Raw genomic sequence first — 115,343 nt, 5'->3', positions numbered from 1 at the left:
CCTTCAACGCCCACCCACGATGTTTTCCATGCGTTAAACCGACTATTAGACCAGCGCCGCCAGGAACCCTGCTTCCACCCCAATGCCGCTCAGCGGGTATTGGTCTCTGCACCGGAACTGCTGGCGGTAGAGCGCGGCCCACTGCACGATGGCCGCCGCTTATTAGCGCTGTATAACGTCACCGATCTACCGCTCCCCTTAGAGAACGTGGGTGAAGCGGTTACCCAGGCACTTGAAAAACACACCTGGCAAGCGCTTGATCCTGCTAACCCCTGGAGCCCCGAAGGTTCGCTGCCGCCTTACGCAGTACGCTGGTTAGTGGCTGATCGTTAATACCGCTGAGAAAACTCAATTTTCAAAAATCGCCAGTTGCGACATATCACTACAGGTATAAAACGCCTAATCCCTAAATAATGTAGTGCTGCGACAATACCAGCACACCATTATTCTAGGGATTGCCAGTGTTAAGATGGCGGTTATTAAATCCCTAGCCTCTCACTCTTATTCAAACAAGGCACTGCAATGCACTTAAAACGTCACCCTGTCATAAGCGGTTTTCTTCTGTTGGCAGGATTGGTGGGCACCTCTGCGAGCGTTGCCGGCGAGCTCCCCTCCCCTATCCAGGCACTGGCTGATCAAGGCTTGGAGATCCATGGCCAATTCGATGCTCCTGGCGGGTTGCGCGGCTACGGCGCCAGCGTGCAGGGCCAGGACATGGCGATTTACCTGACGCCAGATGGCGAGCACGCCGTCCTGGGTACGCTAATGGATAGCGAGGGTAATGACCTTACCGAAGCGCAGTTGGATGAGCATGTACGTGCACCGCTAGAGGCACAAACCTGGCAGCTATTAAGCGAAAGCCACTGGATTCAAGATGGCGACGTGGATGCTCCCCGGGTGATTTACACCTTTACAGACGCCAATTGCCCCTACTGCCGCCAGCTGTGGCAAGACGTTCGCCCCTGGGTGGAAGCAGGTGAGGTGCAGCTACGTCATATCATGGTAGGTATATTAGCGCCCGACAGCCCTGGAAAAGCAGCCACTCTACTCGGAGCCGATGACCCGGCGGCGACACTGCATGGCCATGAAAGTGGCCAGCAAGAAATTGAAGCCAGCGCCCAACCGAGGGAAATTGAAGAACAGGTGTATGCCAATAACCAGCTGTTCGAGGAGTTAGGGCTATATGCCACGCCCACCTCAGTTTTTCAGCGTGAAACAGAGAAGGGCAGCATACGCCTTGACCGCATTCAGGGCATGCCCAGTGATGAACGGCTGATCGACATGATGGGCAGCGAAGCGCCATAGAGGATTTCAGGAGGCCGCTAAAACGGCCTCCTCAATGCTAAACGTCTCTCCCTAGCTCACTCCTCGGAAAGGTTTTCAAACCGCGGCATGCCGACGTTCCAGGGTTTAATGTCGCCCTTCTCCCCGAAGTTGTCGTGGTCACCGAGTACATGGCCGTCGTGTTCGCGGGTTTGCCCGTACAGTGAGCGGTTATGGAAGGTCGGCCCAAAGCGCTCGGCGGTCTCGGCGACATCGCCCGTGTAGCGGGGGTCTTGGGGGCGCTCTTGGCTGTTTATGTAATAAGCAATATCCCAGGCGTCTTGATCGCTGAGTGACCGCGGCTGGCCAAGCGGCATATTTTGGTAAATAAAGCCCGCCATGGTTTCTACCCGCGAGATGCCCGCGCCCCAATTATTAGAGCCGTCGCCCCAGGGAGCTGGAAATACGTATTCGCCGTTTTCATAGTGGCCAGAGCCATCCTCCTGATGGCATATCGAACAGTTTTCCTGATAAGCCGCTTCGCCCCTAGCGTAGTCGGGCTCTTCAGCTGGCTCATCCGGCGCGGGGAAGCCGCGTCCATAGATTGGTTTGTCAGGATACATCGGCGCACCGGTGGCCAGCCATTGATGGTAGGCGCTCAGCGCCAGCATTTCATCGCTGCCATACTCCGGTGGCACGCCGTTCATGGAGTAAGCAAAGCAGCCTGCGATACGCTCTTCCAGATTATTCACATGCTGGTTCTTACCACGAAAATCCGGCAGCGTGATGGCTGCGGGCCAAATCGGCGCACTGAACGGCACCCGCCCTTCGCCCAAATGGCAGCTCGAGCAGTTCATATCATTGAACACGTTCTCACCACGCAACTGCTGCGTATTGGTGAATAGATCGTGACCATAGCGGATGACTTTTTTCAGCTCCGGATGAAGTTCGGAATTCTCAAGGTCTTCCATGGTGGGTGGCTCGTGAACCAGCATATTCAGCGCGGCGTCTGGGCGCTCTTCTGGCTGGGCAAAAACCGTGGCGGCATAAACGGCACCGAAAGCAAGCGAGCACCCGGTCAGCGCTATGACGAGGGGACGACGATAGATTGTCATTGTGCTGTCTCCTGATCTTCTGAACCGGGTTGCGTGGCATACCAGGCAGACACCGCCTGAATGTCGTTATCGCTCATGCGTTTGGCAATGGCCCCCATGAGATTCTGAGGGTCGTTGCTGCGTGTCTCGTTTTTCCATGCCGTCAACTGAGCGCTGATATAACCCGCATGTTGGCTGGCGATACCTGGGAAGGTGCTGCCAACGCCCGTACCACCGGGCCCGTGGCAGCTTTGGCAGGAAACAATGTAGGCGTTCCAATCGCCACGTTCGGCAAGCTGTTGACCGCGCGCGCGCAGCTCTTCGTCGGCCTCGTCGCCTCCTTGCCCCGGCGTTAGCGGCATCTGGCTATAGTATTCGGCAACATCGGCTATTTGCTGATCGTCGAGCATATTGGCAAATGTCACCATGGTCGCATTTTGACGCTGCCCGGTTTTAAAATCGTGCAACTGCTTAGCGATATAGTCGGCATTCAGCCCAGCTAAGCGCGGCCATGACTCACCATTGGGCACATTCATACCGCTGCCATCAGCCTGATGACAGGCAGTGCAGGTAGCCGCTGCTGCCTGACCCCGCTCTGCGTCACCCTGCTGCGCCAGAGCACCTCCAGCGGCTAAGCCAACCCCCATCAGGAGGCCAAACCTGCCTAAGCATTTTTTATTCATCTCGGTTTCTCCCTTGCGTTATCGTTGTTAGCTACCAGCTACTGGCATCATCAGGCGGGCGGTAAAACCACCTTCAGCAGGGCTGGCAAACGTCACTTCGCCACCAAAGCGTTCAGCGATAGCGGCCACAATGGCTAGCCCCAGCCCACTGCCCTGCTGTTTACCGGCGCGCCAGAATCGTTGCGTTAATTGCTCAAGCGTCGCGCCATCAACACCTGGGCCTTGGTCACTAACACTAAAAATAAGATGACGCTCCCCTGGCTTCCACTGCGCATCAAAGATAACGGGGGCATCGGCTGGCCCATGGTTAATAGCGTTATCGAGCAAATTACGCAGCGCCGTGATGGCCAGTTCGCGAGGCATCGCAAGGGCGACATCGGGCCAGTTGGGCGGCACTATAAAACGCGCTGATTTGTCATGTTGGCTATCCGCCAGGGCGTGTTCGGCCACATCTGCGATGCGGCTAGCCTCGCCATCATCAAAGCGCACGCGCCCCTCCACGCGGGCCAGCGTGAGCAGTTGGTCAAGAGTTGAACTCAATCGCACCACGCCCTCTTCAGCATAGTTGAGCGATGTTATTGCGGCCTGGCCTTCGACCCGGCGGACTACTTGCAGGTGGGTTTTGATCGCAGTAAGCGGTGTGCGCAATTCGTGGGCGGCATCGTTGGTAAAGCGCTTCTCGCGGATAATGGTTTGTTGTACGCGCGCCAAGAGGGCATTGAGGGTCTCAATTAGCGGCCGTATCTCTTTGGGTAGGCCGTAGGTAGCGACCGGGGCCAGCGCATCGGGATGGCGATTGGCCAGCGATTCGCGCAGCCGCGTTAACGGTGCTAAACCACGCCAAACCCCCAGCCAAAGCGCAAACATGCTGCCTATCAGCGCTACGATAAAGGGCACCACGGTCATGCGTATAACGCCGCTGAGCAGCATATCGCGCTCATCCATACGATCAGCGGTGGTAATCACAATGCCACCGCGCTCGTAGGTAAACACTCGCCAAGTCACGTCGCCTGCCTGGCGATAAGTGTGGCCGCCCTCTCCCGGGGCGAGAATAGCGTCCATATCGGCATGGGTGCGCGCCATGATTTCGCCTTGGGGCGAGTGCACTTGGCAGGCCAGCCCCTCAATGGGAGGAATAGACAGCACTGGATGCTCGGCATCCTCCCATACGTCAAACGGCAGCTGCAGGACTAACCCGGCCACCATTCTTGCCGACTGCGCCAAGCGCTGATCCAGGGTTTCCACAAACTTCTCTTCCAGGTCACGCATCAGCCACGCCGCCGCCACACCCCAGAGCAGTGCCAGCGTTAATCCCAGCGTCAGCAGCAAGCGCGCACGTAAACTCATAGCTGCCCCTTATAGGGCGTACCGGCCGCATGAACCGCTTCGGGTTTGCCCAGCCGATAGCCAAGCCCACGCACTGTTTCAATCACGCCGCTACCCAGCTTGCGACGCAGGTGATGGATATGCACATTTAGCGCATTGCTCTCCACATCGTCGTTCATGCCGTAAAGGCTATCTTTGAGCTGGTCGGCTGACAGGACACTGCGTGGCGACTGCAGGAAGGCTTCAAGCAGCACCAGCTCCCGGCGAGACAGCATAATCAGCTGTTCATCGACGTAGACCTCCCGAGCCGTTGGATCTAAGCAGAGTGCTCCGTGGGCAATTAGGTCGCGGCTGCGCCCTGCTACTCGGCGTAACAAGGCGTGCAAACGCGCTACCAACTCCTCTAAATCGAAAGGTTTCACCAGATAGTCATCGGCGCCGCCCTGCAATCCCTCTACGCGGTCCCGCACCGCATCCCTGGCGGTTAACACTAACACTGGAACGTCGTTGCCCTGCTCACGCCACTCGGCCAGCAATTGAAGACCATCGCCATCGGGCAGGCCACGATCAAGAATGACCACATCACTGGCCACTGTTCGCATCGCCTGACGGGCAGCGTTCACCGTAGAGACGTGACCGACCACAAAATCGAAGGTCATTAATCCAGCGCGAATACCCGAGGCAACCAGTGGGTCATCTTCAATCAACAAGACGTGCATAGCGGTTTCCTATTTATTACCCATTAGCATGGCTGACGGGCATTAACCCAGCGTTAAGACAAATAAAAACGCCCTTGCTTTAATGGCAAGGGCGTGGGCATGACAATCGCCGAATAAGGGCGAATGGCTAGGCGATACGCTTAGCAGCAAACCACCCCAACACCATTGTCAACAGCATGGCCAATAGCGGTAAGGAAAGACCGCCGATAGAGGCAATCGCAGGCCCAGGGCAGTAGCCGGAAAGCCCCCAGCCGATACCAAACAGCGCAGCGCCCCCTAATAACTTCGCGTCTAGCTCTCGCTTGGTCGGTAACTGAAAGACGCCACCCAACAGTGGAGCAGTACGCTTGAATACCAACCGGTAACAGATAAAGGTGGTGACGACGGCCCCACCCAATACGAACATCAGCGTTGGATCCCAGGCGCCCGCTACGTCTAAAAACCCCACCACTCGTGCGGGGTCGGTCATGCCTGAAACAGCTAAGCCGATGCCGAAAAGTAGTCCCGCCGCATAGCCTGCCGCCGTTTTCATCCAATTGCTCTTGTTTAACTGACTCATACTCCACCGCCTAGGCCTAGCAAGTGGCGCGAGATGTAAACGGTCACGAGCGCCGTCGCTAAAAACATACCGGTGGCCGCCATGGAACGTGGCGCCAAGCGCGCCAGCCCGCATACCCCATGGCCGCTGGTACAGCCACTGCCCAGCCCCGTGCCTACGCCCACTAATAGCCCAGCCACTAGCATTAACCCTACGCCTCCCACCGGCGCGCCAATCACCTCGCCAGGGCTTCCGGCCACGTTGCCTAAACCACCACCTAGCGCCATAAGCAGAAGCGGGCCGCTTATCAGCCCTAACAGAAAAGCCACTCGCCAAGCGCTATCGCCCTTGGGGCGTTGGGTTATCAAATTGCCCACGATGCCACTGATACCGGCGATACGCCCCAGCGTTGCCATCAGCCAGGTAGCGGAAAGCCCGATTAACACTCCCCCAACCAGCCCTTGTAAACTTGCTGTCCAATCCACTGGTGACTCCCTAAATAGCACTTAAACCGTTAGAAAAAATTAATCGGCACTTTGAGATAGACAGTGCCGTTCTCTTCCGCTGGAGGCAGCTCGCCCGCACGCATATTGACCTGCACCGAAGGAATAATGAGCCGTGGCATGCCTAAGGTGGCGTCGCGCTCAGTGCGCATCTTCACGAACTCGTCTTCGCTGATACCTTCATGAACATGGACATTCTCACTGCGCTGTTCTGCCACGCTGGTTTCATGCTGAAAGGTATCGCGGCCAGGGGCTTTATAGTCATGGCATAAGAACAGACGCGTCTGCTCGGGCAGCGCCAATACTTTTTGAATAGAGTGATACAGAGTGCGCGCATCACCGCCCGGAAAGTCGCACCGCGCGGTGCCATAATCCGGCATAAACAGCGTATCGCCTACAAAGGCAGCATCGCCCACTATGTAGGTTAAACAGGCGGGCGTATGCCCTGGGGTGTGCAGCACACGGCCCTGTAATTGGCCAACGGTGAAGGTATCCCCTTCTTCGAACAGCGCATCAAATTGGCTACCATCTCGAGCAAACTCACTGCCCGCATTGAACGCCTTACCGAATATTTCCTGCACCTTCACTATGTTGGCGCCAATGCCGGTTTTACCGCCTAACTGCTCATGCAGGTAGGGCGCTGCCGAGAGGTGGTCGGCATGTACATGGGTCTCTAAAATCCATACAACATCAAGATCGTGTTCGCGAATAAAGGCGATGATGTTGTCAGCGGATCGTACGTCCGTGTGCCCAGCGGCATAATCAAAGTCAAGCACTGAATCTATGATCGCGCAGGCGCGGCTGTCGGGGTCTTGAACGACATAGCTAAAAGTGTTCGTTGGCTCATCGAAAAAGTGCGTAACGATTGGGCGTTGCATCACTGCCTCCCATGGGGTGGAAATGTAATTCTCGTCCTATGTAGACAGCATAGTGCATTTTAAGTTCTATATTTAGACTATTTTAGAATATAAAGGCGTGATTACCCCAAAAGAGTGCTCAAAGCTGTTTTTGCTAAGGTCTTTGCCATTTAGGCCGATAGATAAAGAGTTACTCAATTAAAAAAATTAGGACGAATATGGCTCACTTAACAACGACACAAAAACTCTGGGGAACACTAGGCATCATCTGGGTTGCCATGCTGCTGTTAGTTGGCTGGCTAGCCTTGGAGAACCGCCAAACGATCGAGAGCGAACGCCGCGACAGCATTCAGTACGTGGTGGAAAGCGTGCAAAGTCAAATTGAAGCCCTGCAAGAACGGGTCACCGCCGGTGAACTCAGCCTGGAAGAAGCACAGCAGCGTGCTATCGATAATATGTCCAGCGTCAGCTTTGGGGCTGGCGAGTATCTTTTCTCTTTCAACGATGACTTGCTTATCATTTCCCACCCCAGCCGTCCGCCCGGCACTGACATGACCAATTATGAAGATGCCAGCGGGATGGCGCTTTACCCCGAACTGCTGCGTGTTGCCCAAGCAGGTGGAGGTCACGTTGACTACTACTCTACCCGCGCGGGTGGCGATGAACAGCTGCCGAAAACCAGTTATGTCGCGCACCTTCCCGAGTGGGGTTGGTCACTGGCGACAGGCGTTTATGTAGACGATATTAACGCCGCCTTTATTGACGGTTTGATTCGCTCGATCGTGGTACTGCTGATCATTGGCCTACCGGTAACGCTGTTGATGGGCTGGGTTATTCGTGATGTAGCACGCAGGCTGGGGGGTGATCCACGCTATGCAGCCAGCGTAGTACGCCATATTGCTGACGGAGACTTGACCCAAACCACGCAGCTTTCGTCGAAGGATCAGCAGAGCTTACTGTTTGATATCAATCGTATGCGTGAAACCCTGGCCAATACCATTGGTGATATTCACCACGGGGCAGATCAGGTTAATAGTGGTGTAGAGCAAATTGTGGGCGTTAACGAAGAACTTTCCACACGTACCGAAGAGCAGGCAGCTTCGTTGGCTGAAACAGCCTCCAGCATGGAACAGCTCACCGCTACTGTTAAGCAAAATGCCGAACACACGGATCATGCGCGTACGCTTGCCACCCGAGCGGCCGACAGCGCACAGCGCGGCAGTGATTCTATGTCAACAGTAATTACTACCATGGCGACAATTAACGAAAGCGCCACCCAGATGAGCAGCATCGTTAACACCATTGATGGCATTGCCTTCCAAACCAATATCTTGGCACTAAACGCCTCGGTGGAAGCGGCTCGCGCTGGCGAGCAGGGGCGCGGCTTTGCCGTTGTTGCCAATGAGGTTCGCCAGCTAGCCAGCCGTTCGGCCTCCGCTGCGCAAGAGATCAAAACCTTGATCGAAGCGTCGGATAGCAAAGTGGTGGAAGGCAGCCGCCAAGTGCGTGACACGGGCGATGTGATCAATGGCATGGTCGATGACATCAAACAGCTCAGCACATTGGTTCAGGAAATTTCTGCCGCCACCAAGGAGCAGAGCAGCGGTATTGAGCAGGTCAACCAAGCAGTCACGCAAATGGATCAAATGACCCAGCAAAATGCCAGCCTGGTGCAAGAGAGTAACCACGCCACCCAAGCGCTTGCACAGCTCAGCGCCCAACTGCGCCAGCTGGTTGCCCACTTCCGCATTAACCAGAGCACTGGGCATGCACGTTTACAAGCCTCGTCACCTGCCCCGCAGGTAGCTCACCAGCACAGTGATTTTTAGCGCTAGTTATGTGTTAAAAATCAAGCACTAAAAACAAGGCCAGCTACCTTTGGGTAGCTGGCCTTTTTAATGGAAAATGGTTATTGAAGAAAGGGTTAAGAAAGAAGCGATTAATTAAACCCCCGGCCTTTAAACCTTACCTTGGTTATCCAGTTCGACCGCCTCGTGCATACGTGTGAGCAAATCCGGCACTGCGGCCTGCACCCGGTTCCAGCTGGGGATAAAGGGTCGTTCTCTGGGGTTGTCCATGAATAGGTTGCCAGCTTCGAGTAGGTTACTGGCAAATAACTCCACGGCCTGCTCTTCGCTGTGGCGATCAAGGCTCAGGCCATTCATGGTGGCATCGTGGTCATAGGCTTCGATCAGATCTAATGCGAAGCGGTAGTAGGTGGCTTTGAGCGTGCGGAAGTCTTCGCTGCTAAAGGTTATGCCCTGGGTCGCTAATTTGCGATAAAGCGCTTTTGAAATATCCAGACTCATGCGGTTTAAGCCGCTATCCGGGTCATCTTCGCTAACCGGCTGATGCTTATGGTCGTAGGCATCGGCAATATCGACTTGGCAGAGTTGGCGTGGCGAGTAGTTGCGCTGCAACTCAGATAAAACACCAATCTCCAACCCCCAATCCGCAGGCATACGAATTCCTTCGAGCACTTCGCTGCGCATCGCAAACTCGCCCGAGAGCGGATAACGAAAGCTATCCAAGTAGTCGAGATAAGGCAGCGGCCCGCAGACGGTTTTAAGCGCCCGCAGTAGCGGCGTCACTAACAGCCGAGAGACGCGACCGTTCAGCTTGCCCTCGGCAATGCGCGGGTAATAGCCTTTGCTGAAACTGTAGTTAAAATTAGGATGGGCAACCGGATACATCAAGCGCGCCAGCAACCCACGTTCATAGGTCAAAATATCGCAGTCGTGCAGCCCCACCACCGTCGAGCGACCTGACGACAGCATATAGCCTGCGCAATACCACACATTGCGCCCTTTACCGGGCTCCAGGGAGCCTAGCCCGTGCTCTTCAAGCTCCGCGTCCAGGGCGCGCAGCCGTGGGCCATCGTTCCATAGGATGCGCGTGTGCTGCGGCAGGCGTGAGAAAAATTCCCGAGCGTATAAAAATTGCTCGCGGTCAGCTCGATCCAAGCCAATGACAATTTCATTGAGATACGGGACTTTAACCAGCTCATCAACGATCGCCGACAACGCTGGCCCTTCCAGCTCCGAAAAAAGCGACGGCAGAATTAACCCCATTGGACGACGACGGGAAAATTGGCAAAGCTCCTGTTCAAGGTCTTCGACCGTGCGCCGGGTAAGGTTATGAAAATCGGTAATAATTCCATTTTGATGAAAGTCACTCATTTTCTTACCTCCCTGGTTTCATAAAACTGGAGTCACAGTATTGGACTCAAATAACTGTCCTCAAATAACAACAGCATCACCCTTCTCCGCCGTCGCTAAACGGCGGTCATCTCGCCCCCACCAGTAATCCACGCCTTCGGCCCAGCCGGCCGGCCCTGTTGCGTCCGTACGATAGAGCAAAGCGTTGCGCGGCTCTACGGCTAAGTCGTGGCAACCGCGAATCACAACCGCTTGATCGACCGCTTCGAGCATGGTGATATCGTTTGGCCCGTCCCCTAATCCCAGTGAAACAGGTGCTCGACCTCTTAGCGCCGTAAAGCGCTTAATCAGCCACTCGACGGCAGCCCCCTTGTCTGCGGAGCGTCCCATCACATGCCAAAAGCGCCCGCCTTGAGTAAGCTCTAACCCATCCCCTTCTAAAGCGGCGCGAAAAGTTTCCAGGGCCGCGGCAGTGTCATCCCATAGCAGCGGCTCACTGCCTTCCCGCTGCCGTGCATCCCGGGCGCGAACCGCGTCAAGCCCAGTAAGCTCCATCACCTCAGGCACGCTCATCTCGCCCATGCGGGTGAAACGAATGTCCAGGCGTTCGCGCCACACCTTCAACCGGGCACGAATAAAATCAATATCCACACCAGGATGTTTGATAACGACGCCATCACGGCCGCTGCCTGGTCGGTCTAAGCGCGCGTGGCACCAGCCTGGCGGCAGACCAATAACCGCACCATTTTCAGCAATAAACGGCGTAGCCGTAAGGCCCAGCGCTTCACGCAGCGGAATCAGTTCGGCACGGGTTTTACTGGTCACCGGAATTACCGGCACCCCCATCTGCTTTAAGCGGGCAAGCCAGGGAGCTGCAGGGCTGAAGTCATAACTGTGATGATCGAGCAGTGAGCCATCTAAATCGGTCACTACCAGCCGCGGCTGGAGAGCAGGATCCACCGAAGGAATTGACGCTGAAAGACGAGCTGATTCAGGCATGGCACTACCTCTCTTCGGCCTTAGCCCACTGTTAAAGCGATGACTAGAACGCCCAATTGGCTAAGACCTGCTATTAATTGTCTACCAAAAGCATAGCAATTAATAAGCCAAAAGAGAGAAGTGACGGTTCAGCAGGGAGTTACATGAAGTTCTAAGGGATTAATAAATCGAAAAACCCACAAGCACCAAAAAGAGGCAGCTTTAGCGCACCAAAAAAGTGCGTGAAAGAGATCGGGGCGCTTTTGGTGCTGTGTTCTATCAAAAAGCATGGGAATTGATGAAAGTGACAAGAAAACTAATAAAAAGCGTTACAGGACTTGGCAACGCCTCATAAATAGCTATACTGGAATTGTACCCACTGGCGATCTTGTACACCCCCTCACCTGATGCCAGTGGGCTGCAGTGAGCCAAGCCCTTTGATGCCCGCCTACCCCGGCGGGCTTTTTTTAATTCTTATTTAACGTCTGGGCAAACTGCAATACTGCTTACTCCACATGAATAACGACCTCAACCCGCCGATTTCGCGCACGCCCTTCCGCTGTGGCATTGCTTTCCAGTGGTTTTGTGGCCGCCAAGCCTACGGCACGTAAGCGTTCAGCATCGACACCCTCAGCTTCCAGCGCTTCCACAATGGCAATCGCGCGAGCGCTAGACAGCGCCCAGTTAGACGAGTACTCATCCGTGTTAATGGTCTGGCTATCCGAATGGCCCTCAACCCATACCTCGCCATCGTAGCGCTGAATAGTCTCCAGCAAACTACCCACCAGTGACGAACCATCGCTGGTGAGCTCAGCCGTTGCAGAAGGAAACAGCAGTTGATCCTGCACGCGGAGACTAATCCCCTCATCCACTCGCGATACTTCAACACCTTCAAGGTCGGGCAGATACGTCGACTCTTCGACACGCTGGGAAAGCGACTGATTTAGCGCAAGCGCCCCTGCCACTGACTCGTCGCTCACCGCATGAACATTGACCGGAGGCCGGTCGGTTAACACCAACATGTAGTCGGCCAAAGGCGATGTAAAATCATCGCTGCCCGCGGGCATCATCAGTTTAGGCAGAGTGAAGTCCGGCTCGGCGGGCGGTGGCGGTGCTGCCAAAAGTGGCGGGACCCCATAGCTGACTCGACGAGCAAGCCCTGTCAATTTAGGCAACCCGGCGACACCCATCGCCGCACTAATCGCCATAGGGTTCAATCCTGCCCCGCTCCACCGGGCGGCGACCGCACGCTCATGGCTTACCTTGGCCAAAGATTCGGGCAGGGGCACTTCCATAGCCGACGACGGCGTGTAAGCGTATTCGCTCGCACTCTCCTCCTCGTTCAACTGAGGGATTACCGGCCCAGCGGCGGCGATAATGACCACGAAAAGAGCCACCAACAAGGTCATGATATCGAGATAGCTGATCATCCAACCGCTACCACTATCACTTTCATGATAGGCCGACATTAGCGAATCATGGCGCGGAGCATTGTGATGATCTTCAAGCATTGGGATTATCGCTCATTAAAGTTTTTAACCTCGTGGCCGATCTAGCTAACTATGTCGAGCTAGTACGTCGAGCTAGTACGTCGAGTTAGGTACATGAAAGCAGGTAATTAGAATCAAGTACTTAGAATAAGGCACATCACATTAGGTACATCGAATTAGGCATGGCAAACTAAGCATGGCGAACAGTCTATCAAAAGCCGTTTTGTAGCGAAAAAGGAACCACCAGGTGCGCACCCGTCCCCGATTATTTCCATCAACCTATTTCATACGTCCTGTGAGTTTGGGGCTGGCAAGCTTAATGCTAAGCGGCTGCTTTTATGCCAATACATCCCAGGCGCCGATAGCCATCACCTACCCTTATACAGAACAGCAGCGTATGCAGGCAGCTCATCACTGGGATGTGCTGGCCCGCCATGAAGCTACCCGCATTTTGCAGCGCGAACGCGTTCGCAATCGCGATTTACACATCAGCGAACCAGACAATGAAGCACTGCACGCCTACAGCGGCGGTGAATTTGAGCGTGGCTTTCGCGCGCTGCTAACCAGCGAGCTGGTCTCGCGGGGCGCCAATCTCACAACCGTTCCGACTGCCAACAGCGCCAATATCACCTTTGATGTCGAAGTCGTCGAACACCGTGACCGCGGTTTTGTCCGCCCGCCTGTCGGCGCTTTTACTGCACTTACCGCGGGCATCGCAGTCGCCGCCATTCCGTATAACCAGTGGGCCGAACCGGCGCTGGGGTTAATCCCCGCCGCAATGCTTGCCGATACCACTAGCGGTAATTGGACCCACACCGGCAACGAAGAGATCATCGTGACCACGCAAATTATCGATGGCGAACGAATTCTCTACTCTTCATCCAACATTTACTACATTAATGCCGGTGATCGTCGTCAATATGCCCCTAACCGTGTGCCCCAGGCACCTAGCACGCCCACCGTTCCCCTTACTGATACGTGGTAATTTCATGCTGATTACACTTTTCGCTGCTCGGCGCGCTCGTTCTATCAGCCATGCTACCCGTGGAATGGCCATTGGCATGACGCTACTGTTACTGGCAGGCTGTAGCGCGCTAGGCAATGCTAACAACAGACCCGCCGAACCGGAACCCGATCTCTCTGAATTGGTTCATGCCGCTGCCGAGCAGATGGTTGCCAGCAATCCAGAGATAAAGAACTATAGTCCCATGATTGCCGCCACCTTTGTGAGCATCGACAATCTAAGCCAGTCATCGACGCTTGGGCGTATCAGCTCTGAAATTATGGCCTCCGCACTGTCCCGCCAGGGCATGCAGGTACGCGAAGTTAAAATGCGCGACAGCATGTTTATCGAAGAGAGCGTAGGGGAGTTGATTCTTTCCCGGCAAGTTCAGCGCTTAACCTCCCAGCACAACGCACGATCAATATTGATGGGCACCTACGCACAAGGCCAGGACTACGTTTACGTGAGTGCTCGGGTGGTGCGAGCAGGCGATGCCATGGTGCTTGGCAGCGCTGATTTCCGCCTGCCGCTAAACAACAACACCCGCAGTTTGTTAGAAGGCCAAGGAGGTTGGTGAGCACTTACCATTTATTCAGGCTAGGCTGGTGAATTCTCGGGCAAATCCACCGTTACCGAGCGCCGATGCTTAACCGCCATTGCTTCAATGGCGGTTTTTAGTGTTTGCCTAGCCGCATCGTCACCGTGCACAAGGAGAATCTCCCTGGGCCAATGGCGCATTCGCCTGATAAACCTCAATAAATCCCGCTGATCAGCGTGGGCGGAGTAACCGCTAATGGTGCTCACACCCGCGCGGATATCATAGCGTTCACCATCTAACATTACCCAACCACCCTGCGGCCCATAACGCTGTATATCGCGCCCCGGTGTGCCCGCCCCCTGGTAGCCTACAAACAGTACTTGGTGGCGCGAGTCACCCAGCGTGGCTTTTAAATAGTTCACTACCCGGCCACCGGCGCACATCCCGCTGGCGGCAATCACCACGGCAGGTCGACCGCTTTCGGCTAAATAGCGTACCGTTTGCTCATGCGTTTCATGGCTATGCACGGTATTAAGCGCATCAAAATTAAGCGGATGCCGCCCTGCCTTCAAGCGCTTCTGCGCTTCATCATCCCAGAAGGGCTTTAACTCGCGATAGACCCGCGTGAATCGCGCAGCTAGGGGCGAATCGACGATGATTTCTAACGACTGCCAGAGCGAATCATTCCCCGCCCGATGAATAATTCCCTCCAACTCGTAAAGCAGTTCCTGGGTGCGGCCAATGCTAAAAGCCGGAATAATAACCGTACCCTTATTTTATAACGCCTGTTCTACAGCCCGCTTTAAGAGGGTTGCACTCTCATCACGTCCTTAAAGCCAATTTTCAACGCATCTTCAATCACCAACGGCAACAGCTTAGCCGAAGGCTTCGAACACAAAATGGGGCCTGAAAATCCAGCTACCAGTAAATAAGGTAACCGCCCCACATGGTCAATATGAACATGGGTAATGACCAAGGTTTTTACCGATGAAATATCAAAATCGACAGTGAGCTGATCGAAACTATCCTGCTGTGCGTCTTCGCCTTGAAACAAACCACAATCGGTTAATAGTGAAGACTCACTATTAACCATAAGCTGATGGCAACTACCGGTAACGCCACTTGCCCCACCGTGATGACGTATTTCGGGCCACGTTTGCTGATTTTGCATGTTGTACTCTTTATCTAATAACCATTAAATAAGAAACGTATCACATGAAAATAAAAATCGCCCAACAAGGCTGAGTCCCACGTTACCCGATGGAAAGGGCTTTGTAAGAACTCAACTTGTTGAGCGATCAGTAATTATCCCGCCGTTTAAATTATAAAGGCTAAATAGGGCGAACAAACTCCTTGCGCTGGCGAGAATAAATCCCCCACAACACTGCGAGCAAAAACGCATACATCATCACGCCGCTGTTATGGGATAAAAAACTTTGCGTTAAGCCAAAATCAATATAGGTAACCGGTAGCAATACACCTGCCGTCGCCGTGGCGCGTAGCGATAAATCACTAGCCCCCAGCTCTTTAGCAAAAAAGCGCATGGGCAGTAAGTAAACAGCTAACAACACCATAAGGCCAATCAAACCGCGCTTGGCAAAGGTATCAATAAATTCGTTGTGGGCGTGGCTATAACGCGCAGCATTTCCATTAATTACGCCTTCATTGGCTAACGTTTGCATCGCCGCAGCGTATCCATTTGATCCCCAACCAACCAACGGCTTCTCGGCAATCAAATGACTGGCACCCCGCCACATCTCAAACCGTGCCCCAACAGATGTAGAGCTTCTATCGCCTGAAGCATAACGTTGCACTTGTTCTACGGCTTGATGAACGCGCTCTTGCACACCCGTTTCAGGCACTGCATATACAGCGGCTCCCGCTAGCAAAACGCCGACTAGCGCACCTACGCTATGTCTTTTGAGCATCAAGGGTGCATAGGCGCGGAACAACACCAGCAACACAAAAGGAATGCCTATCCAGCCACCCCGGCTGCCAGATAACAACGACCCCGCCATACCAAATACCGCCCCTATAATAAATACCGTGCTCCAAAGATTGCGGCGTGGCTGGATAACGGCCCAGCCCATCGCGGCGAGACACAACACCCCCAGCAGCATACTTAAATTGCCGAACTGAATCGCGTTGTTGTAACCGCCTGGGCGAGCCACCCCGTCTATCAGCTTCGCCCAAGTAGCCCAACCCCCTGCGCCTATCGCCCCCACCGTAATACCGCCCCAAAACCAGGCCAAACGCGGAGGGTAAGCCATCACTAACAACAGCGCAGGAATCGCTAGCAGTAAGCGCAGCGGCCTATCCATGCCGCGTGTGCCCTGCCCATCCCACCACGCCTCAAGCGCTCCAACCAGGGTATACGCGGCCATTGCTAATATCACCAACATATCCTGTCGGTTCAATCCAAGCGCCGGGCGTTTTATCAATAGCACCACGCTACCCAGCAACAGCATGACGGCACCTAGCGAGTAACCACTAGGCACCACCAATGCTATGGCGCAAAGCATAAATGCGGAGAGGGACGTGTAAATGGAAATGGGAGTAGAAACAGGGAGAGAAACTGAGAAAGGAGGGTGGCTCACAGAAATTCCAAGACTAACGTGGATAGAGCGAGATATTATCACACGACGTCACAAGTATCGTCAGTGGAGAATATGAAAAGCGACTCCCAACAAAGCGAGAAGTCGCTTATTCAATCAATGCTTAGCAGGCCTAGGGGCAGCCTCATAAACAACGTGCTGATAATTAGGTAAGAGATCACAAACATCGCCGCTATGGGCAAAACCGCTGACGCCCCGCTTTAGCACCGCACAGGCGCGGTAGCTATCAAGGTTACGTTCAGCCTCACGCAGCTCGTTTAATAGTACTGTTAACTCTTGATGCGGCAGAATTTCTTCATGGGCACGCAGTATTTTAGGGTGCAATGTTCCGGCCACATTATCGCCAATTAGAAGTTCCTCATAGAGCTTCTCACCGGGGCGCAGGCCACTAAAAACAACCTCAATATCGCCCTCGGGATTTGCAGCATCTTTCACCTCAAGGCCTGTCAACTGAATCATCCGCTTTGCCAGGTCGACAATTTTCACCGAATCACCCATATCAAGCACGAACACATCTCCGCCTTCGGCCATGGAGCCAGCCTGAATCACCAGCAGGGCAGCCTCGGGAATGGTCATGAAATAGCGAGTGATATCAGGATGGGTAACGGTAATGGGGCCGCCCTGCTCAATCTGACGGCGGAATAGAGGCACTACAGAGCCACTGGAACCCAGCACGTTACCAAAACGTACCATGGAGAAGATGGTGCGGTGATTATCCTTCAAGGCATAGCGAGTGGCTAAATCCTGCAGCACTAGCTCGGCCATGCGCTTGGTCGCCCCCATCACATTGGTGGGGCGCACCGCTTTGTCGGTAGAAATCAATACACAGCGCTCGACACCCAGCTTAGCGGCACTTTCCGCGATGACTTGGGTGCCATGGACATTATTGCGCACACCTTCAAGTACATTGTTTTCAACAATCGGCACGTGTTTGTAAGCGGCAGCATGGTAGAGAGTTTGCACCCCATAGTGGCTAATAACCGCCTCTACGCGATTACGATCACAGACATTGCCTAACAACGGTACGATGGGAAAGGCCTCCCCCATCTCGATGCGAAGCGCTTCAAGCTCTTGCTCGATTGCATAAAGACCAAACTCACTCATCTCAAACAAAATTACCGACTTGGGCCTGCCGCGCATCACTTGACGGCACATCTCACTACCGATAGAGCCACCAGCGCCGGTAATCATCACCACCTTATTGCGAATACTGGCATCAATCAGCGATTGACGAGGGGGTATGGGGTCCCGACCCAGCAAATCCTCCAGTTCGACCTCACGTAACTGATCAACACTCGCTACGCCGGAAATAATTTCAGGCATTGAGGGCACGGTTTGCACTCGAACAGGTAAATCAGCTAGCTGATCTAAAGCCTGTTTACGCTGTGCCTTTGTAGCGGTAGGCATAGCAAGCAGTACGCGCCTGATACCCAAACGCTCGACTAACGCCTTGAAGTCTGAAGGGTTATAGACCTTTACCCCCTTAATGGTACTACCCCAAAGCGCGGGATCGTCATCCATGAAGGCAGCGATATAGAACTCGCGCCCGCTGGAGAGTGCCAGGGCCAACTGGGCACCCGCCCCGCCAGCACCATAGATGGCGACCGCCTCTTTCTCGGTATAGTGTTTTATCAGCCAATGATAATAACTGCGCACAATCAGACGAGTACCGCCCACATACACCAGGGTAACTAACGCGAAATTAATCGGCACCGAGCGGGGAAACTGCTGCCACTGGTAAAAGTAGGCCGCCGACCACATCAGTACCGCCATCAACAGCGAGCCTTTCACCACCGCCCAAAGCGCCTGAGGGCCCATGAATCGCACAACTGCACGATAAAGCCCTAGCCGGGCAAATACAAAAACACCTGCCGGAGGCACAATCAAGAACAGCCACCAGAAAGGTTCGATGTAATAGGCGGGCCACCATTCAGCGAAACGCAATGTATAGGCCGACCACAATGCCAACGGCAAAGCCAGCAGGTCGGCAGCGACCATGATGAAGCGCTTCTTGCCCCTGCTGAGCCCGGCAATGGAACGATGCAAGCGTCCTGATTTAGTCATACGGAATCCTTCCGATTAGGGACCGTCGATGAGAAATGGTAGCGATTGTAATAGCAAGCATGCCTCAAGAACACCTATCCCTATAGAGTAACGGTGAACATAGACTATATATTGATCAACATAGCCATAGGTTACGCTTTTGCCACTTTTACCTTGCAGCCTGGGCCATCACGTCCTCCAGCACACTACACGTTTTATTTATGTTCGACTCGGTTAAGGTGGGATGACAGAGGAACATCAAGCTGACCTCACCCAACTCCCGAGCCACAGGCAAAGGACGTTCAGGCCGCAAGCCGGTCCCCTCAAACGCTTTTTCCAGGTACACCTCTGAACAGGAGCCAGAAAAACACGGCACGCCTGACGCCACGATTTCACTCTGAATACGGTCACGATCCCAGCCATCAGCCAACTGTTCCGGCTTGACGAATACATAACACTTATAAGCTGCATGGTTGATGTAATTTGGAATCTCCGGCACATGAAGACCTGGCAGAGCCTTGGCACAATTCCAGATGGTATTGGCATTATGCTGGCGAGCGACAGTCCACTCCGACATACGGCCTAGCTGTATCCGCCCAATAGTAGCTTGCATTTCTGTCATGCGGAAATTGGTGCCAAAGCTTTCATGCAGCCAACGGAAGCCTGGCGGGTGATCTCGCTCATATACCGCCTCCCAGCTTTTGCCATGATCCTTATAGGACCACATCCGGGACCAAAGCTCATGATCATTCGTGGTTACCATCCCGCCCTCACCACCGGTTGTCATGATCTTATCCTGGCAAAAAGACCAACAGCCTACATGCCCAATGGATCCCACAGAGCGGCCCTTGTAGCTAGCACCATGTGACTGAGCGCAGTCCTCAATAACGTAAAGACCTTTCTCGTGGGCAAGCTCCATGATGCCATCCATTTCACAGGGCCAACCAGCTAAGTGAACACAAATCACTGCACGTGTTCGTGGTGTAAGAACAGCTTTGATAGTTTCAGCCGTGACATTTTGAGAGTCTGCATCAACATCAGCAAATATTGGTGTTGCACCTGACGTAACAATAGAAGAAACAGATGCAAGGAATGTCCGCGAAGTAACGACTATTTCATCTTCGGATTCGACACCAATAGCTTTTAATGCCAAATCCAAAGCTACTGTACCATTGCTCAAAGCAATCGAATAATTGGTACCTGCCCAAGATGCAAATTCGTGCTCAAATTGGCGTCCTTCTTGACCAGTCCAGTAATTAACACGATTCGACAGCAACACATTTTGTACGGCCTCTGCCTCTTCTTGAGTAAAAGAGGGCCATGGAGAAAAAGAAGTGTTCAACATAATCTACAGTTACCTCATTTTAACAGCGGGAACACCAGCAACGGTGGCGTTATCCTCGACATTTTTAACAACAACGGCACCAGCGGCCACAGTAACATTAATTCCAATTCGCACCTGTTGGCGAATAGAAGCCCCTATACCTATCCAGCTACATTTGCCTACAGATACGATACCTGCCAAATGTGCGCCAGGGGAGATATGAACCCCATCCTCCAACAAGCAGTCATGATCAATGCTTGCGCCTGTATTGATGATACAGGCGCAACCGACATGCGCTGCAGCATTGATTACAGCCCCCGGCATCACAACGGTACCTGATTCAATGCTTGCAAACCGGCTTATCGTAGAAGACGGATGAACGAGCGTTGGTATGTAAAAACCAGCATCAAGCAGCGACTGTTGAAGAGACAAACGGAGCCTGTTGTTACCAATCGCTACGAAAGCCGCAGAATATTGGTCAACATTCGAAATAAGATTCTGGAAATTACCACCATAAGGCATCCCTAATGTCATCTCTTTCTCTGGAATAGCATCATCATAAAAGTGCACATTCCAGCCAGTGCAAACGGCAATATCAGCAACTACACGGCCATGGCCGCTAGCCCCAAAAATTGCTATTTTTTGTTGTCCCACTCGTCATTTCCCTCGAAACGTACTGATGTGACGTGTTCCTGAGAAGAAACACCTTCGCGTTTAAAAACTTTAATAAGCGTTAGGTATAGGATTTTTATATCTAGCCAAAAAGTCCTATTTTCAACGTACCATACATCCATTTCAAATTTAGTCTGCCAACTCAAATTATTACGGCCATTAACCTGAGCCCATCCGGTTATTCCCGGCTTTACGTCGTGCCTGCGCATTTGCCGCTCGCTATAAAGTGGCAAATAGTCCATTAATAAAGGACGAGGGCCAACAAGGCTCATTTCACCTTTAAGGACATTCCATAATTGGGGCAACTCATCAAGGCTGGTACTACGCAAGAAGCGTCCAACCCGAGACATACGCTCGGCATCGCCAACACCCAATAGCCCATCATCTTCCAGCTCACGCATAGTTCTGAATTTATATACTGTGAACGGTTTTCCTTTGTAGCCGGGACGCTTATGAGTAAATAAAACCGGAGAACCAAGATCAAACAATACAACAAAGAAAAGCAATAAAAAAATAGGAAGACCGAGAATAAGAATAAAAAAAGAGACTAAAATATCTAAGAGACGCATTATAAAATACCGTATCCATAGAAAAATCATTTATAGTGTTATAACACTTCCGCTATAAAAACCCAAACCATGTGAGATTTCTATTACACGACTCCCGGACCGTCCGTCACCTAGCTCAGGATTCGAAATCAAATAAGGCATTTCTCCAACCCGATTGGCATGTATCAATTCGCTTATATAAGATTTCATATCAGTAAGATTGTATACTACATCAGCGATACCAAGAGCACCAAAATCAAGCACAGGATCTTGACCAGAAATTAACACACTTAAAACTTTCTTTTTTAGAACAGCAGCCTCTAGACCAACATTACTAAACTGAGTAACAACTACATCAGAAGCAATAATCAATTTATACAAATGTCCCGACTGAGTAACTGAAACATGAGTTTCTTTACCATACATTTTGACAAGAGAATGATATTTATCCAGTAAACTCATTGGGCTTCTTGGATGAAGCTTAACAATTAGATGCACATGATCTTCAAGTGTAGAAATAATATCTTTTACAATATCAAAACTATACCCTCCATCCCCATGCTGCTCGGCAAAAAAAATGACAAATTTATCGAGACCTAGTCCATACTCAACACGAATATCTTCGATCTTATAGTCGGAGACATTTGAAAGTTGATTATCCATCATTAAAGAACCAATACAATAAACTCGCTGATCACTTTTCTGACTATGATTCTCTATATAAACATCGATCTGATCACGTGTTATTCCGCAGTAATTATCGGCCAAACTGCCTTTGTACCGCGGCATAGAAGATATAAAAAAAGCTTGAACATCAACTGTTCTAATGCCGGATGAATTCGCAATCAAAGTTATGGCACGGGATAACGGTGATCGCCCTGGGCTGGTAATAAGAGAAGAAATAGGTGTGTGTTCTAGAAATTTCAAAACAACTTCAATCTGATTCTTTAATTTAGTAGTCCATCTAGCAAGATAAACATCGAGAGTATGCTGAATTAATGATAAACATGAATAACTTCCAAGCTTATCGAACCCTGACACATCAACAAAGAGGAGTTCATTAAAACTGACGTCCATTGAATCAAAAGAGTTTACTCCAGTGGAATCAATAAGATAAACATTATCTAACAACAAAGTATTTTCAATAATTCTATCTGCAACATTAAATACATAGTTATGTGAATAATCAGATGCTTTAAGTATTTCCAAGGAAGACTTATAGTACGCAGGATCACCAAGTGACGACATAATCAGCATGGCATCATCTTCATAACCACTGCAATAGATCGTTGCATTCTCACACCTATTAATGAAATCAAAGAAACTAATCTTTGGTGAGTTTGTAGCTGGATAAACATTAAGCTGCGATAAATCTCCAGGAACAAATTCTCTAACAAGAAAGCACTCAATACCTAATGTCTCATTTACTGCTTTAGACAAGCTTTGGACGAGAGCATATTCTTGTAATTTATACGAAAAAACAACTCTACTTATTCCGAAACTCCGAAGATGCTCAACTAAAGCTATAAATTTCTTAATATGGCCAAAAAGACGATCCTCAATTGCAAGTGAAAAAACCTCATTAATAAAATCAGTTGCCCACAAACTTTGATTGTCATTTTTATTTATTTTGGAAAAAAGCCAGTGACTCGCATCATGAGAAATTTGGAAAGCATCCAAGTCTAACAAAGAACCAGGCTCTGGCATTAAATCCGATAAGGTGAAAATTTGGCAAACACGAGGATCAACATTAACTTGATCTACATTGGTATAACCAACAACTTGTGAAAAACAATATGCATCGTTTGCTTCTAAAAAAAAACTTTCAGTTACTCTAGAAATACAGACCAAAGCTGTAATTGGTTGCATTACTTTTTGGGATACAGGGTCTTCTTCATCATTAAAGCTTGCAAAGTGGTCAACTTGCGAATAGCCAATAAGCTCTAAAAAACTTTCATCAAAATCTTTACAGATGTCATAGGAATAAATCATATAACAAACTTCTTCAACAAATCCACTCCAACCATCACCGCCGTAATCACCACTAAAGCTAGAAAGTACATCATAAATTTTCTTTAATGGCAGAATGCCATCAAAGTAAAAAAAAGAAACCTTTTCTAGCTTAAACAAATACTTAGAGCATGATAAAAACTTCTCTTTGAAGTATAACTGTAAAAACTTAAAAGAATGTTTATTTGAAATGGGGGGGATTGATCTAGAAGCAATGGCGCTAACCTGTCCCGATATAATCAATTTTTGAAAGAGCACCATGTAAAAGAGATAGAGAAATTCCTCGTTATTGTCTATTTTTTTATCTTCAAAAAAATCTATTTTACCCAAACATTCAACTAAAGAAACTTGATTAACAAAAGCAATAGAATTAAATGCATCAGAGCCAAAAAAATCAGAGCCTCTTGCAAAATCCTTCAACTCAACACGTGCAGTCAAGTAACTATTATTAATCCAAGAATTGCCTGGATTAAAAGTTCTATAAAGCTCAGAAAAATGTTTTACCAGCAACCACTCTTTCATGCTATATAGAACACGAACTAGCCGATAGCAATATGAAGCGGACCAGCGGGCATTATTAGTACTTTTAAGAAAAGACATAACGGATGGAATCGCTGTATCTCCTTTCTTTATAAGTAACTCCAAAAGAGCAGCATCATTAAATCGATCGATTTTTTTAAGCTTATCAGAAGTATTTTTTCCTTCAAATAGGACACGTGACAATGCACAATGCAACACTGAAGATTCTATTTTTTTCACTTCATTAGTAAATAAAATCATTCCTCGATAACTTATTCGTCCAGACTTAAAATCATCAAGAAAATAGTAGTTCATATAATTTATATAATCTTTTTCTTCTAATTTTTCAGGAAAAAAATCATTATTTCTTGATATCAATCGAAATACATATCTACTGTTTCTAAATCCAACAAGAAAATTCAGGCGATAAGTTATCCTGGTAGAAAAAATGTAGAATCTTTTTAACAATCTTTTTACCGGTAAAACATAAGACATGGCTAACCCTTATTTTTTACAAAAAATTTCTGATTTAGACGAATAACTAGCATTGCTCTATAATGTTTTGTATTTCGCTTAGTGTTGAAGCATAAAGCACATCACCTTCACTAATATAGTATTCAAAATAATCTAGTGCGCTTTCAGCAACAACAATTGACTTAACCCCTTCAAAATACGCATCGACAACAGCACCAGACCATTCCGTAAGATGCACATCAATATGTTTCATAAGCACTTGTATAGGAATATTTGATGGCTCCTCAAAAAAAACGTTAGGATAATTTTTTTTTAATTTATTATGGATCTCATCCGCTCTTAAAGGAAAGCCAGGATGCGATCTGATAAGAAAACAATAATTTTTTCTGCTCTGAGTTATTACTTCAAAAAATAAATTTGGTAATGAACTAGACTGCAGCGTAATCAACACTTTTTTATTAAAGCTACTTACTTCATTGAAGAACTTTAACCACTGTTTTTCTGAAGTCATAAACAGACAGTTAGACATAACATAATCACGCCACAAGCTACCAACTACAAAAGCATTATGGTGTGGGGTACCTTTTGCCCAGGCAGTTATGGCATTTGCATCGTATTTGGTCCAGCAAAAAAAAGTATCCGGCAGTGTTGAATACCCATTTTCTGGCACTTTGTTCCAACTTGCATACGCTCTCATACTGCCACCCGCTACACCATGTTGTATATCTGTTATTGGAATATTCTGTTGGCGACAAGCAGCAGTCAACGCCATTCCTAGTACTGAATAATAGCAAACAACGTAAGCTTTTTCTGGTTTAGCTCTACGCAAAATAAATGAGAAAATATTTTTTGCTACCAAACAAAAAAGAATATTTCGATATAGTTGCTTTTTCAGAACAGCATAGCTTATCGAACTTTCTCTAAGCATAGGAGAGTCTGAAAGTTCTTTAGCAATACCTTCAACATAAGTAGATATAGATGGAATATAACGCATTACTGCCGAAAACTTTGACACTCCCGCCGCAAGCAACAAAACAATAAATATTGATCGGCAATATTCACGTCCAACAATATTGTTGTCTTTCAACATATTCTGAAGAGCTATGATTGGAACTTTAGAATTATGCTGTTCCATTTCTCTAATTACATGTGCATCTTTTAAGTAAATTGATCCAGATACTGTTTCAGAAAATTTCTGGTCAGATAAAATAAAAACATTTATATTTTTAATTGAAAGAGTGTCTTTTATTGACTTGGCAATACTTATAATAGAATAAATGCTAAAATTAAAACCTGCGCCAGCGCCTTGACCAGATTTAGGCAGTACAATAGACAAGATTGTATTTCTGATCACTGGCCAACAATCAACCCCGTCAACATTATGATTTAGCCCATCACGTTTCATTTCAAATTCTTTAATCCATTTAAGCGCTTGTTTAGGCTTCACTATGGGCCACCATTCTTTTATAAATTATATCTGAAGGTGATACCGTTTGATCACTTCCATTACTTATTATTTTTTTTGCTATTTCTTGTGTTTGTTTTTTTAGATGTCCTATTTCGTAAAAAAGGAAATCAATTTCACTTACCACATACCCACCTTGTGAAACAATCCAATCGCATTTCACCCCACCCATAATGGATCTACTTCCTAAGTAAAAGGTAATTCGTCCACAACACAACGCAAAATCGCAAAGATTTGAAAAAAAACCAATTACAACATGGGCTTTTGAAAGAGATTCACCCCACTCTTTTACAATCGTAAAATGATCTAACATATTATCTTCAAATGCTGATCCGCGGGGATGCTTTTTTATTTTAAAATTAATTTCTGGATCATTATTAAATACTTTAAGCATATCATAACAGTAGCCTATATATTCTTCTGAATACTCACCACGCTGACGTATAGGTTGGTCAACAAAGATAATGCTAAGTTTATTTTCCTCAAGGAGTTTTTCATTTAACATTAGGCTAGAGTCATATTCAAACTCGGGAGAACCCGAAACTATTATATTATCAACATTGACATTCAAACTCATAAAAACTTTTTTACTATAAACATCATAAACAAACAGGTTGTCGGCACCATATCCAGAAAAATGTTGCTGATCATAGGAAGCCTGACCAAACTGTAATGCATTGACAATGCATCTTCTAGTCAATTTTTGTTGCTCAAATTGAAGTGCCGGCAGTTCGATACCACCTGTAAGACCTAACCAATTATTACATGGCAACAAACTATATATTTTCTGGTATAAACTTATTCGTACACGCGAAATTGAAGATAAACATGCAAAATTAAAACGTTGTGCAAAGGACCCATTAATCTTAGTAAAATATTTAGCCATGAGCATAAACATAAACAACCTATCACAAACCCAGCTTATTGGCTTGACAAACACTATATTGAACCCATCTTCTTTCAAATAGCGATTCAAAGACCCTTCATAGGCTGCAACTGCATTTTTATTCCCATTTTTACCGAGAATAATTACTAAATTAACTTCACGACCATCTTTTAAACACCGATCAATAATGGTGTAAAAGCTTTTTAATTTTTGCTGAGCACTTACAGGCCTAACATCAGTCATTATTATATTAAGAAACACAGGGACTATATTTTTAGACTTGCTTTGTTGGATCGAAACATGACTAAAAAGCCTGCTCAGGAATGTCATTTAAAAGTTTTCCTTTTTTTTAACAACCTAATAGGACTAATAGTTCTAATGAAAAAAAGAAGATATCTAAAGCCTGGGATCAAACCGAGGAAACGAGTATTTGTGACTTGGTGCCATTCAACATTAAGTTCTTCATGCATTAACACATCTGATGGTAAGAGATAGTGTGATATAAATATGATAGTATCATGACTTATATCATCAGATGTTTTTTTTTGTTTTATAAAATTAATAGCATTAAGATAGCATTTAGCTTCTATGCGAAGTTCAGATAAACGCAACGCGCGTCGCATTATGGCTGCATCACCACCTGGGTTAGCTATATTTTTAATATTTCTTTCTATAGAAGACTCAACAATAGCTGATTCTATTTTCGGATTCAATTGTGGACTTGGAAGGCACTTATACGAAACTGGATCATGTGAAGAAAAGATATTTTTATCCGAAAAATGATAAACAAGATCCGGATTTAAAGTTAAAAACCGGGAAGCAGATCTTTCACTTAGTGAACCAAGCACAAATAACAATCTCATTTTATGTACCTTTAGTAAAAAAGGCTTTATAAATCGCAGACAAACTTTTATTGTATGCTCCAGCTCTAACAACGATGTTCGAAAAAGAGCGCATTTGTAGAAAAGCAACACCTGTCAATATAGCCATATATCCAATTTGGCCACCATGAGATTCAAAGTAAAGCTTAGTTGCAATTAAGCTAGTAACTATCAGTATTGCGATTATACTCATCAAAGCCAGCATTATATAATTAGGAAGAAGGAGCATCTTATAAAACCCTTGCTGTTCTTGACTACCAACATAACTTTCTAGTTTTCCGGTTCTATTTATTGGTTTATAACGTTTGGCGGAAAAGCCGACACCTTTTTTAAGCAACCACGCTCCTCCACATAACATTATAAAAATTAATATCAGCATATAAGGGGTGACATGTATCCACAAAGCAGAGACAGTCACGATCAAAGCTAATGGCACCATCACATCCATCACTGATATTAATAATTTAACTATATTTTTAAGATCACCTTTGCTAATCAAAACTTGATTATTACCAACTTTTTCCACTATAACTTTTTCAAATTGGCATGTTGCTTTAAGAGAACACATTTTACCAATAAGCAGGCATAGGGTAGATAATATAAAACCTAAGGCGCCAATGCATGGATAAATATAGGACTCTACCGGAAGCCCTATCATTTCCTTGACAACTGGTTTGACATTGCCGCCTACCCAACCAAAAATAAACCAGATAGAAGAAACTTGTAACACAATAAATAGAAAACGAAAAATTATACCTATCAGCACAAGCAGAGGTGCCGTTTTCACAAAGCAAAATAGTACATTAGCTAGCTTGCTTTTATGGAGGTTAAACATTTTCTTTATATCCAGCTATTTCGCAGTAATGCTTAAAGCTATCTTCTAACTCCCCAAGTGAACAAAGGCCTTCCGTCAATCCTAGGAGGAAGTTATCTGTCTGCCGATACAATCCTGGCTTAAATGATTTTTCTAATTCATCGTCAAGCTCAATTTCATACTCATCAATTGTACCTTTGCGAGTTTCCAACAACTTTTCCATGGGACATAGGCGTAATTTACGAAGCGGCGTAAATAACTCCAGACCCCATCGTCCTGCTGAACCCCAATCAGAACCATACGAAAAAAGTATACCTTCCGTGCTGATGCCTGCACCTGTGAATACCATCGCGCTAGGATGCCAGTCCAAGCTACCTGATTGATAAGCAGTTAGCTTCTCGGGATTACCTGTAAAATAAAACGCCAGATCGATAACATGCGTAGAGTTGGCTAATAACCAATGAGCCTTCTCATGAGGATCTTTGTCTAACCCTTCAATAACATGACTCCGCTCGGTAAAATCGAACTTTACCATTTCCAGGCCACCATCCTCATCGATAATTTCACGAGCTTTAATCACTGAACTAAAGAAACGGCGATTATAAGCAATGAATATAGCGGCAGTGTTTTCGTTAGCCAGACGACATGCAGCGTTCAATTGCTCATTGTCTAGTACGAAAGGTTTTTCAACTAAAATCTTTTTAGCGCCAGCTTTTATCAGGCTGCAAACATTCGAGAACAGCTGCGTTACGTTGGTAGCGACAATACAGTGCGTAAAACTTGAAAAATCAAGATGGGCAATATTAGCTTCTAGCCCCCCAGTAAGAACAGGTAATTCGGTCTCTTTTTCGAACGCTCGCGCGCCACTGACGCTACGTCCCACTACTGTTAATGGTGTATTCATGGCACGCAGAACTTTTACGTATTCTTTAGCCATCGCTCCACTGCCAACGATCAAAACGTTATTTTTCATGTGATAGGCACCATCTTTAAAGAGTTTTCTTCAATATTCGAAGCATATAATACATAAGCATTACTAATAAATGGACTATGTAAGGCCATCGACTCGTAAAACTCAGTTAATCCACACGCTTGTTTAGAAATGATTTCATCTATAAGTCCCCCTGTCAGCTCACTCTGATAAGGCTGACGGAAACTGCTAACCTCTTTACTACCGTCTGTCTTTATAATTTCCACATTTCCAGCTATCTCATCAATCACGTATTCATCAGTAAGTGTAACAATTCTTATCTTAAATCCCACCTCTTTAGTAGACCGCTGACAATCAATTTTAAAATCCGGTCCAGATTCAAATGTCCCTGTGATTTCGCCAAAAAACTCAATATAATCATGACGTTTACTTGGCAATATCTCACTAATATTATCTAAAGAAATATGATAATTGGCTTTTTTTGCTAAGAAAGCAAACAAGTCAATAAAATGAATGGCATTACAAGCCATGCCAAAGTTTTCTCCCACTACTTCAAAGCGATCAATTTTTAAATTTTCAAATATCTCACGTAATTGAATATAAAATGGGTTAAGACGACGAGGGCAATTTACCCAGGCACGCGCATTATATTTCTCTATTAATACTTTAGCTTTTTCAATATCAGGCACAGAGTTAAAAGCTACTTTCTCCAGAACTAGGTCTTTCGCCCCTAGAGCCAACACCTGTTTAAGTATATCTAAACGCCCACTTGCTGGTGTCGCATCGATTACAATGTCAATTTCTTTATCTATTTCTTCTATAGCTTTATGAAAGCTTACAACTTTTTCTACGGCATCACTTTTCGTTTCTTGAAATATTTTCTCAGCCTGCTCTCTAGCTGCTTCAAATGGTTCTACTACAAAAATATTGAAAGGTTCAGCACTATTTTTCATGCTCTGTAAATGTCGCCGCCCCAGGTTTCCAGCACCGACTAGTAATACATTTTTCATAGCAACCTCTATCTTATAGAATAAAAATATTCAGCCATTAGGTAATCATGGTGAGTATCGATATCTATAGAAGACACTTCATCCATTTCATAGGCAAAGGTATTATTATTGAAATAGAACTTTCCATACGTACTTAACGACTTTATATCATAAATATATATAGCCCCATTAAGGCGGTAATGATGTGCTAGCTCTTGGGATCGCATCTGCGAATTATCACTCTCCCCAAATTTTTCCATGCTTCCATTTGGTCCGAGCTCAGCACACCATTGAAGAGGGTGTTCAAGTTTACATACTGATACCACAGCATCAGCCTCACGTTCCTCGAACAGCTCAACTGCTTGCCGAAGATCCTGTGCCGTTCGTAATGGTGATGTAGGCTGTAAAACGATTAAAGCGTCATAGTGGTTTCCCCTGCTGGCAAACCACTGAATTGCATGGTCGACAACATCTATCGTTTTAGCTTCGTCTGTAGCTAGCTGCTTGGGCCTCATGAAAGGTACATATGGGCCATAGCGCATTGCCTCAGTTGCTATGCTTTGATCGTCGGTGCTTACAGTGATATCACCAACAATGCTTGCATTCTTGGCACATAAAATCGCGCACCCAATCAAGGAATCGTCACCAATTTTCATCAAATTTTTGCCGGGGAGTCGTTTGCTCCCCCCACGGGCAGGAATGACTACCAAATAACGCTTGCGCGGAGCAGCCATCAGATGCTCTCCCCCTCGCTGTATGTTTTCCGCGCTGGCTGACCAAGTATATCCCAATACTGATTTGGCATTAGTCCAGTTGCAGAACGCTTGATATCAATATTATCTGAAGTGAACAACTCCCCTTCAGCAATCTCTTTTGCAGCAACGAGATACTTGCGAGCTACTTCAAGGTTTGCCTGCTCGCGCGGGGATGGAGCCTTCACTTTCGGAAGCAGTGCTTTATCAAGGTTACGAATAGCATCAATAAAATGTCTAAACTCTTCAGGCGTAGAGGATGCCGCGTGATCAGGCCCAGGCATGCTTTGATCTAAAGTGATATGCTTTTCCAAACAGGTTGCTCCCAAGGCAACGGCTGCACAGCATGCTTCAATACCTGTCGAATGATCCGAATAGCCTACATTTAAGCCATAAACTTCTCGCAACTGACGGATGGCATTAAGGTTTAAATCCTGTGCTTGCGCTGGATAGTCTGTGACACAATGAAGGATAGTAACTTTATTTTTCAGTTGCTCGATGGACTCGGGGGTAAAGTAGTTATATTTTAACCAGCGATAACTCTCTGGAGTTGTACCTGGCTCTGACTGGTATCCGAAAGCCAACGCTGCAAGAGCATCTTCTACTTCAGACAACATGGCCATACCAGTAGAGATGATGATGCTAACCCCTGTTCGAGCATGCTCAATCAAAAATGGAAGATTAGTGAGGTCACCAGACCCAATTTTGAGGATTTTTGGTGCAGCAGTTTTAATAATAAAATCAAGCGAATCACTATCGAAGCATGTTGTCATGAAATCTATATTATATTTATCACACTCTTTTTTTATTATCACATAGTCATCGTACTTTAGTTCAAGCCTTCGGAGCATATCAGCTTGCGAAGATGAACTAGCATCATTTTCGTTTTGATAACTTGCTTTTTTTGCGTAACTTGTTACTAGTTTATCCGTTACAAATGTTTGAAATTTAACAGCATCAGCTCCACACTCGCTTGCCACACGTATTAAATCTTTTGCGAGTGTTACTGAGCCATTGTGGTTAACACCAACTTCTGCAATAACATAAGTGCTCATAGATTAAAGTCCAAATCGAAGAATGTCTTTTGAATACCGACTTTCTCATTAGCATTGCGTAGCACATCAGCTATAAAGCTTGATGGCGCACTACCTTGATAAGGGTTGTCGATATGCGTAACTCTTTCCTGATGTTCAGTTGTCATAGCCGTACTGATTGCATTCGAAATTTGATGGTAATCAAGTTCTACGTCCAGTGTTGCTATAGAGCGAATGCGCCCTCGCTGCCTATCACCGATGTTAATGATAGGTCTCTTGAAACTAGGCATTTCGATGATTCCTGACGAGGAGTTTCCAAGATACAACTCGCAATGTTTCATCAGAGATAGATATATATCACGCTGCAATGATTTGATGAGTAACACATTCTGAGGATGATGTGCTGCGAACGCCTGAATGGCCTCAATAATATCTCGGCTCATCATGTCCGAGTTTGGGTATATAAACAATTTCTTATAATCTGGAAAGTCTTCAATTGCTTGAAGTAGTGCATCAATATTTTCAGACTTCTTGTGAGTCTCTGGATGGTAGACAATAAGGAAATATCTCTCATCGACACTAATACCAACACTTTCTGACATTTGTTTGCGTTCGACTGCGTCCTGGCGAGCCATCGACTCAAGCCCAAGTGCACCGCAGTTATATACTCTTTCTGGATTCTCGCCCATTTGTATCACACGGCGACGATAGGCTTCTGTCGATGTAAAGTGGAGGCTTGCCAATTTACTGATGGCATGGCGCACTTTTTCATCAACAGCACCTTCAGTTATCTCACCTCCGTGTAAATGAACAATGGGAATCTTGGCTATCACGGCCGCTTCACACACAGCCATTAGCTCTATCCGATCACCCAGCACAATAATGTAATCAGGGTTTTCACGTGCAAAATAGTCACCCATGACCATAGCCAACATGGCTGAGGAGCGTGTAATAGCTTGAGGAGAGTCATCAGCTATAAGCGTTGAAATACATTCATTTGGGGTAAAACCATCTGCAATAATATCATTGACTGTATAACCATACTCATGAGAAAGATGTGTTCCCGCTACTACTAATTGTAATTCAAAATCTGCACTTTCGTGAAGTTCCTTGATAAGCCAATACAACAGCCCATATTCTGCACGCGTACTGGTAAACACTGTGATTTTTTGCATTCTGTTTTATTCCTTCTGGCTATATTTGCCAATAACACTCCACCACACTTATTTTACTCTCACATAATAAGCGCAGTTCTTTATCATCATGAATGAACTGCAGGGTATAAAGCATCACAACATAGTTTTCTAAAAAGCTTATCCCTTGAGTAATTTTCGTGAGCTAAATTTAATATACATTCTGTGTCTATCTCTTGAATTCTATCCATGAAGTCGATCAGCTTCCTGGCGCTCTTTTCTGGGTTTCTGCATAGCACCAGGCCAATCCCGTTATCCCTGATCACGTCTGCTTGCCAACCACCGTGGTTAATGATGATGGGTTTACCGGCAGCCAATGCGTCGAAAAACTTATTTGCTGAGTTATTGTAAAGCGCGGGAATATCCCTTACTACTGATAGGCAGGCGTCAGAAGCTTTCAGATAAGGAATCAACTCGGCCTTGCTCATAGCGGGCAAAAGGACAACTTGTTCAGCGAGCCCTTCATCCTGTACTCTGCGCTGAAGGTGGGGCTTTTCCTGTCCATCTCCAATCAAAATAAATTTAATATTTCTTCCTAGATCTTTTAGATGTACGGCAATATCCAGCACATAGTCCAGATTGTTGACGTAGCCGAATGTCCCTGCATAGATGCAAAGCCTGACTTGGCCGTGCTGGCTGAAAAGCTGCTCAGCTACATCTGAGCTTACCTCCTTCGAAAACTCCTTGATGTCACAGGCATTAGGTACCACAACGATTTTTTCATTTTTAACCCCCTTTTTAATTAGTTCGTCGCGCATGCCTGTAGACAGAACCACAATTTTTTTTGAGGCTTTGTATACAAAGTGCTCAAACCGATAAAGAACTTTGATTAGTAATTTTGATTTTATTATGCCCAGTTCAACTGGAATATCGGGCCAAAGGTCTCTAACTTCAAAAACCATAGGGACACGCCTAAACGCTTTATAGATCAGTGCAGGTACAGCAATAGTCAACGGTGTGCTGGATGCATAAATAAGATCATGCTTGCGCAACTTCATTACATATACAGATGAAACTATCATAAATAATAAAAAAGCAACGATTCGCCGAAAAAAACTCATCTGGTTCACATACTCTATATGAATCGCATGTACTTTTATCCCGTCGATGTCATGCTGGCTAACTAATTGAAATCTTGAGTTTCGGGCTACCGGAAAGAACGCCGTCGATGTAACGAGATCAACAGAGTGTCCAGCTTCAGCAAGGCGCTTCCCGAATTGATATGAGCGCACCCCTCCAGAGTTATCAGGTGTCGCAAAGTATTGGTGTAAATAAAGAACTTTCATATCAGTATGCATTTTTCATTAAAATTTGCGCACGTGATTGCCAAGAATAATCTTCTACTGGGTTATTGCCCTCAAAGATTAGGCCTTCTGGGAAATGCTTAAAGACATTAAGAATGGCATCAGCGATGCTTTCCTCCCGACTCGGGTCACAAGAGAACCCAACCATTCCCTCAGGATAAAGCCCATCAATGCCCTGTCCATGACTAAATACCACAGGTACGCATTGGCTGATCGCCTCAAGGTAGGTGAGGCCAAAAGTTTCCATGAACGATGGCATGATTAACACTTGATGTTGTCTCAACAATTCTTTGATGCACTGCTTGTCCTCTGTTCGGGAAATGAAATCAACACGAGACCGTAGCACCTCGGGAATCTCACCGTAGATAGCAGAGAACGTTGAGTATTCACCTCCAAGTACTGTAAATGTCGCGTCGTTGTCATCGGCTATTTTAAAGAACGCTAGAATAGCGCGCTTAATATTTTTGTTGGCGTTGATTTCGCCAATATAAATACCACTCCGTGCCTTCGACCTCTCTGGAGCTGAACTGCAGATGGCGTTACTAATCCAATATTCATCCAAGCCATTGGTAACTAGCAGTGTTTTGGGCAAATCGTTTGCGTACTTTGCTTCAATCGTTATCTTGTGTGCAGGTGAAATGAAGATAAGACATTGCGCATTAGCTATGACTCGCCGAGTCATCCACCGCCAATGAGGAAGAAAGCGCTCAAAGACACTGACATCCGTAGTGCGAATACTCAGTACATAAGGTATTTGGTATTTACGACTCAACCAGTAAGCTAGATAGCCATCTGAGTACAAAGTATGAGCGTGGATAACATTACATCCTTGAAGAATATCAGCCCGCTTTTGGTCACGGTGAAAGCTTAAAACCAGCCGTAGCAGTTTATAAAGAAAAGATAACCGGGTGAACCTATCCAAACTTTTAACGTAAATAATTTTAATTTTCTTTTTGCTACTTAAGTTTTTACCTTCATGGTGATGTTTTCGCACTGGCACCCATACATACTGTTTACTTACACGCTCCTCTGAATCTAAACTCTCGAAAAGCTTCTTATAAACAAGAGAGCCGACATAATAAGAACATATATGCAATATTTTCATAATATAATTTCAAGTAATTAAAAAATACTACGCCCTGATTACATTTGGCTCGTTATTTCTATATTTACCTCTAGCATCAATAATTAATTTTGCGTTTTCCTGCAAGAACTTCAAATCAAAAGAATCATGATCTGTAGCCAATACTATTGCATCAAATTTTTTCAAACTTTCCTTTGTTAGTGGATCACTGGTTAAGTCAAAAAAATGATTTCTCATCTTAGGAAAAGCTGGAAAATAAGGATCAGAGTAAGCGACATTTGCTTTTTTATTTCTTATTAATTCCATAATTGCAACCGAAGGAGACTCACGAACGTCTCCTACATTTTTCTTGTATGCAATTCCTAGCACAAGTATATGGCTACCTTTTAATGGTTTACCCACATCATTCATTCCTCCAACGAGCTTATCGACCACATAATATGGCATAGCACGATTAACTTCACCTGAAAGCTCTATAAAACGAGTGTGGACGTCATATTCCCGCGCTTTCCAAGTCAAGTAAAAAGGGTCGATCGGTATACAATGCCCTCCCAACCCTGGGCCTGGATAATAGGGAGTAAACCCAAAAGGTTTAGTTGCAGCTGCATCTACAACTTCGAAAATATCAATGCCCATTTTATCAGCCACAATCTTCATTTCATTTACCAGGCCAATATTTACTGCGCGATGTATATTTTCTAAAAGCTTGGTCATTTCTGCTGCTTTGGCTGAACTTAGAGCCACAACCTTATCAACTGCTTGCTCATATAGGGCAACACCAACTTCCTTACAACTGACAGTCTGGCCACCCACTATTTTAGGGATAGTCCGTGTTTCATAATCAGGATTACCTGGGTCCTCACGTTCAGGAGAATATACAAGAAATATATCCTCACCAACTTCAAGCCCTTTCCCTTGTATTCTTGGTAGTAATTCTTCTTCAGTTGTACCAGGATAAGTTGTGCTCTCAAGCGAAACAACTTGACCTTTTCTCAAATATGGCAACAATGCTTCCACGGTATCAATGACATAACTAATATCTGGTTCTCTGTATTTATTAAGAGGTGTCGGCACACATAATATAATAGCATCTAACTCTGAAACTCGACTAAAATCTGTTGTAGCTTCAAACCCTGTAGCGCAAGCTTTTTTTATTTTTTCTTCAGATATGTGGCCTATATAACTCTCTCCAGAGCTTAATGCATCAACTTTTTCCCCATCTATATCAATACCAACAACCTTAAAGCCCACCTCGTTATATCGCAACATTAAAGGCAAACCAACATAACCTAGCCCTACCACACCTATATGCGCTTTTTTGTTAACAAAAAGATTAATTAATTTTTTCTTATGACTCATATATTTTTCCTTTAAACTCAAGATATATAAATGCTTTACATAATCGCTTAAATCACGTCAAACCAAAGTTTTAGCTGAATTCTTATATCTCTATGCATGCGTATGTTTTGTATTGTATTTAATTTATACATTACAGATCAAACACGGCAAAATTGTAGACTTATCGCATCATGAATATAACTAATGACGATGATTAGTGACCAAGCACTAAGCCCAGTGCTGCAGTAGGTGGATGCATGTAGATAGTCTGATCGACCGTCAAGTCTGGCTCTTACAAGGTCTATCGCTTTTTTAGCGCGTCTTCCCAGCGGCTATCGCGCTGTACAAGTACAATAAAATATGGGTTGAGCACGCTTTCCTGCTAATTACAGCTTAGTGGCTCCAGGGGAGTGCGTTGACTTCTCCATCTGCGGCTGTGACCACGGGCTGGGCGGCAGCGATATCCCATTCACAGGGGGTCAAGCACGGGTATAAATCAGCTTGGCCTTCCGCTACCGAACACGGTTGAATCGAACCCCCATACTTAAGCGTTCGTGCTTAGTCAGGTCCGCGCATAAGGCTTAAAATGCACACCTACCCAAACCAGTGCAAACACCGAGAGGCTGACGCAGCGCTCGGTTTTATAGCAGGCCATCCAACACCAAGTTGGTACTGGTGCCAATCAGCGTGCAGGTGCCACCGATGATCACCGCATAGCTCAACGGCAGTAGCAGCTTGCCCGGGGGAAGTTTTAACGTACAGCCCGTTCCTGTATTGCGGGTATGAACATGGCGACTACGTTGGTGGTGGTGTTCATAAAGGCGCTAAGCCCGGCAGCAAGCAGTTACACGTGTAGCTGGGGCTGGGCTTGGCTTAGCCGTGTGGTTTGACCGTACAGGCGGTGGGCCAGCCATTGAATCGCCCCGATTTCGTACAGCCCAACCGCTACCACGTAAAGCGTGGCAAAGGTAATCACTCCACGCTTGGCAGGGGGCTGATGACCAGGCAGGCAGCCTAAAATCGCATCAGGGCAATGCCGGTTATCGCGAAGTGCAGCTAAGGTGACAACCATCACCAAGAGAGTAATTATCGCCGAGACTTCGATAGTCATGGGCTCCGTTTTCAAACTTAGCCATCTAAAAAATATTCAGCCACGCTACCGCCCAGGGATTGTTCCGGACGTTTCCCTTGCCCTAGCCTTATGTAGCAGCATTTGGTGTGCCAACGGCGCGCTCTAGTACGTCATTTGCTGCACTCGATCACTACGATTTTGTTACAATGTACGCTGACTCTGAGTTTAGACAACCTCCTGGGTTAACTCATCCTACCGCAAGGAGTGACATGAGCCTTTACTATAGCCAAACCAGCACAGAGTGCGCGCAATGGTAACTTATTCAGCGTAAGGGGGGCGAGTCTTTCCGCGCGGCGGGGCAGTTGGGAAACCAGCACTATCATGTTTCCCCCCAGTGTTGGCAATGTCGCAAGCAAGCTGGTGTGGCTCACCGAAACGCTTTTCCATCATTACTTATTTATTGAGCTTGACCAAGTGGTCAGCAACTGGCGGCCAATTCGTTCTACGCGGGGTGCATTGAGCCTAGTGGCCTTTGGCGACCAACCTGCTACCATCCCCACTCACCTCGTGGAGACATTGCGCCAACATAGCGTTCAGGATGAAGCATCAAAAGAGGTATATTTCTAAGTTGACGATGCCGGGCAAGCCAACGAAGGACCATTCAAAGGTCAGCTTGCACAGCTCACCGATCCAAAATGCTGGGGCCGCGCCCTTCCCCTTCTTACCTTCTTAAACCGCTCCCGGTCAGTGGAAGTTCCCATTGCGCATTGCAGAAGCCATAACGGACAAAGCCACCGAAAATGTTAATCTTTCGATGGCTTTCAAGAACGCTAGGTTAAGCATTTACATCGTGCTTCGCTTACATCGTTCGTCGCTTATTTATAAACCGGCAGACGCTTACAAACCTCAGCCACTTTATCCAGCACCTTCGCTTCGATGGCGCTGGTGTCTTCGCCTTTGGCCAGTACATCGAGAATGTCGCAGATCCAGCCAGCTAGCTGGCTACACTCTTCTTCACCAAAACCACGCGTGGTCACCGCAGGGGTGCCAATACGCAGGCCAGAAGTTACGAACGGGCTTTGCGGGTCGTTAGGAACGGCGTTTTTGTTCACGGTGATGTGGGCACGACCCAAAGCGGCATCGGCATCTTTACCCGTTACGCCCTGCTTGATCAGCGAAAGCAAGAAGAGGTGGTCCTCGGTGCCGCCAGAGACGATGTCGTAGCCACGGTCGATAAACACGTTGGCCATTGCCTTGGCGTTTTTAACCACCTGCTGCTGGTAGGTTTTGAACTCTGGCGACATGGCTTCTTTGAAGCACACCGCTTTGGCTGCGATCACGTGCATCAAGGGGCCGCCCTGGCCGCCGGGGAAAACCGCTGACTGCAGCTTCTTCTCGATATCCGCGTCGTTTTCAGCAGAAAGAATCACGCCACTGCGTGGGCCGCGTAGGGTTTTGTGGGTGGTGGAGGTGACCACGTGGGCATGAGGCAGCGGGCTGGGATAAACACCTGCAGCTACCAATCCAGAGACGTGGGCCATATCGACCAGCAAGTAAGCGCCTACTTCGTCAGCGATCTCGCGGAACTTGGCCCAATCGACAATTTGTGAATAGGCTGAGAAACCGGCAATGATCATTTTGGGCTTGTGCTCGCGAGCAAGCTGGGCCACTTGGTCGTAATCGATCAGCTCTTGATCATCCAAGCCGTACTGAATGGCGTTGTAGTGCTTGCCCGAAAAGCTCGGCTTGGCGCCGTGGGTCAGGTGGCCACCGGCATCCAGGCTCATGCCTAAAATGGTATCGCCGGGCTTAACGAGCGCTTGGAACACGGCGCTGTTGGCCTGCGAGCCGGAGTGCGGCTGTACGTTTACGTAGGTAGCGCCGAACAGCTCTTTGGCGTAATCAATGGCCAGGTTTTCAGCGATATCGACGAACTCACAGCCGCCGTAGTAGCGCTTACCGGGGTAGCCTTCGGCGTATTTATTGGTCAGCTGGCTGCCCTGGGCTTCGAGTACGCGGGGGCTGGCGTAGTTTTCGGAAGCGATCAGTTCGATGTGGGCTTCTTGGCGCTCCACTTCTTTCTGCATGGCATCAAACAGCACATCATCGAATCCGGCAATTGTCATATCGCGGCTGAACATCGGCGGGAACCTCGTAACGAGAAAGGGTCATCATGGGAGAAGCGAGGGCGCTATCATAACGCAGCCTGACGCGACTTTCATCGCATCCGCGTCAGGTCGTGCATGAGTGTGATTCATGTACTGACTAATGAAGTGTCATCGCGAGCGAAGCGTGGCGATCTCGGGGTTTCCCATCAATTTGCATTTTCTTTCCTGCGACAAAATACTGTATATTTATACAATATTTAAAAATCAGGATGCCGACGATGCCGGGGCAGTCAGTTCACTTTATTCCAGCCTTGCCGTTAAGCTCCCAGCCGCTGCCTTATTTAACCGTTACGGGCCGCGCTGGTTTTAGCGGCTTTCCTTCGCCTGCGCAGGATTACGAGCCGCGCACGCTAGACCTTAATACACGGCTGGTTAAAAACCCCACCGAGACGTTTTATGTCACCGCGACGGGCGACAGCATGGAAGGCTGGGGGATTTTCGATGGCGACTTACTGATCGTTGATCGCGGTATCAAGCCCCGCTTGGGTCATATGTTGGTGGCAATGCTGGAGGGCGAGGTGCTGATTAAACGCTACTCGCTTTATAAAGAGTCACCGCACCTTTGCTCCGCTCACCCAGCCTACCCGCCGCTACCGCTTGAAGGCTCCGACTGTCAGCTCTGGGGCGTGGTGCGCGCGGTGGTGCACGAGTATTTACGTTAAACAGGTGGGGGCGATGATTGGTCTGGTGGATGCAAACAACTTTTATGTCAGTTGCGAACGCGTTTTTCGGCCCAGGCTTGAAGGCAGGCCCGTTGGGGTGATGTCCAACAACGACGGTTGCGTGATCGCCCGCTCTGCAGAGTTGAAAGCGCTCGATATCCCTATGGGTACGCCCGCCTTCAAGCTTGAAGGGTTGCGCCAGCGCGGCGAGATCCATCTGCTGTCGTCTAACTATGAGCTTTATGGCGACATGTCGGCGCGCCTGGCTCAACTGCTGCGCGATGCCTGTCCAGAGATTGCCCCCTACTCCATAGATGAAATGTTCGTCTATTTAGACGGTTTCACCAACGACCAGTCTGAGGCATTGGGGCGGAAGCTACGTCAGCGTATTCGCCGGCATTTGGGATTACCGGTGTGCGTGGGGCTTGCCCCAACCCATACGCTTGCCAAACTGGCCAATCACCTTGCCAAGCAGGACCCTCACTACCAAGGCGTTTGCTTGCTTAATGGGCAGGATCACACCACGGAGGCGCTGCTAAAACGTACTCCAGTGGGCAGTGTGTGGGGCGTCGGCCGACGCCTAGCGGAGCGTTTGGCCATTGGCGGCGTTAACACCGCCTGGGACCTGCGGGAAAGCGATGAAAAGCAGCTGCGCAAGCGTTTCTCGGTGGTGCTGGCGCGTACCGCGCTCGAGCTGCGTGGCACGCCCTGCATGGAGATGAACGCGCTGGATCAGCCGCGCCAGCGTATCATGACGTCGCGTTCTTTCGGTCAGCCCACCGGCGTTTTTGCCGAAGTGCATAATGCGCTGCGTCGCCACGCGCAGCGTAGTGCGGAAAAACTGCGCGAACAGCAGAGCATGGCCCGGGCGGTCATGGTATTTCTCAATACCAACCGCCACCGGCGCGACCAGAAGCAGTACTTCCCCAACGCAGTGATCGCCCTGCCCTCGCCCAGCGACGACACCCGGGTGATCCTTGATGCCGTTCGTCAAGGGCTTGAGCAGATTCACCGCCCTCGCTACCAGTTTATGAAAGCCGGGGTGATGCTGATGGATTTGGTGGACGCCGAGCAGCACCAGCTTTCGCTAATCAATCCACCCACCCGGGATCGTCACCCGTTTTTGATGGCCACGGTGGACCAGATCAACCAGCAGATGGGACAAGGCACTATTAGCTTTGGCATGACCAACGCCCCCGCCGCCTGGCAGTTACGCTGCGCCCACCGTTCAGACCGCTATACCACGCGCTGGGATGAATTAATGAAGGCAGGCACTCACCCCGGCGCTATTGATGCGTGTACTTCACGGACGTAACCGCTACCCTAAGCGACCAAATGCGTAGGAAATGCGGTTCTCATGCCCCTCTCTCGGCCAGATAAAGAGTACGCTCCGGCCCCTGGCTTAGCGCAACGCTGGGCTAGCCGCTATGTACATCGCTATTTACGCCGCCAGCCAGCACTTGATTCCCCCGCCCCCTATGCCCTGAAGCGGGCACGGCGCTGGATCATTGTCTGGGCAGCGCTTGCTGGCATGATTTCCGGCACGCTGATTGGTGGCGCCGAGTGGTTTATGCGTGAATTTGCCACTGGCCACTGGGCAGCCATGAGCCTGCGGGAACAACTCCCCTACTGGGCGTCCTATCTGGCCTTCGCAGGTGCCGTTACCGCGCTGGAAATTGGGTTTTTATACTGGAATGCGCTTCGCGGCGTAGCGACGATAACGCGCTTAGCGGGATTACGTTATGGCCAAACGGATACTCTGGAGCCCGATATTCAGTTAACCGTTCACGGCATTTCCCGTGCGGCCTTGGAGTACCCCAGCCCCGGTAGCCTCATTTATGGCGTAGATCCACACGCCTATCTGCACGGCTGGAAGCTAACCTTTAGATCACTGATTTACCGATTAAAAATCAGCTTGAGCAGCTTTTTGTTGCGTCTGCTGCTGCGCCGTTTATTGGGCCGATTGACACTACGCGGTTTTCTACCTGTATTAACCGGGCCGCTATATGCCGTGTGGAACGCTTGGATTGCCGCGCGCATTATTCAAGAAGCCTACTTACAGGCGCGTGGCCCTGCTCTGGTGAAACATTTAATGGAAACGCTGGCTGACAGCGACGAACGCACTCGACGCTTGGTAGCCAAGGGGGTGGGCGAGCTTATTATGCGCAATCAACACCCACACCCGAACCTGGTGCTGTTGTTGGCTCGCCTGCTGGATAGCCTGCCTGAAAAACCCCAGACGATTGACGTTGATTGGTCCGCTGCTTTACAGGGCTATGCGTCACTGACGGGCGAGTCACGTAAAACGCTGCTCCACACGCTCACCCAGGCGGCGCTGCTTAGCGGCACCTTCCGTGGTTCGCGCAAAAAATTCTTAGCCGAGGTGTTTGCGACCTGCCAAACGCCGCTGCGCAATGAGGATATAAAAGCACAGCAGCGGCGTTTGCTATCGGGACAGATGCCGTAAAGGGTAGATGCCGTAGAGGATTACGTCTTTTTTAGCACATGGCGGAGCCGCGGGCTTAGGGTTTCGCCAAGCGCCGCCATGGCAACCAGAATCGCCAGCAGCCAAGGCCAATGGGCAGCAAACGAGACCTGATATACACCCAGGGCATCGACAAAAACCACCACAATGCCGAGTGGGCTAACGTAGCGCACCATGGCAATCCATAGTGCGTAAGGTAGCGGCGCAAGCCCGAGTTCTTCGCGGAAGGAGTCGCTCTTTAATACAAACCCCGCCAGCACCACCATGCCCAGGCCACCCAGCGGCATCATCCAGCGCGATGTCAGGTAGTCCAGCCAGTCGAAAAAGGTTTTGCCTGCCAGTGTCCAATCCGCGCCCAGGTTAAACGACAGCATCGCCAGGGTGCTGATCAACCACAGCACAATGCCGGTACCCCAAGCGGCTGCCGGGCGTGAAATACCTTTGTTATCGCACAGCCAGGAGACCGTGGCTTCGACCATGGAAATAGCCGAGGTCAACGCCGCCATGGAAAGCATCAGGAAGAACAGAATGCCAAACAGCGTGCCCAGCGGCATCGCCTGGAAGGCCAGCGGCAGGCTCATAAAAATCAGCCCTGGGCCTTCACCGGGGTTCGTGCCGTTGGCGAAAATAACCGGGAAGATCGCCAGCCCCGCCATCAGCGCCACAACGGTATCGGCCACCGCCACGCTGACCGTGGTGCGGCCAATCGAGGCACCCTTGGGCAGGTAACTGCCGTAGGTAAGAATCGCCCCGGAAGCCAGCGAGAGCGTAAAGAACGCGTGGCCAAGCGCCGCCAGCAGGCCCTCGCTAGAGAGGCTGCCCGCGTTGAACGAGAACAGGAAGTTCACCGCTGCGCCAAAGCCGCCGGAAAACATGCCAAAGCCAATCAGGATCACCAGCATGATGACCAAGCCCGGCATCATCCAGCTTACGCTCTTTTCAATCCCCTTCTGTACGCCCTTGCCCACAATCAGCATGGTGAGCAGCGTCACCAAGGTACTCCAGGCACCGAGATTCAGCGGATTGGCGTTATTGGCCCCAAATACGGCAGCCATGTCATCAACGCTGCTGCCTGCCAAACCGCCGGTGAGCATTTTCCATAAATACGAAAACGACCAGCCCGCCACGACCACGTAAAACGACAGGATCATAAAACCGCAGAGCATGGCCATCCAGCCAATCAACGACCATGCCGATGAGTGGCCAGACTCATTGACCACGCGTCGAATAGCATCTACCGGGCTGCCGCGGCCACGCCGCCCAAAGGCGATCTCGGTCATCATGACCGGCACACCCACGGCAAAGATACAGGCTAGATACACCAGGACGAAGGCACCGCCGCCGAACTCCCCGGTGATATAGGGGAATTTCCAGATATTGCCCAGCCCAACGGCAGAGCCGGTAGCCGCCAGCATAAATCCCCAGCGGCCTAGCCATTGGGTGCGAGGTTGCCTAGAAGAGGTCATTTGCCCATTTACCCTGTCAGAAAAAGGCGCTCATCCTAAAGGATTTCACGGGCAATGCCCACTCAGCCCTGTTCCTAAGGGCTAGACGCTATTCCTAAGGGCTAGGCGTACACCGAGGCTTTGGCTGCGGCATCCAAGCGCTGAGCGGTTTGATCCACCTTGCGTAAACAGGCCAGCAATACGGCGCCAAGCGTCACAAAGCCGCCCGCCAACCACAGCCCAACGCCATAGTGGCCGGAGGCTTCCGCCAGCATACCGGTTAACGCCGGAGCGCATATCTGGGCGGCACCGTATGCGAGCGTCATCTGCCCCATTAATCGAGCAGGGCTGGCGGGATAGAGCCTGCCCGCCATGGTCAGCACTAAGCTGACACAGCCAAGGAAAGTGCCGCCGTAAAGCACGGCGCTTAGCAGCACCACTGCGGCATTCGCGGTAATGGCTGGGAGCACAATACCAATAACTTGAATGCTCATAGCGATCATCAGTGCCATTAAGTAGCCTACTCGACGGGCGACTAAATCCCATAGCATGACGGCAGGAGCGGCGGCTAAACCGGCCAGGGCGAACGTCCAGTTGCCCATCCCCGACAGCAGTGGTTCCCGCTCGACGATGGCGACTAGGAAGGTAGCGCTGATCACATAGCCATAACCGGCGCAAAAGTAGGCGGCGAGCATCCAGCGCATAAAAGTACGTGTCGGCGGCATAGCGGTTCGGCTACTCGCCAGATGAGCCCCCTCTAACGGCTTTTCCGGCCGTGGCAGCCAGCGCCAGGCAGGCACCAGCAGCACGGCACCCAGCAGGCTAAAGCCCCACCATTGGGTTTGCCAGCTAAAGGAAAGCTGGAGCATCATCTCCACTGCCACGGCCGCGACAATCATGCCTAGCCCCAAACCGGCAAAATGAATTCCCAGCTCGCCGCGCTGACGATGTTGGATTAACCAGTGAAGAATCAGCCCTGACGCTAATAGCATTGCAGCGCTGCTTGAAAGACCCGCCAGAAAGCGCAACCCTGCCCAAACCCAGAAGTGATCGGTAAGCGCCATACCCGCCGTGGTGAGCACGGCCAGAATTAGCCCGCAGCGAAATAGCGTGTCTTTGATATAAATACTGTGAATAGAGGCGGCCAGCACGGCCCCCAGCATATAGCCCGCGTAGTTAACCGCCGCCAGCCAACCGCCATCGGCATCCCCCATCCAGGTCTGCTGCTGCATCACCGGTAGCAATGGGGTATAGGCAAAGCGCGCGATGCCAACACATAATATTTGGCTAAAAACGCCCGCCAGCAGCACTTTGAAGCGCTGGGCACCTAGCGTTGCGGAGGTCATGGGGCTGCTCCTTAGCGGCTCTTAAGAGACGACATAGCTATTTAACGCCGTAGCTATTTAACGGCTTAGCTATTTAGCGACGGCTATCGTTATATTAATTAGCGTGCGTATTGTGTCGTCATAGTAAGGTGTTTCGGGCAGCGGGTCATGACCACCTAAGTCGGGGGCGTGGTTAAAAAGATCTAGCTCGAATTAACCTCCATGCTTAGCAGCAAAAACGACAGTGTTTTGCCATGCCCATCCAGGTTGAGCGCGCCATTAACGCCCCCCTGCAGCACGTCATCGATCACGAAGTTCATGCCCGCCAAATTAGGCAGAGGGTAGCGTCGCACTCGGCTGGCACCGCGGTGGGCAAACAGCGCCAGCACCCGCTCCTCGGTTACCTGGTCCAGCAAGGTGGTGTAGTGGTTTGGGTCATAGGCAAATAACGCCACATTCAGCCGCTCGCCCTTATCACCTGCACGGGCGTGGGCGAGTTGATGAAGGCTAACCGAGGAATGCGGGTGCACCGCCGTTTGCGTGTGTTCAGCTTGCAACATAACGTTCACTCCTGCGTTCGCCGAAAGGCGACGATTCAAACAGCGTGGCATGGGCATGAACGTCGCTACGCTTGACAAGATATGAGGCGGTAAACACTCGCCGTTGAAACTGGCGCCGCACGCCGCCACCGCCCGCAGGTCCGGCGCAGTAGAGCGCCAATAGCTCCTGGGTGGCGCGGGCTACCCAGCGCCGCTCGCTGTGTTCGGCCGCCAGCCGCAGCCGATAATCGCCGCTGCTAGAAGCTGAAGCGCTACGCTGAAGCTCGCCGCTATCGCTATCAAACACGCTGGCTAAACCAATGATATCCAAGCGGGTACGCAGCTCCGCGGGAGCGCGAAACACCAATCGTTCACGCAGTACCTGCGCTGCAAGCTGGGCTCTTGCCAAGGCATTCGGCCCTGCATAGGAAATTTCCGCCTCGCCCTGCCAGCCACCTTCGTAGCACACGGTGGTTTTTAATCGCTCTGGAGCAGGCTTGCCGCGAATTCCCGTCACCGCCACGCGGTTGGGTGATAACTGACGTACCTCCGCGTGGGAAAGATCCACCGTGACATCAGGAGTAAGGTAATTAGCCGGGTCATGCACTTCGTAAAGCAGCTGTTCTTTGACCGTCTGCTCGGTAACACAGCCACCGGTGTTGGCAGGCTTGGTAATAATAAGGCTGCCATCATGCTCTACTTCGATAATCGGGTAGCCCACCGTGGCAAGGCCCGGAACGTCTTTAAAACCGGGGTCAGCAAAGTAGCCGCCGCTCACTTGGGCACCACACTCGGCCAGGTGCCCCGCCATCATGCCGCAGGCCAGGCGATCCCAATCGTCCCAACGCCAATCGAAATGGTGCATCAACGGCGCCAAAAACAGCGCCGGGTCGGCAACACGCCCGGTGACCACGACATCGGCTTGCATGGCCAGCGCTTCGGCCAGCGCCTTGGCACCCAGGTAGACATTGGCTGAAATCAAGGCGTCATCGCCCGGCATCTCCAGTCGCTCGGCCTCCCAGCGCTCTAAATCCAAGCTATGTAGCTGTTGACGGATATCGTCACCATGCACCTGGGCAATGCTGAGATCTGGGCGGCCAAGCTGTGTGGCCAGCGCCGCAATTACCTGGCACGCGCCACCGGGGTTGGCGGCACCAAAGTTGCCTAGAATTTTAATGCCGTGATCAAGGCAGTCGCGCAGCACCGGCGCCAGCAGTTCGTCTAATAGCGGTTCAAACCCGCTTTCGGGATCTTCACGCATCGCCCGGTGGGCTGCCGCTAATGTCCGCTCGCCCAGGGTTTCAAATACTAGAGCCGAGGGTTGCTGCCGCTTGATTAACTCTGCCACCACCGCCACGGCCGCATCGGTACGGTCGCCGGAAAAGCCCGCCCCGCTGCCTAATAAAAAGCTCATAGCTGTGTCTCCTTGGCCTGAAGAGAGGGGTGGTCGCCTGCGACAGACGCCAGCTCGTCTCTCAGCAGCGAGCGGCGGCGTATAAACAGCCCAATGATCAGGGCTAGCGCTGCCAGGGTGGTCAGCCAGCCGGGCGTCAGCGCCAGACCAATCACCGCGATCAGCGCAATGACATCGATCAAGCGTTTGCCCGTCATGGCTACCCGCGACATCAGGGCGGCAAACGCCATCACGAACACAACCCCTTGGCAGCTGGCCAAGACGATCTCCAGGGCAGAACCAAACCCCGCCAGGGCCGGGTAGATCAGCAGCAGGAAGGGAATAACGTAGATCGCCGCCGCCAAGCGCACTGATTCAACCGCCGCCGGTAGCCAATTGGTGTCGGCGATGCCCGAGGCCACGAATACCGCAATGCAGACCGGCGGCGTAATCACCGACAGGGTGGCGAAGTAGAAAACGAACAGGTGAGCAATCAGCGGCTCGACACCGATGGTGGTAAGCGCTGGCGCCAGCACCGACGCCACCAGCACATACGCTGCCGTGGTTGGTATCCCCATGCCTAAAATCAGGCACACGCCGCCGACGATAAAGGCGACCAGGAACAGCGACTCCCCGCCCACCGTGACGATCAAGCTGGCTAACGTCACACCGATGCCGGTCATACCGATCATGGCAACGAGAATTTGCGCCCCAGCCAGCAGCACGCCGATAATCACCATGCCTTTGCCTGCATCAACCAAGCCTGCTACTAACTTACCGACAATCTCGCGCAGCGACATCTTGGCCATCAGCGCAAAAGGCACGAACGTCAGCACGGTCATCAAGATGCCGTAGAACGCCGACATTTGAATCGAACGGCCGCTAAGCACACCGTAAAACAGCCCGCCTAATGCGGCCAGAATGGGAATGATACGTTCGGCCCGCATCACGTCTGACCAGCTTGGTAGCTCATCATCGGGTACGACCTGAAGTTGGCGGCGCTTGGCGACCAAGTGAATGGTAACGAATACGCCCAGGTAAAACAGAATGGCCGGTAGCAAAGCGGCGAGCGCAATACGCAGGTAACTCTCGCCGAGAATTTCCGCCATGATGAATGCCGCAGCGCCCAGAATCGGCGGTGCGATTTGGCCGCCGGTCGAGGCGACCGCTTCCACCCCAGCCGCGAAGGGTCGTGGGTAGTTCAAGCGCTTCATCATCGGAATAGTAAAGTTGCCCGTGGTGGCCACATTGGCCACAGCGCTGCCGCTGACCATGCCAAACAGCCCGGAGGCTACGGTGGCCACCTTAGCAGCACCGCCCGGCGAGCGGCCGCTAATACGCAGCGCAAGATCCATAAAGGTATTGCCGCCCCCGGTATGCAGCAACAAACAGCCAAACAGCACGAAAGCCGCAATGGTGGTGCCGGCCACGCCCACCAGCATGCCCCACACGCCCAAGTCACCGAGGTAAATGGTTTCGGTCATGTAGTAGAGATCAAAGCCGCGGTGGCCAAGCGGCCCTGGAATGGCGGCCCCAAACCACGCATAGGCTAGCCCCACTAACACCAACAGGGGAAAAATAGCTCCAATGGCGCGCCGCGAAAGCTCCAGAATGGCCACCAGCAGTACGCCGGTCAGCAGCATATCGCGAGGAGTTGCCCAGGGGAGCTCGACCAGAATTTGTTCGTGGTTAAGCGCCACATAGCTACAGGCAAATACCACACCCACTGCCAGCACCGCATCAATCACTATACCTAGCGGGCGCCAGCGCTTGCCTGCGCCTAACGGATAAACGGCAAGCCCTAGCAGGATGACCAGCGCGAGAAAGATACTCCGCTGAATTAAGCTCTCGAATGGCCCAGTGGCGGAGGTATAAAGGATTAGCCCACCCAGCAGGAGCGCCAAGCCTTTGGTGACTGTCTCGCGCATGATCATTTTCTCCGATGTGCCTTACTGGACTGGCTGCAAGGCATCGGGGATGTCATACCCCTGCTCTTCGAAATAGCGCGCAGCGCCGGCATGAAGCGGCACGGTGCCAACCTCCAGAGTCATCTTCGCCATATCCGCATCCTGCATGGCCGCAAAGGCGTTAACCTGCGGCTCTGGGTTTTCCATCACGGCTTTGACGATTTGATAGGCAGTCTCGTCATCCATGTCTGGATGAGCATGCACAGCGACGCCGAACGCCCAGGTGGTGTAAGCAGGAATACCCTCTGCAGCCCCTTCAGGCACATCAACAATGGCGACGTCGGGCATTTCAGTGCGTAAGGTGTCGGCTTCTTCGTCGTTTAGCGACAGCACGCTTATCGGTGTGAAAGTGGCAATATCCATAGAGGAGCCATCCAGGCGCTCTCCGACGCCCGACTTAACCGACCCCATCACCCGGCCATCTTTCATGGCGTCGACCATATCGGTCGTTGAGCCGCGCACGTAGTCAGGTTCGATGCCGAGGGTACGCATCACCGCTTCGGTGGTTTTCTCAGTGGCTGACCCGGTTATCCCTGGGTTGAAGCGCACACCGTTTAAGTCAGCGAACGTTTCCACCTCGGCATCCTGGCGCATTACGGCATTCTGCGGTGCCACGGTGTAAACCCATAGCAAGCGGCTATCGACGGGGCGGCCTTCAAAATCTTCCTCACCCGCGTAGGCGTGATAACCCGTATTGGTGGTGACCAAGCCCATATCGATTTGGTTGCGGCCTAAACGGCGTAGGTTATCCACGGTGGCACCGGTTTCCGCAACGGAGGAACTCACCCCTTCGACTTGGTTATTAATGATTTGGTTAACCGCGACAAAGTAGCTGTAGTGGCTGGAGGAACTGGAGGTTGAACCAATCAGCAGGCGCTCATCGGCATGGGAAGTGGCAGCAGCAAGCATCGCGGCGCTTGCCACCATGGCGGTCAGTAGCGTTTTCATTGTGTCTCCGAAGCTCGCTTTGCGAGCTATTGTTATTGTAGAGCGGTTTTTTATCTAAAACGGTGATCGCGACGCTGTTTGCATGCGATAAAGCAAGCATGGTCTGCCGGGTTAATTTTGTATATTGAATAGTTTTTAATTTATGTTTTACTTTATAAATGAATCCAAGCATCCAGCAGTTGCGTGTTTTTGTTGCCGTCGCCCATTCGCGCAGCCTTGCAGAGGCCAGTGAGCGGGTGCACCTTTCCCAACCGGCAATCTCTATTGCCCTGCGTAAACTTGAAGAGAACGTGGGCGGTGCACTATTTGCACGCACCACGCGCCAGCTCGCACTAACACCGGAAGGCGAAGCCTTTCTGCCCGTCGCCGTGCGGCTTTTGAATGATTGGAATGAAGCCTTTGAGGATCTCAACGACCAGTTTTCAAAACAGCGCGGAAAGGTAACGGTGGCCGCCCTGCCCACTCTGGCGGCAGGATTATTCCCGCGGGTCATTAAACTTTTTCATGAGGCTTACCCACGCATCAACCTCAGCCTGCACGATGTGCTGGCCGAACAGATCAATCAAATGGTGCGTGAAGGCCGCGCCGACCTGGGGCTTTCGGTGCCGCCCAGCGATGCTGACGACCTCACCTTTGAGCCCGTACTCGAAGATAGCTACGTCGCCGTTTGCCCCTGTGGGCACCCGCTATTGACGCAATCGACCGTGGCCTGGAGCCAGCTCGCGACTTATCCGTTTATCGGTATCAATCGTCTTTCCAGCTCGCGCCAGGATATTGACCGTATTATGCAGAGCGTCGGCGAACGGCTGGATATCTTGTGCGATGCGCGCCAGATCGCCACGGTGGGTCGCATGGTGGCTGCGGGATTGGGCATTAGCGTGCTGCCCTCGCTCAGTTTTCGTCAAATTGCCGCTGATGGTATTGAACACCGCCCGCTGGTGGAGCCAACCATTCGACGTGAGCTAGGCATTATATTAAGCCGCCATCATCCTCCTTCTGCTGCCTCTAGCGCGCTGCAACAGCTAATTCGGCATCACCAATAAAGGCGTTCTACAAATCAGCGTTTTTGCTACTGCTTTCTCTACACGTCGGGCGGGAATCTGGCAGACTAGAGGTGATGAATATCCACCTAAATGAGTGAGCGACAACGATGAGCGATAGTGCAAAACCCTGGACGCAACCAATGCCCGACGCGCAGTTCAAACTGATGCGCGATATTCTGGCCGCCCCCAGCCCAGTAGGCCTGGAAGCCGCCATGACCTATGGCGTGCTCAAACCGCATTTTGAGAGCTTCGCGCCCAAAAGCTGGCACCTTCACCAGTTCAAGGGCAACGCAGGCGTTGTCTTGGACACCCACCCTGACCGCGACGATATGTTCAAGGTCATGATCATCGGCCATGCGGACAAAATCCGTATGCAGGTGCGCTCGATTGGTGAAGACGGCAAGATCTGGATCAACACCGACTCCTTTCTGCCTACCGTGCTGATCGGCCATGAAGTGAAGCTGTTTAGCGAAGACCCCGATGCACCCGGCAGTTATCGCTGCATTGAAGGCGGCACGGTAGAAGCACTGGGCGCGATTCACTTCTCCGATCCTGCCCAGCGCGATGGCAGTAAAGGGCTGAAAAAAGAGCAGATCTACCTGGATTTACAGATCCACGGCGAAAATAAAAAGCAACAGGTGCTGAACTTGGGTGTTCGCCCCGGCGATTCGATTATTTTCGACCGCCCTATCCGCCCAGGCTTTAGCCCTAATACGTTCTACGGCGCTTACCTGGATAACGGCCTAGGCTGCTTTGTGGCCGCAGAAGTGGCGCGCCTGATCGCAGAAGCAGGCGGTACCCAAAACGTGCGCGTACTGTTTGCGATTGCCAGCTACGAAGAGATTGGCCGTTTCGGCAGCCGCGTGATGGCAGGCGAAATGAAGCCGGATGCTTTGATAGGCGTCGATGTAAACCACGACTATGTGGCTGCGCCCGGTATTGGCGACAAGCGCATGCAGCCGCTGGAAATGGGCAAAGGCTTCACCATGGCGGTGGGCTCAATTGCCAGTGAACAGCTCAACCGGATTATCGCTACCGCCGCTAAAGAGCAGGACATTCCGCTGCAACGCGATATTGTCGGCGTGGATACGGGTACCGATGGCATGGCAGGTGTATTGGCGTCTATCGATAGCGCCGCCACCTCGATTGGCTTCCCCATCCGCAACATGCACACCATCTCCGAAACCGGCCACACGCAAGATGTGCTGGCGGCTATTCACGCCCTCACGCATACCCTGCAAGCCTTGGATGCCATACCTGACCTACAGCGTGAATTCCTGGATAACCACCCGCGCTTAGACCAAGCAAGCCCGCTTACTCACCAAGGCAGCGATAAGCCGGACAGAGAGGGTGATGACAGTAAAGATGAGAATACAGAAAGCGAGCAAAGCACTGCGAGTATCCAGAGTGGAGAAAGTAACTCCAGCAAGAAAAACAAGAAGAAAGCTAAAAAATAAAACAAGCGTATAAAAAAGAAGCCCCGGCCATTCCCTGGCTGGGGCTTTATCAAACCTTCCTTGATTACTCTTCACAAACATCCTATTTGTGCGTCCATGAGCGTAAGCCTTCCTAGCTTAATCTTCCCTGTTGCCGCTTCCTTGTGGTATATGCTCACAGTGAACCTTAAAACGGTCTATTTATCTAACCTATGTTATTAAAATCAAAAAAATTTATCTTTTTTTCACAAGCTCAAGGGTACCTATTTAAAACACGTTTTTGTTTTTTATATGGCGCATATAGCCGGCAGCGCTATACTTTTAAAAGTGTCGGCAACGATACTGCTCTACACGGACGTTACCACGCCTGAACCATCATCTAACCCACCGGTAGGAGGTCAGCGTGCGCGATATTATTATTACCAATAGAGTCAATGGCCTGGATGTCATCTGTCGTCATTGTGGCAACTCAGAGTCACCCAGAACCCCGTTCTTGAACCGCTTCCGTTTAGAAGGCACCGGCAAAAATAGCACTACGGTACGCTGTCTAAACTGTCAAACTGCGGTTGAAGTCCCCCTGAATGAGTTAAGCTCGCTTTACTATCACTATGCCTGTTAAAGAAACAGCTTGTTCAAGGGTGGTTTGTTATAAACCCATGGGTAGTCTGGTAGCGCAGCTGCCCTTTCATCAACATAAGCAATGCATAGTTAGTAAAAAAAGTTAATAAACAAATTAACAAAAAAGTTAATAAAAACGTCATAATTACTTAATTAATATGTTATCTATTTTGGGGTAAAAAAACCGGCCATTCCTTGGCCGGTTTTTCATTAATCTTCCCTGATCTTGCACCACAAACATCCTGTTTATGCATCCTTGTGTTACACAAGCCATCCTTGCTTGTTCTTCCCTGTCGCGAGTTCCCTTCGCTGTGTGCACACAGTGCACTTTATAAAAGGTGGTTTATCTAACCTGTGATATGTAGCGGGAAATAAATTGTTTTATAACGACTTTTTGGATTTTAAACAGCCTTTTAGCCAAGCAGATTTTTGACGCCGATTTTTATAACAACATTTTCAGCGGCATCCATAGCCCCATCAGTATCATGGCGATGTTTTCCGTTAGCGATACAAACCCTAGTGGTACATTGCTGCTTCCGCCAACACAGGCGCATTTCAACTCACGCTTATCCACATACACGGCCTTAAAAACCGATACCGCACCCACCGTACCGATAAACAGCGCCAGCGGGGCTGCCAGCCAAATCAAAGCACCTGCCAGCATTAACACCCCCGCCAGGGTTTCTGCGTAGGGGTACACATAGCTGTACGGGATATAGCGCTGAGCCAACAGGTCGTAGTTAAGAAACATCGTGCTAAAGCTTTCTACATCCTGCAGCTTCTGCAAACCTAGCAGCACCATGGCTGTAGCCACCGCATACTCTGGCATTCGAGCTGCCACTAAGGTGCCGTTGGCTACCCAGCTAACCGCCAGACCAATGAGCAAAGCGGTAACAAAAATCGCCACCACCGGCCGATATGAGGTCTCTTTCGCGCTAGGCACGCTCATGCCTAAATACTCACGCACCTCTTCATAGCCGCCAATACGTTTATCGCCGATATAGGTTTGTGGCGTTGTATCGACACTCTCCTGGGCCTTGAATGCATCAATTTCATCCCGGGAGGTAAGCGGATGGTCGTCAACCTGATAGCCTTTCCGCTTTAGCAAATCGACCGTTTTCATCCCAAACGGACAGAGATGTTCTGCCGTCTTCATCCGATAGACGCGTGCCGTCTCCATGTTACTCATCTCCTTGTTGCCCTTATAAGAACGTGGCTACTTTGCATAAATAACCTATTGCCCTATAAGGGTAGTCAGGATCTAGGTTTTGTACGAAAACGGACTGCGCTCGGCCATGCGGCGTTAAAAAACGGCTCAAAATGCTCATTTACACCCCGTAAACTCCGCTTTTTCGCCGTTTTTTGCCTTGCCTGACCTTCGCTCGCCGACTTTTCGTACAAACCCTAGCCAGTACCCAAAATAGAAACGGCGAGGAGAGCCTCGCCGTTTCATCCAACATATGATCTATACCGCTTATTTATTAAACCACGCCATCAGGGTCTCAGCCGTGAGCGCTGAAGATGGCGGGTTTTGCCCGGTGATCAGTTGACCATCTTCGCGTACGTAAGGGGTGAAATCATCCGCTTTGCTATAAATCCCACCGCACTTTTGCAAGGCATCTTCAACGAGATGCGGCACGATATTGGTCAAGCCAACGGCCTCTTCTTCGCCGTTGGTAAAGCCCGTTACCTGGCGACCTTTAACAAGCGGTTCGCCAGCGCTGTCTTTCGCATTCACTAATACGATCGGCGCGTGACAAACCGAGGCAACCGGCTTGCCTTGGGCGATAAAGGTTTCGATCAGGCGAATAGAGTTCGCATCGTCGACGAGATCCCACAGTGGACCGTGGCCACCGGGATAAAACACCGCATCAAAATCATCGGCGTTCATGTCGCTCAAGCGATGGGTAGCGGCAAGCTCAGCATTGGCATGCTCATCCTGCTTGAAACGGCGCGTTTCATCAGTTTGGCTATCCTCTGCGTCACTTTTGGGATCCAGCGGCGGCTGCCCCCCCTTGGGCGATGCCAACGTTACTTCAGCACCCGCGTCTTTAAAGACATAATAAGGGGCGGCCAGCTCTTCGAGCCAAAAACCGGTCTTATTACCGGTATCGCCCAACTGATCGTGAGACGTCAATACCACTAAAATACGCTTGCTCATATCTCTCTCCTGGCGATGAAAAATGAAGCAATTAAAATACGTTACGCTTAGTTAGTGGGGGTCTGGATGGCGGAATACAAGGAGACACGATAAGTGAGCATTGAAGCGCGGGATTTTTATCGCAGCGGGCCAGACCATCGCCAAGGGCAAGCAAGCAGTTTTGCGTTGATTCGGCGCCAGTTTGATTTTCGCTCGATTGAGATTGGCCGCTGGGTAACCAACGCTGAGCGTGACCGGGCCGCAGAGCTTTTCCACGATGCCCTGTGCGATCTTATGTTGATTCTACAGGGGCCAGAGGCGTTGATTTCGCTGCGTGGCTCTGTAGCGCTGCAGTACGGCAGCGGTGGTCGACCGGGCGTTTCTGCCCACTACGACCCTAGCCAACGCAGCTTTGCGCTGGCCAAAAACGCAGGCCCTGGCAGCATCGCCCATGAATGGTTTCACGCTTTCGACCACTACATCGCCACGAAATGTTTTCGTGACATACCCAACGGTATGTTCGCTTCCACCGCGTGGCTAGCCGATGCGACGCCCATCTCCCACCCGCTTAATCAATTATTGATGGAGTGCTTCAAGGCTATTCTGCTGCAGCCAGCAGGCGACCAGCCCAGCGCGCTGTTTAAGCACTCGGTGCAGATGGATAAAAAGCTCGGTCAACTCTACTACAGCAAACCCGAAGAGCTCTGCGCCCGCGCCTTTGAAGCCTTTGTACAAGATGCCGCTATCACCAACCACTTCTTAGTCAAAGGCACCAAAGCCTCCCCCGAAGCAGAGATGGGTCTTTACCCGCAAGGGAAGCAACGGGAGCGGGTTAATGCTGCGTTTGGCGACTATTTTAGAAGATTGGGGGAGGCGTTGGGGCGTGAAAATTAGTCAGATACATCATTTTCATTACTGATATCCGCCTTACTTTCGCTGCGAATCGTTTCCAGATATCCGAGAAGCTCTGGCACATTATCTTGAATAATGCTCCATACGGTATCCTCATCAATACCTAAATATGCATGAATGAGTCTATTGCGTGTCGCAATGATCAAGCGCCAAGGTACATGGGGGTATTGTTGGCGCACTTCATCTGGGATTCGGGTGGCTGCTTCACCGATAAGTTCTAAGTTGCGCAACGTAGCATCGTAGGTGAGATCATGACTGAGGAAACCAACCTGATCCAACCCTTCTGTATAGGAAAGCACTTTTTCAGCAAAGCCGATCATGTCATCAATATAGAAGCGCCATTCACGCTCCAGGCCTTTCTCAGACATGTAGCGCCTCGCTCTCAATGTATGGCCTCAATTCATTCCGAAGAGCTTTATCTGTCACTAAATCGACGGGAGAGCCAAGCAGATCTTCTAAATAAAATTGAAGACCAAAATAGCGTGCGGAGGTTGCAGGCCCATCAAAGCTGACAAGAATATCAATATCGCTTGCGTCTATAGCGCTACCACGGGCCATAGAGCCAAAAAGAGCAAGCTTCTTGACATCAAACTTCGAAGCCAATATGGGCTTGTGCTCATGTAAGAGGCGCAATGTTTCCTCTCTGTTCATGTTGATCCCCTCCTTGCCCATGGGCACACCCTATATGGAACAGCCATATATGTGCTTGCTTCTGTCCTACTTCAGCAAATTTTATAACATCAAATCAAGTATGGCATGCTTCCAAAGATTCTGGTTCAACTACTCATCCATAACCTCAACATTGCACTCAGAGCAAGCCACGGAAGCGAGTTGATGCAGCGTTTGGCGATTATTTTAGAAGATTGGGGGAGGCGTTGGGGCGTGAACATTAGCAGCTTGGAATTGATGAAGAAGCGCTGAACGTTTTCTGCTATTTTGTTAACGCCCGCTAGATGGTGATTGCAAACCTCATTGCCGGGCGTTCCGGCCGGTTTTTTTCCTGCCATCATGGAAAGAAAGCTCAGTTTATTCGCTAACGTGTGAAATGGCGTAATCGCGACTAAGCTGTAGCAACGCTTGTTACTCAAAGGAAGAGAAAATGTCTACTACTACTATCGTCGTTATCGTTGTTGTTGTCGTTGCCGTACTGGGTGTTGGTTTCAGCGGCGTACTGCCTTTTTAGAATAGCGCCAATAATCGCAGGTACTTGGGCGTAGCCCATTTTAAGGCACAAAAAAGCCCGCTGATTAATCAGCGGGCTTTTTTAAATTTTGTGGCGGAGGGGGAGGGACAATCCGCCAAACGGTTATAAGTGACTGATACACATAACTATCAATGCATTACCTCCATTTCATGTGGTAAATTCGTGTGGTAAATACACCATCTGGATGCCCACTATGAGCCACCTGGAGAGACGCGCAAACCGTTGGTACGCAGTGCTTACGATCCCCAAGGAAGTACGGCCAAAACTCGGTGGCAAGATTCGTTTCGTTAAGAGTACGGGCACCACTGATAAACGAGTGGCTCAATCAAGAGCCTATGCATTGGTGGCTGAATGGAAAGACCAGATTGCCAAAGCACAAGGGAATGATGAGCCAGGAGGATCATTTTTTGATGGTGTGTTGGAGTATCGCCAGCAGCTAGAAGAACTCCGGCGCAGCAACGACCTTCAGCACTATGAAGCCTTGGCAGGTTCAATAACCAGCAAAGCCGAAAAGCTGGACTCTCAAGGAAATCATGAAGACGCTCAACGCCTCGCTAGTGTTGCTCTCGGAGAGCAGACACCTATTACCCCAGAGCTAGTAGAGTGGCGAAGTAATATCCATTTGAAGCAAAAAACAGTCGAACAGATGGAGAAAGACGCCAAGCGAATGGCAAACTATTTCGAGGTAATTGAAGCCATAAACACCGAGAGTGTCAGGAAGTGGGCCAAGGCTCTCATGGCACCGAAGGAACAAGACGGTCACGGCTATGGCGTATCGTCTGTCAGACGGTGCTTCACGACGGCTCGAAACGTATGGCATCACCTTCAAGAAACAGGCAAAGCCCCAACTGACCGTGAGCCATTCAAACTGCCCTCTTTCGTGCTTCGCCAAGAACGAGCTTCCAGCGCCAGCAAAGCCCGCGAGGGAACGAAAGGATGGATACCTTTTGACCCCATCGATGTGGTTAGTCTTCATCGTGCTGCAATGGATGGAGGGGATCATTCGTTGGCAGACCTGATTGATCTAGGGATGTTCACAGGGGCCAGGATCGAAGAGTTATGCTCACTACGCACGGATGACAGTTCAACTGATAGGTTAAGGGTTACCGACAGCAAAACTGATGCGGGGATCCGTGAGATTCCTGTTCACCACGAGTTGAAGCCCACAATAAAGCGTCTGTTGGCTGAATCTAAAGACGGCTACCTACTATCAGGACTCACCTTTAATAAGTATGGCGATAGGTCGAACGCCATCGGTAAACGCTTTGGGCGGCTCAAAGCCCGCCATGGCTTCGGCTCTACCTTCGTATTTCACTCCATCCGTAAGACCGTTGTTACCCTACTCGAAGATGCCGGAGTGTCGGAAAACCTCACGGCGGATATTGTCGGTCATGAGAAACCAAGGGTGACCTATGGGCTTTACTCTGGGGGGCATTCGTTGAAGAGCAAGCGGGAAGCTATAGAACTGATTAACTACCCAACGTGAATAGCTGCTAAGGCACAGTGAAGCGGGAATGTTTGGCAGGTACGACACTCGGACACACAAAATAAATTGAAACCTTATCCGTAGATTTAACGGACAAGGATTTAGTAGTGGTGCGCTTCGTTCTAGTTACCCACGTTTGGGTGATAAGGATATTTTCTTAGTTCAGCACGAAGGCATATTCAGAAGCCTTGTATGGGGAAATCCCACATCAGGATTTAGTAGCAGTCACTGGAATTCCATGTACTGACCTTATTCAAGCTACTCCAAGCATTGTCTGGGATCAATTCATCGGATTTTGATGATTTAAGCCACGGCCTTGCTGAAACTACACTGCTCTGGTGAACGAGCTATCAAAATGAGCAACGCAATGATCACCAAACAGTGGCACGGCAAGACCCTCACATTCCGCGAAGACGGTTACTTCAACATGACGATGGCCGCTAAGGAATTCGGTAAGGAGGTAAAAGAATTTCTCCGGCTCCCCAGCACAAAAGAATACACAGCCGAATTGGAAAAGGTGGGATATCCCCACGTTTTTGAGGTAAAGCGTGGTCGTCATGGTGGCACCTGGGCACACCCAAAGTTGGCCGTGTTCTTTGCCCGCTGGTTAGACGTTCGGTTCGCCTTGGCTTGTGATGGAAGACCTCAAAGCATACGATTCCTATAGCCCACAAAGAGGAACTGGATAATGGAAAGTCAGCCGCAAGCCGTGCCTACAAGCAATAAAATCTACTTGCAGCGAGCGCTGGCTGCTGTGGAGGAATTTCGCAAGCTGCATTCTGACCTACCGATGACGGTAGCTTCCCTTTTCACCTATGTCGCTGCAAATCCAGGGGTATCAATGGATGAACTACGAAAGCAGACCAATACCACACAAGCGACATGCTCAAGAACAATCGCTGTACTGTCCGAGTGGCAAGAATACGACAAGCCTGGGTTTGGACTTGTGTGGACAGAGGAAGACCCCAAAGAACGTCGTAAGAAACTCGTCCATCTTACCGAGATGGGTGAGGAACTGGCTGTGACCCTTGATGATATATTGCACTAACCAGCACAAACGGGCTGACCAACGCTTTATGTCTTGGGCTGGCCCCTATTAAATGCGGCTTTACTTCCACGCAAAGGCTTTTATAGCTTAGCTGGGCATTACTACTGCTTTTGGTTTCAAAGCCGCCAGAAAGCCGCACAAGTCCAAACTGATTACCCTGCACCTAAGGAGGACATACGCTCCTTCGGGGATCAATCTAAGAAGGCTCGGCATACTGAGATTTACTTCTTCCCCGTCATAACCGTAGCTTAATCGCTTTCGGGAGAACCTTAGTAACTGTCCCTTGATAGGGATGCTTGGGAACAGGTTCAACCCGACACAGCCCGTTCAAGTTGTTTATCGGTGTCACGCTCGACTTCGCCAGTCGGACGGTCACACGGTGGGCAACGAAGAGCATTTCCAGCTTGGCCTTATACATGGTCTCTGGATGCCCTGAAGATCGGCGGAAGGACTCTCTGGAGGTGGTGGCCCAGAGCGCAGTCCGAGCGACCTAACGAGTTTATCGTTGGGCTGACTACGGGGTGGCGGGGATATCTAGAAGACTGGCACCTGAGATTACCTCTTAAAGAGATATTCTTTCGGTTCATCTTTTAGATAACCATCCACATCATCTATTGGCTTCATCGACAGTAACGTAATCAACCGTGGTAATAACCACGACCCAGGCCCATCTCTATGATCCGCTTACGGCTAACACTATTGAGGCCCAGTAAGGTGGCGTTGCCACGTTGACTACTTCACACGATCCCACATAGCCAATAGACAAATCCCCCCAGGCTATCCAACCGCTCATCCCTTGAGCTATTCCATTTCATCATTACCAGCACATTCTCGAAGGCAGTCGGTCAGACTGGCGGTTTCGTCCGTCTGTTGGGCCGTCCGTCTGAAGGGAACCGTCTGTCTCCGACAATGAGGACGAAACAACCATGAACTTATCACAGGAACTTTCCAACGCTGAAAGCCCCTTGAGCTACGTCCGTATCTTCACCGATGGAGCCTGTAGCAATAACGGTCAGCAAAACCCAAAAGCGGGCTGGGGGGCTGTCTTTCTCACTCCGTCAGGCCACCGCCTGAAACTGGCTGACAAACTCCAGGGCAAGCACGTGACCAACATCCGAGCTGAACTGACCGCTGCCATTGAAGCGCTATCGGCATTGAAGTGGCCGTCATCGGTAGACCTGACCAGTGACAGCGAATACGTCACGAAAGGCGCTACTGAATGGCTTCATGGATGGAAACGCAAAGGCTGGAAAACAGCCAACAAGCAGCCCGTTAAGAATAAAGACCTATGGCAACAGCTTGATGCCCTGCTAGGGATTCACACTGTCCGGTTCCATTGGGTTCGTGGTCACAACGGACACCCAGAGAACGAACTGGCCGACCAGTTAGCAGTAGCAGGAGCGGAAGGCGAGACAGTGAAGGAGTACGATCATGTGTGATCCCATGTCTATAGCCGTAACAGCAATGACGGTCGTGAGCACTGGCGCACAGATGTACGGCCAACAGCAGCAGTATGAAGCGGCTGCCCAACGAGCAGAAGCCCAGAACAAGATGTATGCCCAGAATCGGCAGAACACCTATAAGGCTCTAGGCCGTGAGTATGGGGACATCAACACTCGACAGTCTCAAGAGCAACAGTTAGCCACCGAAGAGAAAGAACAAAGGACAAGGGAATCACGCTCTCAAATGGCCCGCTCTAGAGTAGCTGCCGGTGAGGCCGGTATCAGTGGCAATACGGTACATCTTGGTCTTCGAGACATTGGTGGTGCCGCTGCCCGTGATCGTTCGACCATCGACCGGAATCTGAATTGGACTCTTGGTCAGTTGCAGCGTCAGAAACAGTCCCGTCAGACAGCCGCGGTTAACCGTATCAACTCGGTATCGAAAGGCCAGCCGCCTTCCCGTGGTGCTGCCCTTGCTGGTATGGCGTCAACAGCCGCTAGTGGTGTAACCCAGGCGGCATCATTGCAACCACAGAATAATTCGTTTGGTGGCAGCAGTCCGAGACCATACGGCGGCTCTGGCTGGGCCAACAAGACTTACACACGGTAGCTCGAGTTGCTCTTGAGTGTTAGCTGTCAGACGAAGCGCCGGAGATGTGTTGATGTCTCCGGTAGGCTTTGAGTTCCAGGCACAGGTTCGGGAGTACTCTCCCAGCCTCAACAATAACAAAACCGAATGAATAACCAATCCTGATATAACCAAATAATTACCCTGCACCTTAGGAACAACCTACCCACTCGGGGAGTAAACAACTTCCCCCTCATCCAGTGGGTAATCCCCGCCAGCTTTTACCGCTGGCTAACTACTCGTTAAATCCCACACCTCTTGTCGTAGCATCAATCTCTTACCTCATCGGCTGCCCATCGCTGGGCTTGTCTGTGGATTGGAGAGTGAAGGACTCGCTGAGGTGAACCACTAAATGGAGCAATCAATGAACATCTTTTCTAACGACGCACAAATGAAACTAGTCCCGGTCGAGTGCATCTTCTCGGATGAAACTTCTGAATTTGAACTAGAAATGTTCATAAAAGGTAATCGCAGAATACAAAAAGTGAAGATCAAGCTCGCTGAGCATGGAGTACCGGTAGGTATTCTTCAGGCTATCGTACTGGCTGCCGCTCATGGCCTTTCTTTCGAGGCTGATAATATAGATATGTTTAGAAAGAATATATACCCACTTTCCACTAGCCACGCTGGAGACTTCATTCGGTATGTATTTGCGCTAGAACACGCTACCGAAATGGCGCTGGATGATTTGGATCTTACACCTGAAGAACTCTTTAAGCTCCTCTTTGAACACTTCTGTCCGAGGGATCACTTCGAGCTGCAAGTGTGTGGCATTCATCCCATAGACCTCCTCTCGAAAGAGGCATGGGACGAGGGCGAATGGCAACTCCTTCCTATTCCATTGGCAAGCTAGCAGACCACACAACTGCTTACTCAAGTTGAAGCGCGAGGTCTATCGAGCCTCTAAAGGCTGAAACGCTTCTAACGCATGACGCATTTTTCACACGAACCCGTATCTGTGAGCACACCTCTCTGGCTTGCCCTTCTGGCTTCCCTACTGTTGGGGAGTTCGTGGGCCGGTAAGGGGGTGTGCTTGCCGGAGCGGTGTGTTCACAAATAAGGAATCAACAGCATGAGCAAGACAATATGCGACGGACGTACTCTCCAGACTGATCTAAACAAGCTCCCGAAGAAAACCCTGACGTCAGTCTTCGAATTCACCGAGGAACAAGCCACCAGGATGATGAAGGTTCGCCAGATACTGCCGTTCCATGAAGACATTGGAAGGACAACTCCCGATCATTCAGCGAGGAAACTCTGGGAGCTTATAGGAAAACCATACGGTAGGTTCCGCCGCTGGGCTGAAGACTACATCATCCACGAGATGGATAACCAAGAAACTTCCGCACGAAATAGTGCGAAAGATTTTTCCGGCCAGATCGTTAAGGTTTATGAGCAGACAAAGGGAAGGCACAAGACCGACTACCTGCTCTCCCGAGACGTAGCCTCGGACTTGGCCATGTTGGCGCGTACTTCTGAAGGAGCGGAAGTCCGTGCCTACTATCGCGACATGGAAGAGTGCAGCTTCAAGCTAGAACGCTACAGACCCATTCGCAAAGACCAACTCACCGAGATCGACCGCCAAGTCTACCATGCTGCTGTCTCTACTACCGGCTCCAAGCTGTTTGCTGAAGAGACTAAGAGGTACATGACAAGCATGGTCGCCGAGGTGATAAGTGGGATGAGGGCTAGAGAGTGGCGTGAAGCTCTACAGGAAGTCCCGGGAGCCAAAGGCAAGGGCATTCGCGACATTCTTACCGGACAAGACATTCACACCTATCGGGATGCTTACAAGTTCGCTGCCTCCTTGTTCATCACAGGGACGACTGACAGGGATCAGATCGAGTCTGTTGTGCATCAGTTGTACGGAGGGAGCGTTGACCCATCCAAGTATATTCTTCCCGCAAACCGAGTTGAGGCAGCCTGATGTCGTCCACAGCGCTCGTCTGGACAGTAACTATTATGGGGGCCTTATGGGCTCCCATCTGTCATTGGTCAGTAATTTTCAACAACGAAGAGAATAACAAAACAAGGTAAGTGCCAACGCACCCAAGGAGAAAGAAACAATGACCATAGCGAATAATCGAGGCCCGAAATGTAGGGTTAATCACCAAGACGTTATCCAGTGGCGTATTCAGAATAAGGCTTCCAAGCGAAAGACTGCTGAACACTTCGGACTTAGTGCCGCCTATGTCCAAGAACTCTGGCGTAAAGCCGGGATGTCCTATAAGTCACCTGTGCCTTCTGGTGGCGCCTCCTTCAAGAAAAACTGGAAGGCTATCGCTGACTACCGGAGGGAGAACCGGACTAGCGTTACGGAAACCTGTCGTGTCTTCGGTGTCTCCAAGACTACCGTTACTCGCGCATGTCAGGAACATGGGGTTAACTTGGAAGCCCATCATGCTGAACTGTTGCTCAAAGCGAAGGCGAAGCAGTAGTGAGATATACCGCTGCTGCAGAGATGAGGTACTAAGAAGCGAGAGAGGCGCTATGACAATCGAAGTACGATCCGTAGACAAGTTGAAGGGAGAAGCCCCACTGACGAAGCTATGGCATCTCTACAAGACCGTTTGCAGAAGAAACCTGCCTGTCCATCTCGTTGAGAATGACTTGCTGATCACACCGTCTGTTCTTAATGAGTTAATGCGGTTTGATGCCCAGACGTTTAACCAGTGGAAGGACTGCCCTGGTGGAAGGGCTATGCTCCAGCTAAGGAAGTCCCAAGAGAATGGGCCGTGTCGAAGCTCCGTTCAAGACTCTTTCAAGGAGAAGACTAAGGTGCTGGAGACCGCTATAGTCTTGTTCTTCTTGCTAGTCCGTGGCGAAGCCGTAGATACCAATGACCCTGGTTTTCTTGAGGTTTAACAATTGGAGGACGGTAGGGAGTCGGACTATTTCACCATAAAAATCTGAGCGGGTATTGATAGATATAGAGAGCCTGAGCTTCCCCATAGGCCCACCTATCTAGCGCGTATGGCCTATCAGAAAGTCGGTTTTTCGATACCCATGGGGATGAGCGAAGCGAATGGACACCCATCCCTCTGAAGCTGTTATTCATTGGTTAAGGCACTGCGTCATGCTTGACGACTGACCATTTGTCCATCGAGAAGTCTATAGGGTTCCAGGCCAATTGCCCGACCATCGGCACACGTATAAAGACATCGTTAATCACTAGCCTGATGATGATGCCGCAGATACGTACATCAATTCCCCGGTTTTCTGGCTTCAGTAGCATTGGTGTATCTCCTTGCTTGTCTGTTGGTGGTTGCTCTATGCGCTCTCGCTAGCGCCAACAACAGACACGCTACAAGCCATACGATAAAAATGTAAAGCACTGATTTTAATGAACTAATTACCTAATTGGTATGATTAACATGAGGATAGATGCGGTTTGGCTCTAGCGCCCTACTCCTGACGATGACCCAGCCAATAGCGGATACATCAAAAAGAAAAAAGACAGAGCCTTTTCAAGCCCTGCCCTTAGTGTGTGCTGACGTATCATTCCTTTCTTTGGCCTAGTCAGCGGATGCTCTTTTTTCGGCACGTTGAACGGTACTGATACCACAACCGATGATGTCCGCTGTTTTACGAACGCTGAAGCCTTGCTCTCTAAGTTCGTTGATTCGTCTATGCTTATCGTGGTCTACCGGACGGCCCTTATAGCGTCCGTGCTCCTTCGCCTTGGTGATGCCTTCAGCCTGACGCCTTCTCCTGTCCTCGTAGTCTTTCCGAGCGACAGCCGCCAGCATATCTAGCAGCATGGCGTTTACAGCATCAATCATCCGACCAGTGAAGTCGTCGTTGGCATCGACAGTCAGCGCTGCATGGCTGGTGGGCAGGTCTAGCGAGACTACTCTTAGGCCAGCGCTCTGGATTGCTCCCTTGAGACGATCCCAATCGGCTTTTATTAGTCGCGTCAGACGGTCAACCTGTTCAACAAGGAGAATGTCTCCAGGCTGTGAGTCGTCTATTAGACGCGCTAGCTCCGTTCGGTCGGCTTTGGTGCCGCTGGCGTTTTCGATATACCACGATGCGACCTTAGCGCCTTTCTCTTGTGTGAAGATGTTCAGCGCTTCACGGGCGCGGCTCGCGTTCTGGTCATCTGTGGATGCTCTGAGGTAAGCACGGATGAAAGACATTCCTAAGACTCCCTAATGATCGCCGTGTATTCATTTGAGTATGTTCACAATAAGTGTGTTCGTTTGGGTTGTCAAACCACATATATGAATACGAATATTCAGCCTTCAGAGATGTGTTCTTAGAGGTGTACCCAAATGAGGCCATAGAATTCCGCATCTAAACTTGGCATTCTTTGAAAAGCGAATAGGCGCAAAGGGAAAGTTATAGGGCCATTATGAAACAGCTAATAAGGATACCGTACGTCAAGATACCGGAGATATATCCTACAGACGAAGCGATGCGGAGCTTCAAACATGACAAATCCATTTACAAGCCAGAAGTTTGGGAAATAGAGTATCTATTTAATAGTTACCTTAAACATCTCAGCGACTCAGAGCTTAATGACCGATATAAGAAGCTGAAAAGAAATTTAATTACTTTCTATACAGATGAGCGGTGCGTTATTCCTATCGGAATTTTTCATAGCACCTGGTATTGGCTACGCAAGGAACATCAAGCTAGATTTGAGATTTACTTAAGAAACAATAACAACGTACTACCACCTCCTGATTTGAAAAACACGAGCAGTAGAGAAAAACTATATTCTAAACTGAAGGTAGGGCAAACTGAAAAACTATTTCGGTACACAAAAAAGAGCTTCGCTGAAGACATACATAATGGCATTATCAGGTTCGCATCTGCTCAAACTTACTTAGAAATGGAAAATGATGTAGCAAGGGCGGATGACGAAAAATACAAACGAGCAGTGTTTCTTGGAGATAACATTAACATCACTACACTACTAGGAGAGGAAATTAAAACTAAAGGAAATTTAATTCGAACCACTGGTGGCATTGATTATCATATGCTTTGCTTTTCATTGGCATGGGATGAAAGCTTATTCTCAGATTTTAACGGCTCAACTCACTGTGCAGTAGTTAATGATATCACTGAGCTATGCAATCGTATTGAGCGAGCAGGAAGTCAAACATACAACAATTGGTATTTTCATCACGGGCCAATCAATTATTACGATCCATACGAAACAACTTTAAATACAAAAATTGATAGCGCGATGTTTAAAGACTGCACTTTCGCATATCAACAAGAGTACAGAATCATTTGGGCGAGATTGCAAGGCTCACAGGTGGAAGGCCCACAGTTTATTAAAACAGGTGACCTCTCAGATATTATTGATCTGATAGCTAAACCAAACAGTAATAACTGATGACATGTTCCATGTGATTCTGAGTGCAAAGACGAACCTTCAGTAGACGGCATATTGTACTGTAAATATTGATTTTTAAGCTAACAGAAGAGCAAGACCAACTAACACCAGCAAAAACGAACATTACTTACTTGGTACGAGAAACTAAGCGATATCGAAACTATCAAACGAGCCTTAGCTAAAGGTAAGGCGTAGGATAGTGAGAAAACCATAACGATGAGGATGTAGCTCTTTGGTGCCAGGAGATTAGCGCCAGCATTGAGGCGACAGCAGAGCGTTTTGATATCTCTCCGACATCAGTCAAGCGAGACTTTCTGACAGTCAATGAAAGCCTCCAAAATCATAATAAAAAGCTATGGAATTAAGAAAAATGATAACCTTTGATTATTGACCTTCATCTTTGCGGTGGGGTGATTTTTTTAGCTCTCAAACAGCTCGGATATAGCGGTTAATGGTTAGACTCATAAAGCCATTACCTATGATGGTACTGTCGGGGGAATAGCTCTAGAAAGGCTAATGCTCACTACTTCGCATCTCACTTACATCGTGGGAAAATAGTAAATTGGAGCGTCATTACATACGGAAAGGATAGGCCATTAGCGCGCGGCTAAACGCTCATTACGGACTCTGGAGCATCGATCAATCGTTCTGGATACTATTTTTACTTATCTTTCATATCTCAGTTTGAAATAGAGGAAATGCAATGGAACCCCCACATAAGCCTCAGCAGGAACTCAATGAAGCTACGGTGCATGTTATAGGTATGGAGAATGCTGACTCTCTCGATGCTTTTGAGAAGCATTGGCGTGGTTTTCTGCATCATTTGGAGCGGGTATGGAACAAATCGCAAGCACATTTCAAAAATCACCCAGCGTGGAATGGGTGGAAAGGTCAATACGATCGAACTAGGCGCCAAGATCCACTGCTGTCTTACCTCATCAATGCCAGAGGGGCGGATGAGCATACGGTAGCTGAAATTACATACAGGGTCCCAGGAAATACAACCATCTCGAACAACTCTGGGAGGCCTATTACTATAACAAAAGGCGATTTCACTGGAAGGGGAACAGCCAGGTATGAAGCTGATGGTGAGCTAGATATCAAGTTCAACCCAGGCCGTACGAAGCTTTTGCCGGTATACAATCGTGGGGTGGAGTACCGACCACCTACCAGCCATAAAGATGAATCCATTGATCCAAATGATGTTATCGATGTAGCTCGCAAGGGAGTTGAATTCTATGATGAAATGCTAAGGCTAACTACAGCGCGATTTTGTATTACTACTTAGATTTATACTTGAAAATTACCACATCCAGCATCCCATCAAGCGATCCAAAGCAGAGTGAAAGGCTCTCGGTCGGCAGGGAAAAGACTATCAACGATGAGGATGTGGCTCTGTGGCGTGAGGAACATAGTAGCCACATTCTGGTATGCTGACAGAATCCCCAATTGTAGGGTGAAAGGCATGGATTTAGAGAACCTGCGAAAGCTTGCAGCGCTAAAAGAAGACATGTTAAACCAGCGCTCTTCAGGAAAAACGGAAACAAAAAATCTGACGATCAGTGATTTTGAAAACTTGGCAAGTGCCCTGAAAGTTAAAGGTTATGAGAACCTAAACACCGGCCAGTCTCACAAACACAAAACACAACCATTTAGCTCGCCAAAAAAGAAACCTTTAAAACCGAGAGATGTTCAAGCGAAGGCTCCGCGTCGTAACGACTGGATAGTCAACAAATGTCGATTTTGTGAGGCCACTTTCGCTTACCTACCTGAGTGGAACCCCAAGCCAATCATGTGCAAGCAATGCCGCAACGAAAGAAAAGGTGAGTACCGCCCTCGGTATGAGAAAAACTCGTCTTTATCAAATGAATTCTCAACTACGTCAATTTACCAAGGCGGTGCCCCTGGCTTGGGCAAGCGCAACTAGTGGTAGCTTGGCTTTTCCGTTAACTAGCCCCTGTTGCTAGGCCTGTAAGTGCTGGGACGAATGGCGCAATAATCGTCATAATATCCGCGCTCTTACTGATGAACTGCCCCAGCTTCTCACTCAAACTCTTACTGTCATGCTGCGAAGCTTGCATATCACTGACAAGAGACAGTAGCTCATCCAAACGCTGCGGGTCAGTGACGTTGGAACGAAGCTCACTCTTCAAGTCCTCAAACAGAGACTCACCAGCCTCTACGGTGACGTTTATGGAGTTATCGGTAGAGTTCTGGTTGAAGCGAGCATGTGCACCGGAGACTATGTAAGTGATTGGCGCGGGTCTCGGGGAGCTATCTCCACCAACTTTATCACCTCTACCATTCGCTTTGCTTTCGCGGGTTACTTCTGCCTGAAAATGCGAAGTATCATCATCAATACCTTGCATGAAGCCAGGGTCGTTTACCACATAACGCTCGGGTTCACCGAAAGGCATTTCCCTTACCAATATATCTCCAGGTTCTAAGGGGTGCTTAGCTTGAAGTTGGATTTTCCCCTTCTGGACTAAGCCCTTCACCGGCCCAAGAGTTTCGCCACTCAGCTTCTCTATCGACACACTGTCACGGAATAAATCATAAATATCCATGCAAAACCCCTAACTAAATCTATTGAGAGAAAGTAAGTGTAAAGCAACATTGGGCACAGGGCATTAGAGGCAGGGTTTCAAGAAGATGTCTTAAAGAGATGTGGTAAACACATGTGGTAAATAAGCAAAAAGGCATGTCCTCTAAGCTATTGAAAAGCCTTGAAAACATGCCCTTAGATATGCGGTGGCGGAGGGGGAGGGATTCGAACCCTCGAAGCCTTGCGGCTTACACACTTTCCAGGCGTGCTCCTTCGACCACTCGGACACCCCTCCGCGTTTTGTCGCTGTTGAAAGGCTGAACCTTTCGTGACAGAACGGCGCATATACTATTGGCTAAGCCTCGAAATAGCAAGCCTTTTCAGGCCGATTGCCCATTCGGTTAGCGTGACGGTAACACCGCATAACTGCCGTTGGCTTCCAGGCAAAGTGTCTCACCACAATAGAGCTGCTGGGTTAGCGCTATACGCCCTTTACCGCGCTCTGCGAGCGTGTTGGCAAGCTGGGCGGGGCCTTCTGGTAGAGCTGGCGTGCATACCAAGCGGTAATCACTCGTTACCGGCGCAAGAAAACGCTGGCTAGCCTCGGCAACGACCACATCCCGCGCAATGCCCCGCTCGCGCAGCCATAGCGTTAGCCAGCACCAGCCTTGCAGCGTTGTCTGCGCCGTGAGCGCACCGCCAAACCCCGTGCCCTTATCGTTAAGGTTAGGCGATAAGGCTAACTGCCAGGTTAGCGAATCGTCCTGGCGTGACACTTCGTTTATGCCTAGCGCGCTCACCATGGGGATGGCATCACTTAGCCACTGCTGAAAGGCGGCCAGGTCTTCCGGCTGGCCTTCTGGCAGCGGCAAACGGGGATGGGGTATGCCTGGCTGACGGGGCAGATTCATACCTAGTCCCAACGCTCGACAAAGTCATCAACGTTATGCTGTGGCACGGGTTTGTGGCGGCCCCCTAAGGTGCCCAGGTAGATAAACGCGACGACTTCGTCATCCTCATCCAGGCTCAGCCCTTTGCGAACCACGGGGTCGAAAGCATACTTGCCGCTGCGCCACATAGCGCCTAGGCCTAGCGCGTGAGCGGCTAGCAGTATGCCGTGGGCCGCGCACCCAGCGGAGATCACCTGCTCCATTTTAGGTACTTTTTCGAGATCGGGTGTGACCTTGGCAATCACGGCGATAATCATCGGCGCTCGCAGCGGTTTTTTGCGCGCTGAGTTGAGCGTTTCGTCGTCGGCGCTGGGGTCCTCCTGAAACTCTGCCTCGGCAAATAGCTCGCCAAGTCGCTCACGCCCTTCCCCGCTGAACTCGATAAAGCGCCAGGGACGCAGCTCCTTATGGTCGGGTGCACGTAGCGCAGCCTGATAAATGGCGCTGAGTTGTTCGCCGCTGGGCGCAGGCTCCATCAGCTTGCCCATTGAGCTACGTTCGTGAAGCAGCGTGAGTGCGTCCATTAATGACTCCAAATCCAATCGTGTGAGGCTACTGTAGCACCATCATTTATAGCATCGTCATTTATAACACTGTCATTAATAACACTGTCATTTACAACATTGCCGTTTACTGCCTTGCTAGGCGCAGCGGCGTAGGTGGCGTTAGCCCAGGCGTTGCGCGCCAGGGGCTGATATCCAATCCGCCGCGGCGCACGTAGCGCGCCAACACCAGCAGTTGCGTGGGCTTTGCCTGGACCATTAAGTCGGTAAAGATATGCTCAACGCAGTGCTCGTGAAAATCCTGGTGCTGACGAAACCCAATAAGGTAGCGCAGCAGCCCTTCGCGGTCGATTTTGGGCCCTTTATAACGGATCAGCACACTGCCCCAATCCGGCTGACCGGTAACGGGGCAGTTAGATTTCAGCAGGTGGGAGTAAAGCGTCTCTTCGACGATCTCCGCTCCCACCGTGAGATGGGCGTTGCTAGGTGTGTAATCGCTTACTGCGATATCTAAATCGTCCAAGCATTCGCCTGGCAAGTGCTGTGCTGAAAGCTCGGGGGAATCCACATCAAACAACTCAACGCTCACCTCAGCGCCTGCCGCAACCGCGAGGTCATTGGCAAGCGTTTCCATCACGTCCTGACGAGTATAGAAACGGGTTTGGTTGAAGCTATTGAGATAGAGTTTCCAGGATTTAGACTCAATTAGATTGGGTGAGGCTGCCGGCAAGCGAAAACGTGCTACGGCCACAATAGGCTTACCGCGGCTGTTCAGCCATGAGACTTCAAAGGCGTGCCATTCGTCTTCTCCCACGAACGGCAAGGCGCCCTCTTCAATCCCCAGCGGCGCTCGGTTGGCCGCGCGGGGAATGGGATAGAGAAGCCCCGCGTCATAATGTTCAGGGTAGGCGGATTCGCGCCCTAATGGCGCGTGTTCCAAGGTGTCGGGGCGATGTGCCATTGCTTGCTGCTCTCTACTTAATGACGTTATGGGTTAGCTACGAATGCCTTTACCGCGCTCTAGCATCATCAGCGCCGCCACAAACAGCACGATGATGAAAGCAAAAATTGCGGCAAGCGCCCAAACTACCGGGATATCCGAGACGCCCAGAAAACCGTAGCGGAAGACGTTCACCATGTACAAAATCGGATTGAGCATGGAAACGCCCTGCCAGAAGTCTGGCAGCATTGAGATTGAGTAAAACACCCCACCCAAATAGGTCAGCGGCGTAAGAATAAACGTCGGCACGATAGAAATATCGTCAAACTTGTTGGCCAGCAAGGCGTTAATAAAGCCGCCAATGGAGAACAGAGCAGACGTCAGTACTACGACCAATACCGTGAGCAGCGGATGCTCCATCGTTAGGCGTGTAAAGAATAGCGAAACGACCGTCACAATCAGCCCCACACCCAAACCACGGGCCATGCCGCCTAAAATAAAGCCGGATAAAATCACCCAATTGGGCATGGGAGACACCATCAGCTCTTCGATCGAACGCTGGAACTTGTTTGAGAAGAAACTCGACGCCACGTTGGAGTAGCTATTGGTAATCACTGACATCATGATCAGCCCCGGGACGATAAAGTCCATGTAGCTGAAGCCGTCCATGTCGCCAATCCGTGAACCAATGAGATTGCCGAAGATGATGAAGTACATCGCCATGGTGATCGACGGTGGCAGCAGCGTTTGTGGCCAGATTCGGGTAAAGCGCTTGATCTCTTTTAGCACCAGCGTCCATAGGGCGATCAGCGTCTGCATGGCATTCATACGCGCTCCTCCTTCTTCTCAACGCGCTGATCTATCGCCCCTTGGCCACTACCTTCCACCATCGACACAAACATCTCCTCTAAGCGGTTGGCTCGGTTACGCATGGAAACCACCTGAATGCCCTGCGCGCTCAACGCATTGAAGACATCGTTCAAGCGCTGGCCGCGATGGACCAGCAGCGAAAGCTGGGTAGGCTCCAACTGATGCAGCTCAAACCCTTCGATCTGGGGTACTTCTGCAACTGGCTCAGCCAAATCAATCAGGAAGGTCTCGGTATCAAGTTCTGCCAGAAGCTCCCGCACGCTGGTATTACGCACAATGTCGCCATTATTGATAATCGCCACATTGCGGCACAGGCTCTCGGCTTCTTCCAGGTAGTGAGTGGTGAGGATGATGGTGGTGCCTTCGTCTTGGTTAATCCGCCGCATGTATTCCCACATGCTGCGCCGCAGTTCGATATCCACCCCGGCCGTTGGTTCATCCAGAATCAGCAGTTTGGGGCGATGCATCAGCGCCCGAGCGATCATCAGGCGGCGCTTCATGCCACCAGAGAGCATGCGCGCGCTGCCGTTGCGTTTTTCCCATAGGCCCAGATCAGTCAGCAGCTGTTTAGCGCGGGGCAAGGCCTCGCGACTGGTCATACCGTAATAGCCCGCCTGAGCCAGCACGATATCGAGCACTTTCTCAAACTGATTGAAGTTGAACTCTTGTGGCACCACGCCCAACTGGTATTTGGCTTTGGCGAAGTCTTTATCCACATCAATGCCAAATATGGAGACCTTGCCCGCCGTCTTTTGCACCAGCGAGCACACCACACCCAAGGTGGTGGATTTACCGGCGCCATTGGGGCCCAACAAAGCAAAAAAATCGCCCTGCTGGACGTCTAGATCAATACCTTTGAGCGCCTGAAAGCCGTTGCCATACACTTTGGTGAGGCCACGGATAGACAATGCCGGTTCGGCCATGAAAATGTCCTGTCAGCAAAATAAGAAGTGAAGGTCAAACATTAGGGCGCAAACGACTTTTTTCAAGGTGAGCAATTGAGCCAAGCGCTAGACACGCTGATAGCATCACCTAGCAAGTAGCTGATGCATCAGGGAAGAAATTGAAACTAGGCGCTAGCCGAGACCGCCACTTCGGGCGTGCTGGCAAGCAAAATCACATTAACAATGCACTCCCGAGTACGACGATCAGAACTGACCGTCGATGTCGGTAACGCTAATCAACTTGTGGTTGACGAATTCCTTCAGTCCGAGGCCGATCAACTCGCGGCCATAGCCGGAGCGACGAACGCCGCCGAAAGGCAAGTCGGCCTTCACTGCCGTTGGGTGATTGATGTAAACCATGCCGGTAGACATCTGAGCCGCCACCTGGCGACCTCGCTCAATGTTCTGCGTGAACACTGACCCACCTAACCCAAAGGGAGAATCGTTGGCAATCTCGATGGCTTCGGACTCATCCTTGGCTCTGAATACCAGAGATACCGGACCAAAGAACTCCCAGTAGTAAGCAGGGTTGTCCTTCGTCAAGTCCGTCAGCAGCACGGGCTGTACGAATGCACCGCGCTCGGGTATTGCGGCACCGATTACGGTCATCGTAGCACCATGCTTAATTGCATCTTCCACTTGCTTTTGGACATCGTCCGCTGCGCTCTGGGACGACAAAGGCGCCAATGTTGTCGTCGGATCCATGGGATCCCCTGCCTTGAGTAAGGCGACGCTGGCTTTGTACTTCTCCAGGAAGGCATCGTAGACCTCCTCGACGACGATGATCCGCTTGGACGAACAGCACACCTGCCCCGCGTTCCAGTGGCGGCCAAACACGGCCCATTTCACGGCTTTGTCAATGTCGGCATCATCCAGCACCACAAACGCGTCGGCGCCGCCCAACTCCATCGTTGACTTCTTCAGCGCCTTGCCAGCCTGTGCAGCAACCACCGCGCCAGCTGCTTCAGAACCGGTCAAAGCAACACCGTGAACGCGTGGATCGTTAATGATGGCTTCCAGCTGCTCGCGCGTTGCATAGAGATTCTTGAACCCGCCAACCGGCAAGCCAGCATCAAGCATCAGCTTCTCGAAAAGCGCAGCCGATTGCGGGACGTTGGATGCATGCTTGAGTACTACCACGTTACCGGCGGCAAGCTGAGGAGCGATGATCCGGGCGATCTGATAATAAGGGAAGTTCCACGGCTCTATCGCAAGGATAATGCCCAGCGGCTCGTGCACTAGCCAGGCATCGGTCACCACCGGATCCTTGGACGGCAACTTCTCAGGTGCCAACTGCCGCTCGGCGTTCTCGACGTAGTACTCGAAGATCGCAGCTGACAGCTCGACCTCCGCCTGCGCCTCGCCCAGCAGCTTGCCCATCTCCAGGGTCAGTAGTTTTGCATACTCCTCGCTATTAGCGCGCAGCAAGTCAGCCGCTTTCTTCAGGATAGTGACCCGCTGCTGGACGGGGGTGTTCTTCCAGTTGTGGAATGCTGTATCGCCGCGATCTAACGCCAGAGCAACCTCTGCATCGGTTGCGTTGGGGAAGTTTTTGATTGTCTCCCCGGTATAGGGATTGGTCGTTGCATAAGCCATTTTTTAATCCTCTGTTAACCGGGTTATCTGTGTGGCATCAATTTCGCGCGCGCAGGGCACCCTAACTCACTGTGAAAAAACGATTACTCTGTACTATCCCGTTCTGGTAGACATCCCCGTCAAGGCTATGCACCGTTGGATCACCATCATAGCCAAGGCTACGCACTTGCATATTGCCGTGGATCAAATCTGCGTGCGCTTTGGTTGTGAACGCACACCGCGCCGTGCCTCAGTGGAGACCGACGCTGACGGCAATAGAAAGTAATAAAAGTAATAGAAAGTGATAGCGTCAGTTAAAGGCTTATCTTCAAATTAATAAGATGCCTAATTGCCAGCATCAAAGCGGCAAGCTTCACATGATTTAGAACGACGATGATAGCCTGACAGGAGGGAGCGCTGACGAACCAGCTGAGCTTGGAAAAAAATCAAAGAATAGCAGTTCGTGGTCATCCACGACCTTTAGCCAGAGCCCTATTAGGCTGAAAGTCACTGACTCAGTATCGGCAAAAAGAACACAGACGAAGACTGCATATAAAGCAGTGAAATCCAAGAAGCTTGATATAATAGAAGCTTGGGCTAGTAGAAACTTAGCGGAGAAGGTGAGCTATAGGGCTGGCATGTCGCAGGACTGGCATTCCAGTTCCCGACGTTGGCATAGCTACCTGATACTGTTTAACTGGAGCGGGAAAGGAGATTCGAACTCCCGACCCTCGCCTTGGCAAGGCGATGCTCTACCACTGAGCTATTCCCGCAACGCAAACAAAACGACGTATAACGCTAGATGGCGTCCCATAGGGGGTTCGAACCCCTGTTACCGCCGTGAAAGGGCGGTGTCCTAGGCCACTAGACGAATGGGACTATTTGGAGCTAGAAAGTAATCCGGCACCTGAAACTGGAGCGGGAAAGGAGATCGACCGGGCTGGCGTTCCAGCTCCCGACCCACCGCTTACCGATCCGATACTACTAAAACTGGAGCGGGAAAGGAGATTCGAACTCCCGACCCTCGCCTTGGCAAGGCGATGCTCTACCACTGAGCTATTCCCGCTTATAGAACACTTACTTAGCTTTTTACCTAACCTACCGGAAGTGGCGTCCCATAGGGGGTTCGAACCCCTGTTACCGCCGTGAAAGGGCGGTGTCCTAGACCACTAGACGAATGGGACGTGTGGAGCGGGAAAGGAGATTCGAACTCCCGACCCTCGCCTTGGCAAGGCGATGCTCTACCACTGAGCTATTCCCGCATTCCGATAACCCTGACGACCGCTTACTCTAGTTCTAAACGAAAAAGAATAAGTGGCGTCCCATAGGGGGTTCGAACCCCTGTTACCGCCGTGAAAGGGCGGTGTCCTAGACCACTAGACGAATGGGACGTTGCATTGCCTCGTCGAGGTGGCGCGTATGTTACTCAGACCTTATTGAGCTGTCAAGCTCTCTCCCCACCACTAGCCTAATTGGCTAGCTTTCAATTACCTACAAGTAATTACCTAAAAGCAAGGCGCAGGTTTTACGACGCTGTCGTGCACGCGGAGAGTGCTCAACGCGCTTATTGGGCTTCATAACGGTGCAAGTACTTATTTTTCTTAGCGCCAACCTCCTCTTCCATCACCGACAAAACCGTTAAAAATCTTTTATTTATAATAAAATCGATTTTTATGGCACACCCTTTGCTACCTCATTGTGTTGCCCTTACCGACCAATTCCCCATAAACGAGGTGTGCTATGTCCTTATCCCGCCGCAAGTTTCTCACCACAGCCGCTGTATCCTCCACAGCTGGCCTTATATTGGGCGCCCCGTCGATTGCTCGTGCGCAATCTGCCGAGAGCTTTAACTGGCGTATGACCAACGCCTACCCGCCCGGCTCGCCTTTTTACGTGGAAGGCCCTGGCAGCCCCACTGATGTGATCGCCAAAATCAACGCCATGTCCGGCGGGCGACTCAACATTCAGCATTTTTCATCCGGCGAGCTGATTCCAGCCTTTGAAGGCTTTGAAGCCGTTCAAAGCGGCACCATCGAAATGAACGCCGCCAATAGCTACTTCTGGTCAGGTACCACCTTTGCTGCTCAGTACTTCACTACCGTTCCGTTTGGCATGAGCTTTATGGGCCATATGGCGTGGCTTTACCACGGCGGCGGTTTGGAGCTTTGGCACGAGGTGTATGAGCCCTACGGCATGGTGGCCTTCCCGCTGAATAATACCGGCGTGCAAATGACCGGCTGGTTCCGCGAGCCCATTGAAGACATTAGTCAGCTCAGTGGGCTGCGCATGCGCGTTCCTGGCTTGGCGGGTCAGGTTTACTCTTCGCTTGGTGTAGATGCCCGCGTACTGCCCGGTGGCGAAATTTTCCCCGCGCTGGAGCGTGGCGTAATTGACGCGGCCGAGTTCGTAGGCCCTTTCCAAGACCGCCGTATGGGGCTACACAACGCCGCCAAGTTCTACCACACCACCGGCTGGCACGAACCCTCCACTACGGGCGAACTGCTGATCTCGAAAACCCACTGGGACAGCCTGCCAGAAGACCTTCAGATGATCGTCAAAACCGCCTGCATGGCAGCTTGCCTGGAGAGCGTAACCTGGTCGGAAGCCGTTAACGGTGAAGCGCTGACGGACTTGGTCGAAAACGAAGGCGTCACTGCCAGTATGCTTCCCACTCCCGTTGTCGATGCGCTGCGCGAAGCCACTCAAGACACCCTGGAAACAGAGGCCAACGCCGACCCGCTGGTTCGCAAAGTGCACGATAGCTACATGGCGTTTAAAGCCAAGCACGACCGCTGGGCAGGTGCCAGTGAACGTGCGTGGTTAAACGACATTATCGGAGTCTGATATGCGAGCCGTGGCATATTTTGTCCACGGAGTTGAGGCGGTGGTTCGGCTATTTGGCTGGATCGCCGCCTGGACCTGCGTGGCTTTAGTAGGACTCGTCGCTGGCGATGTGTTGATGCGCTATGCGTTCAGTTTTGGTGCAGTATGGCTACAGGAGCTGCAGTGGCACTTGATATCGCCTATCGCGCTGTTTGGCATGTCGTACTTGCTGTTGATGGGTGAGCAGGTGCGCGTCGACGTTTTCTATGAGCGTTTTCCCGCAGGGCTGCAACGAGTGATCGAAGTGATCGGCGGACTCTTGCTGCTGGTGATGGGGCTGTATATCGCCTGGCTGACGCTGCCCTGGATCGCCCAGTCGTTCGCCCGCGGCGAGGCGTCGCCTAACCCCGGCGGCCTGCCGCTGCGTTGGCTTCTCAAATCTCTGATCCCATTCGGTTTTCTCCTTCTCGCGCTGCAAGGGTTGGCCCACGCGCTGCGTCAAGTGCTTGCCCTACCCACACGAGGTGAATAACGCATGTCTCCCAATGAATGGCTAGCGATCGGCATGATCGTGGCTTTTTTCGTATTCCTGCTAATTGGTATTCCGGTAGGCATCAGTATCGCGGCGACGGCTTTTTTCTTTGGCTACATTGGCTTTGGTCCGATGCTGTTTAACCTGCTGCCTTCCCGAATCTATGGGGTAGTCACCAATTACACCTTTATGGCCATACCGCTGTTTGTATTTATGGGGGTGATGCTGGAGAAGTCGAAGCTGGCCGAGGAGCTGATTGATGTGATCGGCCACCTTTTTGGCGGCATCTCAGGCGGCATGGGCGTGGCGATCATTCTCGTTGGTGTGCTGTTAGGCGCCGCCACCGGCATTGTCGGCGCCACTATCGTTACCCTTGGCCTGCTCACGCTACCGACGCTGCTACGCCGCGGCTACCCTAAAACCCTGGCCACCGGGATGATTTGCGCATCCGGCACCTTAGGTCAGATTATTCCACCTAGTCTGGTGCTGATTCTGCTGGCCGAAATTTTGGGCGAATCGGTTGGAACGATGTTCGCAGCGGCCATGGTGCCGGGGCTAACGCTAGCGGCGGTCTATATTATTGCCATTCTGGTGATCGCCAAGCTCTACCCCAACTTAATGCCGCCGATTCCTGCCGAGGAACGAGCAGCAATGGGCCGGGGTCAGCTGATACGCAAAGTGATTACTGTGGTGGGCCCGCCAGTGGGGTTGGTGTTTGCGGTCTTAGGGTCGATTATTGGCGGCATTGCCGCGCCTACTGAAGCGGCCTCCATGGGTGCGCTAGGAGCATTGGTCATTGTGGCATGCTCGGGGCGGTTAACCTTTGCGCTACTCAAAGAGGTCGCCAAGGCCACGCTGGTGATCTCGGCCATGGTGTTCTTTATTTTGATCAGCGCACAGGTGTTTGGCCTGGCATTTCGTGGCTTGGGCGGCGAGCACTTGGTCGCCCGTATGTTCGACTGGGTGCCCGGTGGCGAGTTAGGCGCGATGCTATTCATGCTGCTGCTGATGTTTGTGCTGGGCTTCTTTCTCGAGTGGATTGAGATCAGCTATATTGCCCTACCGCTGTTTCTGCCCTTCTTTGTGCAGATGGGCGTCGATATGGTCTGGCTGGGCATTCTGGTGGGGCTGGTGCTGCAAACATCGTTTCTAACTCCCCCTTTTGGCTGGTCGCTGTTTTTCCTCAAGGGCGTAGCGCCGAAAGAAGTCTCGACGCTGGATATTTACAAAGGCGCCTTGCCGTTTATCGGCTTACAGTTTGTTGCCGTTGCGCTGGTATTTACCTTCCCCAGCATTGCTACTTGGTTGCCCGAAGCCATTGGCTGGTAACGATCTGTCTTAGCACTTACTTAATAATAAGGAATCAAAGATGCTTCATACCCAACGTAGTTACGGCGGCAGCTGCGTCGCCCCTCATCACTTAGCTGCCAGCGCCGGGCGCGATGTGCTTAAACAGGGCGGTAACGCGGTGGAAGCCATGGTCGCGGCTGCCGCTGCCATTGCGGTCGTATATCCGCATATGAACGCCCTGGGTGGCGATGGTTTCTGGTTGATTCATGAACCGGGCAAAGCGCCTATTGCCATTGACGCCTGCGGCCCGGCGGCGGGGCTCGCCGATGCAGATTTCTATGCGGGTGAAACGCAGATTCCCGAGCGCGGCCCTAAAGCTGCGCTTACCATGGCGGGTACCATTGGCGGCTGGCATGAAGCGCTGAACGTGGCATCCGCATGGGGTAAGCAGCTGCCTCTCACCACGCTGCTGGCCGACGCCATTCATCATGCCGAAGCGGGTATTTCAGTCACGCAAAGCCAGGAAGCACTCACCGCCAAACACGTTGAGCGCCTGTCTCAAAGTCCTGGCTTTAGTGATTCCCTGCTGCTTAACGGCCAGGTACCTCGTGAAGGCGAACGGCTGCGTCAACCGCGCTTGGCCGCGACCCTCAAGCGATTGGCGGAAGCCGGATTAGATGACTTCTACCGCGGCGAACTGGCCGCCAGCATTGCGAAAGACTTGGAAGCAGTGGGCAGCCCACTGCGTTTAGCTGACTTTCATGATTACCGCGCCCAGCGATTCACGCCACTGGAAGTAACGCTACAAGATGCCACGCTGTATAACCTGCCTGCACCGACCCAGGGCATGGCCTCATTAATGATTTTAGGCATCTACGAACGCTTAAAAGCCGCAGAGCCCAACGGTTTCGACCACCTACACGGGCTAATCGAAGCGACCAAGCGCGCCTTTATTCTGCGCGACCAAAACGTCACTGACCCCGACCGCGTACCAACACCGCTGCAGGCGTTACTCAGCGAAGAGAATATTGGCCGGGAAGCGGCTCAAATTGACCCACAGCGCGCTCTACCGTGGCCTCACGAACCCGCTCCAGGCGACACCATTTGGATGGGCACCGTGGACAGCGAAGGGCGTGCGGTGAGTTTTATCCAGAGCATTTACTGGGAGTTTGGCAGTGGCGTGGTGCTGCCAGAAAGCGGCGTACTGTGGCAAAACCGCGGCATCAGCTTTTCGCTTAACCCCGACGACCTGCGCGGTTTAGCCCCTGGCCGCAAGCCTTTCCACACCCTTAACCCGGCGCTGGCCAAATTTAATGATGGCCGCACTATGGTCTACGGCACCATGGGCGGGGAAGGCCAGCCGCAAACCCAGGCGGCAGTATTTTCGCGCTATGCGCTGCACGGCATGCCGCTGCAGCAGGCAATCACGGCGCCTCGCTGGCTGCTGGGGCGCACCTGGGGTGAAACCAGCACTAACTTGAAACTGGAAGCACGCTTTGATGAGAGCTTAGTCTCCGCATTGGCAACGGCTGGCCACGATGTGGAAGTCCTGCCTGATGCCTTTAGCGACACCATGGGGCATGCAGGTGGCATCGTGCATCATCCAGATGGATTAATAGAGAGCGCCCACGACCCGCGCAGTAACGGCGGCGCGGCCAGCGTTTAAATACACATTCGGGGGTTCGTACTTGCTGAACTTGAGCAGGCGACTCGCTGTCACTCAGCAGAGTGTTAAGCTAGCCTGCTTAATAAGCCTCTGAAAAGTGGCAAACCAGAGGGAGAGGAGAACCCCATGGCGAAAATTGAAAAATCCCCTGACGAGTGGCAACAACAGCTCACGCCAGAGCAGTACCGCGTGGCGCGTGAAAAAGGCACCGAGCGCCCTTTCACCGGCGACTATCAGGTGCGCGATGCACAGGGTATTTACCACTGCGTCTGTTGTCATGCGCCGCTGTTCGAAAACGAGCATAAGTTTGACGCTGGCTGCGGCTGGCCAAGCTTTGATAGGCCGTTAGGTAGCCGCTGCGTTGAGGAACATACGGATACCACTCACGGCATGCAGCGTACCGAGGTGGTCTGTTCCCATTGCGATGCTCACCTGGGCCACGTGTTCCCCGATGGACCACCCGACACCACCGGGTTGCGCTACTGCATTAACTCGGTATCACTGGAATTTCACCCTGACGAGTAATCAGCGCTAAATCCTCGCAAGGAAACCCGGCAAGGCGGGCGTCATCTGCTAGAATGATCGCCCGCTTTTTTGTGCCGCTATTTTGTACTTGTAGGAGAGATTCATGCTCGGCTGGTTTCCAGGACATATGAACAAGGCCCGCCGCCAGATTGCGGAGGTACTGCCAGAGATCGATGTCGTGATCGAGGTACTCGACGCGCGTCTGCCCTACTCCAGCGCCAACCCGATGCTGGCCGAGCTAACGCGCCATAAGCCGGTGCTGAAAATTCTCTCCCGAGCGGATCTCGCCGACCCAGAACGGACGGCCGAGTGGGTCGCTTATTTCGATGCCCAAGAAAATATGCGCGCTCTGGCTGTCACCACCACCAATACCCGCGAACTAAAAAAGATTCCCAAGCTATGCCATGAGCTGGCCGGTGCCGTTCGCGCCGACCGGGATGTGCGCGTGATGGTAATGGGCATTCCTAACGTGGGTAAATCGACGCTGATTAACGGCCTGGCCGGGCGAAAAATCGCCAAAACTGGCAACGAGCCTGCGGTCACTAAGCGCCAACAAAAGGTGCGTATTGATGGACGTGTGGCGCTTACCGATACCCCTGGGGTGCTGTGGCCGAAAATTGAGGATCAGGCTAGCGCCTATCGCCTCGCTGCCACCGGCGCCATTCGCGATACCGCTATCGAGTACACCGATGTGGCGATTGTCACTAGCGCAGAGCTGGCCAAGCGCTACCCCGACGCGCTCACCGAGCGTTATAAGCTCAAAGAGCTGCCGCCTTACGCCGCGCCAGACATTCCCCACGACATTGATGCGGATGGCCCGAAAAAGCCCGATTTTCTCGCCATTGCAGGCTTCGATGGGAACGCGATCTTGAAAGATATCGCTGCCCGCCGTGGCGGCCTGCGCCCCGGTGGCGCGGTGGATCTGCACCGCGGCGCCGAAGTACTGCTTCATGAACTACGCGACGGCAAGCTGGGCAGGCTAACGCTCGAAACGCCTGCGGATATTCCACCGCCGCCCGTGCAAAACGACGAAGACAATCAAGCACTTTCCGACGCATAATGGCCTAGTAGCTCTATAGCCGAAAATGGCTTGTGGGCGCTGTTTTAGACACTCATGCTTTTTGGACACTTTTAGGCCTCTAGCTACTTTTGGACAGACACCTCATGGATACCCCGCAGTCACACGAACCACAACCGTTAAAGAAATCTCATAAGCTGCACAATGTCTGCTATGACATTCGTGGCCCGGTGCTCGACCATGCCAAGCGCTTGGAAGAGGAAGGTCAGCGAATCCTCAAGCTGAACATCGGCAATCCTGCGCCCTTTGGCTTTGAGGCGCCGGAAGAGATTCTCCAGGATGTGATGCGTAACCTGCCCACGGCCCAGGGCTACTGCGACTCCAAAGGCCTCTACTCTGCCCGTAAAGCGATTATGCAGGAGTGCCAGCGCAAGCAGATTCCCGGCGTGGGTATTGAGGATATCTTCATCGGCAACGGTGTGTCTGAGCTGATCGTGATGGCCATGCAAGCACTGCTGAATGACGGCGATGAAGTGCTCATTCCCGCACCGGACTACCCGCTCTGGACCGCCGCCGCCCACCTTTCCGGTGGTCACGCGGTGCACTACCTGTGCGACGAGCAGGCGGACTGGACGCCCGACATGGCAGATATTCGCGCCAAGATCACCAGCCATACTCGGGCCATTGTGCTAATCAACCCCAATAACCCGACCGGCGCGGTGTATCCGCCTGCCGTGGTGAAAGAGGTGTTGGCGATCGCCAAGCAGCATAACCTGGTGGTGTTCTCTGACGAGATCTACGACAAGATTTTGTATGACGGTGTTGAGCACACCGCGACGGGCGCGCTAGCGGACGATGACCAACTGGTCATCACCATGAATGGGCTCTCCAAAAGCTATCGCTGTGCGGGCTTTCGTTCGGGCTGGATGATTATCTCCGGCACCTTGGCCAAGCTAAACGCTCAGGACTATATCCAGGGACTGAATATGCTGGCCTCCATGCGGCTATGTGCCAACGTGCCCGCCCAGCACGCCATTCAAACCGCGCTGGGTGGCTATCAATCGATTAACGATTTAATCCTGCCCGGCGGGCGGCTGCTGGCCCAGCGCGATATTACCGTGGAAAAGCTGAATGCAATCCCCGGCGTTTCCTGCGTGAAACCTAAAGGCGCGCTGTACGCCTTTCCGCGGCTCGATCCCAAGGTCTTCAATATCAAAGACGACCAGCAGATGGTGCTTGATCTGCTGCTGCAGGAAAAAATATTACTGGTGCAGGGCACGGCCTTTAACTGGCCCGAGCCGGACCATGTGCGCATCGTGACGCTACCCTGGGCCGACCAGTTAGGCGATGCACTCGACCGCTTTGCCAATTTCTTGTCGCGCTATCGGCAGTAGGTTTTGTAGCCATGACTTGAAACTGCCATGAACAGCACGTATCTAAGCCATTAATCTAGTAATGCTTCGATGAACTTTAGGGGAGAACCTGCACCATGATGCGAATTCTGCTGTTTTTAGGCACCAACATAGCGGTTTTGCTGGTCGCCAGTATTACTCTGCGCGTGCTAGGCGTAGAGGGCTATCTGCGCGGCCAGGGCATCAACTTCACCAGCCTGCTGATTTTCTGCTTTATTTTCGGTATGGCGGGCTCCATCGTCTCGCTGTTTATCTCCAAATGGATGGCTAAGCGCAGCACTGGCACAGTGATTATCGAAACGCCCTCCAATTCCACCGAACAGTGGTTGCTGGACACGGTCGCTGAGCTCTCTCGCGAGGCGGGTATCAAAACCCCGGAAGTGGGTATATTCCCGGCCCAGCAGTCGAACGCTTTTGCTACAGGCTGGAACAAAGACGATGCGCTGGTAGCCGTATCGGCAGGCTTGATGAATCGTATGCGCCCGGAGGAAGTTCGCGCAGTACTGGCTCACGAAATTGGTCACGTCGCTAACGGCGATATGGTAACGCTGGCGCTGATACAGGGCGTGGTGAACACCTTTGTGATGTTCTTTGCCCGGGTAGTGGCACATCTAGTCGATAACTTCCTGCGCAGCCGCAGCGATGGCGAAGGCGGACTGGGCTTTATGGGCTACTTCGCAGTGGTGATGGTCGCTGAAATTGTATTCGGTATTTTAGCCTCAGCTATTGTCGCCTGGTTCTCGCGCTACCGCGAATACCGCGCCGACGAAGCAGGTGCGCGCTTGGCGGGTACCAATGCGATGGTCAGCGCGCTGGCACGCTTGAAAACCGAAACGGAAATGCCCGATCAAATGCCAGACACGCTGCGCGCCATGGCCATCACCAAAGGCCAAACGCGTTCGCTGGTGGAAAAGCTATTTGCCAGCCACCCGCCGCTGGATGAGCGCATTCGCGCGCTGAAAGAAGCCGCTTATCGCCAGTAAGATTGTCTAGCAGCTCTATATATTTAAGGCCCGCATCTGCGGGCCTTACTGTTATTCGGCGACGGTTTTCACTGGCTGTTTTTCACTGCCTATTGTTCACTAGTTTGCTCGCGTTACCGTAAACCCTGCTCCACGCAGTATGCCTTCCAGTGCAACCGCCTCCCCTGACAGCTGCACGTTGAGCGTGGCGAATTCGCGCCTTAGCGGGTAGTTGACTCGGCAGCCATCAAAGCCTTTTCGCATACCGTGGTGCTGCGTTTGGCGCTGGAGCGCATCGTGGTCACGACGAACGTCATAAACCGCTCTCATGCAAAGTCTTAGCGCATCTTCAGGAGGCAGTGCGTGCTGCAAATGCAGCGACGCCAGCGAGGGGGGTGGGCAAATATCAGCAAATGTAAGATCGCTTGGCTGACCGCAGTGGTGAGCCAGCGCCTGCTGAATCATCCAGGTGCCGCGTAGCTTGCCGTCCAGGCTATGCCCGGCAATATGCGGTGTTGCCATAGAGACCAGATCACGCAGGCCAGCATCGATATCGGGTTCTTTCTCCCACACATCCAGTATGGCGCTGATATCGCCCTTACCCGCAAGGCGGCTGCGCAGCGCTAAACCATCCACGCAATCGCCGCGCCCGGCATTGAGCAGCACGCACCCCGGCGCCAGCTCCTCGATACGTTGAGCGTTGAGTAGCTGGTACGTCGCGTGGGGGCCTTGACGGGTTAGCGGTGTATGCAGGCAGAGCACGTCACAGCGCTCAATCAGGGCGTCTAAGGAGTGAAAGCCTTCCTCTGCCCCCTCTTCTTCCCTGGGCGGATCACAGGCCAGCGTTGCCACGCCCATGGCGGCTAGTCGCGCCTGCAGTCGGCTACCCACATTGCCCACCCCCACAATACCCACAGTGCGCTCGCTAAGTGCCCAGCCATCGCGTTCCGCCAGGGTCAGCAGGCTGCTCAGCACATAATCAACCACCGCTTCGGCGTTGCAGCCTGGCGCGCTGGCGAAATCGATATCGCGCTGGGCAAGCGCAGTTTGGTCAATATGATCGGTGCCGATGGTGCAGGTGCCAACAAAGCGCACGGGGCTATCGGCAAGCAGCTGATCGTTGACCTGGGTAATGGAGCGCACGATGAGCGCATCGGCGTTCTGAAGATGGGCGGCGTTTATCTCCCGCCCTGGTACGCGGGTGAGCGAACCGAAATGGCCGAAGCAGCGCTCGGCAGCGGGGATATTGGCGTCGATGACAAGTTTCATAGGCGTTTGGGTATCCGGGCTTTACAATACGCCCGCGACGGCTTGATGGGCAGGCGTGTTTAAAGGCTATCTTTTAAAGGTTAAGTAAGGAGAGTGTTGTGATCGTACGCTGGGAAACCAACCATGACTATGTGTTGGTTCATATTCACCAGGATATGTTTGGTGACTGGATTTTCAGCCGCGCCTGGGGCCAAATCGGCACCCAATTTGGCGGCCTGAAACATCAGCTAGCCGATACTCTGGATCAAGCCCATATGTGGCTGGAAGATGAAACCACTATTCAGTCCTCGCGGGGCTTTCGCAAGGTGCTGGAAGTGGCCGACAATACCCCGGAAGGCCAGGAAGCGATGCGCCAGCTATCGTTGCTGGATGTACTTTAAGCCTAGCGCGCTAGTCTCCTGTTCTTAGCTAACCCCATGCATGCACTTATTAACTTAAGAAACGCCGACCATCACGCTTATGGGCGCCTTTAGGCGGCGTGGTGTCTGGCGGTGCTGTAAACGCCGCTAGCGCCGCTTCATCCAGCCAGCCGCGCTCGCGTAACCACGCACTCAATCGCTCCAGCTCAAAGCCCCGATCCAGCTCATTGCCATCACCATCCACCAGCACAGGTATGCGAACGCCATAGCGCTCTACTAATGCGTCGTCGTCGCTAATCTCGATGTGGTGCAGCCACACCTTTTGATTCGCCAGTGCGGCTACCAGTGCCTCTAGTTGGGTACAGAGATGGCAGCCCATGGTTGTGTAAAGCGATAGCTGAATCATGCTGAAGCTCTCTTCATACTGGCTCTTTTCATACTAACTCTTTTCATACTAGTTCTCTTCATACTAGCTCTCTTATGACAGCTTATGACGAAGTAGGAATACGTGGTGCAGGTTGGTGCGCCGCTGGAAATCGGGGTCAAAACTGCGCCCGGTAATATCCTCGACCGCGTAGTGCTCGCTAAGCGCTTCAGCGAGTTTAAAGCGGCGTTGGTTATTAGAAAACACCAAGGTGCCACCGGGTGCCAAGCGCGCCATGGCGAGCTCAACTAACCGCGGGTGATCGCGCTGTACGTCGAGGGTATCGCGCATCTTCTTGGAGTTGGAGAACGTCGGCGGATCCATAAAGATCAGATCAAATTCGGCGTTGGCGGTTTCCAGCCAGCGGAAGCAGTCGTCACGAACCACGCGATGTAGCCGTGGATCGAGCTTATTTAGCGCAAAATTGTCCTTGGCCCACTCCAGGTAGGTGTTGGACATATCCACGCTCACGCTGTCACTGGCGCCGCCTAAGGCCGCCTGTACGGTCGCTGTGGCGGTGTAACAGAACAGGTTTAAAAAGCGCTTGCCGTCGGCCATTTCGCCCAGCATCCGACGTACCGGACGGTGGTCAAGAAACAGCCCGGTATCGAGATAGTCGCGCAGATTGACCCATAGCCTTGCCTCACCCTCCTGCACCTCAAAGCGTTCGCCGCTGGCAGCGCGCTTTTGATACTGGGCGCTGCCCGTTTGGCGCTCACGGCGCTTGATATAAATCTTGCTGGCGTCAACGTTAAGCGCCTCGGGCATGACTTCCAAGGCATCGTACAAGCGCTTCTGCGCTTGAGCCGGGTTGATCGAACTGGGCGCCGCGTACTCTTGCACGTGCACACGATCACCGTAACGATCCACCGCCAAAGCGTACTCGGGCATATCAGCGTCATACACGCGATAACTGGTTTCACCGCTCTGCTTCAGCCACTTCTTCAAGCGCTTCTGATTTTTAATCAGTCGATTGGCGAACATCTGCGCATTGTCTTGGTTTTTATGAGCCGTTTGCTCTTCGCTAGCCTCTTCACTAGGTAGCGCCACTGAATCGCTCTCACTCTGAACCGGCTTTGTATCGCTAACGGCAGGTAGGTGCTCGGCACCCCCAATCTCCATGAGTAGCAGCTTGGCATCCAGGGCACCGTTTTTAAGCGCGTACTGTTTGTGCGCACGCATCCCCAATCGGTGGCCGAGATCAGGGTTGCCGGTAAACACCGCCAGCGTCCAGCCTGGGAATAGCGCTTTGGCTTTCTCACCCAGCTGGGCATAGAGACGCACCAGTTCAGGCAACTCACCCAGGCGCTCGCCGTAAGGAGGATTGGTGATCAGCAGGCCGCGTTCGGCGGTGAGCGTATCTGGCCGGGTAAGCTGGGCCAGGCTCTGCCCATGCAGGCTAATCAAGGCTGGTATGCCTGCGCGCATGGCATTGGATTTTGCTGCTGTCAGTGCTGCAGGGCTCTGGTCAAAGCCTAATAGCTGAGCTTTGCAGCGTTTGCGACCTATCGAAGCCCGCGCTTCGGCTTCGCGCTTCTGTTCCCGCCACGCTTCGTCATCGTGCCCTGCCCAGCCGTGGAAGCCGAAACGTTCACGGTTAAGGTTCGGAGCCTGGTCGGCGGCCATCATGGCGGCTTCAATCAGCAGCGTGCCTGCACCGCACAGCGGGTCAATCAACGGCTCCCCTGATTTGAAGCGCTCTGGCCAACCCGCGCGGACCAACAGTGCAGCGGCCAAATTCTCTTTTAGCGGCGCATGGCCTACATCCCGGCGGTAGCCGCGACGGTGCAGGCTTTCACCAGAGAGATCCAGGCCAATGGTTAAGTTCATGCGGTGCAAGTGGGCGTAGATACGCAAATGCGGCGTTTTGGTATCAACGTTGGGGCGTTCCTGCCCCGCCAGTTGGAGTGCATCAACCACGCCGTCTTTAACGGTTTGCGCGCCAAAACGGGTGTGGCGAATATGTTCACTGCGGCCGTGAAAATCGACTGCCAGCGTGTTGCCTGGCGCCAAGTGTTGAGTCCAGGCAATGCGGGCAACCACATCACGCACCTGCTCGGCGGTGTCGATCATCGACTCGCGCACTAAGGTTAAGATAACCCGGTTGGCCAATCGCGACCACAGGCATACGCGGTAGGCGATGGCTTGGCTGGCGGTGAAGTAAACCCCCGCCACAGTGGTTTTGCCCGGCGTGGCGCCCAATGCCACTAGTTCATCGTGGAGCAAGCCTTCAATGCCTTTCGGACAAGTGGCTAGCAGACTCAAGGGGGCGTTTTGATTCGACTCGGTCATGATAATAGCGGCGCGTAAGGGCGCGAAATTCCTGTATATAGCAAATGAGTTTACGTTTTATGACAATTTGGTAGTCGACAGATGACACCATCATGGTCTAACAATAAGAGAGTAGCTACTGAAAAACGCGTACGTTTCTTGTCAGGGGTCGGTTCAAGACTAGAGCTTTAACTTGATTTGACCAATGGCATATAAGTCTTCTTTGCAAGAGTTTTCTGTATGAGATAGCCGTTCGACCCGTTCAGCCCGTGAGTGCCAGACATTTGCGTTGAGGCGGCGTCTCGCTCTTGAAGCAAGCTCTCGGAGTAGTGATGTGTTTGAGCATTTCTAGTGCAATTGCTTAGACGACATCCTATTTCTTATCAAAGGCTTTCGTGAAACAAAGACTTTCGAGAAAAGAGGTTAGCCAATGAAACGGCAAAAACGTGATCGCTTCCAGCGGGCTTATGTCCACGGCTACAAAGCGGGTGTATCGGGTCGTTCTCGTGATGACTGTCCCAGTCAAGATATCAATTTACGCGAATACTGGATGAGCGGTTGGCGTGAAGGTCGCGGCGACCAGTGGGATGGGATGACCGGCATCTCGGGCATCCACAAAAATCCCTTAGTCATGGCCTAACGTTTTATTTTTCAAAGTTTGAAAAGAAAGATTCTAAACGAAAGGTTTTCAGTGAGCCCACTTTAAAGTGGGCTTTTTAGTGCGTGTTTATGCCAACACTGCTCCGCTGCTCACTCAACTGCTAGCTTTCAGTGCCCTTGCGCACTCACCGACTAGTTTAGGCCCTTGGTAGATCAAGCCTGAATAGAGCTGTACTAAATCTGCTCCAGCGGCGATCTTGGTTTGGGCCGCAGCGGCACTATCAATACCGCCTACGCCAATAATCGGCAACGCAGGCAGGTGTTCACGCAGTTGACGAATAACACGATTGGAGGCCTCAAAGACCGGTTTCCCCGAGAGCCCACCGGCTTCATCCGCTTGAGGATCGCCCTGCACGGCTTCGCGGGAAACCGTGGTATTGGTGGCAATCACGCCATCAAGGGCGTTGCGCTCGATACTTGCCGCCATTAAGGCTACTTCTTCAGCGCTCATATCCGGGGCGATCTTAATCAGCAATGGTACGTTGCGACCCGTTTGGTCATTGAGCTGTGTAGCTCGCGCGCGAATCGGCCCCAATAGCGCGTCCAGCTGTTCGCCGAACTGAAGGCTGCGCAGCCCCGGCGTATTCGGCGAGGAGACGTTAACGGCAATGTAATCCGCATAAGGGTGCACCGCGTCTAAACACACCAGGTAGTCATCCAACGCCCGCTCTACCGACGTCGTCAGGTTTTTACCAATATTGATGCCCACAATGCCGCCGTAGTGGCGCTGTTTGACCTGCTCGATCAGATGACCAACCCCTTTATTGTTAAAGCCAAAGCGGTTGATGATCGCCTCGTGCTGCGCTAAGCGAAACAGCCGGGGCTTCGGATTGCCTGGCTGCGGCTTAGGCGTCACTGTACCCACTTCGACAAAGCCAAAGCCCAGCGCGCCAAGCGCATCGAGGTGGTCGGCATTCTTGTCCAGCCCAGCAGCTAAGCCTACTCGATTGGCAAACCGCAGCCCCATCAGCTCGACGGGATCGTTTACCGGTTTACCAAATAGCCGCGTTACCCCACCGACACGATGCAGTGCATCCAATGCGCCCAGCGCCATACCGTGGGACGTTTCTGGATCAACGCGAAAGAATAGCGAGCGTGCGAGGTTATACATTGTCAGCGTCTCTCCAGGGCAGCTTAACGGTTTGCTTAGCGGGCGGCGCACAGTATATCGCAAACCCTGCTTCAATCGCAGACAGGTTTGTTACCGACAGCTTGACCACAAACAAAAACACCGCCCCCGAGAAGCTCGGGGGCGGTGTGGGTGACGCTAACGTCTGGAAAAGCGTTTACGCTTCGCTATCGCTCTCGGCAAGGTCTACCAGCTCGCGCACCGCAACGGCGAAGAGCGCAAAGCCACCCTCACTGCCACCGCGCACCTCTTCAATAAGACGGCACCAACGGCGGTGCAGGTCGGCGTGCTGATCCAGCCACTGCGCCACCCGCTCCTGGGTATCACGGCTTCCCGCGTCGAGCTTCAGCACGCTGGTGGTCAGCGCAAGCTGCTGGCGCTCGATGTCGTCGCGGAAGGTTTCCCGCGCCTGGGCCTGCCAGGCGTCGCGCACTTCCAATTGAGTTACCTGCTGAATCATCCACGGCAGTTCCAGGCGGCTGCCAATTTCGTACAGCACCTCTGCCACCCGCTGCGGTTTTTCATTGGTCAGACGCGCCGCCTGGATGATACCTAGCCCGGCGTAAAGACTGGATGACGCCGCGACAGTGGACGCCAAAGCTTCAGGCACACCCGCCTCCAACAACTCGTCACGGCGCGAGTTCCAAGCGCTAAGCTCTTCACCGCTGAGCAGCTCACCAATACCTTCCTGCAACTGCGTCAAACGAGGAGCGAAGTACTCAATGGTATCTTGTGTCGAAAGCCCCAAGTGCTGGCGCACAAACCAGCGCGTGGCACGGCGGATCAAGCGCATGAGATCGAGCATCATCGAGTACTGAATGCGGTTGGGCACCTGATTGTCGAGGGCTTCAATTTGCGCCCATAGGCCGGGCAAGTTAAAGCTATCGCGGGCCACAATGTAAGCGCGAGCGATGTCGGCACGCCCTGCGCCGGTGGAGTCCATCAGGCGGCGCACAAAGACGATACCCATGTGATCAACCAGATCGTTGGCGACCTGCGTCGCAACGATTTCGCGCTTAAGACGATGCTCGTACATTTCATCTTTGAAGCGCTCCACCAGCACCGATGGGAATAGCCGCTCAAGATGCCTATGAATATAGTGATCGTCCGGCACATCAGAGGTGATCAAGTCGCCTTTCAAGGTACTCTTGGCGTAGGATATCAGTACCGACAACTCCGGCAGACGCATCCCTTGATCGTTGCTGGCCCGCTCTTTGAGCACATCATCGGTGGGCAGGAATTCCAGCTCGCGATCAATTTGTCCTGTAGCTTCCAGCTCGCTGATAAAGCGGCGGTAAGGGCCCATGGCCTGATCGGACAGAATAGCCGACAGATCCAGCGCCTGGCTTTGGCGGTAGTTATCCAGGATCACCAGATCGCCCACCTCATCGGTCATTTCCGCCAGCAGTTGATTACGCTGCTTGTCGGTCATGTCGCCGCGCTTGACCACTTCATCGATCAGGATCTTGATATTGACCTCGTGGTCGGAGCAGTTCACCCCGCCCGCGTTGTCAATAAAGTCAGTGTAGACGCGCACGCCTTTGGCGGCGGCTTCCATACGACCGCGCTGGGTCAAGCCAAGGTTGCCGCCCTCGCCGACCACCCGGCAGTTCAAGTCGTTGCCGTTGATGCGCAGGGTGTCGTTGGCTTTGTCGCCCACATCAGCATCGGTTTCGTCAGAGCCCTTCACATAGGTACCGATACCCCCGTTCCAGATCAAATCGACCTTGGATTTGAGCATGGCGCGGATCAGTTCATTAGGCGACAGGCGTTCTTCCTTGATACCAAAGACCTGCTGCATTTCTGGCGTGATGTTTATCGACTTGGCGCTACGGCTAAAGATGCCGCCTCCGGCGGAGATTAGCTCCTGGCTGTAGTCTTCCCAGCTGGAGCGCGGCAGTGCGAACAACCGCTTGCGCTCGGCAAAGGAGGCTTCTGCATCCGGATTGGGGTCGACAAAGATATGCAGGTGGTTAAACGCGCCCACCAGTTGGATCTTGTCGGAAAGCAGCATGCCGTTGCCGAAGACATCGCCGGCCATATCGCCGATCCCCACCACGCTAAACAGGTCACGCTGGGTATCTACATCGAGATTTTTGAAGTGGCGTTTAACCGACTCCCAGGCACCCCGCGCGGTGATACCCATTTTTTTATGGTCGTAGCCGTTAGCACCGCCGGAGGCAAACGCATCGCCCAGCCAGTGCCCGTACTCAATGGAAATCTCGTTGGCGATATCTGAGAAGGTAGCAGTGCCTTTGTCGGCGGCTACGACGAGGTAAGCGTCGTCTTCATCGTGGCGAACCACATTTTCCGGCGGCACGACATCACCACCCACCAGGTTGTCGGTAACATCCAGCAGCGCACGGATAAAGATTTGGTAGCAGGCAATGCCTTCTTTCTGGACGACGTCGCGGCTGGCATTTTCCGGCATGCGTTTACACACAAAACCGCCTTTAGCGCCCACCGGCACGATAACGGCGTTTTTAACCTGCTGTGCTTTGACCAAGCCCAGCACTTCGGTGCGGTAATCTTCAAACCGATCCGACCAGCGCAGTCCACCGCGGGCCACTTTGCCGCCACGCAGATGGACACCTTCCACCCGCGGCGAGCAGACAAAAATCTCAAACATCGGCCGCGGCTTGGGCATGCCGGTGACTTTGGAGGGTTCAAGCTTATAGGCGATGTAATCCTTAAAGCGTCCGCTCTCAGCCAGTTGGTAGTAGTTGGTACGCAGCGTGGCGAGGATCAGCTCCATAAAGCGGCGCAGCAGCTGGTCGTCGTTAAGACTGGCCACCCCTTCCAAACGCTCATTCAAGCTCGCGATACACGCGTCGGTGGCGTGGTTCTGCTGTTCAGGATCAAAGCGCAGGCGGAATAGCTCAACCAGCTCGCGGGTAATGGCAGGATAGTTGGCCAGCGTGGCGGCAATGTAATCCTGGGACATACCGAAGCGGATCTGTTTGAGATAACGGGCATAGCCGCGCAGCATGGCCACTTCGCGCCAATCCAGCCCTGCACCGATAATCAGCCGGTTAAACGCATCGTTATCGGCTTCGCCGGACCAGATGCGCTTAAAGGCTTCAGTAAACACATCGCGCATATCGCCCAAGCTGACATCCGCACCGCTGTGCTCAAGCTCGAAATCGTGAATCCAGTAGCGCTGCTGTTCAGGTGCGTTGATATCGTAGGGGCGTTCGCCAATCACCCGCAGGCCGAGATTTTCCATCATTGGCAGCACGTCAGACAGCGGTATCTGCGATTCACGGTGGAACAGCTTCAGGTTAACGCCGCCACCCTGCTCTTCTAGTGGCCGATAGAGCGACAGCGAAAGATCGTTCTCGCTATCCAGTGTCAGCAGGTGCTGAATATCAAACACCGCAGTGCGCGCTGAGAAATCTTCACGGTAACTGGCCGAGAAGGCCTCGCGAAACTGATCCATCAGGTTGTTGGCGCGCTCTTCACCGAAGCCTTCGATCATGGCGTTATGCAGCTCGTCACGCCAACTGCGTGCCAGCCGTGACACTTTGCTTTCCAAACGCTTGAGGTCGTAGTCGCTCGGCGCGTCGCCATTAAAGCGTAAAATCAACTGAATACGCGCTAGCACTGATTCAGATAAATAGGTATTAAAGTCACCAAAGTGGGCGTCTAATTCGTCGCACAGCACGTTTTGAATCCGCTGACGTAGGTCCGTGGAGAACACGTCGCGGGGAACAAACACCAGGCAGGAGTAGAACTTGCCGCTTATATCCGCACGAATAAACAGCCGCACCTGGCGGCGCTCGCGGATATTGAGGATGCCCAGTGCAGTGCTGGCCAGTGATTCGGTTTCGATCTGGAACAGGTCATCCCGGGGGTAGACTTCCAACACCTGGAGCAACTGCTTGCCATTGTGACCCTGGGGGTTGAACCCAGCGATATCCATGACGGCTTTGAGCTTGCGCCGCAGCAGCGGGATATTGCGCGGCGACTCGTTGTACACCGTGGCGGTAAACAACCCAAAGAAGCGTCGCTCGCCAATCACATTACCGTCATCGTCGTAGCGGTCAACGGTGATGTAGTCCGGGTAGGTAGGACGGTGCACCCGGGAGTGGTGAGCGCTTTTGGCAAATGATAGTAGCTGGGGCACCAGCACATAATCATTGTGCTCATCCACCCCTTCTTCGGTACGAATCCGCTCGCAGTAGCGCGGCTGATCCAGGCGGAACACGCCCAGCACGCTATCCGCGTCGCGCTTTAACTCGCCGCCTTCCAGCAGGTACTCATCGTAGCCCAGGAAAGTAAAATTATCCTTGAGCATCCACTCTAAAAAGGCAATCGCCTCTTCGTGGTCGTCAGGGTCGATCTGGGGTGGGCAGTTTTTCTCAAGCTCCTGAATCGACGCGGTAATTTGCGAGCACATGGCGTCGAAATCGCCCACAGCGGTACGTACATCGCGAAGCACATCATTTAGATTGCTTTCGATTTTTTCCAGCAACGCCACATCGGTGTGCCGGTCTACTTCGATGACAATGAGCGACTCGCGTGCTTCAGGGGCGTTTTCTGCTCTGGGCGAGGCAAGCGCCTGTAGCTGATGGCGATCATCACGGGCGACCGCCAGCACGGCGTTTTGTATTGCGTGCACCGTCAAACCGCGGCGGTTGAGCTCGATACGCACCGAATCGACTAAAAACGGCATATCTTCGTGGAGAACGGCGACAAAGGTATGCGTTGACTGCCAGCCGTGCTCTTCAAAATCCGGGTTAAATACCCGTACCTTGGGACTTTTCGAGTCGTGGTGCTGCAAAAACTGCCAGATGGACAGCGTTGCGCCATACAGATCATCCAGACGACGATCCACAAGGTCTTCCACCGGCACGGTGGCATAAAAGTGTCGAGCGAAAGCGTCCACTGTGGCGGCGCGAGCGGGGTCTAACCGCGCGTGTAGCCGTTCCTGGAGCTGCTTCAAAAGATCTTGCCGACTCTCTTCAATCGCAACGTAGTGCATCCATCACCTCGACTGCCTGGGCCATTAAAAGGCCAAAAAACGAAGGACAATAGGCCTTTAGGCCAACATGACGGCTAGCTTACGCTACCTATCGTCACGGCCCTAATCACCTGACGTGTTGTTCATGGCACATACCGTTTACGCATTAGACTTTGCACGAAAACTGCCTGCGCTCACCGACTATTCGTAAAAGCCTGGTTCTGATGCTTGTTAATCCGTGCACCGCTTTAGCAGCACCCCACACTCACAGTGATCGGTAAACGGAAATTGGTCAAATAGCGCAAATCTTTCTACCCGATGGGTTTTGGTCAGTATGTCCAAGTTTTCAGCTAACGTGGCTGGGTTGCATGAAATATAGACGATCTGAGCGTACTCGCTGAGTTGTTCACAGCTCTGCTCGTCTAAACCGGCACGGGGAGGGTCGACCAGCACGGTGGAAAAATCGTACTCTTCCAGCGCCATTTCTGCCACGCGGCGTCCGGCTTTTTCACCCTTGAGCGCCAGCGAGAACTCCTCTGCTGACATACGACCAATTTGCGCGTTCGTTACCCCATTGGCTTCCAGGTTAACGTTGGCACTGGCCACCGATGTGCGGGAAATTTCCGTGGCGAGTACGCGACGAAAGTTATCCGCCAGGGCAATGGTGAAATTACCGTTCCCACAATAAAGCTCGACCAGATCTTTCTTTACATCACTCCCCTGCTGGCCAGCGGTGACTTCTCGCGCCCAGCTGAGCATTTCCTGGCAGATATGCGCATTGGGCTGGGTGAAGCTGTTTTCGACCTGTTGGTAGTGCAGCGTGCGGCCATCCACCTCTAGCCGCTCCCATACGTGGTCGCGGGTAAGTACGATGCGTTGCTTGCGGGAACGGCCAATAATCATAATGCCCAGCTCAGCCTCCAGAGCGCGGGCTTTGCGCTCCCACTCATCGCCTAACGGTCGGTGGTAAATCAGCGTTACCAGCGCCTCGCCTGACAGGGTGGTGAGAAACTCTACCTGGAACAGCCGCCGACGCAGCTCATCACAGCGAAGGCAGGCCTCACGCAGTTGCGGCATTAGCTGATTGATGCGTTCACTGGCGACTGCGTACTGATCTAATCGAATCACGCGCTTATTTTTCGGGTTCTCGGGATCAACCTCGAACATGGCGTAGAAGAGGTCATCCTCTTCGTGCCATATGCGAAACTCGCAGCGCTGACGGTAGTAACCCGGCGGCGATTCAAACACCTCCAGCGTCGGTGGTTTAAAAGCGGCAAAGGTGCTCTCCAGATAGTCGCGTTTGGCGGCTAGCTGCTCAGCATAGCGTTCGGGATCTACAACGGGGATAGCCAAGGCTGCTCCTCTTAAATTCGATCAGAAATAGTAGCGGTTAATAGTATTCAGGCGCCCACGTTTAACAACTGGGGCGCATCAAATCCGTAGCGGGCCAAGCCGGCGGTCAGGTTAGCTGCTGGGGCAGTGGTAAAGCAGCGGCCGTCCTGCTGATCGCTATCTAGCTCATCGACTACTTGCGCAACCCGGCGGGCAATCGCATCGCCGGAGTCGACCCAATGCAGCGGCACGGGAGCAAGCTGCTTCAGCCAGGGCTTTAGCAGTGGAAAATGGGTGCAGCCCAGTACCACGGTATCTAACTTCGGGGTATCTAGCTTTGAGGTATCCAGCGCCTGATAACCGGCAGATAAAGAATAGCTCGGCGATGAAGGCGCAACGGCGTGCCATAACGGCGCCAGGGCCGCCTGCATGCGATCAATATTAGGGGCGACACCGGCCAGGTACGCTTCCGCCTCGACGACCAAGGCATCGGCGGCGACACGGGTAATCACACAATCGCTGGCAAAGCTATCAATCAAGCGCTGGGTGTAGGGCCGCCCTACCGTGGCTTTGGTGGCCAATAGCCCAATATGGCGTGTCCGGCTGATCGCCGCGGCAGGTTTGATAGCGGGCACGGTGCCCACGACAGGAATCGATAACTCGTCGCGCAAATTTTCCAACGCCAGGGTGCTTGCAGTATTACAGGCGACCACCAGAACACTCGGCTGGCACGCTGCCACAGCGGCACGACACACCGCCACAATGCGATCGCTTAGGGCTGCGTCTTCGCGTAGCCCGTAGGGCAGCCAAGCGTTGTCGCAGGCATAGCACAGGGCAGCATCAGGATAGTGTTGGCGCAACGACTGCGCCACCGACAGGCCGCCGACGCCGGAATCAAAAATTAACACGGGGCCTTTCATGACTCTGCCTGAAAAAAACGGAGCCGCTAGTTTAGCATGCTCCGTGATTTTATTGATGCCCGTTAGGGCCAGTTGTCTTCTACCGCACTATACCGCGGGCACATCAGCCCCACGCAGCTCGGCGTAGAGTTCTGGGTAGGCTTGCTGTAGGCGCTCTAACTCAGGTTCAGCGCCTTCGGGGAGCGACTGACGCAGCTCTTCCATATCTTCCTGACTAAAGTGCTCATCGATCAGCGGGAACAGCCCCTCGCGCTCATGGCGCAGATAGGCACGATGCGCTTCCAGATAGTTTTTCAAATCGTCAGCGAAGCGGTCCATCGGTATGATGTTATCCATTAACACCATGTCAATATCGTTGGAGAGGCGCTGCAAGCGGGGCTTTAGCTCACGGTAGTCACTTGCCATCTGCTCGGTGAATTCAAGGTGCTCTGGCGCCTTGTTTTGTAGCCGTTCGACGCAGACGCGTTCAAGGGGTGCTGCAAAGCCATCCATATAGGACAGTATATAGTCAACCACCTCGCGCATGAGCTGGAAATTGGGCCGCTCACCCTGGGTAAGGGTTTTCTGCTTGAGCTGCAGCACATGAAGCATTCTCGCCATGTTGGCATGATCTAGACGCAGTTGGTTTAACATCGAACTGTCTCCTTTTTTTGTCATGCCTACCGTCGAGCCTTAATAGTTGACGGCATGCGATAATAAGCGCGAGGGGTTATCATAGACAATGCCCCTCTAGCGTTATCCTAGCAAGTGTATCTTTCTGATAGGTTACGCCAAAGGTAGTTCGCTAAGGCACAGTTTACCACTAACACTTTTTGGCTATTTGTAGTTCAACGCACTGATTTGCAACGGAAGCTTACATGGATCTTTTTGATAGCGCCCAGGCGACACCTGCTGAAGACGCCCCATTAGCCTTTCGTATGCGTCCACGCCAGTTGGACGATTACGTGGGCCAACAGGCGCTGGTGGGACCCGATAAACCCCTTCGCCGCATGGCGGAATCAGGCGTCGTGCGCTCGATGATTCTTTGGGGGCCGCCAGGCGTTGGCAAAACCACGTTGGCAGAGCTATTAGCCAGGGCTTCCCAGGCCCATCTAGAGCACCTCAGCGCGGTAATGGCCGGGGTGAAAGAGATTCGTGCCGTGGTGGAGCGCGCCCAACAGATGTCATCCACGGTTATCCTCTTTCTAGATGAGATTCATCGCCTCAACAAGAGTCAGCAGGACGCTTTATTGCCCCACGTCGAGTCAGGGCTGTTAACCCTGATTGGGGCAACCACCGAAAACCCCTCCTTTGAAGTCAATTCGGCGCTGCTTTCCCGCGCACGCGTTTACGTGTTGAAGTCGCTCAGCCAAGAGGAACTCATCACGGTGATGCGCCAGGCTCTCGGCGACGTTGAGCGTGGCCTGGGCAAACGCGACATTCAGGTTGATGACGAGGTGTTAACCGCCCTGGCACACGCCAGCGCTGGCGATGCCCGACGGGCGTTGGGGCTACTGGAGACCGCCTGTGATTTCGCCACTTTGGAAGCGGACCGTGAAGTGCTGCATAAAGACGTACTCGCCGACGTGATCGGCCATCAGGCCAGCGCTTTCGATAAGCAGGGTGACGCCTATTACGACCTGCTCTCGGCGATTCATAAATCGATACGCTCTTCACGCCCCAATGCCGCGCTGCTATATATGGCGCGCTTTATGCAGGGCGGCGGTGACCCGTTGGACGTGGTACGCAGGCTTACCGCGATTGCCTCAGAAGACGTCGGCAATGCTGATCCTCGCGCGCTACCGCTGGTAATTGCCGCCTGGGATGCCTATTTACGCCTGGGTGATTACGAAGGCCAGCGAGCGATTGCTCACGCGGCGATTCATTTAGCCGTGGCGCCCAAGAGCAATCGCATTGACCGCGCCTGGAGTGAAGCCAAACAGTACGTGCGCCAGCAACCCCAGGTGGAGGTGCCGACGTACCTGCGCAATGCACCCACTAAGCTAATGGAACAGTTAGGTCATGGTGAGGGGTATCGCTATGCGCACAGCGAGCCAGACGGCTACCCGGCGGGTAGCGCCCACGACTGCTGGCCTGAAGAGTTGCCTAAAGCCACCTTTTACAAGCCGAGCTCGTTGGGGCAGGAGAAACGCTTTGGGGAAATCATGGCGTGGCGGGAAAAACTTGACCAGGAAGCAGATCAGGCGCCCTAAGGCGCCTGATCTGATGGTTTACTCTACTCTTGCTTACAGCGCTTATTTAGAGTGCTTAATTAGAGCTCTTCGCGGATAACATCGGTACCTTCGGGGATTTCGAAGTCGAACATGCCCCGCTCAATATTGCCGTTGAGGGTAATATTACTGAAGGTAATCGCGGTGCGCTGGCCGGTACTGTCCATCATCCACAGCTCGGTTAGCGTATCGGCATCGAACACCATGCTTAGTTCTTCAAACAGCGTATCGGCAGAGATAGGCACCAGGGTAAAGACATCTTCTCCCCCGTCCTGCTCGTAGAAAACCTCATAGCTTTCGGTTAAATCGTCAACGCTTCCCGATAACAATAATGCGGGGGTATGGGTGACCCGATCATCCATCTCTTGAACGGTGACTTGTTCAAGGTCGGGATCGTACATATACACATCTTCGCCATCGGAAACCACGGTTTGAGAGTACGGCGCCTCTACTTCCCAACGCAGCATACCGGGGCGGGATAACCACATCTCACCGCGCGCGCTTTGTAAACGCTCGCCGCTGCTATCAAGAATCTGCTGCTCAAAAGCCGCTTGGTAGCGCTCAAGTGGGTCTAGCCTTTCGGTCAAGCGTTCGGCAGCATCCTCCGCCCAAGCAGGAGCACCAAAGGTTAAACCCAAGGCGCTGGCCGCAAATGCCAGTTGTGAAGTGCGTTTTGTTTGCGTATCGCGCATATGATCTCCCTAGGCAACCGTTGCCAAATAACTGTTGCTCAAAACTGTCGCTCAAAAATCAAGCAGTGAGGTCGGCTTAACCGTCCATGTATCGTTAAGACGTGCAAAGCGCCGCAGGGTTTCACCTGCGGCGCTACTTTCACGCTTATTGCATAATTGCGCCTTACGCCAAGCGGTTAGTGGCCCACCGGGGGCGGAGCAAGCACTTCCCGCGCACCGTTAGAGCCCATAGAGGTCACCACTCCGGCACCCTCCATGGCCTCAACCAGGCGGGCAGCCCGGTTATAGCCGATCTTAAAGCGCCGCTGCACGGCAGAAATCGACGCTTTTCGGGTTTCAGTGACAAACTGCACGGCTTCATCGTAGAGCGCGTCCTGCTCTGCATCGTCGCCATCGACCCCATCAGCCTCAAGGCCGGTTAAGGCATCGGCAGATACGCCGCCAGAAAGAATCTCTTCGATATATTCAGGCGCGCCGCGGCGCTTCCAGTCATCGACCACCCGGTGTACTTCGTCATCATCCACGAAGGCACCGTGGATACGGTTAGGAGGCCCAGAGCCCGCGGGCAGGTAGAGCATATCGCCGTGCCCCAAAAGGCTTTCAGCGCCGCCCTGGTCAAGAATGGTGCGCGAATCAATTCTCGATGAGACCTGGAACGCCATCCTCGAAGGGATGTTGGCTTTAATCAAACCGGTCACTACGTCAACCGAGGGGCGCTGGGTAGCCAGAATCAAATGGATACCCGCGGCACGCGCCTTTTGCGCTAGACGGGCAATCAGCTCTTCGACCTTTTTGCCGACGATCATAAACATATCGGCAAACTCGTCGATCACCACGACGATGTAGGGCAGTTTCTCCAACACCGGGTGCGGCTGATGCACTTCCCAAGGCTGCGGTTCCCAGAGTGGGTCTGCCACTTGGGCACCGGCGCGCTCCGCTTCATCCAAGCGACCATTGAAGCCTGCGATATTGCGCACCCCCATGGCCGCCATCAGCTTGTAGCGGCGCTCCATCTCGGCCACGCACCAGCGCAGGCTGTTGGCCGCCTCTTTCATATCGGTGACCACAGGCGCCAGCAGATGGGGAATGCCGTCATACACCGACAGTTCCAGCATTTTAGGGTCGACCATGATCAGCTTTAGTTCGCTGGGCTTGGCTTTAAGCAGCATCGAGATCAGCATCGCATTAACGCCCACCGACTTACCCGACCCGGTGGTACCGGCTACTAACAGGTGTGGCATCTTGCCTAGGTTGGCAACCACGGGGCTGCCGCCGATATCCTGACCTAGCGCCATGGTCAGCGGTGAGGTCTCCTGCTGGTAACGGTCGGAGTCGATCACTTCACGCAGACGGATCATCGCGCGGTTGGGATTGGGTATTTCAATGCCCACCGTGGGACGCCCCGGAATAACCTCGACCACACGCACGCTTTTCACCATCAGTGAGCGCGCCAGATCTTTGGCGAGGTTACTGATTTTGGACACTTTGACGCCCGCAGCGGGCTTGATCTCAAAGCGGGTAATCACCGGGCCAGGCCAAGTGTCCACTACTTCCGCTTTCACGCCGTATTCGCGTAGCCGCACTTCAAGCAGCTCGGCCATATCGGCCAACTGCTCGTCGCTGTAATTGGGCTGATGTGGCTCTGCGGGTGTCAGCAGTTGCAGGCTTGGGACATCGCCTTCTGGCTCATCCATCGTTTCAAATGCAGGCCGCTGGCTTTGCAAATGTTCTACGGTCCACAGGGCGGGGCCTTCATCCGATTCTGGCGTGCTTGCGTCGGGCTCGAAGCTGGGTTCCTGGCGTGCTGCTGGGGTTGGCGTGGGCGGAGGAGCGGCCATTGCATGCGCTTCGCCATCGCGGTCTTGCGCATACAGCTCATCGTCCATCTCTTCATCGTCCCACACCGGCTCTGGCACTACCTCCGCTACACGTTCAGGTTTACGGGCGGGCTCCGCAGTTGCGCCGATACGTGGCTCACCAACACGCGGCTCGGCCTCGTTGTTGCGGGGGTCAGCGGTGAGTGATGGCTCACTGCGACGCCCAACGGGCGCTTCGTCGTTGGCAAATTCGTCGCTGGCAAAGAAGCTACTGGCGGCAGGCGCCGGCGGCTCTTCTTGACGAGTTGCTCGCAGCGGGAAGGAGGCGTCGGGTTCTTTGGGTTCATCATCGGACGCATGCGCTTGAACCTCAGGCGCTGCCGACGGCGCGTCTGATTGCACAAAGGCATTTTCTCGCGGCGCCGGGGTGGCCGCCGCTTCCGTCTCTTCTGCGGTTTTAGCCGCTGGCGTCACTGTTGCAGGCGCTGTGACCGCTGGCTCCGTAGGTGTCTTTGAGATAGGTGTCGTTGAGCTAGGCGTCGTTGAGATAGGTGCGGGTGTCTTAGCAGGCACGTGCTTATTACTTGAAAACGCTGCAGCTTCCCAGGGAATTGATGTATCCGTCGTTTCACTGGTGGAAAGTGGCATAGAGAAGCCTGGCTCACGGCGTTCGCGTCCACTGGGGCTTTTGCCTGCCGGTTCTGGAGCGGCCTTCACCTCTGCTGGTGCAGCTTCGGGCTCTACTGGAGACGTAGCTTGTGGAGACGAAGTTACTGAGGAATTAGCTTCAGGCGCTTGAGGTTTGGGCGCAGGCTTGGCAGCTTTAGCAGCCGCTCGCTGAGCAGCGCGCATACGGTTCGCTTGACGACGTGCCGATAACCAGCCCCCCAGACGACATAGTCGCTTGCCGAGCTCATCGGCCACTTGCAACCACGACATACCGCTAAACAGCGGAAAGCCGCTTAAAATTAACGCCGCGGCGATTAATCCAACGCCACCACTACCCACTAAAGGCCTTAACGCACCGACCAGACCTTCGCCCAAAATACCGCCGGAGGCATAGGGCAGCATGCTCTCTGGATGATAAAAGTGCAGCGCCCCTAACATGGTGGTGCCAAAAATAAGTAGCACTAAGCCACCCGCATGAACAGCAATTGCCACCGGGTCGAGCTCAAAACGCACCTGGCGTGAGCGAATCAGCCACCAGGCGGCAAAGCCGAACATACCTGGCCACCACAACGCACTGGCGCCAAGCAGTGAATAGAGAACATCGGCCAACCACGCACCTACTTGCCCCATCCAGTTACCCACATCTGTCTCTGGGCCCTGATAAGACCAGCCTGGGTCAGAGGGTTGGTAACTAAATAACGCTAATAATAAGAAAACACACAGCGCCAGCAGAATCACCACTACGCCTTCGCGCACGGAGCCTTGTAAGCGCAGGCCAAAACGACGAGCCTTATCCTTTGCCGCGTTAACGCGCGCAGATGAAGCCGATGATGGTGTTTGACGCGCGCTACGCTGCGTTCGCTTGTTTACTGCTTTATTCACTTTCAAGCGACTCTCCCTTTACACCTCAATGGCGTCTTTAATCCACTTGCGAGTTTGCATGATACCGAGCATCCTTCCGCCATCACAGAGGCTATCGTAAAGCGTTCAGTACAAGAACGTCGTAACAGGAGCAAGTAATGCTACCTTGGCTTTCATCGCCATATCCTAACTTTCCGACTACCTCTCGGGCCCTGGCCTCCCCCAATGGCCTGTTGGCCGCCGGTGGGGAGCTCTCGCCCATTTGGCTGGTAGAAGCCTACCGGCAGGGTATCTTTCCCTGGTTCAGCGACGACGACCCTATTTTGTGGTGGAGTCCAGACCCGCGCATGATACTCCTACCTGAGCAATTTAAGCAGCGTCGTAGCCTCACCAAACGATTACGCCATGGTGGCTTTCATATCACCCTTGATCAACACTTCGACCAGGTGATTCAGTCTTGCGCCGCTCCACGGGGTGAAGAGACGGGCACCTGGATCACCGAGGAAATGCGCGAGGCCTACGGCCTGCTGCACGCCCTGGGCATCGCCCATAGCATCGAAGTCCACCAACACGGCCAATTGGTGGGCGGGCTGTATGGCGTCGCCATGGGACCGGTATTTTTTGGCGAGTCGATGTTCTCTCGCGCCCCAGATGCCTCAAAGGTGGCGCTGGCCCATCTTGCCCGGGCCATGCGAGAACAGGGTGGTAAACTCATCGACTGCCAAATGCATACGCCCCATCTGGCAAGCCTGGGCGCTATTACAGTCGCTCGCGAGGCATTCATCAACTATCTTAAAAACTGGTTACCCGATAAAGCGTTTACGTTAACCACATCACCCACTGAGGCACCCGCGGTTCCCGCATCGCTCTGGCTTAACGCGATTGCCGCCGAGGACAATGCATGGTGATGAAATTATTCTGTTTTACCCAGGAGGCAAGCTGTGAGTAGTAACACTCCGCGTCGGCCGGTACGGGATTTGCGCTTTTTCCTTACCGTGCCGCATGCCTGTAGCTATTTGCCTGGCAGGGAAGCGACCACTCTATTTCTCGACCCTCAGGAGTCGCCTGTCCCTGGCGTATATGACTCGCTGGCACTGCTAGGGTTTCGTCGTAGTGGGCGTCATCTTTACCGTCCTCACTGTGAGGGTTGCAATGCTTGCCGCTCTGTCCGCATTCCGGTTGAACAGTTTGTAGCTAACCGCACCCAGCGTAAAATTTGGCGCCGCAACGCTGATATTAATGTGCGTGTTGTACCCGCCCACTTTGCATCAACCCACTACACTCTTTACGCCAATTACATTCGCCAGCGCCATGCTGATGGTGATATGTACCCTCCCAGTCGCGAGCAGTACCGCACCTTTCTCACCCTCGATGAGCCCTACGCCCATCTGATGGAGATGTACCTTGACGACGAATTGATCGGCGTCGCTGCCTTTGACCAACTGGAGCATGGGCTTTCGGCAATCTACACCTTCTTTGCCATTAGCGAAGCTCTGGACAAGCGCTCGCTAGGCACCTTTGCTATTCTTCAGCTCATTGAGCTCAGCCGAGAAAAAGCGCTGCCGCACCTTTATTTAGGGTATTGGATCGAAGAGTGCCGTAAGATGCGCTACAAACAGGCTTTCACACCATTGGAAATACTCGATGGACGCCATTGGCGGCCGTTGATTCGCTAAACATGTCAGCTTTTTTGCCTTGACGGCGGGCTTACGGCACAATACAGCACTGTTTCTTGAGCGCCCACCTTGCGGCACTCAATTTTTGACCGATTATTACATTACTAACTCATCAGTGAGGACATGCCTATATGGCACGCGAAGATCATATTGAAATGGAAGGCGTTATCGTCGATACCCTTCCGAACACCATGTTTCGGGTTGAGCTGGAAAACGGTCACGTTGTTACCGCTCACATCTCCGGCAAAATGCGCAAAAACTATATCCGCATTCTGACCGGCGACAAGGTAAAAGTAGAGCTGACACCTTACGACCTGTCCAAAGGCCGTATCGTTTACCGTTCGCGCTAAGTCGTTGCACCGTTAACGCGTTCGGCTTACCTCAACGGTTACTACAGCTCAGTTTCTACAACCTAGTTTTTACAACTTAGTTTTTACAACTTAGCTTCTTCAACTACAGCGCCGTTCAGCGTCCATGGCAGTTCACTGAAAACGACAACGCCCCGTCAATGACAGGGCGCTGCGTTTTATGCGTATAGCATGAGCTTTAAAGAGATGGCTTTTAGTGCGGCTTAGCGCCCTTTTCAGGGCGCGTCTGCCATTTCAGTCTCTGTGGAAAGGTGCAACTCTCCCTCTTCCAGGCTGACGTGAACAATACCGCCCTGGTCCGCCAATTCGCCAAACAGAATCATCTCGGCTAATGGCTTCTTCAGCTTCTCTTGAATGAGCCGCGCCATTGGACGTGCGCCCATGTCAGGATCGTAGCCTTTATCGGCCAGCCAATCCCTTGCCATGTCGTCCACATCCAGTTGAACGCGCTTCTCATCCAGCTGTGCCTGCAACTCGATCAAGAACTTGTCGACCACGTTGCGTACCACCGAAACCGGTAGCGCGTGGAACTGAATGATGCCGTCCAGGCGGTTACGGAACTCCGGCGAGAAGGTGCGACGGATCACTTCCATGGCATCGGTGGAGTGATCTTGATGTTGGAAGCCAATAGAGCGGCGCGACGCCTGCTCCGCACCAGCGTTAGAGGTCATGATCACGATAACGTGGCGGAAGTCAGCTTCACGACCGTTGTTATCCGTTAAGCGGCCATGGTCCATGACCTGCAGCAGCAGGTTAAAGACTTCCGGGTGCGCTTTCTCAATCTCATCCAACAGCAGTACACAGTGCGGTTGCTTGGTGACCGCTTCAGTCAGCAGACCACCCTGATCGTAACCGACGTAACCCGGCGGGGCACCAATCAAGCGCGATACGGTGTGACGCTCCATGTACTCAGACATATCAAAACGCACTAGCTCAATGCCCATGATATGCGCAAGCTGTTTGGCCACTTCGGTTTTACCCACACCGGTAGGGCCTGCAAACAGGAAGCTGCCGACGGGCTTGTCAGGTGATTTGAGCCCAGCGCGAGATAGCTTAATGGCTGCTGAGAGGCTATCAATCGCCTCATCCTGACCGAACACCAGCATTTTAAGGTCGCGATCCAGCTTCTCGAGCAACTTGCGGTCGGAGCTTGAAACACTCTTCGGCGGAATACGCGCGATGGAAGCCACCACGGCTTCAACTTGCTCGACGTCGATCGTTTTGGCGCGCACTTCCGGCGGCAACAGACGCTGGTGCGCCCCTGCCTCGTCGATGACATCAATCGCTTTGTCAGGCAGGAAGCGGTCATTGATGTAGCGATCGGCTAAGCGTGCTGCGCTCTCAAGGGCTCCATCGGTGTACTTCAATTCGTGGTGCTCTTCAAAGCGTGAACGCAACCCTTTGAGGATCTTGATGGTGTCGTCCACCGACGGCGCCATCACATCCACTTTTTGGAAGCGCCGCGCCAGGGCACGATCTTTCTCGAAGATACCGCGAAACTCTTGGAACGTGGTCGAACCAATGCAGCGCAACTCGCCAGAGGAGAGCAGCGGTTTGAGCAGGTTCGACGCATCCATCACGCCGCCTGACGCCGCACCGGCCCCAATGACAGTGTGAATTTCATCGATAAAGAGCACAGCGTTAGGCTGCTTGCGTAGTTCGCTTAGCAGACTTTTAAGACGTTTTTCAAAGTCCCCGCGGTACTTGGTACCGGCCAGTAGCGCGCCCATGTCCAGTGAGTAGACCACTGCATCGGCAATAACATCGGGAACGTCTTCTTCAACGATACGCTTGGCGAGGCCTTCGGCCACTGCGGTTTTACCCACGCCCGCCTCACCGACTAACAGCGGGTTATTTTTGCGCCGCCGGGCAAGAATTTGCACCACGCGCTCAAGCTCGTGATCACGACCAATCAGCGGATCAATTTTGCCCAGCCGCGCTTGCTCGTTCAGGTTGGTAGCGTAGCCAGTGAGCGGATGCGCAGCACCCTCACTGCCACCCTCTTCCGCGTCTTCACTTTCAGATGAAGAGGGCGAGGGAGATGGCCCGTGACCAGCCACTTTGGAGATACCATGGGCGATATAGTTAACCGCATCGACCCGCGCAACGCTCTGCTGCTTAAGGAAATAAACCGCCTGGCTTTCTTGCTCGGAGAATATTGCTACCAGCACATTGGCGCCAGAGACTTCGCTTTTGCCAGATGACTGAACGTGGAAGACCGCCCGCTGTAAAACACGCTGAAAACCAAGCGTGGGCTGGGTCTCGCGATCACCCTGGCCTTCTGGGATCAGTGGCGTGGTCGAGTTAATAAAATCCTGCAGATCGGACCGCAGCTTGTCGAGGTTAGCCCCACAGGCCTTCAGAACATCCACCGCTGAGGCATTATCTAGCAACGCTAGCAGCAGGTGCTCAACGGTCATGAACTCATGGCGCTTTGAACGCGCCACGGTGAAGGCCGTGTTCAGGGTCATTTCAAGTTCTTTGCTCAGCATGGCAGTCCCCTTTTCGCTACTACCTAGGGCGTATCGCCACCTAGGGCTTGCGTCGGATCAGTTTAAACGACCGGCACTCTCAACATCGGGTACAAATGGCATGGTTGCAAGCCTCACCACCAATTATTTCTCAACGTTTCTAATTGGCGGCCTCAATATCACTTATCAACGGATGCTCACACTCACGGGCGTATTCGTTTACTTGATAGCTTTTTGTTTCGGCTATATCGCGCGTAAACACGCCACAAGTGCCCTTTCCCTGGGTATGTACGGCGAGCATGATCTGAACGGCCGTCTCGCTATCCAAATTGAAAAAATCTTGCAGCACTTCAATAACAAATTCCATCGGCGTGTAATCGTCATTGTGAAGCACCACCTTATAAAGCGGCGGTTGCGCCAGCGCCGGCTCTGCTGACTGCACCGCAATATCACCATCTTCATCGGGCATATTTGGCCGCGTCGTTCCCGCTTGCACGGGTAACATGGCCAAGCATGAACTATCTAGGTTGGGCATAAGCAGCACGGTTGGTTGTCTCGACACTGACCGCTAGAGGCGTCTAAAGAGTGTTATCTACTTTTCAGACGCTGTCGATCAGCAAGGGTTCATGGAAAATACAAAATTAACATATTAAATAAGCCAAAAAACCCTCGCCCACTACGGTAGGCGAGGGATATCACAGCGTTTTCATGCGCAGTGGTCGCAGATAATGCTGGTAAAACCTTGGCCTTTTAAAACCTAGGCTTTTAAAACCTCAGTCGTTTGCCACCATTGCCAGCGCTTCGTTGAGCGTTTTGCTTGGACGCATGACTTGGCTAGCCAATTCGCCGTTCGGGTGATAGTAGCCTTTAAGATCAACTGGCTGCCCTTGAACACTGTTGAGCTCATCGATAATAGTAGTTTCGTTGGCTTTCAGCGTTTCCACAAGGCGGGCAAAGCGTTTTTTCAGTTCAGCGTCTTCATCTTGAGCTGCCAATGCTTCTGCCCAGTAGAGCGCCAGGTAGAAATGGCTTCCGCGGTTGTCCAGCTCACCCACTTTGCGTGAAGGTGACTTGTTGCTTTCGAGGAACTTGCCGTTAGCTTCATCCAGTGCTTTCGCCAGCAGCTTAGCACGGTCGTTGCTAAAGCGTTTGGCGAGGTGCTCCAAAGAGGCCACAAGCGCCAGAAACTCGCCAAGGCTGTCCCAACGCAGGTGGTTCTCTTCCAGCAACTGCTGAACGTGCTTAGGCGCGGAGCCACCAGCACCGGTTTCAAACAGACCACCGCCATCCATCAGCGGAACGATAGAGAGCATCTTGGCACTGGTGCCCAACTCAAGAATCGGGAACAGATCCGTCAGATAATCGCGCAGGATATTGCCCGTGACCGAGATAGTATCGAGGCCACGAATGACACGTTCCAGGGTGTAACGCATTGCCCGAACCTGGGACATGATATGGATCTCGAGTCCATCAGTGTCGTGATCCTTGAGGTACGTTTTGACCTTTTTGATCAACTCGTTCTCGTGCGGGCGGTAGGGATCGAGCCAGAACACCGTCGGCATACCCGAATCACGGCAGCGCTCCACTGCCAACTTGACCCAGTCACGAATCGGCGCGTCCTTGACCTGGCACATCCGCCAGATATCGCCCTGCTCCACGTTTTGGGTTAACAGCACTTCGCCGGTGTCCAGATCGACGATATTAGCAACACCGTCTTCCGAAATTTCAAAGGTCTTGTCGTGGGAGCCGTACTCTTCGGCTTTTTGTGCCATCAAGCCAACGTTGGGTACAGTGCCCATCGTCGCCGGATCAAACGCACCGTGCCATTTACAGAAATTGATCATTTCCTGATAAATACGCGCGAACGTGGACTCGGGCATAACGGCTTTGACATCCTTAAGACGACCGTCACCGCCGTACATCTTGCCCCCGGCACGAATCATCGCCGGCATCGAAGCGTCCACAATCACATCGCTGGGCGAGTGGAAGTTGGTGATACCACGAGCCGAATCAACCATCGCCAACTCTGGACGCTTTTCATGGCAGGCATGCAAGTCGCTGATGATTTCATCGCGCTGCGATTCTGATAACGTCTCTATTTTTTCGTAAAGATTGGCGATGCCATTGTTGACATCCACACCCAGCTCTTTGAACAACTCACCGTGTTTCTCAAAGGCGTCTTTGTAAAAAATCTTGATACAGTGGCCAAACACAATCGGGTGCGAGACTTTCATCATCGTCGCTTTCACGTGCAACGAGAACATGACGCCAGATTCACGAGCATCTTCTATTTCCCGCTCGTAGAATTCGAGCAACGCTTTTTTGCTCATGAACATGCTGTCGATGATCTCGCCTTCGAGTAGCGGGATATTCGACTTGAGAACCTGGGTCTGGCCACTTTTTGTGGTCAGTTCCATCTTCACATTGTGCGCACGATCCAGCGTTATCGACTTCTCACCGTCGTAGAAATCGCCTTTATGCATGTGGGAGACGTGGCTGCGTGAGGCCTGACTCCACTCACCCATCGAATGAGGATACTTGCGCGCGTACTCTTTAACGGCCTTCGGGGCGCGACGGTCAGAGTTACCTTCACGCAACACTGGGTTAACCGCGCTGCCTTTGACTTTGTCATAGCGCGCTTTGATATCTTTCTCTTCGTCGTTACTTGGCTCGCTAGGATATTCCGGCAGTGGGTAGCCCTGTTCTTGCAGCTCTTTGATCACTGCGCGCAGCTGCGGCATGGAAGCGCTAATATTGGGCAACTTGATGATATTGGCTTCTGGAACCTTAGCCAGCGCACCTAGCTCGGCCAGGTGGTCCTCGACACGCTGCTCTTCAGTCAAGTAATCAGGAAATAAAGACAGAACGCGAGCCGCCAGGGAGATATCCCGGGTTTCCACTTCGATACCAGCAGCGTCGGTGAAGGCGTCAATAATCGGTAGCAAAGAATATGTTGCGAGCGCAGGCGCCTCGTCGGTGAGCGTGTAAATGATCTTCGGCGTTTTAGACATTTTGCGTTAACCTCTTTTTTTCTATCGCTGTGATTATAAAGACCCTGAGCGACGCGACTCATTCAACGAAAGACCATGCCGCGAAGCAGGCTGGGCCGTTTTATTTGGCTTTATCTAGCTTTATTTAGCTGTTTCAATTATCAATCGGTGGTGGTTAAGACGGTTGTTGAGCTGGTTGTTGAGACCGTTTTAAAAGTATACCAGCGCTGCATTTTAATCACATGAGAGATTGTCGACAAATCCAGGCAACCCCCTAATGAGACTATGAGCACTTTATATTTACTGCATAAGCCCTATCGTATGCTCTCTCAGTTTACCGATAAACAAGGGCGTGCCACATTAGCCGATGTGATTGCTGTGCCGGGCGTATACGCCGCAGGGCGGCTAGATTATGACTCTGAAGGCCTGCTGCTGCTTAGCGATGATGGCGAATTGATTCACCGCATCTCTCACCCGCGCCATAAGCAGCCCAAAACCTACTGGGTCCAGGTGGAAGGCGATATTAGCGAGGCAGCGCTGACATCACTGCGCCAGGGAGTTACGCTGAAAGATGGCCCAACGCAGCCAGCCAAGGCGCGCCGGATTGATCCACCCGCTAGCGCACCACGCCAACCACCCATCGACCCTAAACGCCACCCGTCGACCAGCTGGCTGGAGCTCACCATTAGCGAAGGCCGTAACCGCCAAGTACGCCGCATGACCGCTCATGTTGGCTTTCCCACGCTGCGTTTGATTCGCACGGCCATCGGCCCCTGGCAACTTGAAGAATTAGCCCCCGGTGAGTGGCGCAAAGAAACCCTACACGCCCCCCGGCCTACCGATAAGCACCCAAATCGGCGAAAAGCGCCGCGAAAAGATCAGCGACCGCGGCCCGCCACAAAACCCAGGAAACCCTGATGAGCCTTATTCGCAGCACGGCCGCCTGTGTCATTCAGCAAGGTGAGCGTTTTTTGCTGGTAGAAGAGCAGCGCGACGGCCCCCAGACCGTGTTTAACCAGCCCGCCGGGCATATAGAAACCGGTGAAGGGCCGATCACCGCTATTCTGCGCGAGGTATTGGAGGAGACCGCTTGGCAGGTATCACTCACCGGCTACCTGGGCCTGTACGTTTTTCATACCCACGATGGGCAAACGTTTCATAGCCACGGCTTTATTGCCGAGCCGCTTCACCAGCTGGATCTCGCCCTGGACCCCGATATTTTCGCTACTCACTGGCTCACACTTGAGCAAATACGCACGTTGGATCATCAGTCACGCCTGCGCAGCCCTCTAGTACTCAAACGTATTGAGGATGCCCTCGACGGCCCTTGTTACCCGCTTGCAGTGATTCGCGAGTGAAGCACTCGAAGCCAT

Annotated in this window: 102 protein-coding genes, 7 tRNA genes and 1 pseudogene (1 of these 110 running past the window's edge); 39 read left to right on the top strand and 71 right to left on the bottom strand. The window is 51.8% G+C overall.

What is annotated here, in order from left to right; translation table 11 throughout:
• Nucleotides 1-333: the 3' portion of a sugar phosphorylase gene (locus QEN58_RS06220; RefSeq protein WP_280106266.1), read on the top strand. Its footprint begins 1,458 nt before the window's first position; only the last 333 of its 1,791 coding nucleotides appear in the window; its start codon lies beyond the left edge, outside the window; the stop codon is at nt 331-333.
• 189 nt (nt 334-522) lie between these two features.
• Nucleotides 523-1,305 carry a thiol:disulfide interchange protein DsbG gene (dsbG, locus tag QEN58_RS06215; protein WP_280106265.1) on the top strand — a complete coding sequence of 261 codons (783 nt, stop codon included), beginning with the start codon at nt 523-525 and terminating at the stop codon, nt 1,303-1,305.
• A 56-nt stretch (nt 1,306-1,361) separates the two neighbouring features.
• Here dsbG and QEN58_RS06210 read toward each other — a convergent pair whose 3' ends face one another.
• The 7 genes from QEN58_RS06210 to QEN58_RS06180 all read right to left on the bottom strand — a co-directional run bounded on the left by QEN58_RS06210 (nt 1,362) and on the right by QEN58_RS06180 (nt 7,004).
• Nucleotides 1,362-2,378 (bottom strand): c-type cytochrome, encoded by a 1,017-nt coding sequence (locus QEN58_RS06210; protein ID WP_280106264.1) that lies wholly within the window; start codon nt 2,376-2,378, stop codon nt 1,362-1,364.
• Entirely contained in the window at nt 2,375-3,040 is a 666-nt protein-coding gene (locus tag QEN58_RS06205; protein ID WP_280106263.1) for a c-type cytochrome, read from the bottom strand. Before QEN58_RS06205 ends, QEN58_RS06210 begins: the two co-directional genes overlap by 4 nt.
• 27 nt (nt 3,041-3,067) lie before the next feature.
• Complete coding sequence (locus tag QEN58_RS06200) at nt 3,068-4,387, bottom strand: ATP-binding protein (RefSeq protein WP_280106262.1); 1,320 nt, start codon at nt 4,385-4,387, stop codon at nt 3,068-3,070.
• Nucleotides 4,384-5,085 carry a response regulator gene (locus QEN58_RS06195; RefSeq protein ID WP_280106261.1) on the bottom strand — a complete coding sequence of 234 codons (702 nt, stop codon included), beginning with the start codon at nt 5,083-5,085 and terminating at the stop codon, nt 4,384-4,386. Before QEN58_RS06195 ends, QEN58_RS06200 begins: the two co-directional genes overlap by 4 nt.
• Nucleotides 5,086-5,212: 127 nt before the next feature.
• Entirely contained in the window at nt 5,213-5,644 is a 432-nt protein-coding gene (locus tag QEN58_RS06190) for a DUF6691 family protein (RefSeq protein WP_280106260.1), read from the bottom strand.
• Nucleotides 5,641-6,108, bottom strand: coding sequence for a YeeE/YedE family protein (locus QEN58_RS06185; RefSeq protein WP_280106259.1), 468 nt, complete (start codon nt 6,106-6,108; stop codon nt 5,641-5,643). Before QEN58_RS06185 ends, QEN58_RS06190 begins: the two co-directional genes overlap by 4 nt.
• 29 nt (nt 6,109-6,137) lie before the next feature.
• The gene (locus tag QEN58_RS06180; protein WP_280106258.1) at nt 6,138-7,004 is read right to left on the bottom strand and encodes an MBL fold metallo-hydrolase; all 867 of its coding nucleotides are present in this window, start codon (nt 7,002-7,004) and stop codon (nt 6,138-6,140) included.
• A 197-nt stretch (nt 7,005-7,201) separates the two neighbouring features.
• On the opposite strand from QEN58_RS06180, the gene QEN58_RS06175 reads away from it, so the two are divergent.
• Entirely contained in the window at nt 7,202-8,812 is a 1,611-nt protein-coding gene (locus QEN58_RS06175; RefSeq protein ID WP_280106257.1) for a methyl-accepting chemotaxis protein, read from the top strand.
• Between the two features lie 129 nt (nt 8,813-8,941).
• Here the strand turns inward: QEN58_RS06175 and QEN58_RS06170 are convergent, their stop codons facing one another.
• From QEN58_RS06170 to QEN58_RS06160, 3 genes are all read right to left on the bottom strand, one after another.
• Complete coding sequence (locus QEN58_RS06170) at nt 8,942-10,162, bottom strand: glycosyltransferase family protein (protein ID WP_280106256.1); 1,221 nt, start codon at nt 10,160-10,162, stop codon at nt 8,942-8,944.
• 60 nt (nt 10,163-10,222) lie between these two features.
• Nucleotides 10,223-11,140, bottom strand: coding sequence for an HAD-IIB family hydrolase (locus QEN58_RS06165; protein WP_280106255.1), 918 nt, complete (start codon nt 11,138-11,140; stop codon nt 10,223-10,225).
• 485 nt (nt 11,141-11,625) lie between these two features.
• Complete coding sequence (locus QEN58_RS06160; RefSeq protein ID WP_280106254.1) at nt 11,626-12,630, bottom strand: OmpA family protein; 1,005 nt, start codon at nt 12,628-12,630, stop codon at nt 11,626-11,628.
• A 298-nt stretch (nt 12,631-12,928) separates the two neighbouring features.
• On the opposite strand from QEN58_RS06160, the gene QEN58_RS06155 reads away from it, so the two are divergent.
• Nucleotides 12,929-13,594 (top strand): hypothetical protein, encoded by a 666-nt coding sequence (locus QEN58_RS06155; RefSeq protein ID WP_425270321.1) that lies wholly within the window; start codon nt 12,929-12,931, stop codon nt 13,592-13,594.
• A 4-nt stretch (nt 13,595-13,598) separates the two neighbouring features.
• Nucleotides 13,599-14,189, top strand: coding sequence for a FlgO family outer membrane protein (locus QEN58_RS06150; RefSeq protein ID WP_280106252.1), 591 nt, complete (start codon nt 13,599-13,601; stop codon nt 14,187-14,189).
• A 20-nt stretch (nt 14,190-14,209) separates the two neighbouring features.
• On the opposite strand, the pseudogene QEN58_RS06145 reads toward QEN58_RS06150, so the two are convergent.
• The 21 genes and pseudogenes from QEN58_RS06145 to QEN58_RS06045 form a co-directional block, all read right to left on the bottom strand.
• Nucleotides 14,210-15,321: pseudogene (locus QEN58_RS06145) on the bottom strand (MBL fold metallo-hydrolase RNA specificity domain-containing protein).
• 160 nt (nt 15,322-15,481) lie between these two features.
• Nucleotides 15,482-16,618: an O-antigen ligase family protein gene (locus QEN58_RS06140; protein WP_280106251.1), complete on the bottom strand. Its 1,137-nt coding sequence runs from the start codon at nt 16,616-16,618 to the stop codon at nt 15,482-15,484.
• A gap of 243 nt (nt 16,619-16,861) precedes the next feature.
• Nucleotides 16,862-18,829: a polysaccharide biosynthesis protein gene (locus QEN58_RS06135; RefSeq protein WP_280106250.1), complete on the bottom strand. Its 1,968-nt coding sequence runs from the start codon at nt 18,827-18,829 to the stop codon at nt 16,862-16,864.
• Between the two features lie 148 nt (nt 18,830-18,977).
• Nucleotides 18,978-20,153 carry a DegT/DnrJ/EryC1/StrS family aminotransferase gene (locus tag QEN58_RS06130; RefSeq protein WP_280106249.1) on the bottom strand — a complete coding sequence of 392 codons (1,176 nt, stop codon included), beginning with the start codon at nt 20,151-20,153 and terminating at the stop codon, nt 18,978-18,980.
• A gap of 9 nt (nt 20,154-20,162) precedes the next feature.
• On the bottom strand, nt 20,163-20,786 hold the full coding sequence (locus QEN58_RS06125) for a NeuD/PglB/VioB family sugar acetyltransferase (protein ID WP_280106248.1): 624 nt from the start codon (nt 20,784-20,786) through the stop codon (nt 20,163-20,165).
• Nucleotides 20,768-21,373 (bottom strand): sugar transferase, encoded by a 606-nt coding sequence (locus QEN58_RS06120; protein WP_280106247.1) that lies wholly within the window; start codon nt 21,371-21,373, stop codon nt 20,768-20,770. The genes QEN58_RS06125 and QEN58_RS06120 overlap by 19 nt, the downstream gene beginning before the upstream one ends.
• Before the next feature lie 30 nt (nt 21,374-21,403).
• Nucleotides 21,404-24,376, bottom strand: a complete 2,973-nt coding sequence (locus QEN58_RS06115; protein WP_280106246.1) for a CDP-glycerol glycerophosphotransferase family protein — start codon at nt 24,374-24,376, stop codon at nt 21,404-21,406.
• A gap of 46 nt (nt 24,377-24,422) precedes the next feature.
• Nucleotides 24,423-25,802 carry a hypothetical protein gene (locus QEN58_RS06110; protein WP_280106245.1) on the bottom strand — a complete coding sequence of 460 codons (1,380 nt, stop codon included), beginning with the start codon at nt 25,800-25,802 and terminating at the stop codon, nt 24,423-24,425.
• A complete protein-coding gene (locus QEN58_RS06105; RefSeq protein WP_280106244.1) occupies nt 25,792-27,036 on the bottom strand; it encodes a hypothetical protein in 1,245 nt (414 codons plus the stop codon). Before QEN58_RS06105 ends, QEN58_RS06110 begins: the two co-directional genes overlap by 11 nt.
• A complete protein-coding gene (locus QEN58_RS06100) occupies nt 27,033-27,569 on the bottom strand; it encodes a hypothetical protein (protein ID WP_280106243.1) in 537 nt (178 codons plus the stop codon). Before QEN58_RS06100 ends, QEN58_RS06105 begins: the two co-directional genes overlap by 4 nt.
• Before the next feature lies 1 nt (nt 27,570).
• Complete coding sequence (locus QEN58_RS06095) at nt 27,571-28,422, bottom strand: hypothetical protein (protein ID WP_280106242.1); 852 nt, start codon at nt 28,420-28,422, stop codon at nt 27,571-27,573.
• Complete coding sequence (locus QEN58_RS06090; protein ID WP_280106241.1) at nt 28,415-29,374, bottom strand: Gfo/Idh/MocA family oxidoreductase; 960 nt, start codon at nt 29,372-29,374, stop codon at nt 28,415-28,417. The genes QEN58_RS06095 and QEN58_RS06090 overlap by 8 nt, the downstream gene beginning before the upstream one ends.
• Nucleotides 29,371-30,342, bottom strand: coding sequence for a Gfo/Idh/MocA family oxidoreductase (locus QEN58_RS06085; protein ID WP_280106240.1), 972 nt, complete (start codon nt 30,340-30,342; stop codon nt 29,371-29,373). Before QEN58_RS06085 ends, QEN58_RS06090 begins: the two co-directional genes overlap by 4 nt.
• 8 nt (nt 30,343-30,350) lie before the next feature.
• Nucleotides 30,351-31,055, bottom strand: coding sequence for an acylneuraminate cytidylyltransferase family protein (locus tag QEN58_RS06080; protein ID WP_280106239.1), 705 nt, complete (start codon nt 31,053-31,055; stop codon nt 30,351-30,353).
• Nucleotides 31,055-32,128 carry an N-acetylneuraminate synthase gene (gene neuB / locus QEN58_RS06075; RefSeq protein WP_280106238.1) on the bottom strand — a complete coding sequence of 358 codons (1,074 nt, stop codon included), beginning with the start codon at nt 32,126-32,128 and terminating at the stop codon, nt 31,055-31,057. The genes QEN58_RS06080 and neuB overlap by 1 nt, the downstream gene beginning before the upstream one ends.
• Nucleotides 32,125-33,282: a UDP-N-acetylglucosamine 2-epimerase gene (gene neuC / locus QEN58_RS06070; protein ID WP_280106237.1), complete on the bottom strand. Its 1,158-nt coding sequence runs from the start codon at nt 33,280-33,282 to the stop codon at nt 32,125-32,127. The genes neuB and neuC overlap by 4 nt, the downstream gene beginning before the upstream one ends.
• An 86-nt stretch (nt 33,283-33,368) precedes the next feature.
• Nucleotides 33,369-34,586 (bottom strand): glycosyltransferase family 4 protein, encoded by a 1,218-nt coding sequence (locus QEN58_RS06065; protein WP_280106236.1) that lies wholly within the window; start codon nt 34,584-34,586, stop codon nt 33,369-33,371.
• Nucleotide 34,587: 1 nt separating this feature from the next.
• Nucleotides 34,588-35,709: a glycosyltransferase family 4 protein gene (locus QEN58_RS06060; RefSeq protein WP_280106235.1), complete on the bottom strand. Its 1,122-nt coding sequence runs from the start codon at nt 35,707-35,709 to the stop codon at nt 34,588-34,590.
• Between the two features lie 27 nt (nt 35,710-35,736).
• Nucleotides 35,737-37,047, bottom strand: coding sequence for a nucleotide sugar dehydrogenase (locus tag QEN58_RS06055; RefSeq protein WP_280106234.1), 1,311 nt, complete (start codon nt 37,045-37,047; stop codon nt 35,737-35,739).
• A 372-nt stretch (nt 37,048-37,419) separates the two neighbouring features.
• Complete coding sequence (locus tag QEN58_RS06050) at nt 37,420-37,509, bottom strand: hypothetical protein (RefSeq protein ID WP_280106233.1); 90 nt, start codon at nt 37,507-37,509, stop codon at nt 37,420-37,422.
• Nucleotides 37,510-37,870: 361 nt separating this feature from the next.
• Entirely contained in the window at nt 37,871-38,137 is a 267-nt protein-coding gene (locus QEN58_RS06045) for a hypothetical protein (protein ID WP_280106232.1), read from the bottom strand.
• 342 nt (nt 38,138-38,479) lie between these two features.
• Between QEN58_RS06045 and QEN58_RS06040 the strand changes: the two genes are divergently transcribed.
• A complete protein-coding gene (locus QEN58_RS06040) occupies nt 38,480-38,725 on the top strand; it encodes a transcription termination/antitermination NusG family protein (RefSeq protein WP_280106231.1) in 246 nt (81 codons plus the stop codon).
• A gap of 248 nt (nt 38,726-38,973) precedes the next feature.
• Here the strand turns inward: QEN58_RS06040 and glyA are convergent, their stop codons facing one another.
• Nucleotides 38,974-40,239, bottom strand: a complete 1,266-nt coding sequence (gene glyA / locus QEN58_RS06035) for a serine hydroxymethyltransferase (protein ID WP_280106230.1) — start codon at nt 40,237-40,239, stop codon at nt 38,974-38,976.
• A 245-nt stretch (nt 40,240-40,484) separates the two neighbouring features.
• Here glyA and QEN58_RS06030 point away from each other — a divergent pair, with 245 nt between their 5' ends.
• From QEN58_RS06030 to QEN58_RS06020, 3 genes are read left to right on the top strand one after another with little or no spacing between them, the layout of a single operon-like run.
• Nucleotides 40,485-40,928, top strand: coding sequence for a LexA family protein (locus QEN58_RS06030; protein WP_280106229.1), 444 nt, complete (start codon nt 40,485-40,487; stop codon nt 40,926-40,928).
• A 13-nt stretch (nt 40,929-40,941) separates the two neighbouring features.
• Nucleotides 40,942-42,243 (top strand): Y-family DNA polymerase, encoded by a 1,302-nt coding sequence (locus QEN58_RS06025; RefSeq protein ID WP_280106228.1) that lies wholly within the window; start codon nt 40,942-40,944, stop codon nt 42,241-42,243.
• A gap of 42 nt (nt 42,244-42,285) precedes the next feature.
• Nucleotides 42,286-43,395, top strand: a complete 1,110-nt coding sequence (locus QEN58_RS06020) for an LBF_2804 family protein (protein WP_280106227.1) — start codon at nt 42,286-42,288, stop codon at nt 43,393-43,395.
• A 20-nt stretch (nt 43,396-43,415) separates the two neighbouring features.
• Here the strand turns inward: QEN58_RS06020 and QEN58_RS06015 are convergent, their stop codons facing one another.
• From QEN58_RS06015 to QEN58_RS05990, 6 genes are all read right to left on the bottom strand, one after another.
• Nucleotides 43,416-44,879, bottom strand: coding sequence for a sodium-dependent transporter (locus QEN58_RS06015; protein WP_280106226.1), 1,464 nt, complete (start codon nt 44,877-44,879; stop codon nt 43,416-43,418).
• A gap of 101 nt (nt 44,880-44,980) precedes the next feature.
• Nucleotides 44,981-46,204 (bottom strand): YbfB/YjiJ family MFS transporter, encoded by a 1,224-nt coding sequence (locus QEN58_RS06010; RefSeq protein WP_280106225.1) that lies wholly within the window; start codon nt 46,202-46,204, stop codon nt 44,981-44,983.
• Between the two features lie 182 nt (nt 46,205-46,386).
• Nucleotides 46,387-46,743 carry an AtuA-related protein gene (locus QEN58_RS06005; RefSeq protein WP_280106224.1) on the bottom strand — a complete coding sequence of 119 codons (357 nt, stop codon included), beginning with the start codon at nt 46,741-46,743 and terminating at the stop codon, nt 46,387-46,389.
• A complete protein-coding gene (locus QEN58_RS06000) occupies nt 46,730-48,136 on the bottom strand; it encodes an acyclic terpene utilization AtuA family protein (RefSeq protein WP_280106223.1) in 1,407 nt (468 codons plus the stop codon). The genes QEN58_RS06005 and QEN58_RS06000 overlap by 14 nt, the downstream gene beginning before the upstream one ends.
• Nucleotides 48,133-50,043, bottom strand: a complete 1,911-nt coding sequence (locus QEN58_RS05995; protein WP_280106222.1) for a TRAP transporter permease — start codon at nt 50,041-50,043, stop codon at nt 48,133-48,135. The genes QEN58_RS06000 and QEN58_RS05995 overlap by 4 nt, the downstream gene beginning before the upstream one ends.
• 21 nt (nt 50,044-50,064) lie before the next feature.
• Nucleotides 50,065-51,030, bottom strand: a complete 966-nt coding sequence (locus QEN58_RS05990) for a TAXI family TRAP transporter solute-binding subunit (RefSeq protein WP_280106221.1) — start codon at nt 51,028-51,030, stop codon at nt 50,065-50,067.
• A 158-nt stretch (nt 51,031-51,188) separates the two neighbouring features.
• Here QEN58_RS05990 and QEN58_RS05985 point away from each other — a divergent pair, with 158 nt between their 5' ends.
• The gene (locus QEN58_RS05985; RefSeq protein ID WP_280106220.1) at nt 51,189-52,073 is read left to right on the top strand and encodes a LysR family transcriptional regulator; all 885 of its coding nucleotides are present in this window, start codon (nt 51,189-51,191) and stop codon (nt 52,071-52,073) included.
• 107 nt (nt 52,074-52,180) lie between these two features.
• Complete coding sequence (locus tag QEN58_RS05980) at nt 52,181-53,530, top strand: M20/M25/M40 family metallo-hydrolase (protein WP_280106219.1); 1,350 nt, start codon at nt 52,181-52,183, stop codon at nt 53,528-53,530.
• Between the two features lie 1,039 nt (nt 53,531-54,569).
• Here the strand turns inward: QEN58_RS05980 and QEN58_RS05975 are convergent.
• Both QEN58_RS05975 and QEN58_RS05970 read right to left on the bottom strand, forming a co-directional pair.
• Nucleotides 54,570-55,307: a glutaredoxin gene (locus QEN58_RS05975; protein ID WP_280106218.1), complete on the bottom strand. Its 738-nt coding sequence runs from the start codon at nt 55,305-55,307 to the stop codon at nt 54,570-54,572.
• A gap of 294 nt (nt 55,308-55,601) precedes the next feature.
• Nucleotides 55,602-56,288, bottom strand: coding sequence for a type 1 glutamine amidotransferase domain-containing protein (locus QEN58_RS05970; protein WP_280106217.1), 687 nt, complete (start codon nt 56,286-56,288; stop codon nt 55,602-55,604).
• 93 nt (nt 56,289-56,381) lie between these two features.
• On the opposite strand from QEN58_RS05970, the gene QEN58_RS05965 reads away from it, so the two are divergent.
• Complete coding sequence (locus QEN58_RS05965; RefSeq protein WP_280106216.1) at nt 56,382-57,161, top strand: CLCA_X family protein; 780 nt, start codon at nt 56,382-56,384, stop codon at nt 57,159-57,161.
• On the opposite strand, the gene QEN58_RS05960 is transcribed toward QEN58_RS05965, so the two are convergent.
• Complete coding sequence (locus tag QEN58_RS05960) at nt 57,158-57,547, bottom strand: HepT-like ribonuclease domain-containing protein (RefSeq protein ID WP_280106215.1); 390 nt, start codon at nt 57,545-57,547, stop codon at nt 57,158-57,160. The two genes, QEN58_RS05965 and QEN58_RS05960, sit on opposite strands and share 4 nt — an antisense overlap.
• A complete protein-coding gene (locus QEN58_RS05955) occupies nt 57,540-57,830 on the bottom strand; it encodes a nucleotidyltransferase family protein (RefSeq protein ID WP_280106214.1) in 291 nt (96 codons plus the stop codon). The genes QEN58_RS05960 and QEN58_RS05955 overlap by 8 nt, the downstream gene beginning before the upstream one ends.
• A gap of 746 nt (nt 57,831-58,576) precedes the next feature.
• On the opposite strand from QEN58_RS05955, the gene QEN58_RS05950 reads away from it, so the two are divergent.
• The 8 genes from QEN58_RS05950 (at nt 58,577) to QEN58_RS05915 (ending at nt 65,852) form a co-directional block, all read left to right on the top strand.
• Nucleotides 58,577-59,869 carry a DUF6538 domain-containing protein gene (locus QEN58_RS05950; RefSeq protein WP_280106213.1) on the top strand — a complete coding sequence of 431 codons (1,293 nt, stop codon included), beginning with the start codon at nt 58,577-58,579 and terminating at the stop codon, nt 59,867-59,869.
• 355 nt (nt 59,870-60,224) lie between these two features.
• Nucleotides 60,225-60,536 (top strand): KilA-N domain-containing protein, encoded by a 312-nt coding sequence (locus tag QEN58_RS05945; RefSeq protein ID WP_280106212.1) that lies wholly within the window; start codon nt 60,225-60,227, stop codon nt 60,534-60,536.
• A gap of 21 nt (nt 60,537-60,557) precedes the next feature.
• Complete coding sequence (locus QEN58_RS05940) at nt 60,558-60,917, top strand: MarR family winged helix-turn-helix transcriptional regulator (protein WP_280106211.1); 360 nt, start codon at nt 60,558-60,560, stop codon at nt 60,915-60,917.
• Nucleotides 60,918-61,843: 926 nt separating this feature from the next.
• The gene (gene rnhA / locus QEN58_RS05935; RefSeq protein ID WP_280106210.1) at nt 61,844-62,356 is read left to right on the top strand and encodes a ribonuclease HI; all 513 of its coding nucleotides are present in this window, start codon (nt 61,844-61,846) and stop codon (nt 62,354-62,356) included.
• Entirely contained in the window at nt 62,349-62,969 is a 621-nt protein-coding gene (locus QEN58_RS05930) for a virion core protein, T7 gp14 family (RefSeq protein ID WP_280106209.1), read from the top strand. The genes rnhA and QEN58_RS05930 overlap by 8 nt, the downstream gene beginning before the upstream one ends.
• A gap of 382 nt (nt 62,970-63,351) precedes the next feature.
• Entirely contained in the window at nt 63,352-63,840 is a 489-nt protein-coding gene (locus QEN58_RS05925; protein WP_280106208.1) for a hypothetical protein, read from the top strand.
• 219 nt (nt 63,841-64,059) lie between these two features.
• On the top strand, nt 64,060-64,914 hold the full coding sequence (locus QEN58_RS05920) for an antA/AntB antirepressor family protein (protein ID WP_280106207.1): 855 nt from the start codon (nt 64,060-64,062) through the stop codon (nt 64,912-64,914).
• Nucleotides 64,915-65,477: 563 nt separating this feature from the next.
• Nucleotides 65,478-65,852, top strand: coding sequence for a hypothetical protein (locus QEN58_RS05915; RefSeq protein WP_280106206.1), 375 nt, complete (start codon nt 65,478-65,480; stop codon nt 65,850-65,852).
• Nucleotides 65,853-66,048: 196 nt separating this feature from the next.
• Here the strand turns inward: QEN58_RS05915 and QEN58_RS05910 are convergent, their stop codons facing one another.
• Together QEN58_RS05910 and QEN58_RS05905 are read right to left on the bottom strand one after the other, a co-directional pair.
• Entirely contained in the window at nt 66,049-66,222 is a 174-nt protein-coding gene (locus tag QEN58_RS05910; protein ID WP_280106205.1) for a hypothetical protein, read from the bottom strand.
• 280 nt (nt 66,223-66,502) lie between these two features.
• Nucleotides 66,503-67,126, bottom strand: a complete 624-nt coding sequence (locus QEN58_RS05905) for a recombinase family protein (protein ID WP_280106204.1) — start codon at nt 67,124-67,126, stop codon at nt 66,503-66,505.
• Nucleotides 67,127-67,341: 215 nt separating this feature from the next.
• Here QEN58_RS05905 and QEN58_RS05900 point away from each other — a divergent pair, with 215 nt between their 5' ends.
• The 3 genes from QEN58_RS05900 (at nt 67,342) to QEN58_RS05890 (ending at nt 70,261) form a co-directional block, all read left to right on the top strand.
• Nucleotides 67,342-68,334, top strand: coding sequence for a hypothetical protein (locus QEN58_RS05900; protein ID WP_280106203.1), 993 nt, complete (start codon nt 67,342-67,344; stop codon nt 68,332-68,334).
• 703 nt (nt 68,335-69,037) lie between these two features.
• Nucleotides 69,038-69,622, top strand: coding sequence for a hypothetical protein (locus tag QEN58_RS05895; protein WP_280106202.1), 585 nt, complete (start codon nt 69,038-69,040; stop codon nt 69,620-69,622).
• 177 nt (nt 69,623-69,799) lie between these two features.
• A complete protein-coding gene (locus QEN58_RS05890) occupies nt 69,800-70,261 on the top strand; it encodes a GAT domain-containing protein (RefSeq protein ID WP_280106201.1) in 462 nt (153 codons plus the stop codon).
• A gap of 19 nt (nt 70,262-70,280) precedes the next feature.
• Here the strand turns inward: QEN58_RS05890 and QEN58_RS05885 are convergent, their stop codons facing one another.
• From QEN58_RS05885 to QEN58_RS05820, 14 genes are all read right to left on the bottom strand, one after another.
• A complete protein-coding gene (locus QEN58_RS05885) occupies nt 70,281-70,901 on the bottom strand; it encodes a hypothetical protein (protein ID WP_280106200.1) in 621 nt (206 codons plus the stop codon).
• 185 nt (nt 70,902-71,086) lie between these two features.
• Nucleotides 71,087-71,174 (bottom strand) — tRNA-Ser (locus QEN58_RS05880).
• Nucleotides 71,175-71,280: 106 nt separating this feature from the next.
• Nucleotides 71,281-71,790, bottom strand: coding sequence for a YiiD C-terminal domain-containing protein (locus tag QEN58_RS05875; protein ID WP_280106199.1), 510 nt, complete (start codon nt 71,788-71,790; stop codon nt 71,281-71,283).
• A 2-nt stretch (nt 71,791-71,792) separates the two neighbouring features.
• Nucleotides 71,793-72,353 carry a nitroreductase family protein gene (locus QEN58_RS05870; protein WP_280106198.1) on the bottom strand — a complete coding sequence of 187 codons (561 nt, stop codon included), beginning with the start codon at nt 72,351-72,353 and terminating at the stop codon, nt 71,793-71,795.
• 106 nt (nt 72,354-72,459) lie between these two features.
• Entirely contained in the window at nt 72,460-73,293 is an 834-nt protein-coding gene (gene queF, locus QEN58_RS05865) for an NADPH-dependent 7-cyano-7-deazaguanine reductase QueF (RefSeq protein WP_280106197.1), read from the bottom strand.
• A 33-nt stretch (nt 73,294-73,326) separates the two neighbouring features.
• The gene (locus QEN58_RS05860; RefSeq protein ID WP_280106196.1) at nt 73,327-74,100 is read right to left on the bottom strand and encodes an ABC transporter permease; all 774 of its coding nucleotides are present in this window, start codon (nt 74,098-74,100) and stop codon (nt 73,327-73,329) included.
• Nucleotides 74,097-75,065 carry an ABC transporter ATP-binding protein gene (locus QEN58_RS05855; RefSeq protein ID WP_280106195.1) on the bottom strand — a complete coding sequence of 323 codons (969 nt, stop codon included), beginning with the start codon at nt 75,063-75,065 and terminating at the stop codon, nt 74,097-74,099. The genes QEN58_RS05860 and QEN58_RS05855 overlap by 4 nt, the downstream gene beginning before the upstream one ends.
• Nucleotides 75,066-75,290: 225 nt before the next feature.
• A complete protein-coding gene (locus QEN58_RS05850; protein WP_280106194.1) occupies nt 75,291-76,682 on the bottom strand; it encodes an NAD-dependent succinate-semialdehyde dehydrogenase in 1,392 nt (463 codons plus the stop codon).
• Nucleotides 76,683-77,359: 677 nt separating this feature from the next.
• A tRNA-Gly gene (locus tag QEN58_RS05845) sits at nt 77,360-77,434 on the bottom strand.
• A 30-nt stretch (nt 77,435-77,464) separates the two neighbouring features.
• Nucleotides 77,465-77,540 (bottom strand) — tRNA-Glu (locus QEN58_RS05840).
• A 112-nt stretch (nt 77,541-77,652) separates the two neighbouring features.
• Nucleotides 77,653-77,727, bottom strand: a tRNA-Gly gene (locus tag QEN58_RS05835).
• Nucleotides 77,728-77,769: 42 nt separating this feature from the next.
• Nucleotides 77,770-77,845 (bottom strand) — tRNA-Glu (locus QEN58_RS05830).
• Between the two features lie 3 nt (nt 77,846-77,848).
• Nucleotides 77,849-77,923: transfer RNA gene (locus tag QEN58_RS05825), tRNA-Gly, on the bottom strand.
• 53 nt (nt 77,924-77,976) lie between these two features.
• A tRNA-Glu gene (locus tag QEN58_RS05820) sits at nt 77,977-78,052 on the bottom strand.
• A 349-nt stretch (nt 78,053-78,401) separates the two neighbouring features.
• Here QEN58_RS05820 and QEN58_RS05815 point away from each other — a divergent pair.
• The 8 genes from QEN58_RS05815 (at nt 78,402) to htpX (ending at nt 86,910) form a co-directional block, all read left to right on the top strand.
• Nucleotides 78,402-79,505 carry a TRAP transporter substrate-binding protein gene (locus QEN58_RS05815; protein ID WP_280106193.1) on the top strand — a complete coding sequence of 368 codons (1,104 nt, stop codon included), beginning with the start codon at nt 78,402-78,404 and terminating at the stop codon, nt 79,503-79,505.
• A gap of 1 nt (nt 79,506) precedes the next feature.
• Complete coding sequence (locus tag QEN58_RS05810; protein ID WP_280106192.1) at nt 79,507-80,016, top strand: TRAP transporter small permease subunit; 510 nt, start codon at nt 79,507-79,509, stop codon at nt 80,014-80,016.
• Nucleotides 80,017-80,019: 3 nt separating this feature from the next.
• Entirely contained in the window at nt 80,020-81,345 is a 1,326-nt protein-coding gene (locus tag QEN58_RS05805) for a TRAP transporter large permease (RefSeq protein WP_280106191.1), read from the top strand.
• A gap of 40 nt (nt 81,346-81,385) precedes the next feature.
• Nucleotides 81,386-82,972, top strand: coding sequence for a gamma-glutamyltransferase family protein (locus QEN58_RS05800; RefSeq protein ID WP_280106190.1), 1,587 nt, complete (start codon nt 81,386-81,388; stop codon nt 82,970-82,972).
• Nucleotides 82,973-83,098: 126 nt separating this feature from the next.
• Nucleotides 83,099-83,497 (top strand): peptide-methionine (R)-S-oxide reductase MsrB, encoded by a 399-nt coding sequence (gene msrB / locus QEN58_RS05795; RefSeq protein WP_071695780.1) that lies wholly within the window; start codon nt 83,099-83,101, stop codon nt 83,495-83,497.
• Nucleotides 83,498-83,600: 103 nt separating this feature from the next.
• Nucleotides 83,601-84,557, top strand: a complete 957-nt coding sequence (ylqF, locus tag QEN58_RS05790) for a ribosome biogenesis GTPase YlqF (protein WP_280106189.1) — start codon at nt 83,601-83,603, stop codon at nt 84,555-84,557.
• 104 nt (nt 84,558-84,661) lie between these two features.
• Nucleotides 84,662-85,909, top strand: coding sequence for a pyridoxal phosphate-dependent aminotransferase (locus QEN58_RS05785; protein ID WP_280106188.1), 1,248 nt, complete (start codon nt 84,662-84,664; stop codon nt 85,907-85,909).
• Between the two features lie 95 nt (nt 85,910-86,004).
• Nucleotides 86,005-86,910: a protease HtpX gene (gene htpX / locus QEN58_RS05780; RefSeq protein ID WP_280106187.1), complete on the top strand. Its 906-nt coding sequence runs from the start codon at nt 86,005-86,007 to the stop codon at nt 86,908-86,910.
• Nucleotides 86,911-87,009: 99 nt separating this feature from the next.
• Here the strand turns inward: htpX and pdxB are convergent, their stop codons facing one another.
• Complete coding sequence (pdxB, locus tag QEN58_RS05775; protein WP_280106186.1) at nt 87,010-88,158, bottom strand: 4-phosphoerythronate dehydrogenase PdxB; 1,149 nt, start codon at nt 88,156-88,158, stop codon at nt 87,010-87,012.
• Between the two features lie 98 nt (nt 88,159-88,256).
• Here pdxB and QEN58_RS05770 point away from each other — a divergent pair, with 98 nt between their 5' ends.
• Nucleotides 88,257-88,538: a hypothetical protein gene (locus tag QEN58_RS05770; protein ID WP_280106185.1), complete on the top strand. Its 282-nt coding sequence runs from the start codon at nt 88,257-88,259 to the stop codon at nt 88,536-88,538.
• 49 nt (nt 88,539-88,587) lie between these two features.
• On the opposite strand, the gene QEN58_RS05765 is transcribed toward QEN58_RS05770, so the two are convergent.
• Together QEN58_RS05765 and rlmKL are read right to left on the bottom strand one after the other, a co-directional pair.
• Nucleotides 88,588-88,923 carry a glutaredoxin family protein gene (locus tag QEN58_RS05765; RefSeq protein WP_280106184.1) on the bottom strand — a complete coding sequence of 112 codons (336 nt, stop codon included), beginning with the start codon at nt 88,921-88,923 and terminating at the stop codon, nt 88,588-88,590.
• A gap of 72 nt (nt 88,924-88,995) precedes the next feature.
• Complete coding sequence (gene rlmKL / locus QEN58_RS05760; RefSeq protein WP_280106183.1) at nt 88,996-91,233, bottom strand: bifunctional 23S rRNA (guanine(2069)-N(7))-methyltransferase RlmK/23S rRNA (guanine(2445)-N(2))-methyltransferase RlmL; 2,238 nt, start codon at nt 91,231-91,233, stop codon at nt 88,996-88,998.
• 409 nt (nt 91,234-91,642) lie between these two features.
• Between rlmKL and rmf the strand changes: the two genes are divergently transcribed.
• A complete protein-coding gene (rmf, locus tag QEN58_RS05755) occupies nt 91,643-91,852 on the top strand; it encodes a ribosome modulation factor (protein ID WP_007111057.1) in 210 nt (69 codons plus the stop codon).
• Nucleotides 91,853-91,966: 114 nt separating this feature from the next.
• Here rmf and QEN58_RS05750 read toward each other — a convergent pair whose 3' ends face one another.
• The 5 genes from QEN58_RS05750 to QEN58_RS05730 all read right to left on the bottom strand — a co-directional run bounded on the left by QEN58_RS05750 (nt 91,967) and on the right by QEN58_RS05730 (nt 100,849).
• On the bottom strand, nt 91,967-92,983 hold the full coding sequence (locus QEN58_RS05750; protein ID WP_280106182.1) for a quinone-dependent dihydroorotate dehydrogenase: 1,017 nt from the start codon (nt 92,981-92,983) through the stop codon (nt 91,967-91,969).
• A 175-nt stretch (nt 92,984-93,158) separates the two neighbouring features.
• Nucleotides 93,159-97,985 (bottom strand): NAD-glutamate dehydrogenase, encoded by a 4,827-nt coding sequence (locus tag QEN58_RS05745; protein WP_280106181.1) that lies wholly within the window; start codon nt 97,983-97,985, stop codon nt 93,159-93,161.
• A gap of 210 nt (nt 97,986-98,195) precedes the next feature.
• Nucleotides 98,196-99,317, bottom strand: coding sequence for a tRNA (uridine(54)-C5)-methyltransferase TrmA (gene trmA / locus QEN58_RS05740; RefSeq protein WP_280106180.1), 1,122 nt, complete (start codon nt 99,315-99,317; stop codon nt 98,196-98,198).
• Between the two features lie 47 nt (nt 99,318-99,364).
• Nucleotides 99,365-100,216: an aspartate/glutamate racemase family protein gene (locus QEN58_RS05735; RefSeq protein ID WP_280106179.1), complete on the bottom strand. Its 852-nt coding sequence runs from the start codon at nt 100,214-100,216 to the stop codon at nt 99,365-99,367.
• An 87-nt stretch (nt 100,217-100,303) separates the two neighbouring features.
• Nucleotides 100,304-100,849 (bottom strand): hemerythrin domain-containing protein, encoded by a 546-nt coding sequence (locus QEN58_RS05730; protein ID WP_280106178.1) that lies wholly within the window; start codon nt 100,847-100,849, stop codon nt 100,304-100,306.
• Between the two features lie 224 nt (nt 100,850-101,073).
• Between QEN58_RS05730 and QEN58_RS05725 the strand changes: the two genes are divergently transcribed.
• Entirely contained in the window at nt 101,074-102,408 is a 1,335-nt protein-coding gene (locus QEN58_RS05725) for a replication-associated recombination protein A (protein WP_280106177.1), read from the top strand.
• A 59-nt stretch (nt 102,409-102,467) separates the two neighbouring features.
• Here the strand turns inward: QEN58_RS05725 and lolA are convergent, their stop codons facing one another.
• Complete coding sequence (gene lolA, locus QEN58_RS05720) at nt 102,468-103,118, bottom strand: outer membrane lipoprotein periplasmic chaperone LolA (RefSeq protein ID WP_280106176.1); 651 nt, start codon at nt 103,116-103,118, stop codon at nt 102,468-102,470.
• A gap of 176 nt (nt 103,119-103,294) precedes the next feature.
• On the bottom strand, nt 103,295-106,492 hold the full coding sequence (locus tag QEN58_RS05715) for a DNA translocase FtsK (RefSeq protein WP_280106175.1): 3,198 nt from the start codon (nt 106,490-106,492) through the stop codon (nt 103,295-103,297).
• Nucleotides 106,493-106,623: 131 nt separating this feature from the next.
• On the opposite strand from QEN58_RS05715, the gene aat reads away from it, so the two are divergent.
• From aat to infA, 3 genes are all read left to right on the top strand, one after another.
• A complete protein-coding gene (gene aat / locus QEN58_RS05710; protein ID WP_280106174.1) occupies nt 106,624-107,373 on the top strand; it encodes a leucyl/phenylalanyl-tRNA--protein transferase in 750 nt (249 codons plus the stop codon).
• Between the two features lie 33 nt (nt 107,374-107,406).
• A complete protein-coding gene (locus tag QEN58_RS05705) occupies nt 107,407-108,141 on the top strand; it encodes an arginyltransferase (protein WP_280106173.1) in 735 nt (244 codons plus the stop codon).
• A 131-nt stretch (nt 108,142-108,272) separates the two neighbouring features.
• On the top strand, nt 108,273-108,491 hold the full coding sequence (gene infA, locus QEN58_RS05700) for a translation initiation factor IF-1 (protein WP_007111068.1): 219 nt from the start codon (nt 108,273-108,275) through the stop codon (nt 108,489-108,491).
• A gap of 233 nt (nt 108,492-108,724) precedes the next feature.
• Here infA and clpA read toward each other — a convergent pair whose 3' ends face one another.
• The 3 genes from clpA to QEN58_RS05685 form a co-directional block, all read right to left on the bottom strand.
• Complete coding sequence (clpA, locus tag QEN58_RS05695) at nt 108,725-111,001, bottom strand: ATP-dependent Clp protease ATP-binding subunit ClpA (RefSeq protein WP_280106171.1); 2,277 nt, start codon at nt 110,999-111,001, stop codon at nt 108,725-108,727.
• Nucleotides 111,002-111,140: 139 nt separating this feature from the next.
• Nucleotides 111,141-111,449, bottom strand: a complete 309-nt coding sequence (gene clpS, locus QEN58_RS05690) for an ATP-dependent Clp protease adapter ClpS (protein WP_007111070.1) — start codon at nt 111,447-111,449, stop codon at nt 111,141-111,143.
• A 304-nt stretch (nt 111,450-111,753) separates the two neighbouring features.
• The gene (locus tag QEN58_RS05685) at nt 111,754-113,991 is read right to left on the bottom strand and encodes an NADP-dependent isocitrate dehydrogenase (RefSeq protein ID WP_280106170.1); all 2,238 of its coding nucleotides are present in this window, start codon (nt 113,989-113,991) and stop codon (nt 111,754-111,756) included.
• A gap of 264 nt (nt 113,992-114,255) precedes the next feature.
• Between QEN58_RS05685 and QEN58_RS05680 the strand changes: the two genes are divergently transcribed.
• Nucleotides 114,256-114,888, top strand: coding sequence for a pseudouridine synthase (locus tag QEN58_RS05680; protein WP_280106169.1), 633 nt, complete (start codon nt 114,256-114,258; stop codon nt 114,886-114,888).
• Nucleotides 114,888-115,328: an NUDIX domain-containing protein gene (locus tag QEN58_RS05675; RefSeq protein WP_280106168.1), complete on the top strand. Its 441-nt coding sequence runs from the start codon at nt 114,888-114,890 to the stop codon at nt 115,326-115,328. The genes QEN58_RS05680 and QEN58_RS05675 overlap by 1 nt, the downstream gene beginning before the upstream one ends.
• Nucleotides 115,329-115,343 lie beyond the last annotated feature (15 nt).

Origin of the sequence: Halomonas alkaliantarctica, assembly GCF_029854215.1 — a bacterium.
GTDB classification, from domain to species: domain Bacteria; phylum Pseudomonadota; class Gammaproteobacteria; order Pseudomonadales; family Halomonadaceae; genus Vreelandella; species Vreelandella alkaliantarctica_A.
The sequence above is the reverse complement of the archived record's forward strand: the minus strand, read 5'-3'. Positions and strand labels throughout refer to the sequence as shown.

What these genes read in the sequence shown, in the direction of transcription:
- dsbG (WP_280106265.1), top strand. Translation starts at nt 523, where the DNA reads ATGCACTTAAAACGTCACCCTGTCATAAGCGGTTTTCTTCTGTTGGCA.
- QEN58_RS06210 (WP_280106264.1), bottom strand. Translation starts at nt 2,378, where the DNA reads ATGACAATCTATCGTCGTCCCCTCGTCATAGCGCTGACCGGGTGCTCG.
- QEN58_RS06205 (WP_280106263.1), bottom strand. Translation starts at nt 3,040, where the DNA reads ATGAATAAAAAATGCTTAGGCAGGTTTGGCCTCCTGATGGGGGTTGGC.
- QEN58_RS06200 (WP_280106262.1), bottom strand. Translation starts at nt 4,387, where the DNA reads ATGAGTTTACGTGCGCGCTTGCTGCTGACGCTGGGATTAACGCTGGCA.
- QEN58_RS06195 (WP_280106261.1), bottom strand. Translation starts at nt 5,085, where the DNA reads ATGCACGTCTTGTTGATTGAAGATGACCCACTGGTTGCCTCGGGTATT.
- QEN58_RS06190 (WP_280106260.1), bottom strand. Translation starts at nt 5,644, where the DNA reads ATGAGTCAGTTAAACAAGAGCAATTGGATGAAAACGGCGGCAGGCTAT.
- QEN58_RS06180 (WP_280106258.1), bottom strand. Translation starts at nt 7,004, where the DNA reads ATGCAACGCCCAATCGTTACGCACTTTTTCGATGAGCCAACGAACACT.
- QEN58_RS06175 (WP_280106257.1), top strand. Translation starts at nt 7,202, where the DNA reads ATGGCTCACTTAACAACGACACAAAAACTCTGGGGAACACTAGGCATC.
- QEN58_RS06170 (WP_280106256.1), bottom strand. Translation starts at nt 10,162, where the DNA reads ATGAGTGACTTTCATCAAAATGGAATTATTACCGATTTTCATAACCTT.
- QEN58_RS06165 (WP_280106255.1), bottom strand. Translation starts at nt 11,140, where the DNA reads ATGCCTGAATCAGCTCGTCTTTCAGCGTCAATTCCTTCGGTGGATCCT.
- QEN58_RS06160 (WP_280106254.1), bottom strand. Translation starts at nt 12,630, where the DNA reads ATGCTTGAAGATCATCACAATGCTCCGCGCCATGATTCGCTAATGTCG.
- QEN58_RS06155 (WP_425270321.1), top strand. Translation starts at nt 12,929, where the DNA reads ATGCTAAGCGGCTGCTTTTATGCCAATACATCCCAGGCGCCGATAGCC.
- QEN58_RS06150 (WP_280106252.1), top strand. Translation starts at nt 13,599, where the DNA reads ATGCTGATTACACTTTTCGCTGCTCGGCGCGCTCGTTCTATCAGCCAT.
- QEN58_RS06140 (WP_280106251.1), bottom strand. Translation starts at nt 16,618, where the DNA reads ATGCTGTTGCTGGGTAGCGTGGTGCTATTGATAAAACGCCCGGCGCTT.
- QEN58_RS06135 (WP_280106250.1), bottom strand. Translation starts at nt 18,829, where the DNA reads ATGACTAAATCAGGACGCTTGCATCGTTCCATTGCCGGGCTCAGCAGG.
- QEN58_RS06130 (WP_280106249.1), bottom strand. Translation starts at nt 20,153, where the DNA reads ATGTTGAACACTTCTTTTTCTCCATGGCCCTCTTTTACTCAAGAAGAG.
- QEN58_RS06120 (WP_280106247.1), bottom strand. Translation starts at nt 21,373, where the DNA reads ATGCGTCTCTTAGATATTTTAGTCTCTTTTTTTATTCTTATTCTCGGT.
- QEN58_RS06115 (WP_280106246.1), bottom strand. Translation starts at nt 24,376, where the DNA reads ATGTCTTATGTTTTACCGGTAAAAAGATTGTTAAAAAGATTCTACATT.
- QEN58_RS06105 (WP_280106244.1), bottom strand. Translation starts at nt 27,036, where the DNA reads ATGACATTCCTGAGCAGGCTTTTTAGTCATGTTTCGATCCAACAAAGC.
- QEN58_RS06100 (WP_280106243.1), bottom strand. Translation starts at nt 27,569, where the DNA reads ATGAGATTGTTATTTGTGCTTGGTTCACTAAGTGAAAGATCTGCTTCC.
- QEN58_RS06095 (WP_280106242.1), bottom strand. Translation starts at nt 28,422, where the DNA reads ATGTTTAACCTCCATAAAAGCAAGCTAGCTAATGTACTATTTTGCTTT.
- QEN58_RS06090 (WP_280106241.1), bottom strand. Translation starts at nt 29,374, where the DNA reads ATGAAAAATAACGTTTTGATCGTTGGCAGTGGAGCGATGGCTAAAGAA.
- QEN58_RS06085 (WP_280106240.1), bottom strand. Translation starts at nt 30,342, where the DNA reads ATGAAAAATGTATTACTAGTCGGTGCTGGAAACCTGGGGCGGCGACAT.
- QEN58_RS06080 (WP_280106239.1), bottom strand. Translation starts at nt 31,055, where the DNA reads ATGGCTGCTCCGCGCAAGCGTTATTTGGTAGTCATTCCTGCCCGTGGG.
- neuB (WP_280106238.1), bottom strand. Translation starts at nt 32,128, where the DNA reads ATGAGCACTTATGTTATTGCAGAAGTTGGTGTTAACCACAATGGCTCA.
- neuC (WP_280106237.1), bottom strand. Translation starts at nt 33,282, where the DNA reads ATGCAAAAAATCACAGTGTTTACCAGTACGCGTGCAGAATATGGGCTG.
- QEN58_RS06065 (WP_280106236.1), bottom strand. Translation starts at nt 34,586, where the DNA reads ATGAAAGTTCTTTATTTACACCAATACTTTGCGACACCTGATAACTCT.
- QEN58_RS06060 (WP_280106235.1), bottom strand. Translation starts at nt 35,709, where the DNA reads ATGAAAATATTGCATATATGTTCTTATTATGTCGGCTCTCTTGTTTAT.
- QEN58_RS06055 (WP_280106234.1), bottom strand. Translation starts at nt 37,047, where the DNA reads ATGAGTCATAAGAAAAAATTAATTAATCTTTTTGTTAACAAAAAAGCG.
- QEN58_RS06045 (WP_280106232.1), bottom strand. Translation starts at nt 38,137, where the DNA reads ATGACTATCGAAGTCTCGGCGATAATTACTCTCTTGGTGATGGTTGTC.
- QEN58_RS06040 (WP_280106231.1), top strand. Translation starts at nt 38,480, where the DNA reads ATGTTTCCCCCCAGTGTTGGCAATGTCGCAAGCAAGCTGGTGTGGCTC.
- glyA (WP_280106230.1), bottom strand. Translation starts at nt 40,239, where the DNA reads ATGTTCAGCCGCGATATGACAATTGCCGGATTCGATGATGTGCTGTTT.
- QEN58_RS06030 (WP_280106229.1), top strand. Translation starts at nt 40,485, where the DNA reads ATGCCGGGGCAGTCAGTTCACTTTATTCCAGCCTTGCCGTTAAGCTCC.
- QEN58_RS06025 (WP_280106228.1), top strand. Translation starts at nt 40,942, where the DNA reads ATGATTGGTCTGGTGGATGCAAACAACTTTTATGTCAGTTGCGAACGC.
- QEN58_RS06020 (WP_280106227.1), top strand. Translation starts at nt 42,286, where the DNA reads ATGCCCCTCTCTCGGCCAGATAAAGAGTACGCTCCGGCCCCTGGCTTA.
- QEN58_RS06015 (WP_280106226.1), bottom strand. Translation starts at nt 44,879, where the DNA reads ATGACCTCTTCTAGGCAACCTCGCACCCAATGGCTAGGCCGCTGGGGA.
- QEN58_RS06010 (WP_280106225.1), bottom strand. Translation starts at nt 46,204, where the DNA reads ATGACCTCCGCAACGCTAGGTGCCCAGCGCTTCAAAGTGCTGCTGGCG.
- QEN58_RS06005 (WP_280106224.1), bottom strand. Translation starts at nt 46,743, where the DNA reads ATGTTGCAAGCTGAACACACGCAAACGGCGGTGCACCCGCATTCCTCG.
- QEN58_RS06000 (WP_280106223.1), bottom strand. Translation starts at nt 48,136, where the DNA reads ATGAGCTTTTTATTAGGCAGCGGGGCGGGCTTTTCCGGCGACCGTACC.
- QEN58_RS05995 (WP_280106222.1), bottom strand. Translation starts at nt 50,043, where the DNA reads ATGCGCGAGACAGTCACCAAAGGCTTGGCGCTCCTGCTGGGTGGGCTA.
- QEN58_RS05990 (WP_280106221.1), bottom strand. Translation starts at nt 51,030, where the DNA reads ATGAAAACGCTACTGACCGCCATGGTGGCAAGCGCCGCGATGCTTGCT.
- QEN58_RS05985 (WP_280106220.1), top strand. Translation starts at nt 51,189, where the DNA reads ATGAATCCAAGCATCCAGCAGTTGCGTGTTTTTGTTGCCGTCGCCCAT.
- QEN58_RS05980 (WP_280106219.1), top strand. Translation starts at nt 52,181, where the DNA reads ATGAGCGATAGTGCAAAACCCTGGACGCAACCAATGCCCGACGCGCAG.
- QEN58_RS05975 (WP_280106218.1), bottom strand. Translation starts at nt 55,307, where the DNA reads ATGGAGACGGCACGCGTCTATCGGATGAAGACGGCAGAACATCTCTGT.
- QEN58_RS05970 (WP_280106217.1), bottom strand. Translation starts at nt 56,288, where the DNA reads ATGAGCAAGCGTATTTTAGTGGTATTGACGTCTCACGATCAGTTGGGC.
- QEN58_RS05960 (WP_280106215.1), bottom strand. Translation starts at nt 57,547, where the DNA reads ATGTCTGAGAAAGGCCTGGAGCGTGAATGGCGCTTCTATATTGATGAC.
- QEN58_RS05955 (WP_280106214.1), bottom strand. Translation starts at nt 57,830, where the DNA reads ATGAACAGAGAGGAAACATTGCGCCTCTTACATGAGCACAAGCCCATA.
- QEN58_RS05950 (WP_280106213.1), top strand. Translation starts at nt 58,577, where the DNA reads ATGAGCCACCTGGAGAGACGCGCAAACCGTTGGTACGCAGTGCTTACG.
- QEN58_RS05945 (WP_280106212.1), top strand. Translation starts at nt 60,225, where the DNA reads ATGAGCAACGCAATGATCACCAAACAGTGGCACGGCAAGACCCTCACA.
- QEN58_RS05940 (WP_280106211.1), top strand. Translation starts at nt 60,558, where the DNA reads ATGGAAAGTCAGCCGCAAGCCGTGCCTACAAGCAATAAAATCTACTTG.
- rnhA (WP_280106210.1), top strand. Translation starts at nt 61,844, where the DNA reads ATGAACTTATCACAGGAACTTTCCAACGCTGAAAGCCCCTTGAGCTAC.
- QEN58_RS05930 (WP_280106209.1), top strand. Translation starts at nt 62,349, where the DNA reads ATGTGTGATCCCATGTCTATAGCCGTAACAGCAATGACGGTCGTGAGC.
- QEN58_RS05925 (WP_280106208.1), top strand. Translation starts at nt 63,352, where the DNA reads ATGAACATCTTTTCTAACGACGCACAAATGAAACTAGTCCCGGTCGAG.
- QEN58_RS05920 (WP_280106207.1), top strand. Translation starts at nt 64,060, where the DNA reads ATGAGCAAGACAATATGCGACGGACGTACTCTCCAGACTGATCTAAAC.
- QEN58_RS05915 (WP_280106206.1), top strand. Translation starts at nt 65,478, where the DNA reads ATGACAATCGAAGTACGATCCGTAGACAAGTTGAAGGGAGAAGCCCCA.
- QEN58_RS05910 (WP_280106205.1), bottom strand. Translation starts at nt 66,222, where the DNA reads ATGCTACTGAAGCCAGAAAACCGGGGAATTGATGTACGTATCTGCGGC.
- QEN58_RS05905 (WP_280106204.1), bottom strand. Translation starts at nt 67,126, where the DNA reads ATGTCTTTCATCCGTGCTTACCTCAGAGCATCCACAGATGACCAGAAC.
- QEN58_RS05900 (WP_280106203.1), top strand. Translation starts at nt 67,342, where the DNA reads ATGAAACAGCTAATAAGGATACCGTACGTCAAGATACCGGAGATATAT.
- QEN58_RS05895 (WP_280106202.1), top strand. Translation starts at nt 69,038, where the DNA reads ATGGAACCCCCACATAAGCCTCAGCAGGAACTCAATGAAGCTACGGTG.
- QEN58_RS05890 (WP_280106201.1), top strand. Translation starts at nt 69,800, where the DNA reads ATGGATTTAGAGAACCTGCGAAAGCTTGCAGCGCTAAAAGAAGACATG.
- QEN58_RS05885 (WP_280106200.1), bottom strand. Translation starts at nt 70,901, where the DNA reads ATGGATATTTATGATTTATTCCGTGACAGTGTGTCGATAGAGAAGCTG.
- QEN58_RS05875 (WP_280106199.1), bottom strand. Translation starts at nt 71,790, where the DNA reads ATGAATCTGCCCCGTCAGCCAGGCATACCCCATCCCCGTTTGCCGCTG.
- QEN58_RS05870 (WP_280106198.1), bottom strand. Translation starts at nt 72,353, where the DNA reads ATGGACGCACTCACGCTGCTTCACGAACGTAGCTCAATGGGCAAGCTG.
- queF (WP_280106197.1), bottom strand. Translation starts at nt 73,293, where the DNA reads ATGGCACATCGCCCCGACACCTTGGAACACGCGCCATTAGGGCGCGAA.
- QEN58_RS05860 (WP_280106196.1), bottom strand. Translation starts at nt 74,100, where the DNA reads ATGAATGCCATGCAGACGCTGATCGCCCTATGGACGCTGGTGCTAAAA.
- QEN58_RS05855 (WP_280106195.1), bottom strand. Translation starts at nt 75,065, where the DNA reads ATGGCCGAACCGGCATTGTCTATCCGTGGCCTCACCAAAGTGTATGGC.
- QEN58_RS05850 (WP_280106194.1), bottom strand. Translation starts at nt 76,682, where the DNA reads ATGGCTTATGCAACGACCAATCCCTATACCGGGGAGACAATCAAAAAC.
- QEN58_RS05815 (WP_280106193.1), top strand. Translation starts at nt 78,402, where the DNA reads ATGTCCTTATCCCGCCGCAAGTTTCTCACCACAGCCGCTGTATCCTCC.
- QEN58_RS05810 (WP_280106192.1), top strand. Translation starts at nt 79,507, where the DNA reads ATGCGAGCCGTGGCATATTTTGTCCACGGAGTTGAGGCGGTGGTTCGG.
- QEN58_RS05805 (WP_280106191.1), top strand. Translation starts at nt 80,020, where the DNA reads ATGTCTCCCAATGAATGGCTAGCGATCGGCATGATCGTGGCTTTTTTC.
- QEN58_RS05800 (WP_280106190.1), top strand. Translation starts at nt 81,386, where the DNA reads ATGCTTCATACCCAACGTAGTTACGGCGGCAGCTGCGTCGCCCCTCAT.
- msrB (WP_071695780.1), top strand. Translation starts at nt 83,099, where the DNA reads ATGGCGAAAATTGAAAAATCCCCTGACGAGTGGCAACAACAGCTCACG.
- ylqF (WP_280106189.1), top strand. Translation starts at nt 83,601, where the DNA reads ATGCTCGGCTGGTTTCCAGGACATATGAACAAGGCCCGCCGCCAGATT.
- QEN58_RS05785 (WP_280106188.1), top strand. Translation starts at nt 84,662, where the DNA reads ATGGATACCCCGCAGTCACACGAACCACAACCGTTAAAGAAATCTCAT.
- htpX (WP_280106187.1), top strand. Translation starts at nt 86,005, where the DNA reads ATGATGCGAATTCTGCTGTTTTTAGGCACCAACATAGCGGTTTTGCTG.
- pdxB (WP_280106186.1), bottom strand. Translation starts at nt 88,158, where the DNA reads ATGAAACTTGTCATCGACGCCAATATCCCCGCTGCCGAGCGCTGCTTC.
- QEN58_RS05765 (WP_280106184.1), bottom strand. Translation starts at nt 88,923, where the DNA reads ATGATTCAGCTATCGCTTTACACAACCATGGGCTGCCATCTCTGTACC.
- rlmKL (WP_280106183.1), bottom strand. Translation starts at nt 91,233, where the DNA reads ATGACCGAGTCGAATCAAAACGCCCCCTTGAGTCTGCTAGCCACTTGT.
- rmf (WP_007111057.1), top strand. Translation starts at nt 91,643, where the DNA reads ATGAAACGGCAAAAACGTGATCGCTTCCAGCGGGCTTATGTCCACGGC.
- QEN58_RS05750 (WP_280106182.1), bottom strand. Translation starts at nt 92,983, where the DNA reads ATGTATAACCTCGCACGCTCGCTATTCTTTCGCGTTGATCCAGAAACG.
- QEN58_RS05745 (WP_280106181.1), bottom strand. Translation starts at nt 97,985, where the DNA reads ATGCACTACGTTGCGATTGAAGAGAGTCGGCAAGATCTTTTGAAGCAG.
- QEN58_RS05735 (WP_280106179.1), bottom strand. Translation starts at nt 100,216, where the DNA reads ATGAAAGGCCCCGTGTTAATTTTTGATTCCGGCGTCGGCGGCCTGTCG.
- QEN58_RS05730 (WP_280106178.1), bottom strand. Translation starts at nt 100,849, where the DNA reads ATGTTAAACCAACTGCGTCTAGATCATGCCAACATGGCGAGAATGCTT.
- QEN58_RS05725 (WP_280106177.1), top strand. Translation starts at nt 101,074, where the DNA reads ATGGATCTTTTTGATAGCGCCCAGGCGACACCTGCTGAAGACGCCCCA.
- lolA (WP_280106176.1), bottom strand. Translation starts at nt 103,118, where the DNA reads ATGCGCGATACGCAAACAAAACGCACTTCACAACTGGCATTTGCGGCC.
- aat (WP_280106174.1), top strand. Translation starts at nt 106,624, where the DNA reads ATGCTACCTTGGCTTTCATCGCCATATCCTAACTTTCCGACTACCTCT.
- infA (WP_007111068.1), top strand. Translation starts at nt 108,273, where the DNA reads ATGGCACGCGAAGATCATATTGAAATGGAAGGCGTTATCGTCGATACC.
- clpA (WP_280106171.1), bottom strand. Translation starts at nt 111,001, where the DNA reads ATGCTGAGCAAAGAACTTGAAATGACCCTGAACACGGCCTTCACCGTG.
- clpS (WP_007111070.1), bottom strand. Translation starts at nt 111,449, where the DNA reads ATGCCCGATGAAGATGGTGATATTGCGGTGCAGTCAGCAGAGCCGGCG.
- QEN58_RS05685 (WP_280106170.1), bottom strand. Translation starts at nt 113,991, where the DNA reads ATGTCTAAAACGCCGAAGATCATTTACACGCTCACCGACGAGGCGCCT.
- QEN58_RS05680 (WP_280106169.1), top strand. Translation starts at nt 114,256, where the DNA reads ATGAGCACTTTATATTTACTGCATAAGCCCTATCGTATGCTCTCTCAG.
- QEN58_RS05675 (WP_280106168.1), top strand. Translation starts at nt 114,888, where the DNA reads ATGAGCCTTATTCGCAGCACGGCCGCCTGTGTCATTCAGCAAGGTGAG.